The 109,929-nt window shown below is 70.0% G+C and carries 114 protein-coding genes and 1 pseudogene (2 of these 115 cut by a window edge); 52 read left to right on the plus strand and 63 right to left on the minus strand.

The window, feature by feature from the left end; genetic code table 11:
• Nucleotides 1-141: 141 nt before the first annotated feature.
• Nucleotides 142-693: a GNAT family N-acetyltransferase gene (locus ACIP6U_RS12425; RefSeq protein WP_401715574.1), complete on the plus strand. Its 552-nt coding sequence runs from the start codon at nt 142-144 to the stop codon at nt 691-693.
• Here the strand turns inward: ACIP6U_RS12425 and ACIP6U_RS12430 are convergent.
• The 9 genes from ACIP6U_RS12430 to ACIP6U_RS12470 all read right to left on the minus strand — a co-directional run bounded on the left by ACIP6U_RS12430 (nt 682) and on the right by ACIP6U_RS12470 (nt 12,423).
• A complete protein-coding gene (locus ACIP6U_RS12430) occupies nt 682-2,208 on the minus strand; it encodes a TraM recognition domain-containing protein (protein ID WP_401715576.1) in 1,527 nt (508 codons plus the stop codon). The two genes, ACIP6U_RS12425 and ACIP6U_RS12430, sit on opposite strands and share 12 nt — an antisense overlap.
• A 12-nt stretch (nt 2,209-2,220) precedes the next feature.
• Nucleotides 2,221-3,648, minus strand: a complete 1,428-nt coding sequence (locus ACIP6U_RS12435) for an ATP-binding protein (RefSeq protein WP_401715578.1) — start codon at nt 3,646-3,648, stop codon at nt 2,221-2,223.
• Between the two features lie 11 nt (nt 3,649-3,659).
• Nucleotides 3,660-5,219 (minus strand): SCO6880 family protein, encoded by a 1,560-nt coding sequence (locus ACIP6U_RS12440; RefSeq protein ID WP_401715580.1) that lies wholly within the window; start codon nt 5,217-5,219, stop codon nt 3,660-3,662.
• Complete coding sequence (locus ACIP6U_RS12445) at nt 5,216-6,541, minus strand: hypothetical protein (RefSeq protein ID WP_401715582.1); 1,326 nt, start codon at nt 6,539-6,541, stop codon at nt 5,216-5,218. The genes ACIP6U_RS12440 and ACIP6U_RS12445 overlap by 4 nt, the downstream gene beginning before the upstream one ends.
• Nucleotides 6,531-7,361, minus strand: a complete 831-nt coding sequence (locus ACIP6U_RS12450; RefSeq protein WP_401715583.1) for a hypothetical protein — start codon at nt 7,359-7,361, stop codon at nt 6,531-6,533. The genes ACIP6U_RS12445 and ACIP6U_RS12450 overlap by 11 nt, the downstream gene beginning before the upstream one ends.
• A 117-nt stretch (nt 7,362-7,478) precedes the next feature.
• Nucleotides 7,479-7,787, minus strand: coding sequence for a hypothetical protein (locus tag ACIP6U_RS12455; protein ID WP_280879441.1), 309 nt, complete (start codon nt 7,785-7,787; stop codon nt 7,479-7,481).
• Between the two features lie 361 nt (nt 7,788-8,148).
• Nucleotides 8,149-9,462 (minus strand): peptidase S8, encoded by a 1,314-nt coding sequence (locus tag ACIP6U_RS12460; protein ID WP_401715586.1) that lies wholly within the window; start codon nt 9,460-9,462, stop codon nt 8,149-8,151.
• 376 nt (nt 9,463-9,838) lie between these two features.
• Nucleotides 9,839-11,200: a peptidase S8 gene (locus ACIP6U_RS12465; protein WP_401715588.1), complete on the minus strand. Its 1,362-nt coding sequence runs from the start codon at nt 11,198-11,200 to the stop codon at nt 9,839-9,841.
• Nucleotides 11,201-11,457: 257 nt separating this feature from the next.
• A complete protein-coding gene (locus ACIP6U_RS12470) occupies nt 11,458-12,423 on the minus strand; it encodes a zinc-binding alcohol dehydrogenase family protein (RefSeq protein WP_401715590.1) in 966 nt (321 codons plus the stop codon).
• A gap of 119 nt (nt 12,424-12,542) precedes the next feature.
• Between ACIP6U_RS12470 and ACIP6U_RS12475 the strand changes: the two genes are divergently transcribed.
• From ACIP6U_RS12475 to ACIP6U_RS12490, 4 genes are all read left to right on the plus strand, one after another.
• Nucleotides 12,543-13,022 carry a MarR family winged helix-turn-helix transcriptional regulator gene (locus ACIP6U_RS12475; protein ID WP_401715592.1) on the plus strand — a complete coding sequence of 160 codons (480 nt, stop codon included), beginning with the start codon at nt 12,543-12,545 and terminating at the stop codon, nt 13,020-13,022.
• Nucleotides 13,023-13,158: 136 nt separating this feature from the next.
• On the plus strand, nt 13,159-13,920 hold the full coding sequence (locus ACIP6U_RS12480; RefSeq protein WP_401715594.1) for a trypsin-like serine peptidase: 762 nt from the start codon (nt 13,159-13,161) through the stop codon (nt 13,918-13,920).
• A 127-nt stretch (nt 13,921-14,047) separates the two neighbouring features.
• Complete coding sequence (locus tag ACIP6U_RS12485; protein WP_401715596.1) at nt 14,048-15,055, plus strand: NlpC/P60 family protein; 1,008 nt, start codon at nt 14,048-14,050, stop codon at nt 15,053-15,055.
• Nucleotides 15,056-15,276: 221 nt separating this feature from the next.
• Nucleotides 15,277-15,981, plus strand: coding sequence for a phosphatase PAP2 family protein (locus ACIP6U_RS12490; protein ID WP_401715598.1), 705 nt, complete (start codon nt 15,277-15,279; stop codon nt 15,979-15,981).
• An 81-nt stretch (nt 15,982-16,062) separates the two neighbouring features.
• On the opposite strand, the gene ACIP6U_RS12495 is transcribed toward ACIP6U_RS12490, so the two are convergent.
• Nucleotides 16,063-17,613, minus strand: a complete 1,551-nt coding sequence (locus ACIP6U_RS12495; RefSeq protein WP_401715600.1) for an FAD-binding oxidoreductase — start codon at nt 17,611-17,613, stop codon at nt 16,063-16,065.
• Between the two features lie 337 nt (nt 17,614-17,950).
• Here ACIP6U_RS12495 and pstS point away from each other — a divergent pair, with 337 nt between their 5' ends.
• The 4 genes from pstS (at nt 17,951) to pstB (ending at nt 22,138) form a co-directional block, all read left to right on the plus strand.
• Nucleotides 17,951-19,081 (plus strand): phosphate ABC transporter substrate-binding protein PstS, encoded by a 1,131-nt coding sequence (gene pstS / locus ACIP6U_RS12500; RefSeq protein WP_401715602.1) that lies wholly within the window; start codon nt 17,951-17,953, stop codon nt 19,079-19,081.
• Between the two features lie 138 nt (nt 19,082-19,219).
• Nucleotides 19,220-20,227, plus strand: a complete 1,008-nt coding sequence (gene pstC, locus ACIP6U_RS12505; protein ID WP_401715604.1) for a phosphate ABC transporter permease subunit PstC — start codon at nt 19,220-19,222, stop codon at nt 20,225-20,227.
• Nucleotides 20,224-21,288 carry a phosphate ABC transporter permease PstA gene (gene pstA, locus ACIP6U_RS12510; protein WP_401715606.1) on the plus strand — a complete coding sequence of 355 codons (1,065 nt, stop codon included), beginning with the start codon at nt 20,224-20,226 and terminating at the stop codon, nt 21,286-21,288. Before pstC ends, pstA begins: the two co-directional genes overlap by 4 nt.
• A gap of 73 nt (nt 21,289-21,361) precedes the next feature.
• Nucleotides 21,362-22,138 carry a phosphate ABC transporter ATP-binding protein PstB gene (gene pstB, locus ACIP6U_RS12515; RefSeq protein WP_401715608.1) on the plus strand — a complete coding sequence of 259 codons (777 nt, stop codon included), beginning with the start codon at nt 21,362-21,364 and terminating at the stop codon, nt 22,136-22,138.
• A 148-nt stretch (nt 22,139-22,286) separates the two neighbouring features.
• Here the strand turns inward: pstB and ACIP6U_RS12520 are convergent, their stop codons facing one another.
• Entirely contained in the window at nt 22,287-23,285 is a 999-nt protein-coding gene (locus ACIP6U_RS12520) for an anion permease (protein ID WP_401715610.1), read from the minus strand.
• A 7-nt stretch (nt 23,286-23,292) separates the two neighbouring features.
• Nucleotides 23,293-23,913, minus strand: a complete 621-nt coding sequence (locus ACIP6U_RS12525; RefSeq protein WP_048585568.1) for a DUF47 domain-containing protein — start codon at nt 23,911-23,913, stop codon at nt 23,293-23,295.
• 200 nt (nt 23,914-24,113) lie between these two features.
• Between ACIP6U_RS12525 and ACIP6U_RS12530 the strand changes: the two genes are divergently transcribed.
• Nucleotides 24,114-24,464 carry a metal-sensitive transcriptional regulator gene (locus ACIP6U_RS12530; RefSeq protein WP_401715612.1) on the plus strand — a complete coding sequence of 117 codons (351 nt, stop codon included), beginning with the start codon at nt 24,114-24,116 and terminating at the stop codon, nt 24,462-24,464.
• An 18-nt stretch (nt 24,465-24,482) separates the two neighbouring features.
• Here the strand turns inward: ACIP6U_RS12530 and ACIP6U_RS12535 are convergent, their stop codons facing one another.
• The 8 genes from ACIP6U_RS12535 to ACIP6U_RS12570 form a co-directional block, all read right to left on the minus strand.
• Nucleotides 24,483-24,662 (minus strand): hypothetical protein, encoded by a 180-nt coding sequence (locus ACIP6U_RS12535; RefSeq protein ID WP_123996602.1) that lies wholly within the window; start codon nt 24,660-24,662, stop codon nt 24,483-24,485.
• A gap of 110 nt (nt 24,663-24,772) precedes the next feature.
• Entirely contained in the window at nt 24,773-25,606 is an 834-nt protein-coding gene (locus ACIP6U_RS12540; RefSeq protein WP_401715613.1) for a hypothetical protein, read from the minus strand.
• Between the two features lie 283 nt (nt 25,607-25,889).
• Entirely contained in the window at nt 25,890-26,312 is a 423-nt protein-coding gene (locus ACIP6U_RS12545) for an NUDIX hydrolase (protein ID WP_401715614.1), read from the minus strand.
• 25 nt (nt 26,313-26,337) lie between these two features.
• On the minus strand, nt 26,338-27,393 hold the full coding sequence (locus ACIP6U_RS12550; protein WP_401715616.1) for a CHAD domain-containing protein: 1,056 nt from the start codon (nt 27,391-27,393) through the stop codon (nt 26,338-26,340).
• The gene (locus tag ACIP6U_RS12555) at nt 27,374-29,743 is read right to left on the minus strand and encodes an RNA degradosome polyphosphate kinase (RefSeq protein ID WP_401715618.1); all 2,370 of its coding nucleotides are present in this window, start codon (nt 29,741-29,743) and stop codon (nt 27,374-27,376) included. Before ACIP6U_RS12555 ends, ACIP6U_RS12550 begins: the two co-directional genes overlap by 20 nt.
• A gap of 179 nt (nt 29,744-29,922) precedes the next feature.
• On the minus strand, nt 29,923-30,972 hold the full coding sequence (locus ACIP6U_RS12560; RefSeq protein WP_401715619.1) for an ABC transporter permease: 1,050 nt from the start codon (nt 30,970-30,972) through the stop codon (nt 29,923-29,925).
• A 334-nt stretch (nt 30,973-31,306) separates the two neighbouring features.
• A complete protein-coding gene (locus ACIP6U_RS12565; protein WP_401715621.1) occupies nt 31,307-32,212 on the minus strand; it encodes an ABC transporter ATP-binding protein in 906 nt (301 codons plus the stop codon).
• Nucleotides 32,209-32,598 carry a GntR family transcriptional regulator gene (locus ACIP6U_RS12570; RefSeq protein ID WP_401716948.1) on the minus strand — a complete coding sequence of 130 codons (390 nt, stop codon included), beginning with the start codon at nt 32,596-32,598 and terminating at the stop codon, nt 32,209-32,211. The genes ACIP6U_RS12565 and ACIP6U_RS12570 overlap by 4 nt, the downstream gene beginning before the upstream one ends.
• Before the next feature lie 133 nt (nt 32,599-32,731).
• On the opposite strand from ACIP6U_RS12570, the gene ACIP6U_RS12575 reads away from it, so the two are divergent.
• The 5 genes from ACIP6U_RS12575 to ACIP6U_RS12595 all read left to right on the plus strand — a co-directional run bounded on the left by ACIP6U_RS12575 (nt 32,732) and on the right by ACIP6U_RS12595 (nt 37,247).
• A complete protein-coding gene (locus ACIP6U_RS12575; protein ID WP_401715622.1) occupies nt 32,732-33,286 on the plus strand; it encodes an RNA polymerase sigma factor in 555 nt (184 codons plus the stop codon).
• Nucleotides 33,283-34,095, plus strand: a complete 813-nt coding sequence (locus ACIP6U_RS12580) for a zf-HC2 domain-containing protein (protein ID WP_401715624.1) — start codon at nt 33,283-33,285, stop codon at nt 34,093-34,095. The genes ACIP6U_RS12575 and ACIP6U_RS12580 overlap by 4 nt, the downstream gene beginning before the upstream one ends.
• Complete coding sequence (locus ACIP6U_RS12585; RefSeq protein ID WP_401715626.1) at nt 34,092-34,955, plus strand: ABC transporter ATP-binding protein; 864 nt, start codon at nt 34,092-34,094, stop codon at nt 34,953-34,955. The genes ACIP6U_RS12580 and ACIP6U_RS12585 overlap by 4 nt, the downstream gene beginning before the upstream one ends.
• Nucleotides 34,952-36,484 carry an ABC transporter permease gene (locus ACIP6U_RS12590; RefSeq protein ID WP_401715627.1) on the plus strand — a complete coding sequence of 511 codons (1,533 nt, stop codon included), beginning with the start codon at nt 34,952-34,954 and terminating at the stop codon, nt 36,482-36,484. The genes ACIP6U_RS12585 and ACIP6U_RS12590 overlap by 4 nt, the downstream gene beginning before the upstream one ends.
• 118 nt (nt 36,485-36,602) lie before the next feature.
• Nucleotides 36,603-37,247, plus strand: a complete 645-nt coding sequence (locus ACIP6U_RS12595; protein ID WP_401715629.1) for an ABC transporter — start codon at nt 36,603-36,605, stop codon at nt 37,245-37,247.
• A gap of 3 nt (nt 37,248-37,250) precedes the next feature.
• On the opposite strand, the gene mshD is transcribed toward ACIP6U_RS12595, so the two are convergent.
• Nucleotides 37,251-38,177, minus strand: coding sequence for a mycothiol synthase (gene mshD / locus ACIP6U_RS12600; protein WP_123996615.1), 927 nt, complete (start codon nt 38,175-38,177; stop codon nt 37,251-37,253).
• 156 nt (nt 38,178-38,333) lie between these two features.
• On the opposite strand from mshD, the gene ACIP6U_RS12605 reads away from it, so the two are divergent.
• Both ACIP6U_RS12605 and ACIP6U_RS12610 read left to right on the plus strand, forming a co-directional pair.
• Nucleotides 38,334-40,139 carry a bifunctional metallophosphatase/5'-nucleotidase gene (locus ACIP6U_RS12605; RefSeq protein ID WP_401715631.1) on the plus strand — a complete coding sequence of 602 codons (1,806 nt, stop codon included), beginning with the start codon at nt 38,334-38,336 and terminating at the stop codon, nt 40,137-40,139.
• 651 nt (nt 40,140-40,790) lie between these two features.
• The gene (locus tag ACIP6U_RS12610) at nt 40,791-42,575 is read left to right on the plus strand and encodes an ABC transporter ATP-binding protein (RefSeq protein ID WP_401715633.1); all 1,785 of its coding nucleotides are present in this window, start codon (nt 40,791-40,793) and stop codon (nt 42,573-42,575) included.
• Here the strand turns inward: ACIP6U_RS12610 and ACIP6U_RS12615 are convergent.
• From ACIP6U_RS12615 to ACIP6U_RS12650, 8 genes are all read right to left on the minus strand, one after another.
• Entirely contained in the window at nt 42,565-43,269 is a 705-nt protein-coding gene (locus ACIP6U_RS12615; protein ID WP_401715635.1) for a response regulator transcription factor, read from the minus strand. The genes ACIP6U_RS12610 and ACIP6U_RS12615 overlap by 11 nt on opposite strands.
• 44 nt (nt 43,270-43,313) lie before the next feature.
• Entirely contained in the window at nt 43,314-44,075 is a 762-nt protein-coding gene (locus tag ACIP6U_RS12620; RefSeq protein ID WP_401715637.1) for a PH domain-containing protein, read from the minus strand.
• Nucleotides 44,076-44,156: 81 nt separating this feature from the next.
• The gene (locus tag ACIP6U_RS12625; protein WP_401715639.1) at nt 44,157-45,599 is read right to left on the minus strand and encodes an ATP-binding protein; all 1,443 of its coding nucleotides are present in this window, start codon (nt 45,597-45,599) and stop codon (nt 44,157-44,159) included.
• Nucleotides 45,596-46,327, minus strand: coding sequence for a response regulator transcription factor (locus tag ACIP6U_RS12630; RefSeq protein ID WP_123996621.1), 732 nt, complete (start codon nt 46,325-46,327; stop codon nt 45,596-45,598). The genes ACIP6U_RS12625 and ACIP6U_RS12630 overlap by 4 nt, the downstream gene beginning before the upstream one ends.
• Nucleotides 46,328-46,427: 100 nt before the next feature.
• Nucleotides 46,428-46,616, minus strand: a complete 189-nt coding sequence (locus ACIP6U_RS12635) for a hypothetical protein (RefSeq protein WP_401715641.1) — start codon at nt 46,614-46,616, stop codon at nt 46,428-46,430.
• Nucleotides 46,617-46,670: 54 nt separating this feature from the next.
• A complete protein-coding gene (locus ACIP6U_RS12640; protein ID WP_401715642.1) occupies nt 46,671-47,897 on the minus strand; it encodes a S1C family serine protease in 1,227 nt (408 codons plus the stop codon).
• A gap of 172 nt (nt 47,898-48,069) precedes the next feature.
• A complete protein-coding gene (locus tag ACIP6U_RS12645; protein WP_401715644.1) occupies nt 48,070-49,098 on the minus strand; it encodes a LacI family DNA-binding transcriptional regulator in 1,029 nt (342 codons plus the stop codon).
• A 115-nt stretch (nt 49,099-49,213) separates the two neighbouring features.
• On the minus strand, nt 49,214-49,993 hold the full coding sequence (locus ACIP6U_RS12650; protein ID WP_123996625.1) for a response regulator transcription factor: 780 nt from the start codon (nt 49,991-49,993) through the stop codon (nt 49,214-49,216).
• A 193-nt stretch (nt 49,994-50,186) separates the two neighbouring features.
• Between ACIP6U_RS12650 and ACIP6U_RS12655 the strand changes: the two genes are divergently transcribed.
• From ACIP6U_RS12655 to ACIP6U_RS12665, 3 genes are read left to right on the plus strand one after another with little or no spacing between them, the layout of a single operon-like run.
• Nucleotides 50,187-51,086, plus strand: a complete 900-nt coding sequence (locus ACIP6U_RS12655) for an alpha/beta hydrolase (RefSeq protein WP_401715646.1) — start codon at nt 50,187-50,189, stop codon at nt 51,084-51,086.
• 56 nt (nt 51,087-51,142) lie between these two features.
• The gene (locus tag ACIP6U_RS12660) at nt 51,143-51,397 is read left to right on the plus strand and encodes a MoaD/ThiS family protein (RefSeq protein ID WP_123996627.1); all 255 of its coding nucleotides are present in this window, start codon (nt 51,143-51,145) and stop codon (nt 51,395-51,397) included.
• Nucleotides 51,398-51,399: 2 nt separating this feature from the next.
• Nucleotides 51,400-52,554 (plus strand): hypothetical protein, encoded by a 1,155-nt coding sequence (locus ACIP6U_RS12665; protein WP_401715648.1) that lies wholly within the window; start codon nt 51,400-51,402, stop codon nt 52,552-52,554.
• Nucleotides 52,555-52,723: 169 nt separating this feature from the next.
• Here ACIP6U_RS12665 and ACIP6U_RS12670 read toward each other — a convergent pair whose 3' ends face one another.
• The 6 genes from ACIP6U_RS12670 to ACIP6U_RS12695 form a co-directional block, all read right to left on the minus strand.
• Nucleotides 52,724-52,984, minus strand: coding sequence for a DUF3099 domain-containing protein (locus tag ACIP6U_RS12670; protein ID WP_280879399.1), 261 nt, complete (start codon nt 52,982-52,984; stop codon nt 52,724-52,726).
• 77 nt (nt 52,985-53,061) lie between these two features.
• Entirely contained in the window at nt 53,062-53,349 is a 288-nt protein-coding gene (locus ACIP6U_RS12675) for a DUF1416 domain-containing protein (RefSeq protein ID WP_004986406.1), read from the minus strand.
• 39 nt (nt 53,350-53,388) lie between these two features.
• Nucleotides 53,389-54,228, minus strand: coding sequence for a sulfurtransferase (locus tag ACIP6U_RS12680; protein ID WP_401715650.1), 840 nt, complete (start codon nt 54,226-54,228; stop codon nt 53,389-53,391).
• Between the two features lie 124 nt (nt 54,229-54,352).
• On the minus strand, nt 54,353-54,433 hold the full coding sequence (locus tag ACIP6U_RS12685) for an Ms5788A family Cys-rich leader peptide (RefSeq protein ID WP_350751515.1): 81 nt from the start codon (nt 54,431-54,433) through the stop codon (nt 54,353-54,355).
• A 201-nt stretch (nt 54,434-54,634) separates the two neighbouring features.
• The gene (locus tag ACIP6U_RS12690; RefSeq protein WP_401715651.1) at nt 54,635-55,375 is read right to left on the minus strand and encodes a DUF2993 domain-containing protein; all 741 of its coding nucleotides are present in this window, start codon (nt 55,373-55,375) and stop codon (nt 54,635-54,637) included.
• A 334-nt stretch (nt 55,376-55,709) separates the two neighbouring features.
• Nucleotides 55,710-56,072: a DsrE family protein gene (locus tag ACIP6U_RS12695; RefSeq protein ID WP_401715653.1), complete on the minus strand. Its 363-nt coding sequence runs from the start codon at nt 56,070-56,072 to the stop codon at nt 55,710-55,712.
• Between the two features lie 101 nt (nt 56,073-56,173).
• Between ACIP6U_RS12695 and ACIP6U_RS12700 the strand changes: the two genes are divergently transcribed.
• The 6 genes from ACIP6U_RS12700 (at nt 56,174) to ACIP6U_RS12725 (ending at nt 61,440) form a co-directional block, all read left to right on the plus strand.
• Complete coding sequence (locus ACIP6U_RS12700) at nt 56,174-56,911, plus strand: hypothetical protein (protein WP_401715655.1); 738 nt, start codon at nt 56,174-56,176, stop codon at nt 56,909-56,911.
• Nucleotides 56,912-57,256: 345 nt separating this feature from the next.
• Nucleotides 57,257-58,330, plus strand: a complete 1,074-nt coding sequence (locus ACIP6U_RS12705) for a hypothetical protein (protein WP_401715657.1) — start codon at nt 57,257-57,259, stop codon at nt 58,328-58,330.
• Nucleotides 58,327-59,193: a hypothetical protein gene (locus ACIP6U_RS12710; RefSeq protein ID WP_401715659.1), complete on the plus strand. Its 867-nt coding sequence runs from the start codon at nt 58,327-58,329 to the stop codon at nt 59,191-59,193. The genes ACIP6U_RS12705 and ACIP6U_RS12710 overlap by 4 nt, the downstream gene beginning before the upstream one ends.
• Nucleotides 59,194-59,435: 242 nt before the next feature.
• Complete coding sequence (locus tag ACIP6U_RS12715) at nt 59,436-60,011, plus strand: FABP family protein (RefSeq protein WP_401715661.1); 576 nt, start codon at nt 59,436-59,438, stop codon at nt 60,009-60,011.
• Between the two features lie 15 nt (nt 60,012-60,026).
• Entirely contained in the window at nt 60,027-60,464 is a 438-nt protein-coding gene (locus ACIP6U_RS12720) for a Fur family transcriptional regulator (protein ID WP_280879388.1), read from the plus strand.
• A gap of 10 nt (nt 60,465-60,474) precedes the next feature.
• The gene (locus ACIP6U_RS12725; protein WP_401715662.1) at nt 60,475-61,440 is read left to right on the plus strand and encodes a YgfZ/GcvT domain-containing protein; all 966 of its coding nucleotides are present in this window, start codon (nt 60,475-60,477) and stop codon (nt 61,438-61,440) included.
• A gap of 72 nt (nt 61,441-61,512) precedes the next feature.
• Here the strand turns inward: ACIP6U_RS12725 and dtd are convergent, their stop codons facing one another.
• Complete coding sequence (gene dtd / locus ACIP6U_RS12730; RefSeq protein WP_401715663.1) at nt 61,513-61,938, minus strand: D-aminoacyl-tRNA deacylase; 426 nt, start codon at nt 61,936-61,938, stop codon at nt 61,513-61,515.
• Between the two features lie 158 nt (nt 61,939-62,096).
• Between dtd and ACIP6U_RS12735 the strand changes: the two genes are divergently transcribed.
• The 3 genes and pseudogenes from ACIP6U_RS12735 (at nt 62,097) to ACIP6U_RS12745 (ending at nt 65,249) form a co-directional block, all read left to right on the plus strand.
• A complete protein-coding gene (locus ACIP6U_RS12735) occupies nt 62,097-62,747 on the plus strand; it encodes an aerial mycelium formation protein (protein WP_401715665.1) in 651 nt (216 codons plus the stop codon).
• 103 nt (nt 62,748-62,850) lie between these two features.
• Nucleotides 62,851-63,815: pseudogene (locus tag ACIP6U_RS12740) on the plus strand (asparaginase).
• 180 nt (nt 63,816-63,995) lie between these two features.
• On the plus strand, nt 63,996-65,249 hold the full coding sequence (locus ACIP6U_RS12745; protein WP_401715667.1) for a GNAT family N-acetyltransferase: 1,254 nt from the start codon (nt 63,996-63,998) through the stop codon (nt 65,247-65,249).
• A gap of 233 nt (nt 65,250-65,482) precedes the next feature.
• On the opposite strand, the gene ACIP6U_RS12750 is transcribed toward ACIP6U_RS12745, so the two are convergent.
• Entirely contained in the window at nt 65,483-65,665 is a 183-nt protein-coding gene (locus ACIP6U_RS12750; RefSeq protein ID WP_401715669.1) for a hypothetical protein, read from the minus strand.
• A 245-nt stretch (nt 65,666-65,910) separates the two neighbouring features.
• Between ACIP6U_RS12750 and ACIP6U_RS12755 the strand changes: the two genes are divergently transcribed.
• Entirely contained in the window at nt 65,911-66,750 is an 840-nt protein-coding gene (locus ACIP6U_RS12755) for a winged helix-turn-helix domain-containing protein (RefSeq protein WP_401715670.1), read from the plus strand.
• A 45-nt stretch (nt 66,751-66,795) separates the two neighbouring features.
• Here ACIP6U_RS12755 and ACIP6U_RS12760 read toward each other — a convergent pair whose 3' ends face one another.
• The gene (locus ACIP6U_RS12760) at nt 66,796-66,984 is read right to left on the minus strand and encodes a hypothetical protein (RefSeq protein ID WP_123996644.1); all 189 of its coding nucleotides are present in this window, start codon (nt 66,982-66,984) and stop codon (nt 66,796-66,798) included.
• A 210-nt stretch (nt 66,985-67,194) separates the two neighbouring features.
• Here ACIP6U_RS12760 and ACIP6U_RS12765 point away from each other — a divergent pair, with 210 nt between their 5' ends.
• The 7 genes from ACIP6U_RS12765 (at nt 67,195) to ACIP6U_RS12795 (ending at nt 76,148) form a co-directional block, all read left to right on the plus strand.
• The gene (locus ACIP6U_RS12765; RefSeq protein WP_401715673.1) at nt 67,195-68,049 is read left to right on the plus strand and encodes a GntR family transcriptional regulator; all 855 of its coding nucleotides are present in this window, start codon (nt 67,195-67,197) and stop codon (nt 68,047-68,049) included.
• Nucleotides 68,049-68,786, plus strand: a complete 738-nt coding sequence (locus tag ACIP6U_RS12770; protein ID WP_401715676.1) for an HAD family hydrolase — start codon at nt 68,049-68,051, stop codon at nt 68,784-68,786. Before ACIP6U_RS12765 ends, ACIP6U_RS12770 begins: the two co-directional genes overlap by 1 nt.
• 268 nt (nt 68,787-69,054) lie before the next feature.
• Nucleotides 69,055-69,930, plus strand: a complete 876-nt coding sequence (locus tag ACIP6U_RS12775) for a winged helix-turn-helix domain-containing protein (protein WP_401715678.1) — start codon at nt 69,055-69,057, stop codon at nt 69,928-69,930.
• A 323-nt stretch (nt 69,931-70,253) separates the two neighbouring features.
• On the plus strand, nt 70,254-72,410 hold the full coding sequence (locus ACIP6U_RS12780; protein WP_401715680.1) for a phosphotransferase family protein: 2,157 nt from the start codon (nt 70,254-70,256) through the stop codon (nt 72,408-72,410).
• Between the two features lie 82 nt (nt 72,411-72,492).
• Nucleotides 72,493-73,380 (plus strand): hypothetical protein, encoded by an 888-nt coding sequence (locus tag ACIP6U_RS12785; RefSeq protein WP_401715682.1) that lies wholly within the window; start codon nt 72,493-72,495, stop codon nt 73,378-73,380.
• Nucleotides 73,381-73,417: 37 nt separating this feature from the next.
• Nucleotides 73,418-74,026, plus strand: a complete 609-nt coding sequence (locus ACIP6U_RS12790; RefSeq protein WP_401715685.1) for a TetR/AcrR family transcriptional regulator — start codon at nt 73,418-73,420, stop codon at nt 74,024-74,026.
• Between the two features lie 55 nt (nt 74,027-74,081).
• Nucleotides 74,082-76,148, plus strand: coding sequence for a HelD family protein (locus ACIP6U_RS12795; protein ID WP_401715688.1), 2,067 nt, complete (start codon nt 74,082-74,084; stop codon nt 76,146-76,148).
• Nucleotides 76,149-76,194: 46 nt separating this feature from the next.
• On the opposite strand, the gene ACIP6U_RS12800 is transcribed toward ACIP6U_RS12795, so the two are convergent.
• On the minus strand, nt 76,195-77,073 hold the full coding sequence (locus ACIP6U_RS12800; protein WP_401715690.1) for a nitroreductase/quinone reductase family protein: 879 nt from the start codon (nt 77,071-77,073) through the stop codon (nt 76,195-76,197).
• A gap of 183 nt (nt 77,074-77,256) precedes the next feature.
• Here ACIP6U_RS12800 and ACIP6U_RS12805 point away from each other — a divergent pair, with 183 nt between their 5' ends.
• Together ACIP6U_RS12805 and ACIP6U_RS12810 are read left to right on the plus strand one after the other, a co-directional pair.
• Entirely contained in the window at nt 77,257-77,880 is a 624-nt protein-coding gene (locus ACIP6U_RS12805; protein ID WP_401715693.1) for an RraA family protein, read from the plus strand.
• A gap of 113 nt (nt 77,881-77,993) precedes the next feature.
• Nucleotides 77,994-78,488 carry an HAD domain-containing protein gene (locus ACIP6U_RS12810; protein ID WP_401715696.1) on the plus strand — a complete coding sequence of 165 codons (495 nt, stop codon included), beginning with the start codon at nt 77,994-77,996 and terminating at the stop codon, nt 78,486-78,488.
• 156 nt (nt 78,489-78,644) lie between these two features.
• Here ACIP6U_RS12810 and ACIP6U_RS12815 read toward each other — a convergent pair whose 3' ends face one another.
• From ACIP6U_RS12815 to ACIP6U_RS12825, 3 genes are all read right to left on the minus strand, one after another.
• The gene (locus ACIP6U_RS12815; RefSeq protein WP_401715699.1) at nt 78,645-79,499 is read right to left on the minus strand and encodes a GNAT family N-acetyltransferase; all 855 of its coding nucleotides are present in this window, start codon (nt 79,497-79,499) and stop codon (nt 78,645-78,647) included.
• Nucleotides 79,500-79,542: 43 nt separating this feature from the next.
• The gene (locus ACIP6U_RS12820; protein WP_401715702.1) at nt 79,543-80,070 is read right to left on the minus strand and encodes an AAA family ATPase; all 528 of its coding nucleotides are present in this window, start codon (nt 80,068-80,070) and stop codon (nt 79,543-79,545) included.
• Between the two features lie 77 nt (nt 80,071-80,147).
• Nucleotides 80,148-80,753 (minus strand): TetR/AcrR family transcriptional regulator, encoded by a 606-nt coding sequence (locus ACIP6U_RS12825; RefSeq protein ID WP_401715705.1) that lies wholly within the window; start codon nt 80,751-80,753, stop codon nt 80,148-80,150.
• A gap of 125 nt (nt 80,754-80,878) precedes the next feature.
• On the opposite strand from ACIP6U_RS12825, the gene ACIP6U_RS12830 reads away from it, so the two are divergent.
• From ACIP6U_RS12830 to ACIP6U_RS12850, 5 genes are all read left to right on the plus strand, one after another.
• Complete coding sequence (locus ACIP6U_RS12830) at nt 80,879-81,613, plus strand: SDR family NAD(P)-dependent oxidoreductase (RefSeq protein WP_401716950.1); 735 nt, start codon at nt 80,879-80,881, stop codon at nt 81,611-81,613.
• Nucleotides 81,614-81,686: 73 nt separating this feature from the next.
• Nucleotides 81,687-82,310 carry an NADPH-dependent F420 reductase gene (locus ACIP6U_RS12835; RefSeq protein ID WP_401715708.1) on the plus strand — a complete coding sequence of 208 codons (624 nt, stop codon included), beginning with the start codon at nt 81,687-81,689 and terminating at the stop codon, nt 82,308-82,310.
• A gap of 104 nt (nt 82,311-82,414) precedes the next feature.
• Nucleotides 82,415-83,008 (plus strand): helix-turn-helix domain-containing protein, encoded by a 594-nt coding sequence (locus ACIP6U_RS12840; protein WP_401715710.1) that lies wholly within the window; start codon nt 82,415-82,417, stop codon nt 83,006-83,008.
• A 71-nt stretch (nt 83,009-83,079) separates the two neighbouring features.
• On the plus strand, nt 83,080-83,769 hold the full coding sequence (locus ACIP6U_RS12845) for a hypothetical protein (RefSeq protein WP_401715713.1): 690 nt from the start codon (nt 83,080-83,082) through the stop codon (nt 83,767-83,769).
• A 128-nt stretch (nt 83,770-83,897) separates the two neighbouring features.
• Nucleotides 83,898-84,230 (plus strand): DUF2516 family protein, encoded by a 333-nt coding sequence (locus ACIP6U_RS12850; protein ID WP_401716953.1) that lies wholly within the window; start codon nt 83,898-83,900, stop codon nt 84,228-84,230.
• A gap of 72 nt (nt 84,231-84,302) precedes the next feature.
• On the opposite strand, the gene ACIP6U_RS12855 is transcribed toward ACIP6U_RS12850, so the two are convergent.
• The 3 genes from ACIP6U_RS12855 to ACIP6U_RS12865 form a co-directional block, all read right to left on the minus strand.
• Nucleotides 84,303-85,616, minus strand: a complete 1,314-nt coding sequence (locus ACIP6U_RS12855) for a PP2C family protein-serine/threonine phosphatase (RefSeq protein WP_401715715.1) — start codon at nt 85,614-85,616, stop codon at nt 84,303-84,305.
• Nucleotides 85,617-85,886: 270 nt separating this feature from the next.
• Nucleotides 85,887-86,993, minus strand: a complete 1,107-nt coding sequence (locus tag ACIP6U_RS12860; protein ID WP_401715718.1) for an NlpC/P60 family protein — start codon at nt 86,991-86,993, stop codon at nt 85,887-85,889.
• 213 nt (nt 86,994-87,206) lie between these two features.
• Entirely contained in the window at nt 87,207-88,001 is a 795-nt protein-coding gene (locus ACIP6U_RS12865) for a class I SAM-dependent methyltransferase (protein WP_401715721.1), read from the minus strand.
• A 214-nt stretch (nt 88,002-88,215) separates the two neighbouring features.
• Here ACIP6U_RS12865 and ACIP6U_RS12870 point away from each other — a divergent pair, with 214 nt between their 5' ends.
• Both ACIP6U_RS12870 and ACIP6U_RS12875 read left to right on the plus strand, forming a co-directional pair.
• A complete protein-coding gene (locus tag ACIP6U_RS12870) occupies nt 88,216-89,643 on the plus strand; it encodes a glycosyltransferase (protein WP_401715724.1) in 1,428 nt (475 codons plus the stop codon).
• On the plus strand, nt 89,636-90,166 hold the full coding sequence (locus ACIP6U_RS12875) for a YbjN domain-containing protein (RefSeq protein ID WP_401715725.1): 531 nt from the start codon (nt 89,636-89,638) through the stop codon (nt 90,164-90,166). Before ACIP6U_RS12870 ends, ACIP6U_RS12875 begins: the two co-directional genes overlap by 8 nt.
• 50 nt (nt 90,167-90,216) lie before the next feature.
• On the opposite strand, the gene ACIP6U_RS12880 is transcribed toward ACIP6U_RS12875, so the two are convergent.
• On the minus strand, nt 90,217-90,687 hold the full coding sequence (locus tag ACIP6U_RS12880) for a hypothetical protein (RefSeq protein ID WP_401715728.1): 471 nt from the start codon (nt 90,685-90,687) through the stop codon (nt 90,217-90,219).
• Between the two features lie 217 nt (nt 90,688-90,904).
• Here ACIP6U_RS12880 and ACIP6U_RS12885 point away from each other — a divergent pair, with 217 nt between their 5' ends.
• Nucleotides 90,905-92,584 carry a glycosyl hydrolase family 28-related protein gene (locus ACIP6U_RS12885; protein WP_401715731.1) on the plus strand — a complete coding sequence of 560 codons (1,680 nt, stop codon included), beginning with the start codon at nt 90,905-90,907 and terminating at the stop codon, nt 92,582-92,584.
• Here ACIP6U_RS12885 and ACIP6U_RS12890 read toward each other — a convergent pair.
• Complete coding sequence (locus ACIP6U_RS12890) at nt 92,544-93,419, minus strand: AraC family transcriptional regulator (protein WP_401715734.1); 876 nt, start codon at nt 93,417-93,419, stop codon at nt 92,544-92,546. The genes ACIP6U_RS12885 and ACIP6U_RS12890 overlap by 41 nt on opposite strands.
• Nucleotides 93,420-93,468: 49 nt before the next feature.
• Between ACIP6U_RS12890 and ACIP6U_RS12895 the strand changes: the two genes are divergently transcribed.
• On the plus strand, nt 93,469-93,933 hold the full coding sequence (locus tag ACIP6U_RS12895) for a DUF2000 family protein (RefSeq protein WP_401715737.1): 465 nt from the start codon (nt 93,469-93,471) through the stop codon (nt 93,931-93,933).
• A 13-nt stretch (nt 93,934-93,946) separates the two neighbouring features.
• Here the strand turns inward: ACIP6U_RS12895 and ACIP6U_RS12900 are convergent, their stop codons facing one another.
• Nucleotides 93,947-95,206 (minus strand): MDR family MFS transporter, encoded by a 1,260-nt coding sequence (locus ACIP6U_RS12900; RefSeq protein ID WP_401715740.1) that lies wholly within the window; start codon nt 95,204-95,206, stop codon nt 93,947-93,949.
• Between the two features lie 177 nt (nt 95,207-95,383).
• Between ACIP6U_RS12900 and ACIP6U_RS12905 the strand changes: the two genes are divergently transcribed.
• Nucleotides 95,384-96,145 (plus strand): phosphoglyceromutase, encoded by a 762-nt coding sequence (locus ACIP6U_RS12905; protein ID WP_401715741.1) that lies wholly within the window; start codon nt 95,384-95,386, stop codon nt 96,143-96,145.
• Nucleotides 96,146-96,223: 78 nt separating this feature from the next.
• Here ACIP6U_RS12905 and ACIP6U_RS12910 read toward each other — a convergent pair whose 3' ends face one another.
• The 12 genes from ACIP6U_RS12910 to ACIP6U_RS12965 all read right to left on the minus strand — a co-directional run bounded on the left by ACIP6U_RS12910 (nt 96,224) and on the right by ACIP6U_RS12965 (nt 106,055).
• Nucleotides 96,224-97,459, minus strand: coding sequence for a tyrosine-type recombinase/integrase (locus ACIP6U_RS12910; protein ID WP_401715744.1), 1,236 nt, complete (start codon nt 97,457-97,459; stop codon nt 96,224-96,226).
• Nucleotides 97,460-97,546: 87 nt separating this feature from the next.
• Nucleotides 97,547-97,786, minus strand: a complete 240-nt coding sequence (locus ACIP6U_RS12915; RefSeq protein ID WP_401715746.1) for a helix-turn-helix transcriptional regulator — start codon at nt 97,784-97,786, stop codon at nt 97,547-97,549.
• 491 nt (nt 97,787-98,277) lie between these two features.
• Nucleotides 98,278-99,756, minus strand: coding sequence for an ATP-binding protein (locus ACIP6U_RS12920; protein WP_401715749.1), 1,479 nt, complete (start codon nt 99,754-99,756; stop codon nt 98,278-98,280).
• Nucleotide 99,757: 1 nt separating this feature from the next.
• A complete protein-coding gene (locus ACIP6U_RS12925) occupies nt 99,758-100,591 on the minus strand; it encodes a DNA primase (RefSeq protein ID WP_401715751.1) in 834 nt (277 codons plus the stop codon).
• Nucleotides 100,588-101,337, minus strand: a complete 750-nt coding sequence (locus ACIP6U_RS12930) for a DNA methylase (protein ID WP_401715754.1) — start codon at nt 101,335-101,337, stop codon at nt 100,588-100,590. Before ACIP6U_RS12930 ends, ACIP6U_RS12925 begins: the two co-directional genes overlap by 4 nt.
• Nucleotides 101,338-101,435: 98 nt before the next feature.
• Nucleotides 101,436-103,127, minus strand: a complete 1,692-nt coding sequence (locus ACIP6U_RS12935) for a type IV secretory system conjugative DNA transfer family protein (protein ID WP_401715756.1) — start codon at nt 103,125-103,127, stop codon at nt 101,436-101,438.
• Nucleotides 103,128-103,600: 473 nt separating this feature from the next.
• Nucleotides 103,601-103,909, minus strand: coding sequence for a hypothetical protein (locus ACIP6U_RS12940; RefSeq protein WP_401715758.1), 309 nt, complete (start codon nt 103,907-103,909; stop codon nt 103,601-103,603).
• A gap of 17 nt (nt 103,910-103,926) precedes the next feature.
• Nucleotides 103,927-104,268, minus strand: a complete 342-nt coding sequence (locus ACIP6U_RS12945; protein WP_401715761.1) for an RRQRL motif-containing zinc-binding protein — start codon at nt 104,266-104,268, stop codon at nt 103,927-103,929.
• Nucleotides 104,268-105,245 (minus strand): DUF2637 domain-containing protein, encoded by a 978-nt coding sequence (locus ACIP6U_RS12950; RefSeq protein WP_401716954.1) that lies wholly within the window; start codon nt 105,243-105,245, stop codon nt 104,268-104,270. The genes ACIP6U_RS12945 and ACIP6U_RS12950 overlap by 1 nt, the downstream gene beginning before the upstream one ends.
• Nucleotides 105,242-105,523 carry a DUF6303 family protein gene (locus ACIP6U_RS12955; RefSeq protein ID WP_401715763.1) on the minus strand — a complete coding sequence of 94 codons (282 nt, stop codon included), beginning with the start codon at nt 105,521-105,523 and terminating at the stop codon, nt 105,242-105,244. The genes ACIP6U_RS12950 and ACIP6U_RS12955 overlap by 4 nt, the downstream gene beginning before the upstream one ends.
• Nucleotides 105,520-105,804 (minus strand): hypothetical protein, encoded by a 285-nt coding sequence (locus ACIP6U_RS12960; RefSeq protein ID WP_401715765.1) that lies wholly within the window; start codon nt 105,802-105,804, stop codon nt 105,520-105,522. Before ACIP6U_RS12960 ends, ACIP6U_RS12955 begins: the two co-directional genes overlap by 4 nt.
• Nucleotides 105,804-106,055 carry a DUF6284 family protein gene (locus ACIP6U_RS12965; RefSeq protein ID WP_401715768.1) on the minus strand — a complete coding sequence of 84 codons (252 nt, stop codon included), beginning with the start codon at nt 106,053-106,055 and terminating at the stop codon, nt 105,804-105,806. Before ACIP6U_RS12965 ends, ACIP6U_RS12960 begins: the two co-directional genes overlap by 1 nt.
• 403 nt (nt 106,056-106,458) lie before the next feature.
• Between ACIP6U_RS12965 and ACIP6U_RS12970 the strand changes: the two genes are divergently transcribed.
• Together ACIP6U_RS12970 and ACIP6U_RS12975 are read left to right on the plus strand one after the other, a co-directional pair.
• Nucleotides 106,459-107,217: a GntR family transcriptional regulator gene (locus tag ACIP6U_RS12970; protein ID WP_401715770.1), complete on the plus strand. Its 759-nt coding sequence runs from the start codon at nt 106,459-106,461 to the stop codon at nt 107,215-107,217.
• A gap of 134 nt (nt 107,218-107,351) precedes the next feature.
• Nucleotides 107,352-107,924 carry an AAA family ATPase gene (locus tag ACIP6U_RS12975; protein WP_401716957.1) on the plus strand — a complete coding sequence of 191 codons (573 nt, stop codon included), beginning with the start codon at nt 107,352-107,354 and terminating at the stop codon, nt 107,922-107,924.
• A gap of 275 nt (nt 107,925-108,199) precedes the next feature.
• Here the strand turns inward: ACIP6U_RS12975 and ACIP6U_RS12980 are convergent, their stop codons facing one another.
• Both ACIP6U_RS12980 and ACIP6U_RS12985 read right to left on the minus strand, forming a co-directional pair.
• Entirely contained in the window at nt 108,200-109,060 is an 861-nt protein-coding gene (locus tag ACIP6U_RS12980; RefSeq protein WP_401715773.1) for a hypothetical protein, read from the minus strand.
• A 323-nt stretch (nt 109,061-109,383) separates the two neighbouring features.
• The gene (locus ACIP6U_RS12985) at nt 109,384-109,590 is read right to left on the minus strand and encodes a hypothetical protein (RefSeq protein ID WP_401715775.1); all 207 of its coding nucleotides are present in this window, start codon (nt 109,588-109,590) and stop codon (nt 109,384-109,386) included.
• A 195-nt stretch (nt 109,591-109,785) separates the two neighbouring features.
• On the opposite strand from ACIP6U_RS12985, the gene ACIP6U_RS12990 reads away from it, so the two are divergent.
• A protein-coding gene (locus tag ACIP6U_RS12990; protein ID WP_401715778.1) for a hypothetical protein crosses the window boundary here: on the plus strand, nt 109,786-109,929 show its 5' portion. The gene runs 45 nt beyond the window's last position; only the first 144 of its 189 coding nucleotides appear in the window; it begins with the start codon at nt 109,786-109,788; its stop codon lies off the right edge, out of view.
• Nucleotides 109,907-109,929 carry the end of a GNAT family N-acetyltransferase gene (locus ACIP6U_RS12995; protein WP_401715781.1) on the minus strand. It continues 532 nt past the right edge of the window, so the window shows 23 of its 555 coding nt (coding positions 533-555); the start codon falls outside the window, past its right edge; it ends in the stop codon at nt 109,907-109,909. The genes ACIP6U_RS12990 and ACIP6U_RS12995 overlap by 68 nt on opposite strands.

The following is a 109,929-nucleotide window of genomic DNA, read 5'->3' on the forward strand; positions in this document are numbered from 1 at the left end:
GGAAGCTAAGCCTTACAGCGCCGATGGTACTGCAGGGGGGACCCTGTGGGAGAGTAGGACACCGCCGAACAATTCTTGAGAAAACCCCCGTACCGGTTATTCGGTACGGGGGTTTTCTGCATTTCGGCTACCGTTGTCCGCATGAACTACAAGGTCCGTTCCATACGTGCCGACGAGTGGCCGGCGATGAAGGCGTTGCGGCTCCTCGCGCTGAAGGATCCGGTGGCGCATCTCGCCTTCCTGGAGACCTACGAGGAGTCCGTGGCGCGTCCGGACTCGTTCTGGCAGGAGCGTGCCGCCAGGAGTGCCGAAGGTCAGCTGGCGGCGCAGCAGTTCGTTGCCGAGGATCCTGACGGGGAGTGGGTCGGGACGCTGACCGTGCTGGTCGAGGAGGCCGGGGAGAAGGACTGGGCCGGCTTTCCGATCGAGCAGTTGCAGGGGCACGTGGTGGGCGTGTTCGTGCGGGCCGACCACCGTGGGATCGGTCTCACCGAGGTGCTCTTCGACGCCGGTGTCGAGTGGGCGTGGGCGCGCGGCGCCGAGCGGGTGCGGCTCATCGTGCACGCGGACAACGGGCGGGCCCAGGCCTTCTACCGCCGGGCCGGGTTCCTGCCGACCGGGCGGACCGTGCCGCTGGAGAAGAGTCCCGAGGACCTGGAGCTGGAGTTCGTACTGGAGCGGTCAGACGGGTAGTTCGTCGTGCGGCCAGCGGGCGCGGCCCTGTTCCCGGGAGCGGAGCAGGGCCAGGGTCGGCAGGCCCCGCTCCGCTCCGGTGGACAGCAGCTCCGGGAGCTGGGGAAGCGGAGCCACGGCGGCGACGTCGTCCAGGACGAGCGTCAGTGGTGGGTCGAGGCGACCGGAGGATGACCGTTCGGCCATGTGCCGGCCACGCTCGACCACGCTGGAGACGAGAGCCGTCAGGAGGGGCATCGCGCCCGGGTTCGTCCTGGGGTCCTCGATGGACTCCCCCACGACATAGAGCGTGCCCCCTTCGTCGATGAAGGAATCCAGGGCGAGCGCATCGCTTCGGTTGGGAGTGCAGGCCTCGCGGATGTTGACCGTGAAGAGCGAGGAGAGCGCGCGGCCGGTCAACTCCTGTGCCATGTCACGGCGTTCGGGATGCGCGGTGAGCGCGGCCTCGAGTTCGCCGGCGGAGCCGGAGGCCGCCTTGGGACTGGTACGGAGGATGCGGACCGCGTCCTGTACCTGGGTGCCCTGGGCCCAGCGGTGGACGTGCCGGATGGTGCGTCCGTCGACCGCGGCGGCGTGCAGATAGCTGCGCAGGAGCGTTTCGGCGGTGGCCGTCAGGGCCTGGTCCAGCTTGGCCGTCGGGCGGATCGGGGCGAGCAGGGCGACGGCCCGTGCCGCTGCCGTCGGCTTGTCCTCGCAGCCCATGGTGGGGGACCAGTGCAGGCGGGCCGGGGTGTCGCAGAGGTGGGCGGGGTCGTAGAGGTGGGCCGGGCCCAGTTTGGCGCGGGCGTCCTTGGTGTCCGACCAGACGGCGGGGTTCGAGGTGATGACGAGGACGGGGCCCTCCGCGTCCCGTACCGCCTGGGCCGCGGTGGCTCTGCGGTCCTCTCTGGGGGCCAGGAGGACTGTGGAGACGCCGGACGTCCGACTGCTGTCGAACAGGGGCTGTGGCGGCGCGAGGGGCTCCTGCACGGGTGCTTCCGCCGGGAACTTGGCCAGGGGCAGCGGGGCGGTCGGCTGCGCGGTGGCGGCCTCCACGGGGGCGGCTTCCACCGGGGCCGATTCCGCGCGGGGCGTGGGTACTTCGTATGCCTCCCGGTACGGCTCCCGTGGTTCCGGCGTCGTTGTCGCCGGTGTCGGTTCGGCCGTACGACGTCTCGCCCGGACCGCCCGCCAGCGGGCCACTGTGCCCATCACGAATACCGTCAGGACGAACAGGACCATCAACTGGCCGATGAACAGGCCCCAGAACAGTCCGTAGCCCGACAACTGGGCCGGCGGGGTGGTGGGCCAGGCCGCGGCGAGGTCGTGCGGTTGTCCCATGAGGTGCCGCATCGCGACCGGCGTGTTCGTGAAGGTGACCGCCGTCGGCCACGCGCCGTGGGCGAACAGGCCCGCGAGGCCCGTGGCCGACCAGACCAGCAGGGTCATGCCGAGGAGGAAGGCGAGTATGCCGATCAGCAGGCCGTCGGGGATGCCACCCTGGCCGTCCCGTCGGCGGTCGTCCGGTCTGACCACGTTCGCCTCCCGCTAGGCCACCGTCGACTCGGACGAGTCGTCGTAGTCGGCGAGGTGTTGTTCCACGAAGGCAGCGGCCCGCTCCTCCGCCTCCAGCTCGGCGGCGCGCAGGGCGTCGTCGGCGGCGAGCTGGTCGGAGGACGACTCCGTCATCGCGCGGTCGGTGAAGACCAGGGGGCGTTCCGTCTCCGTGATCAGGTGCTTGACCACCTGGACGTTGCCGTTGACGTCCCACACGGCGATGCCGGGGGTGAGGGTCGGGATGATCTCCACGGCCCAGCGCGGCAGGCCGATGACCCGGCCCGTGGCCCGTGCCTCGTCGGCCTTCTGGGCGTAGATGGTTCTGGTGGAGGCCATCTTGAGGATCGCCGCCGCCTCCTTGGCCGCCGCTCCGTCGACGACGTCGGACAGGTGGTGCACGACCGCCACGAAGGACAGACCCAGGCGGCGGCCGAACTTCAGCAGGCGCTGGAAGAGTTGGGCCACGAAGGGGCTGTTGATGATGTGCCAGGCCTCCTCAACCAGGAAGATGCGCTTCTTCCGGTCGGGGCGGATCCAGGTGTGCTCCAGCCACACGCCGACGATCGCCATCAGGATGGGCATGGCGATGGAGTTGCGGTCGATGTGGGACAGGTCGAAGACGATGAGGGGCGCGTCCAGGTCGATGCCGACGGTCGTCGGGCCGTCGAACATACCCCTGAGGTCACCGTCGACCAGGCGGTCGATGACGAGCGCCACGTCCAGGCCCCAGGCGCGTACGTCGTCTATGGCGACGTTCATCGCCTCCGCCGACTCCGGTTCCGGGTGGCGGAGTTGCTCGACGATGTCCATGAGGACGGGCTGGCGCTCGACGACCGTCTCGTTGACGTAGGCGTGCGCGACCTTGAGCGCGAAGCCGGAGCGCTCGTCGAGGCCGTGGCCCATCGCCACCTCGATGATCGTGCGGAGCAGCGCGAGTTGGCCCGTGGTGGTGATCGCCGGGTCGAGGGGATTGAGGCGGATCCCCATGTCCAGGGCGGCGGTCGGGTCCAGACGGATGGGGGTTATCCCCAACTCCTCCGCGATCAGGTTCCATTCACCGACGCCGTCCTCGCCCTGGGCGTCCAGGACGACGACCTGGCGGTCGCGGAAGCGCAGTTGGCGCAGCACGTACGTCTTCTCCAGCGCCGACTTGCCGTTGCCGGACTCGCCGAGCACCAGCCAGTGGGGCGCGGGGAGTTGCTGGCCGTAGAGCTGGAAGGGGTCGTAGATGTAGCCCTTGCCGGAGTAGACCTCGCGGCCGATGATCACGCCCGAGTCGCCCAGGCCCGGCGCGGCGGTCGGGAGGTAGACCGCCTGGGCCTGGCCGGTCGAGGTGCGCACCGGCAGGCGGGTCGTCTCGATCTTGCCGAAGAGGAACGACGTGAAGGAGTCGGTGAGGACGGACAGCGGATCCCGCATGCTTATGGCCCCTACCTTCGAATGCCGGTGGCGAACGGGAGGGTGTTCACAAAGGCGCGGTGGTGCTCGCGATCGCACCACTCCAGCTTCAGGTACGACTTGCCGGCGGAGGCCCTTATCGTGCGCTTGTCGCGCGCGAGGGCCTCGGGGTTGCGGGAGGAGACGGTGATGTAGCCGACCAGGTTGACGCCGGCCGCGCCGCTGGCCAGGTCCTCGCCGCGCTGGTCGATGCGGTTGTGGGCGGCCACGTCACGGGGGTCGACGGTGCGGTTCATCTTGGCCGCGCGGGAGGCCTCGGCGTCGTCGTTCGTCTTCTCGGTCAGCATGCGCTCGATGGCGACCTCGGTGGGTTCGAGGTCCATCGTGACGGCGACCGTGCGGATGACGTCCGGGGTGTGAACCAGCAGCGGGGCAAGGAAGTTGACGCCCACCGGGGTCATCGGCCACTCCTTCACCCAGGCGGTGGCGTGGCACCAGGGGGCGCGGGTGGAGGACTCGCGGGTCTTGGCCTGGAGGTAGGTCGGCTCCATGGCGTCCAGCTCGGCCGGCCAGGCGTTGCGCTTGGTCATCGCCTGGATGTGGTCGATGGGGTGGTCGGGGTCGTACATGGAGTGGATCAGGGAGGCGAGACGGCCCTGGCCGAGGGGCTGTCGTACGCGGATGTCGGCCTCCTGCAGACGCGAGCAGATGTCGGTCAGCTCGCGGGCCATGACGACGGCGAGGCCGGCGTCCCGGTCCACCTTGCGCCCGTTCTGGGGCCTCGCCGCGCGGGCCATCGCGTGGGCCTCGGCGGAGAGTTCGCGGTTGAAGTGCATGCAGGCGACCAGGTACGCGCGGTGCTGCTCGCTGCTGGTGGACACCATCGACTGGAGCTGGTCGTAGGACTGGGCCAGCCAGGGCAGTGCCTTCTCGTCGCCGCGCATCGCGACGTCCTTGGCGTGGGCGTCCGGGTCGGCGGGGAGGGTGCGGGCGAGCATCTGGATGCGGGTGACGAAGCCGTCGCCGTTGGCCACGTGCTTGAGCAGGGTGCCGAAGCGGTCGACGAGGGCTTCCTGGTCCTCGCTGTCGCGCAGGCCGACGCCGGGGCCCTCGATCTCGATCGCGGCGGTGACGGTGCGGCGGTCCGCGTGCAGCAGTACGGCGATCTCGTCGGGGCCGAAGGGGGCGGCCAGCCAGTTGATGCGGCCGATGCCCGGGGGCGGGCCGATCTCGACCTCGCGGCCGTCGTACTGCGTGCCGGCCTCCATGACGGAGGACCGGTAGGTGGTGCCCCGCTTCAGGCTGCGCTTGTAACTGCGGTTGATCTCGAACCACTTGTAGAACGTGCGGTGCTTGTACGGGACGTAGACCGCGGCGAGCGCGACCAGTGGGAAGCCCATCAGCAGCACGATGCGCATCGAGAGGACGGGGACCAGGAGCCCGCACATCATGCCGAGGAACGCGCCCGCGATGATGAGCGCGATCTCGCCGGACTCGCGGTTGCGGCCGACGATCGCGTTCGGCCGGGCGCGGCCGATGAGATATGTACGGCGGGGCGTGACCGGATGGGACAGGTGGGACTCGGTCGTCAACGCCCTTCACCTCCCGTGCGGTTGGAGCTGCTGTTGCCTGCGTGCGGGGTGTTCACCGGGCTGGCCGAACGGGGTGCGGGTGCGGCGGAGGGGACAGATCCGCCGCCACCACCGTTCGGGGTCCGGGTGCTGTGTGCGGCCACGCCGCCGCTGACCGGGTTGGCCGGGCGGGAGCCGCCGCCGGAGGACTGGGCGCCGCCTCCGCCGTCGTTCGCGCGGGCGCTGTGCGTCTTGATGCCCTGCGCGACCATGGTCGCCGGGGAGCTGATGACCGCGGCGGCCTTGCCCTCGGCGCCCTGCATGATGCGGTTGTTGCGGCCGTTGGCGATCTCGTCGCCGAAGCCGGGGACGAAGCGGTAGATCATCGCGCTGGCGAAGATGGCGAGCAGGATGATCGCGAGGCCGGAGACGACTGCGGAGAAGGAGTCGGGGCCGTTGTCGGAGGACAGGGCGCCGGCCAGGCCGAGCACGATCACGATGACCGGTTTGACGAGGATGACCGCGATCATGATGCCGGCCCAACGGCGGACGTGGCCCCAGAGGTTCTTGTCGACCAGGCCCGCGTAGACGACGGTGCCGAGCAGGGCGCCCACGTAGAGCAGGGCGGCCCTGATGACGAGCTCCAGCCAGAGCACTCCCGCGGCGAGGATGCTGACCAGGGAGACGACGATCAGCATGATCGGGCCGCCGCCGATGTCCTCGCCCTTGCTGAGGGCGCCGGAGAAGGTGCCGAAGAACGTGTCGGTCTGGTTGCCGGTGGTCTTGGCGAGGACGTCGGTGACGCCGTCGGTCGCGGAGACGATGGTGTAGAGGATGAGCGGTGTGAAGGCCGACGCGAGAACTGTCAGCCAGAGGAAGCCGATCGCCTCCGAGATGGCGGTGGTGAGCGGCACTCCGCGCACGGCTCGCTTGGCCACGGCCAGCAGCCACAGCAGGAGGGTCAGGATCGTCGACGCGGCGAACACGACGGCGTACTGCTGGAGGAACTTGGCGTTCGTGAAGTCGACGTTCGCGGTGTCCTTCACGGCGGCACTGAGCTTGTCGATGGTCCAGGAGGCGGCGTCGGCGCAGCCCTTTGCCAGGGAGGAGAGCGGGTCGAGGGTGCCGGTGGGGTCGAGGGAGGTGGAGCCGCCGGTGCCCTTGTCGTTGCTGCCGCGTTCGCAGTAGTCCTTGGCGGGGCCGTGGATCAGGTCGCAAGGATCATTGCTCGTCGTGGGCGTTGGCGTAGGTGCGGCGAAAGCACGCGTGGCGAGAAGGACCGCGGAGGTCTGGACGACGGTGAAGATGGCGGTCAGCCTGAGAAAGCGCCGGTTAGCGGGCATACGTGAACCCTCCGTACTCCTCGACGGCCTTCGCCATCTCGTCGGCACTGGAGGCCCTGTCGTCGCCGGGTACGGGCGCCGGGCCTTCCTTCTGAGAGTGCGTCACGATCTTCCAGTCGCCGCCGGTCCATTCGAGCTGCATCGAGATGGTGAACCAGCTGTTTGTGACCGGGTTCGTGGACCCTTCACCAGCGAGGCCGAGGAGGCCGCTGCACCAGACCTCGACGGTCGCGTTGTTCTCGGAGGACGTCGTGACCTTGGTGCCGATCGGGCTTGTACGTGACACGAAGGTGTAGCCGGACGGGGTGGAGCCGTTCTCGTTCAGGCCCACGTTCTTGTTGAAAGCCGGTGTGTAGGCCTGGTCGAGCCGCGACTCGAAGTCCGAGACCCGGGAGGGCGTGATGATCGTCTGCAGGATGGCGTCCCGCTTGGCCTTGTTGAACATCTCGGCCGAGCCCAGCGCCACCGAGTAGTTCGCCGCCGCGCTCTGCGCACCCGTTCCGTCGTGGGTGTAGCCCGTCGGGATGCCGGCCGCCTTCCCCTGTACGGCCTTCTCCCCGCTCGCTGCCGTCGTCGACGTCTCCGGCTTGTCGCCTGCTCCGGTCGAGGAAGGGGTGTCGTCGCCCCCCCTGTTCGCGAATGCGATCGCTGCGATCAGGAGGACCACCACGCCGACCACCGTGACCAGGCTGCGGGACGACGAGCGGCCGCCTCTGCGGGCGCCGCCGTAGACGTCGCTGGTGCCCTCCGGGAGTCGTGTGCGGGTCTGACCGGTGCCGCCGTAACCCCCGGAGGGCTCGTGGTCGTCTCCGAGACTCATGCCGCGTACGCCCTCTCCACCTCGTAGACATACGACGGTAGCCGTGCTGGAGTCCGCGCGGACGCGGAGTGATGACTCGACATCAGGGAGAAGCAACCTCAGGGGGAGGGACGCCTGCTAGACGGCCATGCCGTACACGATGGTGAAGAGTGTGCCCAGGGAGCCGATGATGAAGACGCCCGTGAGACCGGCGATGATGAGGCCCTTGCCCTGTTCCGCGCTGAAGGTGTCCCGGAGGGCGGTCGCGCCGATGCGCTGCTTGGCGGCGCCCCAGATGGCAAGGGCGAGGCAGAGCAGGATGGCGACCGCCATCACCACCTCGATCATCACCTTGGCCTCGTTGCCCAGGCTGCCGAAGGGGCCCCAGTCCGGAGCGATCCCGCCGATGATGGTGTTGATGTCTCCCTTGTCGGCCGCAAAGAGCATGTAAGTCACCGCCCCTGTTCGGTAGTTCCGGTTCCGCGGCCCCTGCCATGGCGCAGAGGTCAGGCTCATTCTCGCCGACAATGGTGCCGTCGTATGTCGACTTGACGGCATTGGTTGGCGGGTTTCGTACGAATAGCTCGTACCGTCACTCTGTGTATCACGGCAGGTCACGCCGGGCAATGAGGCCTGAGCGAAACCTGTCGTGAGGTTCCGTCGTTGACCCCTTCTATGACCAGGGCCGTTTCTGACGGTCGGTCGGGTGAGCGGTCGCGCCGATGTTCTCCGGGTGAAGGGTATCCCGGCATGGCGAACGGGCCACGGCTGGTCGCCGTGGCCCGTTCGGTGACGGAGGGTCAGTCGGTCAGCCGGTGAAGGCCGATACGCCCTCCGGTGTGCCCAGGCCGGTCGGGCCGTCGTATCCCGACTGGGCGGTGCACAGGTAGGTGGTGGTGCAGGTGCCGTTGTTGCCGGAGGTCACGTCGTTCAGGGCCGAGGTGCCGGCTTTCGCGTAGGGGAAGGAGGCCGGGTAGGAGGACGTGGACGGGGTGCCGGCCAGGGCGTAGACGCCCGCGATGATCGGGGACGAGGCGCTGGTGCCGCCGAAGGTGTACCAGCCGGCCGTGATGCCGTAGGAGTCGTAGACGGAGACTCCGGTGGCCGGGTCGGCGACCGCGGAGACGTCCGAGATCGTGCGCCTGGTGCAGCCGGTGTCGGTCTGCCAGGTCGGCTTGGTGTCGTAGGCGGAGCAGCCGGAGCCGGTGCCCTCGGAGCTGCTGGTCTTCCAGACCGTCTCGCTCCAGCCGCGGGTGGTGGAGGTGGCCTTGGCCAGGGCCGTGCCGCCCACCGAGGTCACGTACTTGGAGGCCGCCGGGTACTCGGCGCCGTAGCCGCTGTCGCCGGCCGAGACGGTGATGGCGACGCCCGCGTGGTTGAAGTACGAGGAGTCGTAGGAGGTGTCCGAGGAGGACTCGGAGCCGCCGTAGCTGTTGGAGACGTACTTCGCGCCCAGGGTGACCGCGCGGTTCACCGCGGTGCCGAGGTTGGCCATGGTGGCGGAGGTCGCCTCGACCTGCAGGATGTTGCAGTTCGGGCAGACCGCCGAGGCCATGTCGAGGTCGAGGGAGATCTCCTCGGCCCAACCGGTGTCCGACGCGGGCAGGGAGGTGGTGGAGCCGGTCTGACTGACCTTCTTGAAGCAGCCGTTGGCGGTCGTGCAGGCCGAGAGGCCGTAGTACGAGCGGTAAGTGGCCAGGTCCGCCTCGGCGTTGGGGTCGTTGTAGGCGTCCACGATGGCGATGGTCTCGCCGGCGCCGTTGGAGGCGGCCGCGGAGGTCAGGCCGTAGGCCGACTGGAGGTCGGTGGGGCCGTAGCCGGACGGGGTGGCGGCGTCGGCCGCCTTGGGCGTGATGCCCGTTATTTTGGCCTGTTCTTTTTGGTGGGCGGTGAGGCCGCCGGTGACCCGGTAGGAGTCGCAGGCGAGTTCGCCCTTGTGCTGGGGCGTGGCACAGGGGGTCGCGGTCCAGGTCGCTTTCGCGGCGGTGGCCGAGGGGGCCGCGTCGGCCTGGGCGGCGGTGCCGAATCCGGCGAGGAGCAGTGCGGCCGTGGCCGCTGCGGCGGTGCCGAGCCGGCGCCAACCGCTGCGCGCGGACGGTCTGTCGGGGGGAGTGGAACGCATCGTGCAGCCTCCTGATGTTCCTTGGTGGGGTGGAACAGGGGCGGTGCGGGTGCGAAGCCGTCGGTGTGGGGTCCGGCGGCGGGCGGCGGCCTGCGACGACGATGCGCTTGTTGAGTACGCGACAACAAGGGCGATCTGGAATCCTGACCTCCGCCTTACCGAACCGGTGCCGGCGAATGGATCGCGGGTGACGCGCACTTGACCCAACTCACAGGTGGATCAAGGGAGAACGGGTGGTCGGGGCAAGGGAGAACGGGCCGCGGCCGGCTGCCGTGACCCGTTTCCCTTCCGATGCCGCCGAGGAGTCCCCACGTACTCCCCTTCAGGCGGCTCCCCGTGACCCGACGGGGAGGTGCTGTCGTCCTGCGAGAGCCGCTCAGCCGGTGAAGGCGTCCAGGCCCTGAGGGGTGCCCCAGCCGGTCGGGCCGTCGTAGCCCGACTTCGCGGTGCAGAAGTAACTCGTCGAGCAGGTGCCGTTGTTGCCGCTGGTGACGTCGTTCAGGGCCGAGGTGCCGGCCGCGTTGTACGGGTACTGGGCCGGGTAGTCGCTGCTGCCCGGAGTGCCCGCGAGGGCGTACACCGACGCGATGATCGGGGACGAGGCGCTGGTGCCGCCGTAGGTGTTCCAGCCGGTGCCGTCGGCGCCGTAGGAGTCGTAGACGGAGACTCCGGTGGCCGGGTCGGCGACCGCCGAGACGTCGGAGATCATGCGCTTGGTGCAGCCCGTGTCGGTCTGCCAGCTGGGCTTGGCGTCGTAGGCGGAGCAGCCGGAGCCGGTGCCCTCGGTGGAGCTGGTCTTCCAGACGGACTCGGTCCAGCCGCGGCTGTTGGACGACGTCGACAGCTTGGTGCCGCCGACCGAGGTGACGTACTTGGACGCGGCCGGGTACTCGGCACCGTAGGCCTCGTCGCCCGCGGAGACGGTGATGGCGACGCCCGCGTGGTTGAAGTACGAGGAGTCGTAGGAGGTGTCGGAGGAGGACTCCGAGCCGCCGTAGGAGTTGGAGACGAACTTGGCGCCCAGCTTGACCGCCTCGTTCACCGCCGTGCCCAGGTTGGCCATGCTCGACGACTTCGCCTCGACCAGCAGGATGTTCGCCTTCGGGGCGATCGCGGAGACCATGTCGAGGTCGAGCGAGATCTCACCGGCCCAGCCGCTGTCCGCGGTGGGCAGCGAGGTGGTGGAGCCCGTCTGACTGACCTTCTTGAAGCAGCCGTTGGCCGTCGTGCAGGCCGAGAGGCCGTAGTACGAGCGGTAGGTGGCCAGGTCCGCCGCGGCGTTCGGGTCGTCGTACGCGTCGACGATGGCGACCGTCTCGCCCGCGCCGTCGGAGGCGGACGCGGAGGTCAGGCCGTAGGCCGACTGGAGGTCGCTCGGGCCGTAGCCGGTCGGCGTGGCCGAAGCGGCCTTGGGGGAGACCGACTTGGGCGTTACGCCCTTCTTCGCGGCCTGCGCCTCCTGGAAGGCGGTGGTGCCGGAGGTGACGCGCAGGGCGTTGCAGGACGCGTAGCCCTTGGCGGGGGTGGCGTCACAGGCCGAGGTGTACGTGACGTGGGCCTTGGCGACCGCCGCGGCGATCTCCTTGGCACTGACCTTGTGCGCGGCGGGAGGTGCGGCGCTCGCGTGCACCGCGGTGCCGAGGCCGGCCAGGACGAGCGCGGTGGTGGCCGCGGCGGCCGAGCCGATGCGGGTCCATCTGGCGCGTATGTGGGGGGAGTTGGGCGTTGACGTACGCAACGTAAAGCCTCCTGGGAGGGGTGGGCAGAGGCCTGCGGTGGGGGGACTGCCAGGGGTTCCCGGCAGGGGCGGCGACCCGCGTAGACCATTGCTTGTTGAGTACGCGACAAACAAGACAGGTTTCGGAATCCTGACTTCCGCATTACTGAAGGAGCCTGTGGGCTTACTGATCAATGGCTGGGCGATGGAGGGTGAATGGGGGTGACTTGACCCTGCGCACAGCCGGGACACAGGGGAGTGGGGGTCGGTGTCGTGAGTCAGGCACCGGGTGTCAGCACGATCCGTTGGCCGGGGGCGGTGGGGGCGCCCCACGCCTTCTCGACCTCGGAGAGCGGGACGGTGAGCGGGTCCACGGCGAAGGCGCCGGACGTGATCCGCTCGGCCAGGGAAGGGAGTTCGGCGAGGATGCCGGCGGTGCTGACCGAACCCTGGCCGCTGCCCATGATCCGCAGGTCGGCCGCGCGCAAGTAGGCGGAGGGCAGGGTGAGTTCGGTGCCCACCATGGAGCCGATCTGAATCCACGCGAGGGTCTTGGCGCGGTCGGGGCGGGCGGTGAGGAGGGCGGGCATCGCCTGTTCGGCGACCGGGCCCCAGACGTAGTCGATGACGACGTCCGCGTCGGCGGCGGTGCGGGCGAGGTCGGCGGCGACCTGGTCGGGGGCGGCCGCCAGGGAGACGGTCTCGTCGGCGCCCAAGTCCGGCAGCAGGGCGAGGCGTTCGGGGTCGCGGCCGGCGGCGACGACGTGCGCGGCGCCCAGATGCTTGGCGATCTGGACCGCGAGCCGGCCCGCGCTGCCGGTCGCGCCCAGCACCAGGACGCGGGCGTCGGACGGCAGCGTGACGCGGCGGCGCAGGGCGACCCAGGACGACATCGCGGGGTTCATCGCGGCGGCCACGGCGATCGGGTCGGTGCCCGGCGGCAGCGCGACGGCTCGGCGCCGGTCCACGACGGCCTGCTCGGCCATCGTGCCGGGGGCGCCGTCGGGGGCGACGAAGTAGAGGAGCCCGCCGTCGGGGGTGCGGCCGACCGCGTCGATGCCCGGGATCAGGGGGAGGGCGCCGTCGGAGGTGTAGTGGGTGCCGTCGGCGGTGGAGCGGACGCGGGGGTGCAGTCCTGCGGCCAGGACGTCGACGAGGACCTGGTGCTCGCCCTCGGGGCGGGGGGTGTCGACGGTGTCGTAGCGGGGCGGGGTGGCGAAGGAGTGGACGACGGCTGCGTGCATGAGGGGCTCCTGGTGCGAGAGGCATATGGTTGGTGGCGCGTACTACTTTAAAATTAGTTTGTGGCGCGTACTAGGTCAAGCGGTTTGTGCCACGTACCAAATGAACGAAGGAGACGACCATGACCGCCGGTCACCCGTCGGATGCGGTGCCGAGCACCCCGGACCGGTCCCTGAACACCGTGGACGCCCTGGTCCAGCTGTCGTTCCTGGTGCAGGGCGTGCTGACGCGGGTCGCGGCCGCGCACGAGCTCTCGGTCGTCCAGGTCCGGCTGCTGGGGATCCTGCGCGACCGGCGGCCGGGCATGCTCGAACTCGCCCGGCATCTCGGCCTGGACAAGTCCTCGATGACGGGACTGGTCTCCCGGGCCGAGAAGCGGGGGCTGGTGAGCCGGGTGCCGTCGCCGCACGACGGGCGCGGGGTGCTGGTGAGCCTGACGCCGGCCGGGCGGGAGCTGACCGAGGAGGGCGGTGCCGAGATCGAGCGGGCGATCGGCGAGCTGGCCGAGGCGCTGACGGAGGGGGAGCGGGCGCAGCTGCGGGCGCTGGCGGCGAAGCTGCTGGCCGGGGGAGCGGGCGGCGCCTCGGCGTCGGGCGGCTGACCTGGACCCGCTCCTGGCCTACCGGGACGCTCTTCCCGGTAGGCCGGGACAGGACCCGCAGGCGAGGTCGGGAGGGGCCGGTTACGGTGAGAAGGGCGGACCGGTTTCTCACCTTCGTAGGTCAGAGTGGGCCCCGATGAAGCGCATCCCACGCATCACCCGCCCTGTGTTCGTCGCGGTCGCACTGCTCGTGCCGGCCGTCACCTCGGCCTCGCTGGCCGCCGCCGACGACGGTCCCGGGCCGCTCGGCGTGACCGCGGTCGCCGCCGTCACGACGCAGAGCGCCCGGGTCGGGGCGCTGTTCGCCGCCGGCCGGGCCGGCCGCCTCGCCGGCGGCCACTTCTGCACCGCCTCCGTCGTGCGCAGCCCGCATCACAACGTCATCGTGACCGCGGCGCACTGCCTGGACGACACCGGGAACCTCGTGTTCGTGCCGGGATACAGGGACGGTCGGGCGCCGCACGGGGTGTGGACCGTGCGCAGACGGTTCCTGCCCGACGGCTGGGCCAAGGGGCAGGACGAGGACAGCGATGTCGCCTTCGCCGTGCTCGACGACCGGGGCGGGCGGGGCGTCGAGGACGTGGTCGGCGGGAACCGGTTCACCGCGGGGACGGCGACGGGCGCCACGGCGGTGACCGTGACCGGGTATCCGAACTCCCGCGAGGTGCCGGTCAGCTGCACCAACAAGCCGGTCGCGCACAGCCGTACCCAACAGCGCATTGCCTGCCCCGACTTCACCGGCGGCACCAGCGGCAGCCCCTGGGTGAACGGGGACGGGCGGGTCGTCGGCGTGCTCGGCGGACACGAACAGGGCGGCGCCACGGCCGACATCTCCTACAGCGTGGCGCTGGGCAAGGAATCGGCGGAGCTCTACGAGGACGCGGCGACGGATCCCTGACGGTCGCCCCGAGACCCCTGGATCGACGCCTACGTATTGTCCGGTTTCCGCTTCTCTTGATCACCCCGGAAGACGGGTGCCGCCCCTAGACTGACCTGGGCGCGGACTCCTGGGTGTCGAGGGGCGGTTGACGGTGCGTAAGGGATGGATCGTGGCGGGCGTCGCCGCCGGCACTGGCCTGTCCTTCGTGACCCTGCTCGTCGTCGGGGTCTACATCGTCGCCGGGAACCTCGTCAACGGCGTGGGCGGCAGCGGCAAGGCACTGGCCAAGGGCGCCGTGCCGGCCGCGTACCAGGGCCTCGTGCAGAAGTGGGGCAACCTCTGCCCGGCCATCAACCCGGCGCTGCTCGCCGCGCAGCTGTACCAGGAGAGCGGGTTCAACCCGAACGCCAAGAGCCCGGCGGCGGCCGAGGGGATAGCGCAGTTCATCCCCGGGACGTGGGCCACGCACGGGATCGACGGCAACGGAGACGGCGTACGCAATGTGTGGGATCCGGAGGACGCCATTCCGTCCGCCGCCTCCTACGACTGCCAACTCGCGTCGTACGTGAAGGACGTACCCGGGAATCTGACTGAAAACATGCTGGCCTCGTACAACGCCGGTTCCTACGCGGTGATCAAGTACGGGGGTGTGCCGCCGTACGCGGAGACCCGGAACTACGTCAAGACGATCACGACCCTGGAGGAGAGCTTCGCGGCTCCCGTGGGCCGGGTCGATCCGTCGGAGCAGGCGGCCGGGGCGATCTCCTACGCGCAGAAGAAGCTCGGCACGCCGTACCTGTGGGGCGGCAACGGCACCGCCGCCCAGGGCGGGCGTTTCGACTGCTCGGGGCTGACGAAGGCCGCGTACGAGAGTGTCGGGATCACGCTGCCGCGAGTCGCCAACGACCAGTACAACGCGGGCCCGCACCCCTCGCGCGACGAGCTGCTCCCCGGCGATCTGGTCTTCTTCTCGGACGACCTGACCGACTCCCGGGCGATCCGGCATGTCGGGATCTACGTCGGCGGCGGGTACATGATCGACGCGCCCCGGACGGGGGCCGTGATCCGGTTCGACCCGATCGACACCCCCGACTACTTCGGCGCCACCCGGGTCACCGAAGATGGCGCGAAAGCACTCCCCACGACGGTGTGAGCGGAGCGTCAACCCACCCCCTGAGCTGGGGAGATGTGTCTCTCTTCGATAACGTCTGAGTGATCATTCGGTGGAGGGTGGAACGTATTAACCGGGACCGTGCGTTCCTGTTGTCGTAGTGATCTACGGCGTGAACTACATCCACATCCACGGGGGTGGGTAGGCGCGGCGCACGAAGGAGTGCGTCCGCAAGCAGCAGACGACGAAGGGGCCGCAGCACGATGGCTGGACTCGCCGAATCCGGGTCGAACCCCGACGTCGACCTGCTCTACGACATCAACGGCCTCGCCAAGGACGCTCCGCACTGGTTCGACCGGGGCATGGAGTTCGTCGGTGAGTACGGCCTGCTGATCGCCATGGTCCTGCTCGTGCTGGCCTGCTGGTGGTCGGTCCGCCGACGCGGCGGTACGGAGGCCGCGTCCTCCGTTGCCGCCCTGATCTGGGCCCCGCTCGCCGCCGGCCTCGCCGTCCTGGTGAACATCCCGATACGGGGCTTCGTGGAGCGCCCCCGGCCCTTCCGCACCCACGAGGGCCTCGACGTCCTCGTCTCGGGCAAGACCGACTACTCCTTCGTCAGCGACCACGCCACGATCACGATGGCCATCGGTGTCGGCCTCTTCGTGGCCCACCGGAAGTTCGGGCTCGTCGGCATCGGCCTGGCCCTCCTCGAAGGCTTCTGCCGCGTCTACATGGGCGTGCACTACCCGACGGACGTCATCGGCGGCTTCGCCCTGGGCACGGCCGTGGCTCTCCTGCTCTCCCCGTTGGCGATGGCCCTGCTCACGCCGGTGACCCAGGCCGTGGAGCGGGCCCCCCGGGCAGGCCGACTCATCCGATCGAGGCGCCGCCCGCGCATCGAACAGGACGCGTTGATCCCGGGCACGCGCACGGAAGCGGGCGTGGAGGACAGAGACCTGGCGGCCTGAGGCGCCTTTCAAGGGGCGCGGGGAACTGCGCGACCAGCCACGACGGCAGCCGCAGACGAACAACTGGCCGCCCGGCGGTGCCTAGAGCGCCTGCGGATACGTGAAGAAGTGGTCCGGGTCGTACTGCTTCTTCACCTTGGCCAACCGCCCGGCCGCGGATCCGTAGTACGCCTTGCGCCAGTCCTTGAGCGCCGCGTCCGCGTAGTTCTGGTAGGCCGCGCCGGAGGCATACGGTTTCATCGCGTCGTGCGCCCCCGACAGCCACGCCTGTGCCGTGCTGCCGGACGTGCCCGGGGTCCAGGACACTATGTACTGCGCCAGCATCCGCGACCGCCGGTGCACGAACGCCGTCGCCGTCGGAGACACCCGGTTGACCGCCCCGCCCAGCGCGGTGAACGCGATGCTGCCCGCGCCGCCCCGCACCGACGCCATCTGCGACAGCAGCGTCTGGATGCCGGCCGCCGAGATCGACCGGTCGAAGAAGTCGGAGCGCCCGACGTACGTCTCCCTCTCGAGCGCGCCCTGCGCGTTGCGCCCCGGGGTGGAGCCCGGCAGATGGCACTGCGCCTGCGCGGAGTACGAGGAGCAGCCGGCGTAGATCTCCATGGCCTCCTCGTAACCGCGCCGCCGCAGCGAGACGCTGCTCGCGTCGGCGCCGATCTGCTGGGCGAGACGGTCCACGGCGTTCTGGAGCTCGGTGTAGCCGCCCAGGGAGAACGCCGAGACGGAGACCGTCGGGGAGCCGCCCGAGTTCTCCAGGTGGAGCGCGGACCAGATCTCGTCCGGCTGGTCCGGGCCCCACTCCTGCCAGGCCCTGATCACCGCGGCGGCCTTCTCCCACGGCCAGGTCAGATAGCCGGAGACGGCCTGCGGCGCCGGGTGGGTCTTGAAGTGCAGCTCGGTCACCACGCCGAAGTTGCCGTTGCCCGCGCCGCGCAGGGCCCAGAAGAGCTCCTTGTTGGTGCTCGCGTTCGCGACCAGCTGCTTGCCGTCCGCCGTGATCAGGGTCGCCTGCGTGAGGCTGTCGCAGGTCAGTCCGTACGCCCGTGAGACCACTCCGTGGCCGCCGCCGAGGACCAGGCCGGAGACGCCGACCGTGGGACAGGAGCCCGCCGGTATCGTCACGCCCTTCGCGGCGAGCGCGCGGTAGACGTCGATCAGCTTGGAACCGGCGCCGACGACGGCCTGGCCGCCGCTGACCCGGGCCGAGTCGAGCTTGGAGACGTCGAGGATCAGCTTGCCGTTGCCCGAGGACCAGCCGCCGTAGGAGTGGCCGCCGTTGCGGATGGCGACCTGCACGCCGTGGGCGCGGGCGTAGGCCAGGGTCGTACGGATGTCGTCGGTGTGGGCGACGTAGGCGACCGCCGCGGGCTTCAGTCCGTCGAAGCGGGTGTTGTACAACTGGCGGGCCGTGGCCCACTTGGCGTCGCCGGGGCGGACCAGTGTGCCGTCGAGGTCGCGGCCGAGGGCGGCCCAGTTCGCCGGGGCGGCCGAGGTGCCGGCGGCCCGGGCCGACGTACCGGACGAGGAGTCGCCGGACGTGCCGGAACCCGTGACGCCGCCCTTGCACGCGGTCGCGGCCACCGCCGCCACCGCGGCCGCGCCGCCTCCGATGAACGTACGCCGTTGCATGTGTGCCTCCTGTCGGCCTCCGTGGAACGAGACGAACCACCCGTCCCAGGGGTTCCACTTGGTCGACACTCCGTACGGACGGCAGGAGTCCCTACGCGCGTAGGGCTGTGTAACGATCTCGCCGGAATCTCTGTGTGCCCAACCCGTGAGCATTCCGTGACCTAACCACACCGTCCGCAGGGGTTCACCTTGCGTTCATTTACGGCCATAGGCGCCTTCACCTGATCTGCCTAATTTCGGCCTTACCGATGACGGTCGCGCCTCGAATGTGCGCCCGCATCACCCAGTCTTCGCACGCCGCCGATTCAGGACGGCAGCATTGGAAGGAACTCCCTCAGTGAAGCTTCAGCGCATGAATCGGCGGGCCGTCGCCCTCGGTGCACTCGCCGCCTCCGGCGCCCTGGTCCTCACGGCGTGCGGCTCCGACGACACCGGCAGTGACAGCGGCTCCAGCAGCAGCGCCTCGTCGACTGCGGCCGCCGGCTCGATCAAGTGTGACGACGCGAAGGGCCAGCTGCTCTCCGACGGTTCGTCGGCGCAGAAGAACGCCATCGACGCCTGGGTCGCCCAGTTCACCAAGGCCTGTGGCGTGCAGATCAACTACAAGGCCGGCGGCTCCGGCGCGGGTGTCACCTCCTTCACCCAGGGTCAGCTCGCCTTCGCCGGTTCCGACTCGGCGCTGAAGCCCGAAGAGGTCACCGCCTCCAAGAAGGTCTGCTCCGGCGGCCAGGGCATCGACCTCCCGATGGTCGGCGGCCCGATCGCGATCGGCTACAACGTGTCCGGCGTGGACAACCTGGTCCTGGACGCCCCGACGCTCGCCAAGATCTTCGACAGCAAGATCACCAAGTGGAACGACGCGGCGATCAAGAAGCTGAACCCCGACGCGAAGCTTCCCGACCTGAAGATCCAGGCGTTCCACCGCTCGGACGAGTCCGGCACCACGGACAACTTCACCAAGTACCTCAAGGCCGCGACGCCCGACAACTGGAAGTACGAGGGCGGTAAGGCCTGGCAGGCCAAGGGTGGCCAGGCGGCCGCCCAGTCCTCCGGTGTGGCCGCCCAGGTCAAGCAGACCAACGGCGCCATCGGCTACTTCGAGCTGTCCTACGTCGCCGACGGTGTGAAGGCCGTCAGCATCGACACCGGCGCCAGCGCCCCGGTCGCGGCGAGCAGCGAGAGCGCCACCAAGGCCATCGCCGACGCCAAGGTCGTCGGCACGGGCAGCGACCTGTCGCTGCAGCTGAACTACAACACCAAGGCCGACGGCGCCTACCCGATCACCCTCGTCACCTACGAGATCGTCTGCGACAAGGGCAACAAGGCCGACACCCTGCCCGGCACGAAGGCGTTCCTGACCTACATCGCCTCGGAGGAGGGTCAGGCGGTGCTCCCGAACCTGGGCTACGCCCCCATCCCCGACGACATCATCGCCAAGGTCCGCACCACCATCTCGGGCCTGAGCTGATCTGAGTGTGCGGTCCGGCCCCGGGCCTGAACCGGGGCCGGACCGCACCGTCCGGTGCACCGCCGCCACGAGCCGTACGGTCGCGTACGGCTTCGCAGAGCCGCGCCTCGCGTGCGGTTCCGCAGACCGGAGAACCCGATGGACATAACGACACAGAACATCGACGCCCCACCCCCCGCCCCACAGCCGACGGAGACCGAGCAGCAAGCTGCGGCCCGCGGCGTCACCCGACCCGGAGACCGGATCTTCCTCGGTCTTTCCCGCGGCTCGGGCATCCTGCTGCTGGTGATCATGGCCGCGATCGCGGTCTTCCTCACTTATCGCGCCTCCCTCGCGATCAGCAAGGACCACACGAACTTCTTCACCACCTTCGAGTGGAACACCGGCCTCCAGCCGCCGAGCTTCGGTATCGCGGTCCTGGCCTACGGCACGGTGGTCTCCTCGATCATCGCCATGGTCCTCGCGGTCCCGATCGCCGTGGCCATCGCGCTGTTCCTCACGCACTACGCCCCGCGCAGGCTGAGCGGTCCGATCGCCTACGTGATCGACCTGCTCGCCGCCGTGCCGTCCATCGTCTACGGCCTGTGGGGCGCGCTGGTCCTGGTTCCGCACATGACGGGACTGTTCAGCTGGCTCAACGACTACTTCAGCTGGTCCGGCCTCTTCTCGTGGGACGAGGGCGCCCCGCGCTCGATGCTCACCGTCGGCATCCTGCTCGCGATCATGATCCTGCCGGTCATCACCAACGTGAGCCGCGAGGTCTTCCGCCAGTCCCCGCAGATGATCGAGGAAGCGGCCCTGGCCCTCGGCGCCACGCGCTGGGAGGTCATCCGGATGTCCGTGCTGCCCTTCGGCCGCTCCGGCGTCATCTCCGCCTCGATGCTGGGCCTCGGCCGCGCGCTCGGCGAGACGATGGCCGTCGCGACCGTGCTCTCCCCGGACTTCCTGATCCACGGCAGCCTGCTCAACCCGGGCGGCGGCACCTTCGCCCAGAACATCGCCAGCAAGTTCGGCGAGGCGGACGAGTTCGGCCGTGACGCGCTCATCGCCTCCGGTCTGGTCCTGTTCGTCATCACCCTGCTGGTCAACGGCGCGGCACGCATGATCATCGCCCGCCGCAAGGAGTACTCGGGGGCCAACGCATGAGCAACCCAGCACCCGTCGCCGACCGTGCGCCCAGCACGTTGCGCGGCGCGATCCTGCCGAAGTGGTCGCCGTTCGCGATCGCGGGCGGCTCCGTGGTCCTCGCCGTCGTCATCGGGCTGGTCTTCGGCCTGGACAGCAGGATCCAGTGGGGCCTGATCGCCGGTCTGCTCTTCCTCGTCGGCACGTACGGCATCTCCGCACAGGTCGAGGGACGCCGGCAGGCCAAGGACCGGATCGCGACCGGGCTGGTCTGGGTCGCTTTCCTGATCGCCCTGGTACCGCTGATCTCCCTGGTGTGGACGACCGTCGCGCGCGGCACGAAGGTCCTCGACATCTTCTTCCTGACCCACTCGATGGGCATCGTCACCGACAACCAGCCCGGCGGCGGTATCTACCACGCCATCATCGGCAGCCTGGAGCAGGTCGGTCTCGCCACCGTCATCGCGGCGCCGATCGGCGTGCTCACCGCCGTCTACCTGGTGGAGTACGGCCGGGGCAACCTCTCCCGGGCGATCACCTTCTTCGTCGACGTGATGACCGGTATCCCCTCGATCGTCGCGGGCCTGTTCATCCTCAGCATCATGCTGATCTTCGACATGGAGCCCTTCGGCTTCGCCGGTTCGCTGGCCCTGGCGATCCTGATGATGCCGGTCGTGGTCCGCTCCACCGAGGAGATGCTCAAGCTCGTCCCGAACGAGCTGCGCGAGGCCTCCCTCGCGCTCGGCATCCCGAAGTGGCGCACCATCCTGAAGGTGGTCCTGCCGACCTCCATCGGCGGCATCACCACCGGCATCATGCTGGCGGTCGCCCGTATCGCGGGTGAGACGGCGCCGGTGCTGCTGCTGGTGTTCGGCAACCGGTTCATCAACAACAACCCCTTCGAGGGTGCGCAACAGTCGCTGCCGCTGTACATCTATCAGCAGTACGCGAACAGCGCGGGCGCCAATGCGGCGTACGACCGGGCCTGGGCGGCGTCGCTCACGCTGATCGCCTTCGTGATGATCCTCAACCTCGTGGCTCGCGGCGTCGCCCGCTGGAAGGCCCCGAAGTCCGGTCGCTAAGGCGACAATTTCCGGCTCCGCCGGGTGGGGCCACACAGCGACCAGACTCCCCTCGAAAGAAGCAGTGATTTCCATGGCCAAGCGAATCGACGTCAGCGGCCTCAGTGCCTACTACGGCTCCTTCCGCGCCATCGAGGACATCTCGATGGCCATCGAGCCCCGCAGTGTCACGGCCTTCATCGGCCCGTCCGGCTGCGGCAAGTCCACGTTCCTGCGCACCCTGAACCGGATGCACGAGGTCACCTCGGGCGGCCGGGTCGAGGGCAAGGTCATGCTCGACGACGAGAACCTGTACGGCGCCGGGATCGACCCGGTGGCCGTGCGGCGCGAGGTCGGCATGGTCTTCCAGCGGCCCAACCCCTTCCCGACGATGTCCGTGTTCGAGAACGTCGCGGCCGGCCTGAAGCTGTCCGGCTCGTACAAGAAGAACGAGCTCAACGACATCGTCGAGAAGTCCCTCAAGGGCGCGAACCTCTGGAACGAGGTCAAGGACCGGCTGAACAAGCCCGGTTCCGGTCTCTCCGGCGGTCAGCAGCAGCGTCTGTGCATCGCCCGCGCGATCGCGGTCGAGCCCAAGGTGCTGCTGATGGACGAGCCCTGCTCCGCCCTCGACCCGATCTCCACCCTCGCCATCGAGGACCTGATCGGTGAGCTGAAGGAACGCTTCACGATCGTCATCGTGACGCACAACATGCAGCAGGCGGCGCGTGTCTCGGACCGGACGGCCTTCTTCAACCTGGCCGCCGTCGGTCAGCCCGGCAAGCTGATCGAGATCGACGACACGGAGCGGATCTTCTCCAACCCGTCGGTCCAGGCGACCGAGGACTACATCTCCGGCCGCTTCGGCTGAGCCGAACCCGAGCCGGAAAGACCCCTCGCGGTGCTGCATGGCGGTGCCACCGTGAGGTCGATGAAGGGCCCGCCCCTGGCTCCCGGGGGCGGGCCCGTCGTCGTATGCCGAAGAGCACGAGGGTCCATGCCCTCGGCGTTCGACCGGCCTACAGGAACGCCAGGTTCACGAGTCCGAACGACCCCGCCGCGACCAGTGCCGCCGCCGGCATCGTGATGAACCAGCCCAGGACGATGTTCTTGGCGACCCCCCAGCGCACCGCCTTCACGCGCTTGGTGGCGCCGACGCCCATGATGGCGGAGGTGATGACGTGGGTCGTGGAGACCGGGGCCTTGAAGAGGTACGCGGTGGTGAACATGATCGCCGCGCCGGTCGTCTCGGCGGCGAAGCCCTGCGGGGGATCGAGCTCGATGATCTTCCGGCCCAGGGTGCGCATGATGCGCCAGCCGCCCGCGTAGGTGCCGAGGGACAGCATCAGGGCGCAGGCGATCTTCACCCAGACCGGGATCGGGTCGCCGTACGTCTCGTGGCCGGAAATGACCAGTGCCATCACCACGATGCCCATGGTCTTCTGCGCGTCCTGCAGACCGTGGCCCAGCGCCATGCCGGCCGCGGACACCGTCTGCGCGATCCGGAAACCGCGCTTGGCCTTGTGCGGGTTGGAGCGCCGGAACATCCACATGATCGCCGTCATGACGAGGTAGCCGGCCACCAGGCCGACGACCGGCGAGACGAACATCGGGATGACGACCTTGTCGAGCACGCCGTGCCAGATCACGTCGGTGCCGCCCGCGAGGGCCGCGCCCACCATGCCGCCGAACAGCGCGTGGGAGGACGAGGAGGGCAGGCCGAAGTACCAGGTGACCAGGTTCCAGACGATGGCGCCGACCAGCGCAGCGAAGAGGATGCCCATCCCCTTCGAGCCCTCGGGCGTCTCGATCAGGCCCTCGCTGACGGTCTTGGCGACACCGGAGCCGAGGAAGGCGCCGGCGAGGTTCATCACGGCGGCCATGGCCAGCGCGGCCCGCGGGGTCAGCGCCCGCGTCGACACGGACGTCGCGATCGCGTTCGCCGAGTCGTGGAAGCCGTTGGTGTACGTGAAGAAGAGCGCGACCGCGATGGTCACGATGAGAGCGAAGGTGTCCATCGACGCCTCAGGACTCCTTGACGGCGATGGTCTCCACCGTGTTCGCCACGTGCTCGAACGCGTCGGCCGCCTCTTCCAGGACGTCCACGATCTGCTTGAGCTTCAGCACCTCGATGGCGTCGTACTTGCCGTTGAAGAGATGTGCAAGAAGCTTTCTGTGGATCTGGTCGGCCTGGTTCTCCAGGCGGTTGACCTCGATCCAGTACTCGGTGAGGTTGTCCATCGTGCGCAGGTTCGGCATGGCCTCGGCGGTCAGTTCCGCCGCTCGCGCCAGCACCTCGATCTGCTGCTCGACACCCTTGGGCAGCTCCTCCACGTTGTAGAGGACGACGAGGTCGACGGCCTCCTCCATGAAGTCCATGATGTCGTCGAGGCAGGACGCGAGGTTGTAGATGTCCTCGCGGTCGAAGGGCGTGATGAAGGAGGAGTTGAGCTGGTGGAAAATCGCGTGCGTGGCGTCGTCGCCTGCGTGTTCGGCTGCCCGCATGCGCTCTGCGATCTCGGCCCGGCCGGCGGTGTCCGCCCCGAGCAGTTCCATCAGGAGTTTCGAGCCCGTGACGATGTTGTCCGCGGACGCGGCGAACATGTCGTAGAAGCTCGTCTCCCTGGGGGTCAGACGAAAGCGCACAAGGGGTCCTCGGATTGCATCGGTTTCGGTCAGGCTGATGCTAAGGGCATCATCCGGCCACGGCTAATGGGCCGCCCATCAGTGTCGCCCATCGGGCCCGGTGATCAGCACGGGGGCTTACCAAGGGCCCTATACCCAGCAAAGTTCGTTACCATATACCCAGCAGGGGTATGTGATCGCCCCGTGACGTGGAGGACGCGATGACGACGACAGAGGCCGGCACCACGGCCCCCTCCGAGGACATCGAGAGCGGCGGCCACGAGCACGTCACGCACGGCTACCACAAGCAGAAGGACGAGCACCTCAAGCGGCTGCGCCGGATCGAGGGCCAGATCCGCGGCCTGCAGCGCATGGTCGAGGAGGACACCTACTGCATCGACATACTCACCCAGGTGTCCGCCTCCACCAAGGCCCTGCAGTCCTTCGCGCTGCAGCTCCTGGAGGAACACCTGCGGCACTGCGTCGCCGACGCGGCCGTCAAGGGCGGCGACGAGATCGACGCCAAGGTCGAGGAGGCCACGAAGGCCATCGGCCGCCTGCTGCGCACCTGAGTGCGCCAAGAGGCCCGCTCACCGGCCGACCGGCTCCTCGCGTTCCTCGGCCACTCTCAGCACCTCGTCGATGCAATCCATGCTGAGCCGGTCCTCGCGCGCGGCCGAGGCCGCGATGATCAGGTCTCCGCACAGCTCGATCTCGGCGAGGGCCACGTGGTCCTGAACTGCCGTACCGCCGACCGGAGCCACGTGCATCACCTCTTCTCTGCCGTCACCGACTTCCTAGAGTAGGGAGCGGCCTACACACCGCGCATGGCACGGAAGGGCTAGTTCTTGACGCCCGTCACTGAACCACGCGCCCGCCCTCACCCCTCTGCGATCTTCCCGGCGTAGATGTCACTCGCCTTCGGCAGGGATACGTCGACGGGGGCCCCGAAGTCGTACAGCAACGTCGTCGAGGCCACCGCGACGGTACCTTTCTGCCGGCCGTTGACGAAGCTGAACCGGTGTCTGACCTTGCGGATGCGGCCCTCGTCGTCGAGATAGACGTCGAACGGCACCTCGGCGGTGGCGAACCCTTTCGCCGCCGCGGCCAGCGAGGCCCGGCCCCCCTGGGAGGCGCCCCGCGCCGCGAACGTGAGATCGGCCACGCCACGGTAGTGCCGCACCTTGGCGCCGGCCACCTCGGTACGGCCGAGGTAGGTCGCCGTGCGGGTGCCGCGCAGCAGCTCGGCGGCGGCGAAGGGGTCGGTGGCGCCGCCGGTCACGAGGTTCCCGTCGGCGAGGGCGGCCGTCTCCACCCGGACCCACTTGTCGGCGGGGACCCCCGCGCCCCGGTTCTTCATGAACAGGGCGCCGGGTGCGAGGAGTTCGGTGATCGGGCGGTGCTCGGTGTGGCCGGCCGGGTCCTGCGGCAGCCGCACCCGCAGCCGGCCCAGCTGCCTGCGGTAGTCGTAGACGCCCTCGCCGCGGATGGTGACCCGGGTGCCGCCGGTGGCCATCTCCATCGACGTCCGCGCCTTCGAACTGCCCGCCGCCACCAGGGTTCCGGCGGCCCGGTGCAGGGTCCCGACCGGATCCGACGTGCGGGCGTCGGTGCTGCCGTCGGCACCGGAACAGCCGCTCGCGCCGAGGGAGCCGAGACAGACGAAGACCCCCGCGAGGACCGCTCCGCCCGCCCTGCCCTGCCGTTCCGCCATGGCCCGCTCACCCCCAGCCGGCCCGCCCGGCACGGGCCCCCTGTCGTTCCGCTTAACGAGGGGTGGGGGGTGCCGTCACGCGGATACCCGGCCCGCTGCCGGAGGCTGCTCATTTACCCGGCACCCGGGGTGGGTAGCGTGTGATCGTGCCGCACGAGGAACACCGGACGACGACCGTCGAAGAGGGCAGGTTCTGCTTCGCCCGCTGCAGCTGCGGCTGGCGCGGGCCGGCCCGCAGAGCGCGCAGCAAGGCGAGAACGGATGCCGAGGGACACCTGAACGTTCAGGCGTGACGCAGGGTGGTGAGCAGCTCGTCGACCAGGCCGCGGTCGCGGAACTGGGTCAGCCGGCTGCGGGCCGCGCCGGGCGAGAGCCACAGGATGCGGTCCACCTCGTCGTTCGGGGCGAACCCGCCGGAGACGGCCTCGGCCGCCCAGTACCGCACCTGCTTGGGGCGCCCGCCCACGAAGTAGCGCACGGTGGACAGCTCCGTGCCCGGCTCGGCCGTGTACCCCGTCTCCTCGGTCACCTCGCGCAGGGCCCCGGTGAGCGATTCCTCGCCGCGTTTCAGCTTGCCCTTGGGGTGGGACCAGTCGTCGTACTTCGGCCGGTGGACCAGGCAGACCTCGAGCGCGGAGTCGACGGGGGAGTGCCGCCACAGCACCGCGCCGGCCGCCTGGATCAGGGTGTTGTCGGTCTGGGTCACCGGGCACGCACCTCCTGTTTCCGCGTCAACTGGCCCGCACTTCCTGCTTCTGCCATGCCTGCTGGAAGGCGAAACGGGCGCCCTCCACCTCGTGCCGCTGGTCGGCGTGGAGCACGCCGAGCGCGTAGGCCGTCGCCGGGGCGATGCGTGGGGTGCGGGCCGCCGAGGCAGCGGCGGCGGCCGCCTCCGAGGCGTCCCGGTGCCGGTTGAGGGCCTGGCCCGCGTCGAGGAGGCGGACGTCGACCAGGGCGTTGTCGCCGAGGAGGACCTCGCGGGAGTAGCGGTGCAGGCGCAGCAGCAGCCGGACCTGGTGCCAGGGGGCGTCCTGCGGATGCGGGGCCGGGTCCGGGGAGAGGCCGTGGATCAGGGCCTCCGCGTTGTAGGGGTGTCCGGCGGTGACGAGCGGCAGTCCGGTCACGGCGTCGGTGAGCCGCTCCTGGGCCGCGCCGGCCAGCGGACCGAGGTCGGCCCGCGCGGCGGTCGTGGTGAGCGGGACCTCGCTGGCCAGGACGGCGACCTTGTCGGCGACGGCGTGGAAGCGGGAGGAGCCGAGCGCCTGGAGGGCCGTGCTGTGGGCGCGGGTCCGGGCGAGGGTGAGCTGGCGTTCGAGGAGCGCGCCCGCCTTGGCCGCGCCCACGGTGAGGTTGCCGCGCTCCGCGGTCGCCGGGTCGGACCGGGTGGCCGGGGCCGGGCCGCCCGCGGACTGCGCGGGGAACACCGCCGCCCCCGACAGCCGGTGCAGCGCGAGCAGCAGCCGGTCCAGACGGGCCGCGTAGGCGTGCTCCATCGACAACGTGCCGGACAGCCACGCGAGTTCGGGGCGAAGGTTCTCCGACCAGTCGGTCTCCAGCAGGGGACGGAAGGTGTGCAGGCTGCCGCTGATGCGGCGGACCGAGCGGCGCAGGGCACGCGCCGCGTCGACGGCCTCCTCCGTGCCGCCTGGGCCGCTGCCGGTCTCCCGGTGCAGCCGCAGGGCGCGGAGGAACTCCGTGGCCTGGGCCCGCAGGTAGCCCGCGAGGGCGTCCCCGGTGGGGGCGGGCCCGGCCGTGGGGTCCGTCGGGTCAAGGTGTTGCTGTGCCACGCCGGCGCCTCCGGGCGTCTATGAGCATCTCCTGGATGTTGCGCAGGGGCCCACCGTCCGCGTCGGTGGCATGCCGGATCCATTCGCCGTCCGGGCCGAGATGCCAGGAAGCGGTGGTCTCGGACATGCCGGTCTCCAACAGCCGGTTCAGGGCTGCGCGGTGGGCCGGGTCGGTGACCCTGACCAGGGCCTCGATACGGCGGTCGAGGTTGCGGTGCATCATGTCGGCGCTGCCGAGCCACACCTCGGGTTCGCCGCCGTTGCCGAAGGCGAAGACCCGGGAGTGTTCCAGGAAGCGGCCGAGGATCGAGCGGACCCGGATGTTCTCCGAGAGGCCCGTGACGCCCGGGCGGACGGCACAGATGCCGCGTACCCACACGTCGGTCGGTACGCCTGCCTGGGACGCCCGGTACAGCGCGTCGATGAGTGCCTCGTCGACGATCGAGTTGACCTTGATACGGATGAACGCGGGACGTCCGGCACGGTGGTGCTGGACCTCCTTGTTGATCCGCGCGATCAGGCCGTCCCGCAGGGATTTGGGGGCGACCAGGAGGCGGCGGTAGGTCTCGCGGCGCGAGTAGCCGGAGAGCCGGTTGAAGAGGTCGGAGAGGTCCGCGCCGACCTGCGGGTCGGCCGTGAGCAGGCCGAGGTCCTCGTAGAGACGGGCCGTCTTGGGGTGGTAGTTGCCCGTGCCGACGTGGCTGTAGCGCCGTAGGGTGTCGCCTTCCTGGCGGACCACCAGGGACAGCTTGCAGTGGGTCTTGAGGCCGAGCAGGCCGTAGACCACGTGGCAGCCGGCCTCCTCCAGCTTGCGCGCCCACTTGATGTTGGCGTGCTCGTCGAAGCGGGCCTTGATCTCGACCAGCACCAGGACCTGCTTGCCGGACTCGGCGGCGTCGATGAGCGCGTCGACTATCGGGGAGTCGCCGGAGGTGCGGTACAGGGTCTGCTTGATGGCGAGTACGTCGTCGTCCTCGGCGGCCTGCTGGAGGAAGGCCTGTACCGAGGTCGAGAACGAGTCGTAGGGGTGGTGCAGCAGCACGTCCCGGCTGCGCAGGGCGGCGAAGATGTCCGGCGAGGACGCCGACTCGACCTCGGCGAGGTCGCGGTGCCGGCCGGCGACGAACTTCTGGTACTTCAGCTCGGGCCGGTCCAGGCCGTGGATGCGGAAGAGGCCGGTGAGATCGAGCGGACCCGGCAGCGGGTACACCTCGGCCTCGGTGATCTTCAGCTCGCGCACCAGCAGGTCGAGCACCTCGCGGTCGATGGACTCCTCGACCTCCAGGCGCACCGGCGGCCCCAGGCGGCGCCGCATGAGCTCCTTCTCCAGCGCCTGGAGCAGGTTCTCGGCGTCGTCCTCCTCGACCTCCAGGTCCTCGTTCCTGGTCACCCGGAAGGCGTGGTGCTCCAGCACCTCCATGCCCGGGAACAGCTCCTCCAGATGGGCGCCGATGACGTCCTCGATGGGAACGAAGCGGCCCGGGGAGCTCTCCAGGAAACGGGACAGCAGCGGCGGCACCTTCACCCGGGCGAAGTGCTTGTGGCCGCTGACCGGGTTGCGGACGACGACCGCGAGATTGAGCGAGAGACCCGAGATGTACGGGAAGGGGTGCGCGGGGTCGACGGCCAGCGGGGTGAGGACCGGGAAGATCTGGTGCCGGAACAGCGTGAAGAGGCGGGCCTGTTCCTTCTCGGTCAGCTCGCTCCAGCGGACCAGGTGGATGCCCTCCTCCGCGAGCGCGGGGGCGATGTCCTCCTGGTAGGCCGCCGCGTGCCGGGCCATCAGTTCGCGGGAGCGGCCCCAGATCATCTCCAGGACCTGGGTGGGCTGGAGCCCGGAGGCGGAGCGGGTGGCCACGCCGGTGGCGATACGGCGCTTGAGTCCGGCCACCCGGACCATGAAGAACTCGTCCAGGTTGCTGGCGAAGATCGCGAGGAAGTTCGCCCGCTCCAGGAGGGGCGTGTCCGGGTCCTCGGCGAGTTCGAGGACGCGTTCGTTGAACGCCAGCCAGCTGCGCTCCCGGTCCAGGAAGCGGCCCTGCGGCAACTGGGGCCCGTCGTACGGCGACTCCTCGTACGCGTCGAGGTCGGCGTCGATGTCGGGCTCCAGGTCGGAGACCGCGGCGGACACCGTGTGCGGGCGATGCGCGGCTATGGAGCCCACGGAGGGCTGCGCGTGCTGGACCTGTGCCTGGGGGTTCGACTGACTCATGGACCCATTCTTCCGCGCCACCGGGCTTACGGGCGCGTCGGAAGCGGCGGGCGGGAGTACGGCCAAGGGCAGCAGGGCGTCCCCGTTCCCCGCGGTCGCCTCTTCGGGCGGCGAAGGCTCTGGCACGGCGGGCGTCATTGGCCGAGCGTCGCAAGCCCGTCTGAACCGTTGGTTACGGCGACATGGCGTGCGGGATATCGCGAGGCGGCTCCCGAGCGTCTACGTCGGCCGCGGCGGCGTAATGGCCCGCTGACAGCCGCCTTCGGAGGATACGTACGTCCCCTCCCCCCGTGGAAGGGACGTACGCGAAGGGGGGTTCAGGCCGTGCGACGGCGGAGCGTCCAGAAGGCGGCCGTCGTGGTGAGGGCGGCGATCGTGAGGAGGATGCCGGTCTCGATCAGGTTCATGGGCCAGAAGTGGGACGCGGGGTGCTCCCCGCTGCTGGAGGGCTTCTTGGGCCACAGGTCCGTGCGGTGCTTCTCCAGGTACTGGTTGAGCGTGATCATCACGGCGACCGAGACGGCCAGGGCGGGCAGCGAGCGGCGCAGCAGGAGTGCGGTGAGGGTGCCGACCGCGAGGGCGCACAGGCTCCAGGCGACCAGGGCCGGGCCGCGGGCGGCGAAGGCGTCGTTGAAGGTCCAGTCACCGGTCACCAGATCGCGGTGGGCGGCCCAGGCCCAGCGGAAGACGAACACGAACAGCGTGCCGCCGAGCGTGAGCACCAGCGCCGGCACCGCGAGTTTGGCGGTGAGCCAGCGGGTGGGGGTGACGCCCTGGGTCCAGGCGAGGCGGGCGGTGCCGCTCTCCAGTTCGCGGCCGATCAGAGAGGCGCCGGCCCAGGCGGCGACGCCCCAGAAGCTGTAGTAGGCGAGGGTGCTGATCCAGCTCAGGTACCCGGCGTAGTCGCTGGACGGGCCGTAGAGGGGGTCGCAGTAGACGGTGAGGACCGGGCAGCTCTTCAGTTCGGCGCGTACGACGTCCGCCCTGACCTCGGTCAGCCACACCAGGCCGCCGACGGCGCCGAGGACGAAGACGCTCCACACGATCAGGGCCGCGCCGGACCAGGCGGCGACGACGAAGGGCAGGACGAGGACGGCCCAGGTCGTGTAGTTGTAGACGTCCTTGTAGCGGAGGATCGCGTCCTGGTCGTACGAGCAGGCGGTGCCGGGCTTGCAGGCGTCGTACTGGCGCCAGGCATCCGCGGACGCGTCGGTGAGGGGGCCTGCCAGCCACAGCAGTGCGGCGGCCAGTACGACGATGACGGCGGCCCAGGTCCACAGGGCGGGCCGATGCAGCCGGACCAGCCACCTGAGCAGGCGGGGCGATGCGGGGTGCCCGGCGTTGACGGACACGGACAGGGCGGTCATATCGCGGCCTTCTTCTTGGTGGACGACACTCCGGCCTCGGCTCCGCCATCGGCCGATGCGCTCCCACCCGCACCACCCGTGCGGATTTCGTTGTCGGGTGCGGGTGGCCCCAGTGGGGCGGATTCGCCGTCGGCGGCTGCGGGTGGGAGGGCGGGGGTGCGTGTGCGTGTGAGCGTGGTTCCGGGTGTGAGGTTGGGTGCGGGTGGTTCCTGTGGGGCGTGATCGCCGTCGGCGGCTGCCGGTCCGAAGGGGGACGTGAGCGTGGTGGGGGCGTCGTCTGGCCTGGTCGGGGCGCAGTTCACGGGCGCCTCCAGGACGTGGCCGGTGGATGTCCTCATGCCGCCGCCTTCTCCTGCTGGACCCCCGTGGTGTCCGTGGCACCGGGATTGCGCAGGTAGGCCAGGACCAGTTCCTCCAGGGAGGGTGGGGTCGGGTGGAGGTCCGACGGGATCGGGCCCGACTTGCGGAGCAGGGCCGTGAGTTGGCGGCCCGTCGTGCGGGACTCGATCACCGTGTGCGGGGCGAGGGGGGTGGCCGCCGGGCCCGATACGCGGGCGTGGGCCGCCAGGACGTCGTCTATCTCGCCGGACAGGCGCACGCGTCCCGCGCCGATCAGGAGCAGGTGGTCGCAGGAGCCCTCCAGTTCGGCGACGACATGGGAGGACATGACGATCGTCGTGCCGTGCTGGGCGGCCTGGGACATGAGGACGCCCATCAGTTCGTGGCGGGCGAGGGGGTCCAGGTCCGCCATCGGTTCGTCCAGCAGGAGGAGGTCCGGGCGCTTCGCGAGCGCCAGGGCGAGAGCCACCCGCGTGCGCTGGCCGCCGGACAGGGCACGGATGCGGGACTTCGGGTCGAGGCCGCCGTCGGCCACGATCCGCTCGCCCGTCGCCGCGTCCCAGTGCCCGGGATTGAGGTCGGCGCCCATGCGCAGTGTCTCGGCGACCGTGAGCTGCGGATAGAGAGGCTTGTCCTGGCCCACGAAGCCCACCCGGGACCGCGCCGACGCGGGGTCCGTGCCGAGGACCCGGATCGTGCCCTCGGTCGGCACCAGCAGCCCGGCGGCGAGCGCGAGCAGCGTGGACTTGCCGGCGCCGTTGTGGCCGACGACGGCGCAGACCCGGCCGGCGGGCAGCCGGAAGGCGCAGCCGCGCAGCGCCCACGCGGGGGACAGCCGGGCCCGGCCGAATCGCCTGCCCAGATCGGTCGCCTCCATGGCGAGGCCTGCGGTGTCGGTCATGCGGGGTCTCCCTGGAAGTGCTTCTCGAGTACGGCGGTGAAGAGCGCGGCCATGTCGTCCCGGTCGAGACCGGCCTCGCGGGCCTTCTCGGCCCAGGCGTCCAGCTCGTCGCGGAGCGGGGACTCGGCGGCCGGGGCGGTGCCCAGTGAGCGCCGGACGAAGGTGCCCAGGCCCCGCCTGGCCTCGACCAGGCCCTCGCGCTCCAGCTCCCGGTAGGCCTTGAGGACCGTGTTGGGGTTGATCGCGGTGGCCTCGACCACCTCGCGTGCGGTGGGCAGTTTGTCCCCCGGTTCCAGCAGGCCGAGACGGAGGGCCTGCTTGGTCTGCTGAACGATCTGGACGTAGGTGGAGACGCCGGAGCGCCGGTCGATGCGGTACTCGACCACCCGTTCCACCACCCTTTCACTAATTGAGTAGTGAAAGGGTGGTGGAACGGGCGGCGGAAAGTCAAGCGAGTGGGTCCGGAAACTCATGCGTGGTTTCGTGAACCGGACGGGACGCCCGGTGCGAAGAGGAGACGTGAGCGAAACGAGAAGCGACGCGGAGCTGCTGCGGGCCATCGCCGCGGACGCCGACCGGCGCGCCTTCGAGGAGCTGTACCGCCGGTACGCCCCCTGGCTGACCGCCCGGCTGCGCGGCCGCTGCGCCGACGCCGGGATCGTCGACGACGTCGTACAGGAGACGTTCCTCGCGGTGTGGCGGGGCAAGGCCCGCTATCGGGAGGAGGCCGCCGGGGCCGGTGACGCGGCCGGGTGGCTGTGGCGGATCGGATCGCGGCGGCTGGTCGACGCGCTGCGCGGCGACGGGGCCCGCGGCCGGCTGCGGCAGGCGCTGTCCCGGCTGCGCCACCGCGACGAGGCGTCCGCCGAGGAACGCGTGCTCGCGGGGGTGGAGCACGGGGACCTGGCGGGCGCGCTCGTCCGGCTCTCGCCGGAACTGCGGGCCGTCCTCCAGGCCACGGTCATCGACGGGCTGACCACCCGGGAGGCGGCTGTCCTGCTCGGGATCCCGGCCGGCACGGTCAAGACGCGGGCGATGCGCGCCCGCAAGCAACTGCGGGAGGCGCTGGCATGACATGGCATGTGGATGCCGAGGACCTACGGGCCTACGCCCAGGGCGAGTTGGCGCCGCCGCTGCTCTGGTCCGCCGACACGCACCTGACCGGCTGCGCCGAGTGCCGGGGCGTGCTCGCCTCGGTGAGCGAGGGCGTGGACGCCGGCTGGGACCGGATCGACGCCGAACTCGACGCGCCCCGCCCGGGGTTGTGGGAACGGCTGCTGGTGCGTGCCGGGATCCCCGACCACACCGCACGGCTGCTCGCGGCCACCCCGGTGCTGCGCCGCTCCTGGCTCGCGGCCGTGGTGTTCGTACTGGTGGCGACGGTAGGGGTGGTGTATACGGCCGACTCGCCCACCGCGTTCCTCGCCCTCGCGCCGCTGCTCCCGCTCGTCGGGGTCGCGCTGGCCTACGGACCCGTACTGGACCCGACGTACGAGATGGCGGTCGTCTCGCCCGTGCACGGGTTCCGGCTGCTGATGATCCGTACGGTCGCCGTGCTCGTCACCGGGCTCGGGCTCAACCTCCTGGCCACGCTCGCCCTCCCGGCCTACGGGCTGCGCGCGCTGGCCTGGCTGCTGCCCGCCCTCGCGCTCACCGCCACCGGGCTGGCGCTCACCCCGCGGCTCGGGCAGGTCCTCGCGCCCTCGCTGGTCGGCGGGGTGTGGATCGGCCTGCTCGTCCTGGCCCGGGCCGACGGCGGACCGCTCGTGCAGTTCACCGCCGCCGGACAGGGCGCCGCCGCCGCGGTGGCCGCCCTCGCCGCGGGCCTGCTCTTCCTCGCCCGCGACCGCTTCGACGTCTTCTTCTCCAGGAGTGCCGCATGACACCGACCGTCTCCGCCTCGGGGCTCAGCCTCCACTACGGCGGTACCCGCGCCCTCGACGACGTGTCGCTGCGGCTGACCCAGGGCGTCACCGGGCTGCTCGGGCCCAACGGGGCCGGAAAGACCACCCTGTTGCGGGTGCTGGCCACCGCCGTGCCCGCGGACCGCGGCGCCTTCACCGTGCTCGGGCACGACCCGGGCAGCGCGGCAGGCCGCCAGGAGGTGCGGCGCGTGCTCGGCTATCTGCCGCAGACGCCCGGCTTCCACCCTGACTTCACCGCCTTCGAGTTCGTCGACTACGTGGCGATCCTCAAGGAGTTGACCGACCGGACCGCCCGCCACCGCGAGGTGCGCCGCGTGCTGGACGAGGTCGACCTCGCCGACGTGCGCGGCAAGCGCATCAAGAAGCTGTCCGGCGGTATGCGGCAGCGGGTCGCGCTCGCCGCCTCCCTCGTCGGCGACCCCGGCTTTCTCGTCCTGGACGAGCCGACCGTCGGCCTGGACCCCGAACAGCGCATGCGCTTCCGGGAGTTGATCGCCCGGGCCGGCGAGGGCCGGACCGTGCTGCTGTCCACCCACCAGACCGAGGACGTGGCGATGCTCTGCCACCGCGTCCTGGTCATGGCCGCCGGCACCGTCCGCTTCGACGGCACCCCCGCCGAACTGACCGCGCGGGCCGCCGGACACGTGTGGAGCAGCGCGGAACGCGACCCCGGAGCGAAGGCGGGCTGGCGCACCGGCGTCGGCTCCTTCCGCAACGTCGGCGACCCGCCGCCCGGCGCGGACCTGCTCGAACCCAGCCTGGAGGACGGCTACTTGCTCACCCTGGACGGCACGAGCGCGGAGGTGGCGGCGGCATGAGCGCGGTACTGACCCACGAGACCCCCACGGCCGTGCGGACCCCCGGTCCCCGCCGCACCTGGTCGGCCGTGATCGCCCTGGCCCTGTTCGAGGCGCGCCGACTGCTGCTGCGTATCCCGGTGTTGCTCGCGTTCGCGGCCTACATCGGCTGGACCGTGTGGCGCGCCCCCGACTTCGAGGACGGCTTCCCCGCCCTCCAGGACGTCGACCGGGCCACCCAGGCGGCCCCGCTGCTCGTCGCCCTCGCGGTCCTGCTCTCCGTCAACCACGCGGTGCTGCGCTCCAGGCGGTACGACACGGAACGCCACTTCCAGGTCCTGGTCCTGGCGCCCGGGTGGCGTACGGCGGCCCACGCGCTGTCCGTCGTCGCGGCGGCGCTGGTCACCGCGCTGGTCGTGCTCGGCCAGTTCGGCTGGGCGGCACTCCGGTCGGGCGCGGTCGGCGGCGGCTCGCCGGGCGAACTGCTCGTCGGCCCGCTGACGGTGCTGCTGTTCGGTGCGATCGGTGTGCTGCTGGCCCGGCTGATCCCGTCGGCCATGGCCGCGCCGATGGCCGTCGTGCTGCTGCTCTTCCTGTTCGTGGCCGGGGCGTTCCCCGCCGGGGGCGGCGAGCGCGGGACGCGCTGGCTGGCGCCGATCGTCACCGAGTCGAGCAGCAACATCCTCCCCTCCGACCTGATCGGCCGCCCGGCCGCCTGGCACGCCCTCTACCTCGCCGGGCTCGCGCTGACCGTGCTGCTGCTCGCGGTCCTGGTCGGCGCGCCGCGCGACTGGAAGGTCGGTGCGGCCACCGCCGGGGCGCTCGCCCTCGCGGTGACCGGCGGTGTCGCACAGACCGCGGACCTCCCCGGCCCGGTGCAGACGGCCCGCGAACAGGCCACCAACGCCCCGGAGAAGACGCAGAAGTGCGTCGAGCGGGACGGTTCGAGGTACTGCGCCTTCCCGGAGTGGACGGCCCGGACCGCCACCTGGGCCAAGGCCGCGGATCAGGTCAGATCCCTGGCCGGCGGCACCGCCCACGACCAGCCGATCGTCGTACGGCAGCGGATCGAGGCCCGCTACGGCCTCCAGGGCGACGGCGCGATCGCCCCCGCCACCGCACCCCACCAGGTCACCGTCGGCACCGCCTGGGGCGGCAACCGCGTCCCCGAGTTCTCGGTCGCCGTCGCCGGTGTGCTGGTCGCGGGCGACGAGAAGGCGATGGACTCGCTGTGCGACAGCCGCATGGTGACCGTCATGTGGCTCGCCCTGGCCGGACAGGACGACCCGATGCAGTCCCTGCGTGACGTCCGCCTCGACGACAGCGTCAGCGGCTCGGCCATCGTCGTCTCGCAGACCGACCCGCTGCACATGGGCGCGGCCCAGACGACGGTCGTCCGCGAACTCCTGGGCAAGCCCCGCGACACGGTCGCCGCCCAGGTCAGGGCGCACTGGACCGAGTTGACCTCCCCGAAGCTGACGTCCGCGCGTGCCGCCGAGCTGCTGGGTGTGCCGGTGCCCAAGGAGAAGGACGAGAAGTGCGAGTCCTGATCGGCGAGTCGGAGCTCCCGGCGAGGTTGCTGCCTCGCGTCTCGGATGCCGGGGCGAGCGGACGCGCGGCCATCGGTTCGCTGCATGGCGGTGCCGTGTGCACGAGAGGGGACGAGAAGTGCGCGGTCTGATCCGGGAGTTGACGCTCCCCGTGTGGCGGTCCCTGCCCTGGCGGGCCCTGCTGGCGAGCGGCGCGATGGCCCTGCTGCTCGCCGCGATACCCCGTATGTCCGACGAGCCGTCGGCCTGGCTGGCCGTCAACCTCCTGCGCACCGCCGCCCTCGTCCTGGCCCTCGGGCTCGCCTTCGTCCTGGACGACCCGGCCCGGCACACCACCGCCGCGGTGCCGGTACGGCGCCCGGTACGGGCCGGGCTGCGGCTCGCGCTGGTCGCCCCGGTCCTCGCCTCGTGGTGGACGGCGGCGCTGCTGCTCGTCCCGTCGTCCGTCCGACCCCCGGTCGGCGACATCACCCTGGAGGCGGGGGCGGCCTTCGCCCTCGCGCTCGCCGGCGCGACGGCCGCGATCCGGTTCACGGACCAGGCGGAACCGGGCCAGGCGGTCGCGGCCGGCCTCCTGGTCCTCGCGATCCTCACCCCGCTGCTGCTGCCGGAGAGTTGGGCCCTGTTCGTGGCGGTGGGGGACAAGCGGTGGGCGGCGGCGCACGAGCGGTGGGCGGTGCTGTTGACGGGGGCGGCGGTGGTGTGGGGGCTGTGCATGCCGGAGCGGATCAAGCACCGGTCCGCGTCCCCCGTACTTCAGTGACGCTCACGTCTCCGTGCGGTACATCAAGTCCGTCTCGTACGTGACGAACCCCAGCCGCTCGTACACGGACACCGCCGCCTTGTTGTCCGCGTCCACATAGAGCATCGCCGTCGGCACCCCCTGACCCGCGAGATGGCGAAGCCCGATCGTGGTCAGGGCCTTGCCCAGGCCCCCGCCCTGCGCCCCCGGCCGCACCCCGACCACGTACACCTCACCGAGCCCCTCCTCCGCGTGGACCTTCGTCCAGTGGAAGCCGATGAGTTCACCGTCGCGGAAGGCGAGGAAGAACCCGGCGGGATCGAACCACGCCTCGGCCGTCCGGTCGTCGAGATCCCGCTGGGTGAGGGACCCCTGCTCGGGATGGTGGGCGAAGGCCGCGGAGTTCACCGCGAGCCAGGCCGAGTCGTCCACCCCGGGACGGAAGGTGCGGACGGCGACCCCGTCGGGCAGCACCGGCTCGGGCAGGTCCAGGTCGGTCAACGGCCGCCGCATCTGCCGCAGTTCGCGGAAGAGGGTGAGCCCGAGGACCTGCGCGAGATGCCGCGCCGCGGAGTGGCCGCCGTGCGCCCACACCCGCAGCCGCTTGCCGGACGCGCCGAGCAGCGCCGAGCCCAGCGCCCGCCCGTGCCCGTGGCCGCGGTGCGCGGGGTGCACGACCAGCTCGGCGGCCGGCGCCTCCACCGGGTCGGTGTCCTCCAACTGCGCGTAGCCGACGAGTTCGTCGCCGACGCTCAGCAGCAGATGGGTCACGCCCGTGCGCTCGCCGCCGCGCAGTTGCAGCCGCCCCTGTTCGGACACCGCCTGCTGTCCGTCCTGCCGGGCGGCCTCGGCGAGCAGCGCGAGCACCGCCTCGGTCTGCTGCGGGGTGAGCGCGGTGAGGTTCTCGATGGTGCGGGCCCGGTCGGGCCCGGCGGTGTCGTCGCTGGTCATGCGTACGAGGGTAAGCCGAGGACCCGGCAAAGTGGCCGCAAAGAGAAGGGCAAAGGGAAACCAGGATGTAACCCGGAAACCCCTGTCGCGCTACGCGCGTTGACCCTAGGCTGCGCCCGGACGGGCCACTACCTCAGCAGACCCACAGGGGGGCGCATGCCAGCCACTTCCCAGCCGAACCCGCATCGCAGACGGGCGTACCGACTCCTGACCGCGGCCGCCGCTCTGGCCACCGTCGGGGCCCTCGGTGCGGCGATCCCGGCGGACGCGCACGACACCGGGCGCGGTCAGCACGACCGGTGGCCCAACCGCTACCAGGACGTCCAGCTGCTGTCCTTCAACGACCTGCACGGCAACCTGGAGCCCCCGGCGGGCTCGTCGGGCCGGGTGACCGAACTCCAGGCGGACGGCACGACGAAGACCATCGACGCGGGCGGTGTGGAGTACCTCGCCACCCACCTGCGCGAGGCCCGCAAGGGCAACGCGTACTCGGTGACCGCGGCCGGCGGCGACATGGTCGGCGCCTCCCCGCTGATCTCGGGCCTCTTCCACGACGAGCCCACCATCGAGGCGCTCAACAAGCTGGACCTGGACGTCACCTCGGTCGGCAACCACGAGTTCGACGAGGGCGCGAAGGAACTGGCCCGCCTGCAGAACGGCGGCTGCCACCCCACCGCGGGCTGCTACACGGACAAGAAGTTCAAGGGCGCCGACTTCCCCTACCTGGCGGCCAACGTCCTGGACGAGAAGACCAACAAGCCGATCCTGAAGCCGTATTACGTCTGGAAGAAGAAGGACGTCAAGATCGGCTTCATCGGCGTGACGCTGGAGGACACCCCGGGTGTCGTCTCCGCCGAGGGCGTCAAGGGCCTCAAGTTCAAGGACGAGGTCGAGACGATCAACAAGTACGCCAAGGAGCTGCAGAAGCAGGGCGTGAAGTCGATCGTGGCGCTCATCCACGAGGGTGGCCTGCCGGCCTCCGGCGCGTACAACTACGACTGTGACGCCTCGGGCGCGGGCAGCGGTATCTCCGGTCCGATCGTCGACATCGCGAAGAACATCTCGCCGTCGGTCGACGCCCTGGTCACCGGCCACACGCACGCCGCGTACGTCTGCACGATCCCCGACCCGGCGGGCAACCCCCGCATGGTCACCTCGGCCGCGTCCTTCGGCCGCCTCTACACGGACACCACGCTCACCTACGACCGTCGCACCGGTGACATCGCCCGTACGTCGGTGAAGTCGGCGAACCACGTGGTCACCCGGACCGTCCCCAAGGCGGCCGACATGACCAGTCTGATCAGCAAGTGGGGCACGCTCGCCGCGCCCATCGGCAACCGCGCGATCGGCTACATCTCCGCCGACGTCCCGAGCACCGGCACCGAGTCCCCGATGGGCGACCTGATCGCGGACGCTCAACTGGCGCACGGCAAGGCGCTCGACGCGGACACCGACCTCGCGCTGATGAACCCGGGCGGGGTCCGGGCGGGCCTCACCTACGCGACCACGGGCGCCGAGGGCAACGGCGTGGTCACCTACGCCGAGGGCTTCACCGTGCAGCCGTTCTCCAACACCGTGAACCTTCAGAACTTCACCGGCGCCCAGCTGATCCAGGTGCTCAAGGAGCAGGTCAGCGGGACGAACGCGAGCGCGCCGAAGATCCTTCAGCCGTCCGCCAACCTCGCCTACACGCTGGACCTGACGAAGACCGGCGCGGACCGGGTCGTCACGGACTCCATCAAGCTGAACGGCGTGGCGATCGACCCGGCCGCCACCTACCGCGTCGCCACCAACAGCTTCCTGGCGGGCGGCGGCGACGGCTTCACCACGCTGGGCCAGGGCACGAACGACCTGGTCGGCGCGGACGATCTGACGGCGCTTGAGCAGTACCTGACGGCCAATTCGTCGGCGAGCAGCCCGCTCGTCCCGCCGACGCCGAACCGGATCACGATAGTGCAGTAGTCTCTCGCTCCACCTGCGACATCTCCGAAGGCGACCGCGTTTACCGACGCGGTCGCCTTTCGCATGTGCGGCGTAAAACCTGTGTGAGTGGGGGTTCGGTTCCGGGTTTTCTCTAAGAGTTTATATTCAGAGGCAACTCCTATCTATCCTTATTGAGGTCTAAGGCGGAAAGGCTTTTTTGGCTTCGGAAATGCCGTAGTGTTTTCCATGTCGAGAACGAACGACACCACGGAATCCGAACCGAAGGAGAACGTCATGAGCTTCCACAAGATCACCCCCGTGAAGAAGGCCCACAAGCCCGCTCCGGCCCCGAAGAAGCCCGCTCCGAAGAAGCCCGCTCCGGCCCCGAAGCGTCGCCCCGTCGGCCACAAGTAAATTCGACATAAGAAATCCAGGGAGGGAATTACATCATGAGTTTCCACAAGATTGTTCCGGTCAAGAAGCACCGCAAGCCCGCCCCGGCCCCCAAGAAGCCGGCGCCGAAGAAGCCCGCCCCGAAGCGCCCCGTCGCGCACAAGGGCTGAGGTCCGCCACGAGGCGGGGTCACCGGTCGGAGAGTCGCCCGACCGGGGCCCCGCCTCGGCCATGTCCGGCGCCGGGTCCTCTGCCGGTCCGGCGCCGAGACCGCCGTAGGAAAGGGAGTTGCAGACCATGAGGGAAGTGCGTGCGGCCTTCCGGCGGTTCTGGCCGCTGACCCGCGGCGATCGCAGGTGGCTGCTGGTGATCATCGGGTGCGTGGTGCTGTCCGCGCTCGCCGAGACCGCCTCGATCCTGCTGTTCGCCGAACTCACCGACAACGCCCTCAAGGCCGGCTCGCTCTCCGCGTTCTGGGGCCCGGCCGGTGCCTGGCTGGGCGTGGCCGCGCTCGGCGCGCTGGTCGGCTACCTCGGCAACTCGCTCGCCACCTGGACCGCGGAGAGATTCGTCCTGCGGCTGCGGGCGGGCGTCTTCCGGCATGTCCAGGACCTGCCCCCGGACTTCTTCCAGAGGCACCGCCAGGGCGACCTCGTCGAGCGGCTCACCGGTGATGTCGAGGCCATCGAGCAGATGGTCGTCTCCGGTGTCGTCGGCACGGTCTCCGCCCTCTTCTCGGGGGTCTTCTATTCCTGCGCGGCCCTCTATCTGCGCTGGGACCTGGCCCTCGCCACCTTCGTCCTGGCGCCCCTTTTCCTGCTCGCCGCCCGCCGCTTCTCCGGCCGGATCCGCAGCGCCTCCCGGGACGAGCGGGTCGCCGACGGCGCGATCACCTCCGTCGTCGAGGAATCCCTCGGCAACGTCGTCCTCACCCAGGCCTACAACCGCCGCCGCGACGAGGAGAAGCGGCTCGACGTCGAGGCCCGCGCCTGGATGAAGGCATCGGTCCGCGGGGCCCGGCTGAGCGAGTTGTACGAGCAGTTCGTCGAGGTCGTCGAGACGCTGTGCGTGCTGCTGGTGATCGGTCTTGGCGTGTGGGAGATCTCGGCGGACCGGATGACGCTCGGCCAGCTCCTGGCCTTCGCCGCCTTCATCGGCTACCTCTACCCGCCGGTCCGCAGCCTCGGCCAGCTCGGCCTCACCCTCACCGCCGCGACGGCCGGCGCCCAGCGCCTCAACGAGATCCTGGACACCCGCCCGGCCGTCGCCGACCCTGCCCGACCGGTCGCCGAGTGGCCCGTGAACGGCTGGGTCGCCTTCCACGACGTCTCCTTCCGCTACCCGGAGTCCCTCCGCGCCTCCCTGCGCGACGTGACCTTCCGCGCGAGCCCCGGCGAGCTGGTGATCGTCACCGGGGCGAGCGGCGCCGGCAAGTCGACCCTGTCCAAACTGCTGACCCGCTTCTACGACCCCTCGCAGGGCGTGATCACCCTGGACGGTGTCCCGCTGCGCGACCTGCGCCTTGAGTTCCTGCGCGAGAAGGTGGCGCTGCTGCCCCAGGAGACGCTCATCCTGAACGGCACGATCCGCGAGAACATCGCCTGCGGATGCCCCGGCGCGAGCGACGCGGAGATCGAGCAGGCGGCCCGCGAGGCGGCGGCGCACAACTTCGTCACCGCGCTGCCCGAGGGGTACGACACCCACCTCGCCCCCGGCACGGCCGCCCTCTCCGGCGGCCAGCTCAAGCGCATCGCCATCGCCCGCGCCATGCTGCGCTCCGCCCCGGTCCTCGTCCTGGACGAACCGACGGCGGGCCTGGACGCGGTGGCCGCCCGCCAAGTGGTGCAGCCCCTGCGCACGTTGATGGCGGGCCGTACGACGATCATGATCACGCACGATCTGAGCCTCGCGCCGGACGCGGATCGCATCCTGGTCGTCGACCGGGGCCGCCTGGTGGAGTCCGGCACCCACAAGGAACTCCTGGCCGGCGGCGGCGCCTACGCGAGCCTGGCCGAGCCGCTGCCGGACGCGGTGGCGGACCTGCCGCCGGCGCTGGACGAGACGATGATCCTCAGGTGGTGAGGCGCAGGGAGTAGCCGAGCCCCCGCACGGTCTGGATGAGCCGCGGTTCGCCGCGGCTCTCCAGTTTGCGGCGCAGGTACATCACGTACACGTCCAGCGTGTTGGACGTCGGCTCGAAGTCGAAGCCCCAGACGTCCTTGAGGATCTGCGCCCGGCTGAGCACCTTCGCCGGGTGCCGCATCAGGTACTCGAGGAGCAGGTACTCGGTCTTGGTGAGCCCGAGCGGCCGTTCGCCCCGGGTGACGGTCCGCGTCCGCAGGTCCATGGCGACGTCCTGGAAGTCCAGCCGCTGGTCCCGCCTCGGCTCGACGACCGCCCCGCGCGGGGCGCGGCGCAGCAACGCCCTTACCCGGGCCAGGAGTTCCTCGGTGGCGAAGGGCTTCATCAGGTAGTCGTCGGCGCCGTTGTCGAGGGCGACGATCCGGTCGCCGACCGCGTGCCGCCCGGTGAGCATCAGGATCGGGACCATGCACCCGGAGGCCCGGATCCGCCGCGTCGCGGCCAGCCCGTCCAGCTCCGGCATGGTCACGTCCATCAGCACCAGGTCGGGATCGCCCTCGGGCACCCCGATCAGATCGAGCACGGCCCGGCCGTCCCCCGCGAGGACGGTCTCGTACCCCTCGAACCTGAGCAGCCGCCCGACCCCGTCACGCACGGCCTCGTCGTCATCGGCCAGCAGAATCTTCCGTGCCATTCGAACACGGTGGGGCGGACGGCTGTGCGGGAGCTGGCAGGCGGTTATGGGTGAGCTGGGGGAACCGGTGGGGTCTCCCGCAGATACCAGGGGACCTGGGACTCCCAGCGCCAGTGCAGCAGGGCGGCGAGCAGGGCGAACGCGGCGAGCGGGACGTACAGGAGCAGGAGGAAGGGGCGGGTGTCGGAGCCGCTCACCAGCTCCCACAGCATCAACAGGAACATGGCGAGCAGGACGACCATCGCCCCGTTGAACGCCCGCACCCACGCCGTGCGGTGCCCCGCGCGCCGCCGGACGCGGTCCTCGGCCTCGGGCCGCGGCTCCCAGCCGGTGCCGCGGTGCCGGGCGGCGGCGGTCCGCAGATCGTCGACCTCGGCTTCGAGGTCCGGCCACTGCCAGTCGTCGAGACAGCGGAGCTGGAGGCGGCGGCCGTCGTTGTCGTAGAGGTAGGTCAGCAGGCGCGGGCCGTCCTTGCGCCGCGTCGGAGCGGGCTCGATCCGGATGTCGTAGACGTCGTGCCAGCCCCGCCGCCGCACGCGCACCGCGCCGCGCACGCTGATGCCGTCGGCCCGCACGAAGGTCCGCCCGCGCCAGTACCCGAGCCCGGCCGTACCGAGCAGCGCCAGCAGGGATCCCAGGAAGAGGACTCTGGCCCACCCGGGCATCGTGGACTCCCGCAGGGTCGAACTCACCAGATAGCCCAGCGCGATCACCAGAAAGCCGCGCCGCCCCCACGACATGGATCTGTGCCGTCCGTACTCGCGCTCGACACCCCCGACGCCGTCGACGTCCGCCACTCCGCCCACCCGCCCCACCTCGACATCCGGCCGGATGATCGTACGGCGGGACGCCGCCCGGCAGACTCCGCTCGGCAGCCCGTCGCCGAGCTACTGCGGATCGGCCGGCGGCGGTGTCGGCGCCCCCGGCACCCGTACCGTCGCCACCGTGCCGCCGCCGGGTGCGCGGGCCAGGGTGACCTCGCCGCCGGCCTGCTCGATCGTGCGGGCGACGATGGACAGGCCCAGGCCCGAGCCGGGGAGGGCGCGGGCGCTGGGGGAGCGCCAGAAGCGGTCGAAGACGTGCGGGAGTTCCTCGGCGGGGATGCCGGGGCCGTGGTCGCGGACGGTCAGGACGCCGCGGCCGAGCTGCACCTCGATCGTGCCGCCCTCGGGGCTGAACTTCACCGCGTTGTCCAGGATGTTGACCACCGCCCGCTCCAACGCGGACGGCTCCGCCCGGACGTACCAGGGCTGGAGGTCGGCGTTGATCGTCAACTCCGGCCCCCGCAGCCGTGCCCTGCGCAGCGCGGCCTCGACGGTGTCCTGCATCGACACGTACTGCACGCGCTCGCCCCGCTGGCCCTCCGAACGCGACAGTTCCTGCAAGTCGCCGATCAGGGAGGCCAGTTCGGTCATCTGCGCCTTCACCGAGGCGAGCAGCGCCTTGCGGTCCGCCTCCGGCAAGGGGCGGCCGGTCTCCTCGCTGCGGGTGAGGAGTTCGATGTTCGTACGGAGGGAGGTGAGCGGGGTGCGCAGTTCGTGCCCGGCGTCCGCGATCAGTTGCTGCTGGAGCTCGCGGGAGCTGGCCAGGGAGGAGGTCATCGAGTTGAAGGACCGGGAGAGCCGGGCGACTTCGTCCTCCCGGTCCTCGTCGACGGGGATCCGGATGCTCAAGTCCTCGGTACGGGCGACGTGTTCGACGGCTTCGGTGAGCTTGTCGACGGGCCGGAGTCCTGCACGTGCGACGGCGAGACCGGCTGCGCCGGCGCCGAGTACTCCGATGCCGGAGACGAGGAGCAGGATGAGGGCGAGTTCGTTGAGAGTGGACTGCGTGCCCTTGAGGGGAGTTGCGAGGACGACGGCTACACCTTGGTTGTCGGAAGTGTCGACGCCCAGGTACAGAGTCAGCACACGTAGAGAGTTGTCGTCCTCATCGGTGCCGTTGCGGAAGGTGCCCTCGGTGCTCTTCTTCTGCTTGATCACGTCCCTGTCGCTGTTGGTGACGATGACCGTGCCCGGCGAGTTCGGGTCGACGCAGGGGTCGCCCTTCTCCTTGATCGCCTGGACGTAGTCGTTGTGACCCGCGAACGACTGGGTGTTCTGCTGTGGGGTCTGAGTGCACCTCTGCAGAAGCGCCGCGACCGTGCCAGGCCTCCGCGCCATGTCCTTGAGGTCGTTGTCCACCTGCTCGTACAACTTCCCCTGCACGATGAACCAGCACGTCACCGAAACCGCCGCCACCGCGAACGCCACCGCGGCCGCGACCAGGATGGCGAGCCGGGAGCGGATCGGCAGTGTCTGGAAGCGGCGCAGGAGTTTGAGCTTCCTCACTCCGCCCCACCCTGCCGCAACACGTAACCCACTCCACGAACCGTGTGCACGAGCCGCGGCTCGCCCCCGGCCTCGGTCTTGCGGCGCAGGTACATCACGTACACGTCCAGCGAGTTGGACGACGGCTCGAAGTCGAAGCCCCAGACCGCCTTCAGGATCTGCTCCCGCGTGAGCACCTGACGCGGGTGCGCCATGAACATCTCCAGGAGCGTGAACTCCGTCCGGGTCAGTTCCACCGGCCGCCCCGCCCGCGTCACTTCACGCGTCGCCAGGTCCATGCGGAGGTCCGCGAAGGTGAGCGCCTCGTCCTCCTGGGCGGCGCCCGCGGCGGCGGCGTAGGAGCTGCGCCGCAGCAACGCGCGGATGCGGGCGAAGAGTTCGTCGAGTTCGAAGGGCTTGACGAGGTAGTCGTCGGCGCCCGCGTCCAGCCCGGTGACGCGGTCGCCGACCGTGTCACGGGCGGTCAGCATGAGGATCGGAGTCGTCGTGCCGGCGCCCCGCATGCGGCGTGCCGCGGTCATGCCGTCCATGCGCGGCATCTGGATATCGAGGACGACCAGGTCGGGCTGGTAGGCCGTGGCCTTCTCCAGTGCGTCCGCGCCGTCCACGGCCACCTCGGTGTCGTACCCCTCGAAGGCGAGGCTGCGCTGGAGTGCTTCGCGCACGGCCGGCTCGTCGTCGACGATCAGGATGCGCTGGGGGTCACGGTCGCCATCGGCGGGGCTCATGGGCTTCGGATTCCTCGGGTGCGGTGGGACGACATGGGCTGATTGTCATCAGCCTCGCATGTTTCCCTGCGGGCGCGTAAAGGGCGGAGCGGGACGGATCTCAGCCGCGGGCGGCGGTGCGGCGCCGCGCGCGGGCCGGGGCCGTGGCCCGACGGCCGGCGCCGTGCGCGACCGCCACCTCGGGGGCCCGGGCGGCCGGCGCGTGCAGTTCGTACGCCACGGCGAGGGCGAGACCGAGGTCGGCCGCGCCGCCGGCGGCGCCGAGGTGGGAAGCCTGCTGGATCTTCATGACGTACTCCCTGCTGGTTGCCGTGGATCCGGTGGTACGGAGGGGCACACGAGGTCAGCTGTCGCTGCCGCCCGCCCGCAGTGTGGCCAGGTCGGCCTTGACGGTGTTGATCGGGATGGCGAAGCCGAGGCCGACGCTGCCCGCGTCGCTGGAGGTGGCCGACGAAGCGGCCGAGTACATCGCGGAGTTGATGCCGATGATGTTGCCGTTGGCGTCGATCAGCGCGCCGCCGGAGTTGCCGGGGTTGAGCGAGGCGTCGGTCTGCAGCGCCTTGTAGGTCGTGGTGGAGGAGCCGGTGTCACCGTTGAACTGCTGGCCGCCGAACTGGAAGGGCCACTGGTCGTCGCCCTGTCCCTGCCCCTGGCTCTGGCTCTCGTCGGTCGAGACGGTCACGTCACGGTTGAGCGCGGAGACGATGCCGCTGGTGACCGTGCCGGTCAGGCCCTCGGGGGAGCCGATCGCGACGACCTGGTCGCCGACCTGCACACCGGCCGAGTTGCCGAGGGTGGCCGCCGTGAGGCCGGAGGCGTTCTCCAGCTTGATCAGGGCGAGGTCCTTCTTGCTGTCGGTGCCGACGACCTTCGCGGTGTAGCTCTTGCCGTTGCTGGTCTGCACCTTGATCGTGGAGGCGCCGGAGATGACGTGGTTGTTGGTGACGATCTCGCCGTTGCTGGTGATGATCACGCCGGCACCGGTGGACTGACCGGCGTTCGAGGTGGCGGTGATCTCGACCACGCTCGGGCTGACCTTCGCCGCGATGGTGGCGACGTCGCCCCTCTTGCTGGACGGCACGACGCTGGTGGTGGTGGAGCTGGTGGCGACCGTGTCGCTGCCGGTCAGCTCCTGGATGCCGTACGCGGTGCCGCCGCCCACGGCCGCGGCCACGATGGCGACGGCGGCCAGCAGGGCCAGGGGCCCCCGGGTCCGCTTCTTCGCGTGCGGCGCGGCCCCGCCCGGCTCGGCCGGTACGGCGGTCATGACGGCCGTACCGCCGCCGTTGCCGTCACCGCCGTGCCCGGCACCCGCGCCCTCGGCGGTGAAGTCGGCCGGGGCGGCGGCGTGCGAGGACTGGGCCGGCCAGACCGTGGTGCCGGGCTCGATGGTGACCGGCTCCACCGGGGGCTGCTGGGCCGGCTGCTGCTGAACGGGCGGCTGCGCGGGGGGCGGCGGCCACTCCGGGTTCACGGGGGAGGAGGCGTGCTGCTGGGGGTACGCGTCCTGCTGCTGCTCGCCCTGGTACGGGTTCTCGTACTCGCCGCTTCGGCGGAGGCTCTCGGTCATGACAATGAGCATGTCGCCCGACCATGAGAGCTCCCTGAGTGCCCGCTGAGAAGCCCGGCAGAACCTCGTATGCCCGATATAAAGCCCGCTCAGGCACCAGGAAGGGCTCTCTCAGAAAGCCTTCATAAAGCCACGGAAACCCCTTGTACGGCCGTGAGAAAGCCTCAGCCCGTCAGGCCGCGGCGCATCCGCACGACCGTCGCGTCACCAGCCGCGAGGGGAACACCTTCAGCCGCTCGCGCCGGGAGCCGGCCACCCGCAGGCCGTCGTCGAGGACGAGGTCCACGGCCGCGCGGGCCATCGCCGAGCGGTCCGAGGCGATCGTGGTCAGCGGCGGGTCCGTCAGGGCCGCTTCCTTGATGTCGTCGAAGCCGGCCACCGCCAGCTCGCCCGGCACGTCGATGCGCAGTTCGCGGGCCGCGCGCAGCACGCCGATCGCCTGGTCGTCGGTGGAGCAGAAGACGGCGGGCGGGCGCCGGGGTCCGCCGAGGATCTCCAGCGCTATCCGGTAGGCGTCGTAACGGTTGTACGGTGCCTCGAACAGCCGGTCCTCGGTCGGCTTGCCGGCCTCCTCCATCGCGCGCCGCCAGCCCTCGACGTGGTCGGAGACCGGGTCGCCGACGGCGGGGGTGTCGGCGGTGCCGCCCATACAGGCGACGTACTCGTAGCCGTGCTCCAGGAGATGGGACACGGCGAGATGGGCGCCGCCCAGGTCGTCGGTGACGACGGCGACGTCGTCGATGGCCTCGGGCCGCTCGTGCAGCAGGACGACCCGGGCGTCCCAGGCCTCGATCTCGGCGGCCGCGTTGTCGTTGAGCGCGTGGCTGACGAGGATGAGTCCGGAGACCCGCATCCCGAGGAACGCGCGCAGATAGTGGACCTCGCGCTCGCCGATGTAGTCGGAGTTGCCGACCAGCACCATCTTGCCGCGCTCGGAGGCGGCCTGTTCGACCGCGTGCGCCATCTCACCGAAGAAGGGCTGGCGGGCGTCCGGGACGATCAGGCCTATGAGGTCCGTGCGCCGCGACGCCATCGCCTGGGCGACTCGGTCGGGTCGGTACCCCAGCTCCTTGATCGCGGCGAGTACACGCTCGCGCGTGGCCGGTGCGACCGGCCGGGGTCCGTTGTTGATGACATAGCTGACCACGGCAGTCGACGTACCTGCCAGCCGCGCCACATCGTCCCTGGTTACCTTGGCCACGCGCGGAGTCTACGCGGAGAGACCCGCTCTGGGCAGGGCGTGAGGAAGCTTGCCTCGCTGCTCCCGGCGCCGGGAGCGTCCCCGGTGCGGGGACCATGCCCTGCCCACGCCTCCGCTACGCCTCCACCTGGACCTCGGTGTCCTCCAGGGCGGGCGTCTCGTCCGGCTCCTCCGCCTTTGCCCGGGCCGCCTTGGCCTTGGCCTCCTCGGCGGCGCGGTCGACCTTCTCCGGCGTAACGAATCGATAACCCACGTTCCGGACGGTCCCGATCAGCGATTCGTGCTCGGGTCCGAGCTTGGCGCGCAGCCGTCGTACGTGGACGTCGACCGTTCGCGTACCGCCGAAGTAGTCGTAGCCCCACACCTCCTGCAGCAGCTGCGCGCGCGTGAAGACGCGGCCCGGGTGCTGCGCGAGGTACTTCAGCAGCTCGAACTCCTTGAAGGTCAGGTCGAGGACCCGGCCCTTGAGCTTCGCGCTGTACGTCGCCTCGTCCACGGAGAGATCGCCGTTGCGGATCTCCATGGGGGAGTCGTCGTTGACGATCTGCTGCCGGCCCATGGCGAGCCGCAGCCGCGCCTCGACCTCGGCCGGACCGGCCGTGTCGAGCAGCACGTCGTCGATGCCCCAGTCGGCGGTGACGGCGGCGAGGCCGCCCTCGGTGACGACCAGGATGAGCGGACAGCCGGGGCCGGTCGACCGGAGCAGCTGACACAGGCTGCGCACCTGGGGCAGATCACGCCGGCCGTCGATGAGGATGACGTCGGCACCGGGGGTGTCGACGAGAGCGGGGCCCTCGGCCGGGGCGACCCGCACGTTGTGCAGCAGCAGTCCGAGGGCGGGGAGCACCTCCGTCGACGGCTGGAGGGCATTGGTCAGGAGCAGCAGCGAACTCATACGTCTGGTTCCTCCTCGGTCCCTGCGAGGACGTGTGTCGTGCGGCACAGCTCTTGCGATCCCGAGGGCCCTGCATCACCCGCGGCCACCTTTGGTTTCCCGAGGTTTCCCGCTTCGTATACAACGCTTCCGAAAGCACAAAAGGACCCGGGGGCTTCGCTGCCCGAGTCCTCTGCCGAGCAGAATAGCCCACATGAGCACTGGTCCGGCAGGTCATGTGGCACGATCCACCGTTCGTCCGAACTCTGAGACGATCAGACGTACACCTTTGCGGACGTTTCTGCACACCGACGACGGGGTGACGATCGATTCCGTATACGACCCGGGTCCGCTCGTATACGACGCTTCCGCGCCACCGTCCGTTGATCTCGCGTTCGTCGTGGCCCACGGTTTCACGGGCGATGTGGACAAGCCGCATGTACGGCGGGTGGTGGAGGCGTTCGCGCAGTACGCGCCCGTGGTCACGTTCTCCTTCAGAGGTCATGGGGCGTCCGGCGGGAGCTCCACCGTGGGCGACCGCGAGGTCCTCGATCTCGCGGCGGCGGTCGCCTGGGCGCGTGAACTCGGCCACGCGCGCGTGGTCACCGTCGGCTTCTCGATGGGCGGTTCGGTGGTGCTGCGGCACGCGGCGCTGTACGGCGGCGGGGACGGTGGGGGTGACGCGGATGCTCCGGACGGTTCGGGGCGCGCGGGGCGCACGGAAGCGCGTACGGACGCGGTGGTTTCGGTGAGTGCGCCGGCCCGTTGGTACTACCGGGGCACCGCCCCCATGCGTCGCCTGCACTGGTTGGTGACGCGTCCGGAGGGCCGCCTCGTGGGCCGCTACGGCCTGCACACCCGTATCCACCACCGTGAGTGGGACCCGGTCCCGCTCTCCCCGGTCGAGGCGGTCCCGAAGATCGCCCCCACCCCCCTCCTCATCGTCCACGGCGACCGTGACGGCTACTTCCCGGTCGACCACCCCAAGATGCTGGCCGAGGCCGCCGCGGGGCAGGCCGAGCTGTGGCTGGAGCCCATGGGGCACGCGGAACACGCGGCCAGCGACGAGCTGCTGGCCCGCATCGGGGACTGGGCTGTCGCCAAGGCGGGCTAGCCTGACGGGGTACACAGCCGAGTACACAGCCGATCGACAGAGGAACCGGTATCCGGATGCCAAAGGTGACGGTGCGCTATTGGGCCGCCGCGAAGGCCGCGGCCGGGGTAGCCGAGGAGCCGTACGACGCGGGCACGCTCGCCGAGGCGCTCGACGCCGTGCGCGAGCGACACCCCGGCGAACTCGCGCGCGTCCTGCGCCGATGCTCGTTCCTCATCGACGGTGACCCCGTGGGGACCCGCGGACATGAGACGGTACGGCTGGCCGACGGCGGCACGGTCGAGGTGCTCCCGCCGTTCGCAGGAGGGTGACGATGACCGACCAGCCGTACGACCCGAGATACCAGGGCTACGACCCCTACCAGCAGCAACCCCAGCAACAGCAGCAGCCGCAGCAGCAGTGGCCGGGCCAGCAGGGCTACGAGGACCCGCAGGCGGCCCAGCAGTACACGCAGCAGTGGCAGGGCCAGACCTGGGACACGCAGGTCCACCAGCCGGTGCCTCCGGCGGCCCCGGCGGACACGGCGTACCTGCCGCCCCAGACACCCCCGGCCCATGGGTCGTACGACAACGGGTCATACGGCAACGGGTCGTACGGCGATCAGCCCCAGCCCTGGCAGCAGCAACCGCCGGCTCCCGCGCCCGAGCCCCTCGCGACGGACGCCCCCGCTTCCGCCGCCTACGGACCGGCCACCGTCGCGGGCAACGCCCGCGTCACGGACGCCCAACGCGCCCGCCTGGAGGGCCGTTCCCCGATCATCGACCCCGGCATGCAGCCGGCGGCGCTGACGGCACTGCTGGGCGTACTCCTCTCCGCCACGGCGGCGGCGGGATCGTACGCGCTCCTTCTTCCCCTGATCGCCCTCCAGGGCGTGACGGCGGCGGGCTGGTTCCGGCTGAACGGCATGTGGCCGGCCCGCCAGGGCATCGCGCTGGCGTTCCTCGGCGCGCTCGTGGCGGACGTGGCCCTGCTGACGGCGGGCCGGGAGAACGGCCCGGCGGCGATCCTGGGCACCCTGGGCGTCTGGGTCCTGCTCTCCCTGGTCCTCCAACTCCGCTCCCACGCCGACCCGGACGAGCGGATGTACGGCCTGATGGCAGGCGTCGCCTCGGCGGCCCTGGCGATCATCGCGACCGGCTACCTGGCGGCGGACCCGGAAGCGGTCACGGTAGGAGCGGCGGCGGCAGCGGTGGCCGTCCTGGCCCGCGCGCTCCCCCTGCCGACCTCCGCCTCCGTGATCGTCTCCCTGCTGGCCGCGGCCGGCGCGGGCATCGCGGTGGGCGGCCTGACGGACTACGGCACGAAGGGCGCGCTCCTGGGCGCGGGAGCGGCGGCCTGCGCCCTGATCGGCCACCGGGTGGCGGCGTACGACTACCCGTCCCGCTTCGTCCACTTCACAGCGGGGGTCGCCCTGCCGCTGGCGACGGCGGCACCGGTGGTGTGGGTACTGGGACGGGCGCTGGCGTAGCCGCGGTCCCCCGCGGGCCCGGCAGCAATGGGCGGCCGGGCGGCGCCTTCCTGACGCGGGTCCGCATTTTCCAGCCCGTCCGGCGTTTGAGGGCGAGGCCGTTCAGGCCGAAGCGGGGGTCTGGGGGCGCGGCCCCCAGGGCACGCGCGCGACGGGCAGGTCCAGCAGCTCAGGGACGCCTTTTCTTGCCGTCCAGCTCGTCCCACCAGTCGTCCGACTTCGGGTCGCCCGACGGGTCGTCCCACCAGCGGTCGTCCGGGCCCCGTCGGTTCGCCACCATCGCGGCGACCGGCGGGATCAGCATGGCGACCACGCACATGCCCACGGCGACCGGCACGGACCACAGGCGCACGACACCCCACGCCAGGACGAAGAGCCCGATGCACGTGCCCATCATGGCGAAGTAGACATGACGCCGTCGTGCCAACATACGTCCAGCGTAGGCCCGGAACGGGCGGAGGGCCGCACCCCCGACGGGGTACGGCCCTCCGGCCTGTCAGCTGCTGCTCAGACCGCGATCGCGACCTCTGCCAGTCCACCCTGCTGCGCGACGACCGTGCGGTCGGCCGTGCCACCCGGCACCAGCGCGCGAACGGTCCACGTGCCCTCGGCCGCGTAGAAGCGGAACTGCCCCGTCGCCGAGGTCGGAACCTCCGCGGTGAACTCGCCGGTCGAGTCCAGGAGCCGGACATAGCCCGTCACCGGCTCGCCGTCACGCGTCACCTGGCCCTGGATCGTGGTCTCACCGGGCTTGATCGTCGAGGCGTCCGGGCCGCCGGCCTTCGCTCCGCACATGTCGTCTCTCCTGAGGGGTGATGAAGTCGGTCGGTGGTCCTACTTGTTGGCGCCGAGCTCGATCGGCACGCCGACGAGGCTGCCGTACTCGGTCCACGAGCCGTCGTAGTTCTTGACGTTCTCGACACCGAGCAGCTCGTGCAGCACGAACCAGGTCAGGGCCGAGCGCTCGCCGATACGGCAGTACGCGATGGTGTCCTTGGCGAGGTCGACCTGCTCCTCGGCGTAGAGCTCCTTGAGCTCGTCGTCCGACTTGAAGGTGCCGTCGTCGTTGGCGTTCTTCGACCACGGGATGTTGCGCGCGGACGGGACGTGCCCCGGACGCTGCGACTGCTCCTGCGGCAGGTGGGCCGGCGCGAGCAGCTTGCCGCTGAACTCGTCGGGCGACCGGACGTCGACCAGGTTCTGCGAGCCGATGGCCGCCACGACGTCGTCGCGGAAGGCACGGATCGCGGTGTTCTGCGGCTTGGCCTTGTAGTCGGTGGTCGCGCGCTCGGGCACGTCCTCGACCAGCTCGCGGGCGTCCAGCTCCCACTTCTTGCGGCCGCCGTCGAGCAGCTTGACGCTGTCGTGGCCGTAGAGCTTGAAGTACCAGTAGGCGTAGGACGCGAACCAGTTGTTGTTGCCGCCGTAGAGGATCACCAGCGTGTCGTTGGCGATGCCCTTCGCCGACAGGAGCTTCTCGAAGCCCTCCTGGTCGATGAAGTCGCGGCGGACCGGGTCCTGAAGGTCCTTGGTCCAGTCGATGCGGATCGCGTTGCGGATGTGGTTCTTCTCGTAGGCGGACGTGTCCTCGTCCACCTCCACGATCGCGATGTCGACGTTGTCCAGGTTGTCCTGGACCCAGTCGGCGTCGACCAGGACGTCGCTGCGGCTCATGCTCTTTCTCCTCCGGGGCAGGTGCGGCGGGGCGTGCGAGGTGCGGGGTGCGCGCGCTCGTGCGAGGGCGTGCGCACGGATGCCCTGAACAGGGCGGGGAGATGCGGAAGCCGAACGCTCCCGCTCAGAAGGGGCGACAGAGCATGGCGGCGACGCGGCACAGGTCGACTGCCCGCCGCTTCGTGAGATCCGCCTGTCGCTTCATGACGACGATCGTAGGGACGGAAAGCCGGACATGTCACCGGCGTGTCAAATCCTGAGACGCGATCGTCCGCACTATGGGATGCGATGACAGGGCCAACGCGTCCCGCACGGCCGCCGGGCCCCTGCATGGGGTGTCGCATCTACGGTACGGACGGCACTGTCTCGTCTGTCGGACACCGTTCGTTCGTCAACGCCCCTCGTCCTACCCGGCCAGGTTGACGTTCGAACCCTTCACCGCGATCTCCACACCGCTCTTCGCGGCCTGCACACTGTCCAGCTTGATGCCGCCCGGCAGCTGGTCGATGGTCTGCTGGAAGTCGGTGATCGAGCGCATCCGGGAGTCCGCGAGATCGACGACCAGCTTGGGCAGGTTGTCGGCGTGCACCTTGACCGTGTCACCGGCGACGGTGACCGTGCTGAGCACCGGGTAGGTCTGCGACTGGCCGAGCGCCGTGACCTTCACGTCGACCTTGATCTTGCCGTTGCCGCCGTCGGAGAGGCCGATGACCTGGGCCTGGACGCCGGTGAAGACCTGCGTCGGCTCGGACTTGGCCGCCTTGAGCAGTTCGTCGTAGGCGATGGTGGCGGTGCCGGTCGCGTTCGCGGCGGTGGCGGAGCTGTAGTCGCCGGAGAAGTCGACGCCCTTCATCTGGGCCTTGAGGTCGTCGATACGGATGGTCTGGGGACCGTCGCCCGCGCTGTTGCCGGTGTCGGCGTCGTAGTCCTTGATGCCGATCTCGACGTCGTCCAGCTCTCCGGACGCGACCTGGGTGAGGAACGGGAAGCCCTTGATGGACACGTCCGGGGTGGCGGACAGGTTCTCGGTGGTCTTCAGCTTGTCCGCGACCTCGCCCTGGGCGAAGTGCACGGCGACCCGGTCCGCGATCACGAAGAGGCCGCCCAGGATCACGACGACGATCAGAAGTATTCGCAGGGCGCGCATTCGGGTCCCCTACCTAGGCGGTCATCAAGACGACGGTCATGACGACCGGGTGGCCGCCCAGCGTGAGATTAACCCCGTGGCCTAGGAACGCAGTCGGATTGTTGATCAGCTGTGACAGGAGAACCCCCGACGCCTCACGGCCGGTGCGCCTCACGCCGGTGCTGCCGCAGCCGGGGACGGGTACGGGCGGGCGGCCGACGTCCTCGGCGTCCGGCGGCGGACTGGTCTGACTCCGGTCGTACGCCCGCGAGCTGCCGGCGACCGGCGGCAGCAGGGACCCCGACCGAGGCGCCCTCGTCCTCTCCGTGGACGCCTGGTGCGACTTCGTCGCGGCTCAGTAGACGAGCGCCTGCGTCCCGTCGGTCATCGCCTCCTGGACGAACACCTGCGCCCCCGCGATCCGTACGCCCTCGATGACGTCCTTCTCCGTGATGTCCCGCCGGGCCGCGCACTGGGTGCACAGGGTCACCTTGCCGCCGATGAGCAGCGAGTCGAGCAGATCCGGCAGCGGCGCGGCATGCGGGAGGTCGAACTCGGCCGCGCGCCCCGGAAGCGCGAACCACGCCGACTCGCCGGTCAGCCAGAGGGAGACGTCGACCCCGCTGGCCACGGCGACGGCAGCCACCGTAAAAGCCTGGGAGCACCGTTCGGGAGCGTCCGCGCCGGCCGTCACCTTGATCACGAGCTTCTTCGCCATGGCCGAATCGTAATCAACACCTCCGCAACTACCGCCGATACCCATGAGTCTTCTGTGCGCGTGCATATGGCATGTGCGCTACACGTTTCGTGGGGGACGTCTTGGAAGTACCCGAACCGGCGGAGCCGACCGCGCGCCGGCGTCGTGGCCGTACCACCCTGCTGATCGCCGGAGCCGCCGTGCTCGGCGTCGTCGCGGGGACCTGTGTCGGCTACCTGGTCCAGGCCGACCGTGAGCCGACGAAGCTCCCCTCCCTGTCCCAGCCGGTGCTGACGCAGGCCAAGGGCCCGGCGCCCGAGCCGCTGTCGGCCGCGCAGGACCGTCAGGTGAAGGTCGACGGCGACCTGCGCAAGCTGCTGCTGAAGAAGCCGGGCGGCGCGAAGGAGGCCGACTGGCTGACCGGCGACGACGGCTGGATGGACCTGGGCACCTACGCCGACTCGTACGAGGAGCCGGGCGACATGTTCGGCGAGCTGGTCGGCGACGAGTTCCGCCGGGCCGCCGTCACCGGCTGGGAGTCGGGCAACCAGACCGTCGAGATCCGGCTGCTCCAGTTCCGCCAGGAGGAGTCCGGAGCGGCGGCCGACGTGGTGGACAACAACGAGTACTGGGCCGACGCCGAGTCCGGCACCGACAGCTGGTCCGTGCCCGGCACCGGCGAGGGAATGGCGTACGTCCACACCAAGCCGAAGACCGAGGCGGGATACCTGCCGCAGTACAGCGCCGAGGCCACGGCCTCCCGCGGTGACATCGCCGTGGAGATCTGGGTCTACGACACCAAGCCGATCCCCAAGGCGAAGATCATGGACCTGGCCAAGCGGCAGATGGAGCGGCTGTGACGGAGAACGAGAACGAGCCGGTCGACTCCGTCGGTGAGGCGGGTCCTGCCCCCGAGGCCGGTCCGGTCGGCGCGGCGGGTCCTGCCGCTGAGGCCGGTTCCGTTGGTGAGACGGGGTTCTGGCCCCGAGGCCGGTTCCGTCGGAGAGGCGGGGCCTGCCCCTGAGGCCGGTCCGGTCGGTGAGGCGGGGCCTGCCACTGAGGCCGGTTCCGTCGGAGAGGCGAGCGCTGCCCCCGAGGCCGGTCCGGTCGACGAGGAGAGTCGTGCCGCTGAAGCCGGTCCTGTTGGCGACGTCGATCCGGTCCGTGAGCCGGGTTCTGTCCGCGAGGCGGGTTCTGTCGGCGAGGTGAGTCGTTCCGGCGAGACCGGTCCCGTCGAGGCCGCCGGTCCGATCGACGGGGTCGGTCCGGTCGGAGAGGCGAGCCCTGCTGCCGGGGTCGGTCCGGTCGGCGAGGCAGCTCCTGCCTCCGAGGCGGGTCCTGCTGCCGGGGGCGGTTCCGTCAGCGAGACAGCTCCTGCCCCTGGGGTCGGTCCTGTCGCCGAGGCCGCTTCCCTCGGGGAGGTCCGTCCCGGGGTCGAATCCGGGCTCGTCGGTGCGGTCGGTCCCGTCGAGCCCCTCGGGGAGACCACCGCTCCCGTGCCGTCCGGCAAGAAGCCCGGGCGTCGTCGCCGTACCGTCTCCGTCACCGCCGTCGTGCTGCTCGTCGCCGCTGTCGCCGCCGGGGTCGCGTACACCGTCATCACCGTGCGCAACGCCGACCGGGACGCCCAGGCGCCGGAGTGGAAGTTCCCGTCGAGGCGGCTGGACGGGCAGGGCTCGGGCAGCCGGCCCAAGGTCGCGTCCGAGAGCGGGCTCGGCGGGATGCTCGTCCCGTACGGGACCGACGGCTGGAGCCGCGGGCCCGACCTCGGAGAGTTCGGCTCGGACGCGGAACTCAGCGGCGCGCAGGCCTCGGCCCTGCGCAAGGAGTCGCTGAGCGACCTGCCCCGCTCCCAGCGCACGCAGCTGCAGAAGCAGTACGACAAGCACCCCATCAAGGGCATGGCGATGCGCAGCTACCTCAACTCCGACGCGAGCAACCTCAGCACCAACAAGGGGATCTTCACCGTCAGCGTCCTGCTGACGCGGATGGACAGCCGGGCCCAGGCCAAGACGCTCTCCTCGGTCGAGAACGAGCTCTTCGAGGCCTTCGACCTCTTCCGCGAGGGCCCCGCCGTCAAGGGCCACAAGGACGCCAAGTGCTTCCTGCCGCCCAAGGACGCCGACTCCGACCTCACCGGCATGTACTGCTCCGCGCACGTCGGCGACGTCATGGTCAGCGTCAGCGCGGACGGGCCCAAGCCACTCGACACCAAGGGGGTCGCGTTGCTGATGAGCGAACAGCTCGACCGCATCGCGGAGCCGGGAGAAGCCGTATGACCGAGCAGACGGAAGCGACGACAGCGGTACCGCCCATGCCGACCGCCCCGCCCCTGGTACCGGAACCGACCCCCGTACCGGAGACGGCCGCCCCCAAGAAGGACCGGCGAGTCCTGCGGAGCGTGCTGCGCTGGACCGCCGCCGTCGTCGTGTTCGCGGCGGTCGGGGCGGGGACGGCGTACGGGATCACCGGCATGGAGCGGACGGACGTACCCGGACTGGCCACCGCGTCGGACGGGCGGTGGGACTACCCGACGCTCACCCTGCCGCCGCTGCCCTCCGGCAGTCCGGGACCCTTCGCCGAGACGAACAAGGCCGGCGCGCACTACGCCGACCTGCGCGCCCTCGTCCTGCCCGCGCCGAAGGGTGCGACCGAGGACAAGAAGCTGCGCGGCGCGGACGGGTGGCTGGTGACGAAGGACTTCCTGGCGGTGTACGCCGAGAAGGACGACCGGACCGAGCTGGCGCAGAAGTTCGTCGACGCGGGGCTGCGGCATGTCGCGGCCCGTGGCTGGACCACCCCGGACGGCACGCACACGCGCGTGTACCTGCTGCAGTTCGGCACGGCCGCGGTCGTCGACGAGATGTTCAGCGCCGACATCGCGCCGTACAGCAGCCCGGGCTACACCCTGCGCGGCGCCGGTGCCTCCGTCTTCGACGAGGACTTCCCGGAGGCGGCCCGGCTGGAGAAGATCCCGCACTCCGCGTACGTCGAGACCAAGCCGTACGGCGCCGAGCAGGTGCGGCAGGCGTACCTGTCCGCCGGTGACGTGCTGGCCCTGGTCGTGCAGTCCCGCAAGGGCGGCGCGGCGGCCGTGCCCTTCCAGCAGACGGTCACGTTGCAGAGCCAGCTGCTGGACTGACCCCGCAGGGTGTACCTCGCGGAGAGAGCCGGGCCCCGGCCGACTAAGCTGGGGCCCGGCTCAGTACCGCCCACTTCCGATCGTCCGAGGAGCCCCCCGTGCTTGAGGCATTCTTCGAAGCCCTGCTCGCTCTCGTCTGCGTCGGCGTCCTCGCCTTCGCCGGGCTGACCGTGAAGAAGCTGTACCAGGGCCAGCGCTGACCCCCGAACCACCTTTGAAGCCTTAGAGGAACTGCCGATCCCATGATCGAGATCCCGTCCGACCTCCACAAAGACCTGGTCCCCCTCGTCTTCCTGCTCGGCGACTGGGCCGGTGCGGGCGTGCACGACTTCCCCGGCTCCGAGAAGTGCAACTTCGGCCAGGAAGTCAGCTTCAGCCACGACGGACGGGACTTCCTGGAGTACCACTCCCACACCTGGGTGCTGGACAACGACGGGAACAAGGTCCGCCCCCTGGAGTCCGAGTCCGGCTTCTGGCGCATCGACGCGGACCGCAAGGTCGAGGTCACGATGACCCGCGACGACGGCGTCATCGAGATCTGGTACGGCGAGCTGGCCAAGCAGAAGCCCCAGATCGACCTGGTCACGGACGCCGTCGCCCGCACGGCCGCCTCCGCCCCCTACACCGGCGGCAAGCGCCTCTACGGCTACGTCAAGAGCGACCTCATGTGGGTCGGCGAGAAGCAGACCCCCGACGTCGAACTCCGCCCCTACATGTCCGCGCACCTCAAGAAGGTCGTCACCCCGGAAGACGTCGAACGCTGGGCGAAGGCCCTCCCGGACGACATGCCGGACGACGGGATCGCTTTCTTCAAGTAGTCCTACACTTCCAGTGTGGTGAGCACCGACTGGAAGAGTGACCTCAGGCAGCGCGGCTACCGGCTGACGCCGCAGCGGCAACTCGTGCTCGAAGCCGTGGACACCCTGGAACACGCGACCCCCGACGACATTCTCGGCGAAGTACGGAAGACGGCTTCGGGGGTCAACATCTCCACCGTGTACCGGACCCTGGAGCTCCTGGAGGAGCTCCAGCTGGTCAGTCACGCGCATCTCGGGCACGGGGCGCCGACGTACCACCTCGCGGACCGGCACCATCACATCCACCTGGTCTGCCGGGACTGCGACAACGTCATCGAGACGGACGTGGCGGTGGCCGGCGAGTTCACGGCCAAGCTCCGCGAGACCTTCGGCTTCGAGACCGACATGAAGCACTTCGCCATCTTCGGTCGCTGCCGGGACTGCTCGCTCAAGAGTTCAACTACCGAGTCGTAGGCTTGTGCGCATGAAGAGCCCTCTGCTGTCCCTGCCCGGCGCGGTTCCCGCCGAGGGCGTGGACGAAAGCGTCGCCGCCCACTACGGCGACCTGTTCCGCGAGCAGCGTGCCCTCGCCGACGGCACCGGATTCGTCGACCTCTCCCATCGGGGCGTCGTCGCCGTCACCGGTGCGGACCGGCTGAGCTGGCTGCATCTGCTGCTCACCCAGCACGTCAGCGACCTGCCGGCCGGCCTCGCCACCGAGGCGCTGATCCTCTCCGCGCACGGTCATATCGAGCACGCGCTGTATCTGGTCGACGACGGCACGACGGTCTGGATCCACGTGGAGCCCGGCACCCAGGAGGCGCTGATCGCCTACCTGGAGTCGATGAAGTTCTTCTACCGGGTCGAAGTCGCCGACCGCAGCGACGAGTTCGCGGTGGTGTACCTCCCCGCCGGCTCCATCGCCGAGGTGCCCGAAGGCGTCGTCGTACGCGAGACGCCGTACGGCCGTGATCTCTTCCTGCCGCGCGCCGAGCTGGAGTCCTTCGCCGCGAAGGCCGGACCGGCGGCCGGGATCCTCGCCTACGAGGCCCTGCGCGTCGAGCACCACCAGCCCCGCCTCGGCTTCGAGACCGACCACCGCACGATCCCGCACGAGCTGGGCTGGATCGGCACGGCCGTTCACTTGCAGAAGGGCTGCTATCGAGGGCAGGAGACCGTCGCCCGGGTCCAGAATCTCGGCAAGCCCCCGCGTCGGCTCGTCTTCCTCCACCTCGACGGCAGCGAGGTCCACCTCCCCGCCGCGGGCACGGAACTCCGCGTCGCCGACGACGGCCCCGACGGCCGCAAGATCGGCTTCATCACGACGGCCGTACGCCACCACGAACTGGGGCCGATCGCCCTCGCGTTGGTGAAGCGGAACGTGGCGGTGGACGCGAGGCTGCTCGCCGACAGCACGGCCGCGGCCCAGGAAGTCGTCGTAGAGCCGTAGGTCGTCTTGAGGGGTGGGCGCGGCTCACATCTGGCTGTGGGGCGCCGCTCACATCTGGCTGTGGGGCGCGGCTCACATCTCCAGCAGGACCGTGAACGGGCCGTCGTTCGTCAGGGACACTCGCATCTGCGCGCCGAAGCGGCCCGTCGCCACCGTCGCGCCCAGGGCGCGGAGTTGGGCCACGACCTCCTCGACCAGGGGCTCGGCGATGTCGCCGGGGGCGGCCGCGTTCCAGGTGGGGCGGCGGCCCTTGCGGGCGTCGCCGTACAGGGTGAACTGGCTGATGACCAGGAGCGGGGCGTCGATGTCGCTGCACGACCGCTCGTCGTGCAGCATGCGAACCGACCAGAGTTTGCGGGCGAGTTGGGCCGCCTTCTCCTTGGTGTCCTCGTGCGTGACGCCGACCAGGACGCACAGGCCCTCGCCCTCGATCGCCCCGACCGTCTCGCCGTCCACGACGACGCTCGCGCCGTCCACCCGCTGCACCACTGCTCGCATGCCGACCATGATGCCGTGTCCGGAACACGAGTCCGAAGTCGGCTTCTTATTGATCCTTAACCCCCCATCTGGGGCCGATCGGGGGCACTCGGTCACATAGCGGCCACTTGGGGTGGCACGATGCTTCACACATCCGGTCGAGGGGACGGTAGAGGCACATGAGCACACCGAGTACCGGGCAGCCACCCGGGGCGGTCTCGTCGATCCGTGACGAGGACCGCACGCCGCTACGGCCGCCCACGCAGCGCACCGACAGCCTGGGGCCGAGCAACGGGGGCCCGGGACAGCGCGGCGACAGCTCCGGTCTGCCCGCCGATCCGCCCGAGCCCGACCTGCCCGTGCTGAGCCTGCCCGAGCTGCGCACCCTGCGCCGCGACGCGCAGCGCGACGAGGCCGACCTCAGCTATGTACGCCGGCTGCTCCAGGGCCGTATCGACATCCTCCGCGCCGAACTCGCCCGACGCTCCCCGGCCGGCGCCGCCTCCGTGGTCGTGGTCGAGCGGCTCGGCGAGATCCTGACCGACGCCCCGGCCCGGCACCGCTCCTCGGCCCGCCATGTGACGCTGGGTACGCCGCACAGCGAGGAGTACCGGCGGCTGGCCGCGGACATGCTCGCGGAGGTCGAGCTGTCGGACCTGGACGCCCGTACCGACCTGGAACTGAACACGGCGATGGGCCGGCTCGTGCGCTACGAGCAGCAGGTCTCCCGCCGCCGGCAGCGGCTGCAGCGCACGGCGGACGACTGCAGCGGGGAGATCGCCCGCAGGTACCGTGAAGGGGAAGCGCAAGTCGACGACCTGCTGATGTGAGGCGGGGCCCCGGCGATCCCGGGTGCGCCGGGCCTTGAGGCGGGTCCGTTCCACCCGGGTGCGGCAGGGCTCATCCGGGACCCTCTCCGGAAGGCCACCGCCGATGTCCGTCTCCGCCATATCCGCGCTGTCCCCTGTCCTCGCCGAGGTCGTCCGCTCCGGGTTCGTCGAGAGCAGACACCGGGGCAGCCTGGTCCTCCTGGACGCGGACGGGGCGGTGGAACTGGCCCTCGGCGAGGTGACGGAACCGGTCTTCCCGCGCTCCTCCAACAAGCCGATGCAGGCGGCCGGAGTACTGCACGCGGGCCTCGACCTCACCGGCGAACGGCTCGCACTCGCCGCCGCGAGCCACTCGGGCGAACCCTTCCACCGGGACCTGGTCCAGAAGATGCTGGACGAGCACGGGCTCGACGCGGGCCTGCTCCAGTGCCCGCCCGACCTCCCCCTCGACGAGGCGGAGCGCGAGACGTACCTGGCCGCCGGCGCCGTACGCGACCGCGTCACCATGAACTGCTCCGGCAAGCACACCGCGATGCTCGCCGCGTCCGCGCTGAACGGCTGGCCGCTGGACACCTACCTCGACCCGGCCCACCCGCTCCAGCAGCTCATCCACAGGGTGGTGGAGGAAGCGTCGGGCGAGCGGGTCGCGGCGGTGGGTACGGACGGCTGCGGGGCGCCCCTTATGGCGATCTCCCTGACCGGCCTGGCGCGTGCCTTCCACACCTTCGTCCTGTCGCCCCCCCCGACTCCCCGGAACGCCGAGTCGCCGACGCCATGCGCGCCCACCCCGAATACGTCGCCGGCACCCACCGCCACGACACCTGGCTCATGCACGAGGTCCCGGGCGTCCTGTCCAAGATGGGCGCGGAGGGCGTCCAGGCGGTCGCCCTCCCGGACGGCCGCGCCCTCGCCTTCAAGATCGAGGACGGGGCGGTCCGGGCCCTGCGGCCGGTGCTGGCGCGGGCGCTGACCCTGCTGGGGGTCGAGTCGCCGGTGGTGGAGCGGATCGGGCGGGTGGGGTTGTCGGGCGGCGGGCGGGTGGTGGGGGAGATCCGGGCGGGGTTCTGAGCGTCCGGGCGGGGGCTGCGGAGGGGGAGGCCGCCGGGGCTGTGGCTGAGGAGGGGGAGGCCGGGGCTCGGGCCGGGGAGGGGGAGGGGGAAGCCGTGGCTCGGGAGGCGTCTCGTGCGTCGCGGAGGCGTCTCGAAAATCCGCGCGACGAGCCCGCCGCCGTGGATCTACGGTGATTCCATGAGCCGATCCACGCATGTCGACGTCCGTCCGATCACCGAGGCCGAGTTTCCCGACTGGCTGCGTGCGGTGAACACCGGGTTCCTGCGGGAGCCGGTGGTGGGGGAGGACGAACTGGCGGCTCGGCGTACGCAGTTCGTGGCGGGGCGGTATCTGGGGGCGTTCGACGGGGACCGGTGCGTGGCGACGTTCCGGTCGTTCGCGCAGGAGGTCACCGCGGTCGGGGGTGCGCCGGTGGCCGCCGACGCCGTCACCGGGGTCACCGTCACGGCCACCCACCGCCGGCGCGGGCTGCTCACGCGCATGATGAACCAGGACCTCGCGGCCGCGAAGGAACGCGGTGATGTGGTCGCCACGCTGATCGCCGCCGAGTACCCGATCTACGGGCGGTACGGCTTCGGGCCCGCCACCACGGCGGCCGAGTGGGCCGTCGACGTGCTTCGCACCGGGCTCGACCGGCGTTGGGCCGGGCCGGCGGACGGCGGACGGATCGACCTCGTGGATCCCGAGGAGGTGCGCAAGATCGGCCCGGAGCTGTATGAGCGGGTGCGTCGCGGGATGCCGGGAGCCATCAGCCGCGACGACTGGTGGTGGCAGCTCAGGACCGGCGCCGTGCGCGTCGAGAAGTCGTGGACGGTGCCGTTCTTCGTCGCGTACCGCGCACCGGACGGCACGGTCGAGGGCCTCGCCTCGTACGAGGTGGACGACACCTGGGTTGACACCAAGCAGCCGTCGGACACGGCGACCGTGCGCTGGCTGAACGCGGCGACACCGGCCGCCGAGCGCGCCCTGTGGCACTACCTCTGCTCCATCGACTGGGTGACCCGGGTGAAGTCCGGCCCCCGCGCCCCCGACGACCTGCTCCCCCTCCTCCTGCCCGACCCGCGCACCGCCCGCCTCACCACGCAGGCGGACTGGTTGTGGGTGCGGATCCTGGATGTCGTACGGGCTCTGGAGGCGCGTACGTACGAGGGAACGGGGTCCCTGGTCCTCGAGGTGGCCGACCGGGCCGGACTGGCGGGCGGGCGCTACCGGTTGGAGGCGTCACCGGCGGGCGCGTCCTGTGTGCCGACCACGGAGAGCGCCGAACTCTCCCTCGACGTGGCCGAGTTGGCGGCGCTGTGGCTCGGTGACGAGTCGGTGGCGCGGCTGCTGGCGCTGGGGCGGGTCCGGGAAGAACGAGCGGGCGCCGGCCGGTCGGCCGACGCCCTGCTGCGTACGTCCAGGCGGCCTTGGTGCCCGGACATGTTCTGAGGCCTCCTCTTCTTCCGACGGCGATGACTGTTGCGGTACTCATCCGTAGCTGTGCTGTTCAGTTGTGACTGTGCGGTCGTGCCTGTTCAGTTGTGGCAGTGCCGGTGGAGCTGTTCAGTTGTCGGTGTTCAGTTGTGGCTGTGCGGTTGGTGCAGACTGACCAAGCTCCCGGCTCCCCTCCGGAAGGGAGCTCGGTCAGCCGGACTGGATCGACTCAGCCGGACTGGGTCGGCTCAGCCGGACTGGGCGAGCAGCATCACGAGGATGACCGCTCCGATGCCGCTGATCATGGTGTTGCGGGCTTTGATCCCGACGGTCAGCGCGACGATGGCGATGATGCCCATCGGGCCGTACCGCCACTGGACGAGCTGCTCGAAACCGATGGCGAGGGCGGCGACGAAGAGTGCGAGCGGCATGAACGGTCCCTCCTTCGGGACGGGGAGGCGGACCCCGGTTGGCCAACCCTCCTGAAGTTTGACCATGTTGCTCAAGTTGGCAACCAACTTCACTTCACTTATCTCCACTTGGAAGCGTCTCATAACCACCTTCAGGAGAACTGCCCAAAGATGGCGGGAAGTTGTAGTGTTTGGTCGTGGACCCGAAACACGGCTCCGTCAATGGGCGGACGAGGTCACAGCGGCCACAGTTGTCCCATCACGACGTGGCCGACGAGCTGCGCGCCCGCATAGCCAGCGGCGCACTGCGTGCGGGCCAACGCATGCCCACCCAGGCCAGGTTGGCCGACGAGTTCGGCGTCGAGCGCGGTGCCGTACGCCAGGCGCTGCGGATTCTGCAGTCCGAGCACCTGTTGACCAACGTGTCCAAGGGCAGCCCCGCGACCGTCGCCCTCGACCTGGGCCTCGGCAACGCCCTGACCGGCCCCGCAGCGCCCCCGCAGCCCACCACCGTCGCCCTCGCTCCCCGCATAGCGGCCGCCTTCGCGACCCCGCACGTCGAGATAGACGCCCTGTGTCTGACCTCGGTTTCGCTGACCCTGGCGATGGGGGAACCGCTGCGCCAGATCCACGCCGGACAGCTAAATCCGGCCAAGGTGGATGTCCGCGTGCTGCTTCCCTCGCGGGACATCGACCTGGCTTTCCCGACCCCGGTGGACGACTCCACCGACGACCGGCTGCAACGCCGTTGGCTGGCCCAGCGCAACGCCCAGGGGCAGGTGCTCCAGCACAACCTGCTGGCGTTGCGCGCCACGCACGGCATCGACGTGCACGTCACCTTCCGCGCCCTGCCCTTCACCCCGCCGGTGAAGCTGTACCTGGTCAACGGCAACGAGGCGCTCTTCGCGTACTACACGCTCACGCGGCGCGAGGAGGAGATCGGCGAGGAGCACCTGGAGATGTACGACGCCGAGGGCACGCAGTCCATGCTGTTCTCCTTCGCGCAGGGGGCCGGCCTGCGGGACACCACCTTCGTCGAGCAGTCCCACCTGTGGTTCAACGCACTGTGGGAGACGATCAGTTCGGAGCTGACGCTCACGAGCTGATGTCTCCCACGGGTTCCTTGGTGAGGGGTCGGACGGTGGCACCGCTCATAGAGCGGGCCCTGTCACCAGCAGGGCGAGCACGACGGCGCCGATGGAGCTGACGGCCGGGCTCTTGGCCTTGATGCCTATGGTGAGCAGGAGCAGCCCGATGATCCCGGTGACGCCGTACTTCCACTGGAGGGTCTGCTCGATGCCGACGACGAAGACGGCGGAGAGGAGAGCGAGGACTGGCACGGTGGTTCCCCCTTCAGGCTTCGCGGGCGGGACGGTGCGTGGGGGGTGTTGCCGGTAGAGGAAGCAAAACTTCCGCCAACTCAACCAAGTTGGCAACCAACTCCACCTAAGTTATCCCCACTTGGTACCTACTCATAAACAAGTCACCAACAACTCCCCGTAGATGGATTCGAGTTGTAGCGTTTGGTCGTGACACAGGAGAACGTGGCAGTGAACGGCAGCAGAAAGCTCTCCCCCCAGGAGATCGCCGACATCCTCAGGGACCGCATCCGCACCGGCGACCTCAAAGCCGGAGACCGCCTGCCCACCCAGGCCGAACTCGCCGACGAGTTCGGCGTGGAACGCGGCACCGTCCGCCAGGCCCTCCGCGCCCTCCAGGAGGATGGCCTCCTCAGCAACGTCAGCAAGGGCAGCCCGCCGCGCATCGCGGAGCCACCGGCGGTGAGCGGGGAGCCGCAGCCGACGATGGTGGGGCTGGCGCCGCGCCTCACCCAGGCCTTCGCCGCCCAGCACGTCCGCATAGACGTCGTGTGCCACACCGCGGAGACCCTGATGATCGCCATCGGCGAATCGGTCCGCCAGATCCACGAGGGCACGGCCCGCCCGGAGTCGATCGACGTCCGCATCCTGCTGCCGTCCCGGGACATCGACCTTGCGTTTCCGCGGTTGGTCGAGGAGGAGCAGGGCGAGGAAGGCGCCGTCCACCAAAGGTGGTTGGCGATGCGCAACGCACAGATCCACGTACTCCGCCACAATCTGCAGGCCCTGCGTTCCACGCACGGCATCGACGTCCATGTCGCCTTCCGGGCCCTGCCCTTCACCCCGCCGGTCAAGCTGTACGTGCTCAACGGGGAAGAAGTCCTGCTCGGGTACTACGTCCTGACGGAGCGGGCGGAGGAGTACGAGAGCCAGACCCTGGAGATGTACGACGCCCTGGGCTCCCAGTCCCTCCTCTTCTCCTTCGAGACCCGGGCCGGCCAGCGGGACGCGGCGTTTGTGGAGGAATCCCAGAAGTGGTTCGACGCCCTCTGGGAAACCATCACCACGGACCTGACACTCTCCTAGTGACTCCTGATACGACGCAGACTGAACTGGTGACGGTAGAGACAGGGAACCTGCGAGAACTGATCACCAACGCCCGCTTCGTCCTGTTCGACTTCGACGGCCCGATCTGCCAACTCTTCGCGGGACACAAGGCGGAGCAGGTCGCGAAGGAACTCGTCGACTGGCTGGCACGAGAGGGCCTGCACAGCCTGCTGACCGAGGAGGAACGAAGCCATCCGGACCCGATGGTCGTGCTCTACGCGGTCAACAGACGCCACCCGCACAGCGATCTGGTGGCCGAACTGGAGGAGAGACTCACCCAGCAGGAGCTCAAGGCGGTGGTCTCCGCCATGCCGACGGCGTACGCGGACCCGCTGATACGCACCTGGGCCGCCGTCGGCAGCCGACTCGCGGTCGCCACCAACAACTCCCCCCGCACGGTGTCCAATTACCTCACCGACCGAGGCCTGGCCGGCTGCTTCGCCCCGCACCTCTACGGCCGCACCGGCGAACTCGACCTCCTCAAGCCGGACCCGCACTGCCTCAACCGCGCCCTCAAAGCCATGGGCGCCGCCCCCTCCGCGGCCCTGATGATCGGCGACGCCCCCACCGACCTGTACGCGGCCGACCGGGCCGGAGTGCCGTTCCTGGGCTACGCGCGTAACGAGTACAAGTTCCAGATGCTCAAGGACGCCGGCGCGCAGAACATCGTGGATTCGCTGTTGCCGGTGCTGCGGTTGCTGCGGGATCAGGCTTGAACCATCAGCAGGGTGAAGAGTGCGGCGGCCCAGAAGGCCAGCCCGTGGTGCCGTGCGCGGATGGCCACGCCGATCACCAACTTGGAGCACAAGCATGCCCCCCACCTCCCTTCCACTTCCGGATAACCGATCAACTACCCGTCCAATTGGGCTGGTTGACTTGAAGTGGATGTGCCCGCCCCTGCTGATCCCTTAACCAACCAGTCAAGTCGGCCGGGAGTTGACTGAAATTGGTGTGCTGGTGGAGGGGTGCGGGTACGGTCGAAGTGTGGACGGACAGAGCCCCGAGGGCGGCGGTGGCCGGGAGTTCCAGAGGGTCTCGGACGAACTGCGGGTCCGGATGACGGACGGGACCTACGTGCAGGGTTCCTTCCTGCCGTCCCAGCGCGATCTGGCCGAGGAGTTCGGGGTTTCGCGGGACACAGTCCAGCGGGCGTTGCGTGAACTCGTGGACGAGCGATGGATCGAGTCCCGGCAGGGCAGCGGCTCACGCGTCATCAAAATCCAGCGCATACAGTCCTCGACGCCCAGAGCTACTCGGACGCGGCGTGGCATGACGCTGGGACCCCTCATCAGCGAGGCCTTCGAAGCGCCCGAAGTCACCCTGGACGTACAGACTTTGACGGCGGAGTCGCTGGACATGCACATCCGACTCCAGGCCGAGCGCATCCATGGCGGTGTGATCAGGCCGGAGCGCATCACCCTCCGCATGCTCCTGCCCGACGAGTCGATGGACCTGCCTTATCCCCGGGTCAAGGGCGACAAGGACGACCTCCGCCCGCGGGAGCGGCTGCAGGCCATCACTCAGCGGGCCACCGACTCACTGCGGAGGCTGCTGGAGGACTTGCAGACCGAGCGACTGGTGGACTCCGTCGACGTCCAGGTGCGCCACGCACCGCTGATCCCCACCTTCAAGCTCTACCTGCTCAACAGAGTCGAAGTCCTGCACGGCATGTACGAAGTGATCGAGCGTCCGATGCAGCTCGGTCCGGCCGGAGAGGTGGTCACGGCCCTCGACGTCCTCGGCCTCGGTGCCACGCTGACTCATCACGTGAAGGATGGTGACCCTGAGTCACCCGGATCCGTATTCGTGGACACCATGCAGACGTGGTTCGACTCGGTGTGGGATCTGCTCGCCGAGTAGGTCACGAAATGGGCCGCGACAGGTCACAAAGTATGTTGTGACAGGAGGGGTCACCGATATCGAGAGGGGCTCCGTGCGCTACGATCCCCGAACCTCGACTGAGCAACCGCTCAAGTTCGTGCGTAATAGGGACTGGGCGAACACGCCAACCTAAAGCGTTCGGGCACAGGTGTATGGCTGACCACCCGTTGTGGCCATTCCACTGTGACTCCGGGCGCTTTCTGGTTCACGCTGCGTTTAGTGGGCTCTGTCCCTCATCACTTGTCGAGTCACATACCCCGGAGCGGCCAGTGGTTACACCGCTTGTCTCCCCCAATCTGGCCATGGGGCGCGTCGCCAGTGGCCGGTCGGACGTCGTCTACAAGGTGTTCCTGGGGCAGGCCGCGCAGTCGGGCCGGGCGAGCAACGGCTTCCACAACCAGAACCACGTGCTGCCGCTGACGGAGCCCGTGGCACGTCTGGTGGCCCGTGCTGCCGGCACGTCCGTCATCGTGCGGGTCCGGCGCGCCGATGCGCTGCCGGTGGTGATCAGGACGTGGCAGAACGAGGCGCAGATCCTTCGTGCCATCAAGGGCGTCCTGCCCAACGTGCCGGAGTGCCTCTTCGAAGGAGACGGCTTCGCCATCCACAGCTACGTGGAGGGCGTACCCCTGTCGAGCATCTGCGGAAACGGTAAGCCGCTCGACACCCTGCTCATCAAGGCACTGGCGACCCTCCTGGCGGAGACGGCACAGGTACGCAGCGGAGCGCTGCCGGCGCTGCCGGCCGGCTGGCCCAGCAATCACAACGACAGCCGTGGCTTCCTTCAGACACTCGCGCGGCTGGCGGACCAGCAGATCCGGCGCCCCAACTGGCACGACTTCGGCGGCCTGTTCGCGGCACTCGGCATCCCCGAGGACGCCCTGCTCCGGCTGGCCGACCGAGTACCCGCCATGGTGCGGCGTCCTTACAGCCTGCTCCACGCGGACCTTCACCGCGACAACGTCATCATGTCGTACGGCGGCGATCACCCTCTGATCTGCGTCGACTGGGAGTTGGCCACCTATGGCGATCCTCTGCATGACCTGGCCACGCACCTGGTCCGGATGCAGTATCCGGCGCATCAGTGGGACGAGGTCGTCGACTCGTGGGTCGACGCCATGCGGGAGGTCCGCCCCGCTGCCGTCAACGGTGTGGCCAAAGACCTTCGTCATTACGTCGCCTTCGAGCGGGCTCAGTCCGTCTACCCAGATGTGATGCGCGCCGCGCGCTCGCTGGAGGGCCCCGCCGATCAGAAGCGACTCGATGCGGCAACGGACTCGGTACGACGGGCGTTGGAGGCGTCGGCGGAGCCGTTGAGGCTGAGCAACATCCCGAGCGAGCGGCAGATCAAACAGATCCTCCTCCGCTGGGCGGCCGCTCGCTTCGGCGACCGCAGCTTCAGTGCCGGGGGGTTCGACTGGCACCGGGACGATCGAGTGCCGGAGCGCGAGGACTTCCCTCAACAAGCCGTGCAAGATGCCCTTTTGGCGGAGGGCACGGCGCCCGCCAGCAGAGTGTTCAAGGGAACTGCGCACCTGAACACGGTGGTCGGAGTGCCGGACTACGCCTCCAGCGTCGTGGTGCGACGCATGGTGGCCGACATCCGAAGGCGCGAGCGTGGCTTCTTCCTGAGCGAGCACGCCGTACTGCGAACCATCGAGGAATCGGGCGAGAGCGTGGCAGCGCCGAAGATCCTTGCCCTGGGCTGGAGCCATGACGGACAGCCCTTCGCCATCCACACCTATGTGGGACCCAGCGACACCGAGCGTCCCCCCAACCATCCGGTCGACGGATTGCTGCCACGCGAGGCGGACAAGCTCGTCGATCAGCTCCATGCCCTGACGAAGGTGAACTACCTCCCGGTCGACCCACTGGCCGGACAGGGACGCTTCTACGAGTGGCTGAGCGAACAGTTGGTCACCATGGTCGGCGAACTACCCAAGCAGTCACAGCAGTTGGCCCGCTTCCTGGGATTGCCCGACGCTAAGGTTCTGGCCCAGATCCTGGCCCGGCACGCGGTGAGAGACCGCAAGCCGGCACTGCTGCACGGCGACCTCAACCCGTGGAACCTCGTCCGCCGCGACGACGACCTGGCGCTGACCATCATCGACTGGGAGATGGCGCTCGTCGGCGACCCTCTCTACGACCTGGTCCGCCATATGCATCTGACGCCTACCAGACCCGAGATCCGCGACCGCATGTTCAGCCGTTGGGAACGGCTTCTGCCATCCGAGCACACCGAGGCCTGGCGGCAGGACTGGCGTGTCTACCGTTGGATCGAGATCGTACGGTCCGCATACGTCGACCTGGACAGACTGGTGACGGGCACGAGCCTGGACGCCCCGAACGTACGGCGAGCCGTGGACTCGTACGCGATGACCCTCGCTGCAGCCACCGCGTCCTTGGGCCTGCGCCCGCGCCCGGCCGCGAACCCCTATCTTGCTGCCGCCCTGGCATAGGTAGACCATGACTCCACCACAGGCCGGTGTAACCGTGGGCACATGACGTGCCCACGGGCATGCCGACGGGGGAGGGGCGTGCATGGCCGAGCGGGGGAACAGCCAGGCCGAGAATGGCTTAGGGCGGCAACTGCGGCGGTATCAGGAGCGGTTCGAATCCGTCTTCACGCGAGTCCTGTTGCTCGGGATCTTCGTCACGGGGCTGACCGCGCAGTTCGTCAAGCCGATCGGAGACGCCCTGGAGGGCAAGGCCTATCTCGGCGGGGCGTTGCTCAGCCTCGTCGGCTATGTGCTGTACGACCAGGTGAAGGAACTGGTCTCGTCGATCCGCGTGCCGGCCCGTGCTCTCGTGAACTCCAGCCAGTTGGGCAGCTTCGTCAGCGAGGCGTTTCAGGCGCGCAGGGTGGAGATCAGCTTTCTCGGCTACACGGGCGAGACTCTGTACCACACCCTGTACCACCAGCTCGAAGGCCTCTTCGACAATCCGGGACCGACCCGACGGGTCTTGATCCGGATGCTGGTACCGGACTTCGGGCAGCCGATGATCGTGCCCGCCAGGGTGGGCGACGACGGTGGCCCCAGAGATGACCCCGACTTCCGCAAACGGGTCGAGCAGCGGTGCCGTGAGTACGACGGCATTCTCTCCGAGCTCGCTGAGCGGCTGACCGCGACCGGCCGGGTGTCCGTGCAGTGCGAGTACCGCTGCTACCCCGGCATCCCGCGCGACAAGATCTGCATCTTCAACCGGGAGCAGGTCCTCCAGGGCCTCTACGACCTCTCGGCACGGACCCGGCTGATCCACATGGGACCCGAGTTCTACGATCCGAAGGGCTATCGGACCGACCTCAACGTCTGGTCCCGCGAGGGGACGGCCGCCGCGGGCGAGGCCGTCACCATCTGGAACAAGCACTTCGACGACCTCTGGGCACTCGCGAAGGTGCCCGAGTGGCGCCGGGAGACGATCGCCTGACACTCGCAGGATCGGACGGCTGGTTAGGCTCCCACTCATGACCACCCCCGGCCTCCGCGAACGCAAGAAACAGCGGATGTACCAAGATGTCTCCGAAACAGCCATCCGCCTGTTCATGGAGAAGGGCTTCGACGCTGTTTCCGTCGCCGAGATCGCCGCCGCGGCCGGGATCTCGAAGCCGACCCTGTTCCGGTACTTCCCGGCGAAGGAGGACCTCGTCCTGCATCGGATCGCCGATCATCAGGACGAGGCCGCGCGGGTGGTCGTCGAGGCGGAGGACGCGCCGGTCAGCGCGCTGCGCCGGCACTTTCTCGACGGGCTCGCTCGGTGTGACCCCGTCACCGGGCTCAGCGACCATCCGCAGGTGCTCGCCTTCCACTCCCTCCTCTACGGGACTCCCGCCCTGGTCGCCCGCGTGTACGGCTACCAGGAGCAGGCGGAGGCCACGCTCGCCGAGGCGCTCGGCGGTGGGCTGGACGCGCGGCTCGCCGCCGGGCAGATCGTCGCCGTGCGGCGGATCCTCGCGCTCGAGAACTGGCGGCGGATCGCCGGCGGGGAGCGGGTCGAGGACGTGCGGGCGGATGCCGTTGCTGCGGCGGAGCGGGCGTTCGGGCTGCTCGCGGCTGGGTTGCCGCACTTCAGTTAGAGCGAGACTCAGTAATATATTTAACTCGGTTACGTTTTTTGGGTACGGTCGTCCCATGACGTCAGCCCAGCCGCACTCCCCCTCCCACTCCGCCCTAACGGAATCCCTCCACCGCGAGCGCGCCCACCACGACCGCTGCCGTACCGCCTTCGACGCCATGGTCGCCGGCGCCCAGGAGCACGTCGTCACCGGCGAGGACGTCTCCGCCTCCGGTGCGGACGCCGAGGTGCTCGGTTATCAACTGCGCAGCAAGGCAAAGGAGTTGGGGGAGCTGCCTCAAGGGCCCCTGTTCTTCGGGCGGTTGGACTTCGCGCAGAACGGCTACGACGGTGGTGAACACTCCGGCCAGCGCTACCACATCGGCCGCCTCCGCATCTCCGAACACCCCGCCGCCCCACCCCTCGTCGTCGACTGGCGCGCCCCCGTCTCCCGCGCCTTCTACCAGGCCGGCGCCCGTGACCCGCAGGGCGTCGAGGTGCGCCGGCGTTTCGGATGGGCGCCCGGGAGCCGCGGGGACTCCGTCGATCTCACCGGACTGGAGGACGAGCGGCTCGGTCAGGGCGAGTCCGGTACCGGGAACATGCTCGCGCGCGAGATCGAACGGCCCCGCGTCGGGCCCATGCGGGACATCGCCGCCACCATCCAGCCCGAACAGGACGATCTCGTACGCGGTGACATCGGGCTTTCGGTGTGCGTGCAGGGCGCCCCCGGCACCGGCAAGACCGCCGTCGGGCTGCACCGGGCCGCCTATCTCCTCTACACCCACCCCCAGCGCATCCGCCGCGCCGGCCTCCTCATCCTCGGCCCCAACCGCACCTTCCTCTCCTACATCTCCGAGGTGCTCCCGGCCCTCGGCGAGACCGGGGTACGGCAGTCGACGCTGGGGGAGGAGATCGCGCGGCATCCCGTGCGGGGGACCGACAGCGAGCGGACGGCCGTGGTCAAGCACGACGCCCGGATGGCGGAGGTGCTGCGCCGCGCGCTGTACGCCCATGTCTCGGTCGACGGCGTGGTCAACTCCCTTGCCATTCCCGACGGTTCGTATCAGTGGCGGGTCGGGGTCGGTGAACTCGCCCGGATCGTCGAAGGGGTGCGGACCGAGGAACCGCCCTACGGGATCGGGCGCGAGCGGGTGCGGTCGCGGGTCGTGCGGAGCGTGCAGTTGCAGGCCGAGCGGCGGAGCGGGCCGCGCTCGGGTGCGTGGGTGCAGAAGATCTCGCGGGCGCGGGCGGTCGGCGCGTACGTCGATGCCGTGTGGCCACGCGTGCGGCCCGAGGAGGTCGTGGCCGAACTCCTCGCCGACCCGGACGTGTTGAACGCGGCCGCCGAGGGACTGCTGGACTCCGACGAGCAGCGGGCCGTGCTCTGGGAGCGGCCGCCGCGGTCGTGGAAGTCGGCGCGCTGGTCGGCCGCCGACCTCGTCCTGCTCGACGAGGTCGCAGGGCTCGTCGAACACCCCGAGGGATACGGCCATGTCGTCGTCGACGAGGCACAGGACCTCTCCCCGATGGAGTGCCGGGCCATCGCGCGCCGCGCGCCCTTCGGTTCGCTCACCGTCCTCGGCGACCTGGCGCAGGGCACCACACCCTGGGCGGCACGCTCCTGGGACATCTCCCTGCGCCACCTGGGCAAGCCGGACGCGGCCGTCGTACCGCTGACCGTCGGCTTCCGCGTGCCGGAGGCCGTCGTCACCCTGGCCAACCGGCTCCTGTCCCGGCTCGACGTCGACGTGGCACCGGGCAAGTCCCTTCGCCGGGACGGTGAGTTGAGGGTGCGGGAGGTGGTGGACGGGGATGTGGCGGGCGCGGTCGTGGCCGCCGTACGCGATGCGCTCGGGCGGGAAGGGTCGGTCGGGGTCGTCGCCGCGGACGGGGACGTGGAACGGGTGCGGGGCGCGCTCGGTGCGGCCGGGGTCGTGGTGGGCGGGACGGACGAGCTGCGGGCGCGCGTGACCGTCGTACCGGCTTCTCTCGTCAAGGGGTTGGAGTACGACCATGTCGTCGCCGTCGAGCCCGCGGCGATCGCGGAGGCGGAGGCGCGCGGGCTGCATCGGCTGTACGTCGTGCTCACCCGGGCGGTGTCGCGGCTGGAGGTGGTGCACGGGCGGCCGCTGCCGTTCTGAACGCAGAACACAGAACACAGGACTGCTACGGCCGCCCGCGGGTGGATCAGGCGGAGCCGTCGAGGACCGGGATCAACTCCCCTTCCTCATAATCCAGATGAGCTTCCAAGGCGAGCGTCAGGCGCTCCACCTCCGCGCGCACGGTGGCCGGGTCGCCGGCGTCGGCGGCCAGAATGCGGCGCAACTCCTCCACGAGCAGCGCGATGTGCTCGTGCTCCTCCCGCAGCCTCGCTATGGCCTCTGCCGTCTCCGGATGGCGGTCGGCCACGAACGGGAACAAGGCCTGGTCCTCGCCGGTGTGGTGGTTGTGCAGGCCCTGGCAGAACGTGAGGCAGTTGACGCGGAGTTGGGCGCCGAGTGTGCCGCCCCCGTCGTCGGCCTTGCTCATCTCCTCGCGGATCAGGGCTAGTTCGCGGCGGAAGGCGTCGTGCACCACCTTGATCGCCTCGCCCATCGAAGAGGCGTTGATGTTTCCCGGGCCGCCCTGCGTGCTGTTGTACAGGGCGACCACCGGGATCAGTCGATCCGTCTTCTTCTGGTACGCGGCCCAGCCGGAGTCGGCCTCCACCGCCCGTGCCCAGGCGCGGTCCCGTTCCTCGCCGGTCAGTACGACGGCCCGTGCCTCGTACGTGAACAGCCCGCTCTCGACCGTGACTTGGGGGTCGGCGAGGAGGTTGCGGTACCAGTCCGGGTGCCGGGGTGAGCCGCCCGCCGAGGCGATGACCAGGACGCGTTCGCCGCCGTCGGGGAGGTAGCCGACGGGGGTGGTGTGGCGGGTGCCGGTGCGGGCGCCGGTGGTGGTCAGCAGGAGCAGGCGGGCGCCCTCGAAGTAGCCGCCGACGCGGCCGCGGTTGGCGCGGAACTCGTCGATGACCTGCTGGTTGAAGTCCTGGAAGGCGGTGGTGTTGTTGTTCTCGTCGGGCAAGTCTTCTCTCTTCTCTTTCTCTCTCGCTGGATTCCGGTGGTGTGTTCCGGTGATGCTGATCGCGAAGAGAAAGAGACGGCGGGCCTCTGGCCCACCACGGCCTCACTCAGAGGCCGGGTACCCGACTCGCTCACGGCACAAGGCCGACCCGGCAGTCATGGGAGGGACGGTAGCGTCCGACGTATGACTGACGCCACCGGTTTCCAGCGCGTTCCCACCACCACCCTCGGCGAGATCCTCGACCGCGACCGGATCATGGACTTCGGCATCCGGCCGTTGTGGGGGCCGGTCGGGCGGGTGGCCGGACCCGCGTACACCGTGCGCTGCGCACCCGGGGACAACCTGATGCTCCACACCGCCATCTACCGCGCCGAGCCCGGTTCGGTGATCGTCGTGGAGTCCGGTGACCTGGACTGGGCGCTGGCCGGTGGCAACGTCTGCGCGATCGCCCAGCGCCGGGGCGTCGCGGCCTTCGTCCTGGACGGGCTGATCCGCGATCTCGCCGAGGTGAGGGAGGCGCGGTTCCCGGTGTTCGCGCGGGGTGTCATCCCGATCCCGGGCGCCAAGTCGGCCGTGGCACCGCTGGGCGAGCCGGTGACCTGCGGTGGGGTGCGGGTCGAGGCCGGCGATGTGGTCGTGGCCGACGAGGAGGGCGTGGTGGCGGTGCCGTTCGCACGGCGGGCCGAGGTGCTGGACGCGGCCCTGGCCAAGCTGGCGAAGGAGGCCGACCAGACGCTGGACGACTGGGAGGCGGCACACCGGGCTCGGGTCGAGAAGATCTTGGCGGAGCGGGGGTTCGCGGGCTGACCGGCGGGGGACCGGCCCGTCCGCCGTATCCACCTCGCCCGCCGCACCCACGCTGCCGGCCACAGTCGCCGTACCGCTTTCGCCGATCCCCGTCCTGGTCGATCCTGGTGGTGATGCTTCTCTTCCTCGACGTCGACGGAACGTTGCTCCCGTTCGGTGCGGCCGGGGCCTATCCGGCGTACGCGCCGCGCTTCGAGGTGCCCGGGGTGGCCGACGGGCATCCGTTGCTCAGCCGCGTGGATCCGGCGCTCGGGGCCCGACTGGCCGCGCTGGACTGCGAGTTGGTGTGGGCCACGACCTGGATGGAGGACGCGAACGTCTGTCTCGCGCCGTGGCTCGGGCTGCCCCGGCTGCCGTCGGTGGACTGGCCGGACGAGGACGAGTTCCCGGCGCCGCTGCACTGGAAGACCCGGCCGCTGGTGGACTGGGCGGCCGGGCGGCCCTTCGTCTGGGTCGACGACGAGATCACCGACGTGGACCGCGCCTGGGTCGCGGGCCACCATCCCGAACGGGCCCTGCTGCACCGCGTCGACCACCGCCGCGGGCTGACCGACGCGGACTTCGACACGCTGGAGGAGTGGATCGGAGCGAGCCGTGCCAGGCGGTGAGGAGCGGACCCGCGAGGAAGTCGACGCCGACGTCCTGCGCGACCGGCGGCTGCGCCGGGCACCACGTCCGCCGTCCGCCGTCCGCCGTCCGCCGTCCGCCGTCCGCCTCGAGAACATCGCCCACTTCCGCCCCCGGAGCAGAAACCGTAGGCCGCTTTAGAAGTCGTACGCCGCCCAGTCCGTGAGCGTGCGGTAGCCGAGGCGCTGGTAGAGCGCGTTGCTCGTGGGGTTGGCGAGGTCCGCGAACAGGACGACGTCCTTCGCGCCCGCGGCCAGGGCGGAACGGCTCACCGCCGCCGACGCCGCGGCAGCGTAGCCGTGGCCGCGCAGGTGGGACGGTGTGTAGACGACGTCCACCTGGATCTGGCCGCCGATCAACGGGTTCATGCCCGCGACGGAGACGGGGGTGCCGTCCGGGGTCTCCCAGAGCGTGTAGCGCTTGTCGGCGTAGCGGGTGTCGGCCCAGGTGTCGGCGTTGATGGTGACGTCCTCGCCGACGGCCTTGGCGAACTCGCCGCACCAGAACATGACTTCATGGAGATCCTGCTCGCCCAGGACGCGGCTCCGGCCGGCCGGGTGCGGCTCCGGCGGGGTGAGCGTGCCGAGGCCGTACAGGCGCAGCCGTATGTCGCGGATGGTCGGCGTCGCCCCGGTGTGCCGTTGCCAGGCCTCGGCGAAGGCGGTGGCCGTGTCGTGGCCCGCGCTGACGGAGCGAAGGGGGTGTCCGAGGGCGGCCAGCCGGGCGGCGAGGGAGTCGGCCTGCTCGGGGGTGAGCGGGGAGGGGCCCAGGGAACCGGGCGGGAGGCGGTAGAAGGTGGCCCGGACCTCGCCCGCCTGCTCCAGTACGCCGAAGAGCGGGGCGCCGGCGAACGCCTCCGCCCCACGCTTCCGTACCCTCTCGGCCCAGGTCAGCTGCATGACGTGCAGGCCGGGCCGGGCGCGCAGGAAGTCTCCGGCGCGGGCCAGGAAGTCGTCCACGTCTTCGGTGAGGTACCAGTCGTCGGGTCGCATGCTCCATGGTTCCCCACGCCGGGAGACCTCAACTCTCAGCGCCCTAGGAACTCTTGACGGCTTCCGCGATCCTCGCCGCGGCCTGAGCCGGCGTCAGACGCGTGGTGTCGACGACCTCGGCCTCGTCGTGCAACCACGTGCGGGCCGCCTCCGCGTAGGGCTCCAGGTAGCGCAGGCGGAACGAGGAGTTGGGGCCGATGACGGTGTCGCCCGCGATGCGCGCACGGAGGGTGTCCTGGTCGGCGTGGAGGACGAAGTGCCGTACCGGAATGGCGTGTTGGGCCAGGCCCGCGCTGATCTCCCGCCAGTACTCCTCGACCAGCACGGTCATCGGCATCACCAATGTGCCGCCGGTGTAGTCGAGCACCCGGCGGGCGGTCTCGACCACGAGCGGCCGCCATGGCGGCCAGTGCTGGAAGTTGTCCGTCTCGGGCAGCCCCGGCGAGATGTCCATCAGCGTCTCGCCGACCTTCTCGGCATCGAACACCCGTGAATCCGGGAGCAGTTGCCGCACGAGCGCACTGGTCGTCGTCTTGCCCGCGCCATGGGTGCCGTTGAGCCATACGATCATGCGGCCGACGCTAGCGTGCCTTTCCGATCACGTCTGCTCCGTGCCGCGGTCGAGGACGTGGCCCTGGCCGGAGTGCTCTACAGAGCTTGCGCCGCCGGTGTCGGTGCCGGTGTCGCTGCCGTGGAGATGGCGTTGTCGATGAGGACGGCTGCGATGGCGGCCGCGGTGGTGAACGCGTCGGTGTTGAGGACCCGGCCGCGGGCCGAGGCGCCGTCCAGGAGCAGCGCCAGTTGCTCGCCGAGTTGTTCGGGGTCGGTGGCGCCGGCCTCGCGGGCGGCCTGGGTGAGCCGGGCGGCGAAGGCCTTTTTGTAGTCGCGGGCGTATACGCGTGCCGGGTGGTCCGGGTCGGGGATCTCGACGGCCGCCGCGATGAACGGGCAGAGGGGCGCGTGCACTTCGAACGCGGCGAGGAGTCGTTCGCGAGGTGTCAGGTCGGTGCGGTCGAACACCTCGGGCAGGATGTCGGGATCGAACCGGCGCAGGCCTTCGGCGACCAGCTCGTCCTTGCCGGCGAAGTGCTGGTACAGCGTGCGCTTGGACACCTCGGCGACCGCGCAGAGCTGGTCCATGCCGGTGCCGTTGATGCCCTGATCGCGGAACAGTTGTTGTGACGCGCTGACGATGCGCTCGCGTGCGCCCCGGCCGCGGCGCAGGCCTCGCGGTCCCTTCTCCAACTCCGTCATAGGCCCAGCGTAGCCGACGTGGGTACGGATCGGTGTGCATAGCTTGCGCCCCAGGCTGCTGATCTATACGTTAAGTGAACAGCTCGGTGTACTTAACATCGGCACGGCAGGTGAATGGAGCGGTCGTGGGAAAGCTCGATGGCAAGGTCGCGGTGATCACAGGCGCGACGAGTGGGATGGCGCTGGCCGGTGCGAAGTTGTTCGTCGACGAAGGGGCCCATGTCTTCATCTCGGGCCGGCGCAAGGAGGCGCTGGACGAAGCCGTCAGGCTGATCGGCCGGAATGTGACCGGCGTGCAGGGCGATGCGGCCGACCTCGACGATCTTGACCGTCTGTTCGAGACGGTCAAGCGGGAAAAGGGCACGGTCGACGTGTTGTGGGCGAGCGCCGGCACGGGTGAGCAGGGCGGGCTCGGCGAGATCACCGAGGAACAGTTCGACGCCGCCTTCTCGCTGAACGCGCGCGGCACGCTGTTCACGGTCCAGAAGGCGCTGCCGCTGTTCAACGACGGCGGCTCGATCTTCATGACCGGGTCGAACGCGTCGCTCCGGGGCTACCCCGACTGGAGTGTGTACGCGGCGAGCAAGGCCGTGCTGCCCGCCTACGCGCGGGTGTGGGTGTCCGAGTTGAGGGACCGGCGGATCCGGGTGAACGTACTGACCCCCGGCCAGGTCGCCACGCCGATTCTGGAAGAGGTGATGGACGACCGGACGAAGGCGCAGTTCGAATCCGTGATCCCGCGGCGGGAGATGGGCCGGCCTGAGGAGATCGCGTCGGTCGCGTTGTTCCTCGCCTCGGACGACTCGAGCTACGTCAACGGCATGGAGCTGGTCGCCGACGGCGGCACCACGGTGATCTGAGCGCGTCGCCGACGGTCGTCGCGGCCGTCAACCTCTCCCCGACCACTCCGTACGCACCAAGGGAAGACATGTCATGACCACCATCAGCATCATCGGCGCGGGCAACATGGCCACCGCCATCGGCACCCGGGCGGCGAAGCACGGTCACGCCGTCGAGTTCATGAGCCGCGACACCGCCAAGGCTCAGGCGCTCGCCGAGCAGGTCGGCAACGGAGCCACCGTCGGCACGTTCGGCGCGAGGCCGGCCGGTGACATCGTCGTCGTGGCCGTCCTGTACACCGGCGCGGTCGAAGCGGTCGCGCACTACGGCGACGCGCTGGCCGGCAAGATCCTCGTCGACATCACCAACCCGTTCGACGCCGATGTGAGCGGACTCGTGACCACCGCGGGCAACTCGGTGTCCCAGCAGATCGCCGCCGTCGCCCCCGAGGGCGCACACGTCGTGAAGGCATTCAATTCGATCTTCCGCGGCGTCCTTGCCGAGGACAGGCCCGTGGACGCGTTCTTCGCGGGCGACAGCGCGGAGGCGAAGGCACGGGTCGCGGCGTTTCTGGAGAGCTTGGACCTGCGTGCCCTCGACGCGGGAGGGCTCGAGATGACCCACGCCCTCGAATGGGCCGGCATCCTCCTGGTCGGCCTGGCACGCAACGGCGCCGGCTTCGACATCGCCCTCGGTGCCGAGGTCCTCGGACGGTAGGGACAGGACGGGCGGGATCCGTCCGTACGGCCGTCCAAGTGGTGTGGCGCACTTTTGCAAGCGGCTGCTTGCAATAGTTAGCGCGGGTGATGCACAGTGGGGCCATGGCATCGCTCAACGTCGGCAATCTCGGTGAGTACCTGCGGGACCAGCGGCGCACCGCGCAGCTGTCTCTCAGGCAGCTCGCCGACGCCGCCGGGGTGTCCAATCCGTATCTGAGTCAGATCGAGCGCGGGCTGCGCAAGCCGAGCGCGGAGGTGTTGCAGCAGGTCGCCAAGGCGCTGCGGATCTCCGCCGAGACGCTGTACGTCCGGGCCGGCATCCTCGACGCCGAGCGGGACCGGGACGAGGTGGAGACGCGTGCCGTCATCACCGCCGATCCCACGCTGAACGAGCGGCAGAAGCAGGTCCTGCTCCAGATCTACGAGTCCTTCCGCAAGGAGAACGGGTTCGGGATCGGGGCGGAGGGCGACGCCGACGTCGAGATCGGCCTCAGTGCCGAGGCCGAGATCGTGGATGCCGTCCCGGCCGTGGACGCCGTCCGGACCGCTGACCTCGTCGATGACGACGCGGCAGCCGCTCGGCCGGCCGAGGACGCCCCTGAGCGACGTACCCGCAAGACCCGTAAGGCCCGTACGACCCGCACCCGTGCGCAGGACGACGGCAGCGATGCCGACCCGCAGCAGCCGGCCAGTTGATCCAGTTGCCGGCCGGCACGTTCGCGGGACCCAAAACCCTCAGCTGAAAGCGACCCGGGAGGACCATCACCATGGCCATCACCGACGATCTCCGTAAGACCCTCAGCGACCCGACGCCGCTGTACTTCGCCGCCGGCACCGCCGACCTGGCTCTTCAGCAGGCCAAGAAGGTGCCCGGACTGGTGGAGCAGCTGCGCACCGAGGCGCCGGCCCGGTTCGAGGCGGTCCGTGGCACCGCGGACCCGAAGGCCGTGCAGGAGAAGGCCTCCGCCCGTGCCAAGGAAGCCTCCGCCAAGGCCAAGGAGGCGCAGGAGACCCTGCAGTCCAAGGTCAACGAGTTCATCACCTCCCTCGACGGCGACTTCAAGAAGCTCGGCGCCACCCTCGACGCCGACCTGAAGAAGTTCGGCGAGAGCGCCCAGGACCTCGCGCTGCGCGGTGTGGGCGTCGCCGCCGAGTACGCCGTAAAGGCCCGTGAGGCCTACGAGAAGGTCGCCGAGCACGGCGAGCAGGCCGTGAAGACCTGGCGCGGCGAGGCCGCCGACGAGATCGAGGAACTGGCGATCGCCGTCGAGCCCGACCCGACGCCGGTCCCGGTCAAGGAGGAGAAGGCCTCGCAGGCGGAGGCCCCCAAGCCCACCGCCGTGAAGCCGGTCGCCGCGCAGGCCGCCCCCGCGCCGGCTCCCGCCAAGAAGACCGCCGCCAAGAAGGCTCCGGCCCGCAAGACGACGGCCAAGAAGACGACTCCGCCCGCCAAGTAACCACGGGCGACCAGGACGGGCCGGGCACTCCATGAGAGCCCGGCCCGTTCTTCGGGTAGAGGCCCCGTGGGAACGGGTACGGTGAGCGGCGTGGAGACAAGCCGAGTCTGGTGGTGGACGTAGTGCTGATGCAGGGGTTCGCAGGGTTCATGTGGCTGCTGAGTGTGGCCCTGATCCTGTTCAGCGGCTTCGCGTTGATCGATGCCGCCACGCGCCGCGAGGACGCCTACCGCGCGGCCGACAAGAAGACCAAGGTGTTCTGGCTGATCGTCCTCGGGCTCGCCTTCGTGGTGAACCTGATCTTCAACATCCTGTCGTTCCTGCCGATCATCGGGCTCGTCGCGACGATCGTGTACATGGTCGACGTACGCCCGGCGCTGCGCGGCCTGTCCGGCGGCGGCCGCAGCCGGCGCGGTTCGAGCAGCGACGGTCCGTACGGGCCGTACAACGGCGGACGGTAAGCACCAGGCAGCGGTACGGGGCGGGATGCCATAGGGCACTAGCCCCGTACCCGTACCCGTACCCGCACCCGTCTACGGCACCCGGTCCAGCAGCAGCACAGCCACGTCGTCCGTCAGCTCGCCGCCGTTCAGCTCCCGCACCTCGTTGACCGACGACCGCAGCAGTGCCTCGCCGCGCAGCCCCTCCGCGAGTTGCCGGCGCACCATCGCCACCATGCCGTCCTGGCCGAGCCGTTCGCGGCCCGTGCCGATGCGGCCCTCTATCAGGCCGTCGGTGTAGAGCATCAGGCTCCACTCGCGGCCGAGTTCGACCTGCATCCGGGGCCAGCGGGCGCCGGGCAGGAGGCCGAGGGCGGGGCCGTTGTTGTCGTAGGGGAGCAGTTCCGCGGGGCGGCCGGGGCGGGCGATCAGCGGGGACGGGTGGCCGGCCAGGCAGAGGCCCGCCCGCTTGCCGTCCGGTGCGATGTCGACCGTGCAGAGCGTCGCGAAGATCTCGTCGTCGGAGCGCTCGTGCTCCAGGACCTGTTGCAGGGTGCCAAGGAGTTGGTCGCCGCACAGGCCCGCCAGGGTCAGCGCGCGCCAGGCGATGCGCAGTTCCACGCCGAGCGCGGCCTCGTCCGGGCCGTGGCCGCAGACGTCACCGATCATCGCGTGCACGGTTCCGTCTGGGGTCCGTACGACGTCGTAGAAGTCGCCGCCGAGCAGCGCGCGCGAGCGGCCGGGGCGGTAGCGCGCGGCGAAGCGCAGGGACGAACCCTCCAGGAGGGGCGTCGGCAGGAGCCCGCGTTCCAGCCGGCGGTTCTCCTGGGCGCGCAGGCGGCCCTCGGCGAGCCGGCGCTCGGCCGTGTCGGAACGTTTCCGCTCCACGGCGTACCGGATCGCGCGGCTCAGCAGGCGGGCGTCCAGCTCGTCCCGGAAGAGGTAGTCCTGCGCGCCCACGCGCACGGCTTCGGCGCCGCGCTCGGCGTCACCGGACGCGGTGAGCGCGAGCACGGCGTGCCGGGGGGCGAGCTCCAGGACATGACGCAGTACGGCGAGCTCGTCGTCGTCCGCGCCCTGGCCGGGTTCGGACAGGGCCAGGTCCAGCAGGATGCAGTGGACGTCGTCGGTCAGCAGCCGCTCGGCCTCGGTGAGGTTGCGGGCGCTGCGGACGCGGAACGGCCGGCCGGTCGCGTCCTGCAGTTCGGGCACGACCGTGGCGCCGCCGGGGTCGTCCTCGATCAGCAGCAGCGTCAGATGGGTGGCGGCGTTGTTGTCGACCGTGGCTTCCTTGCGGGCTTCCTTGCGCGGGGTCTCTTCCTTGGAAGGGCCGCCTCCGTGCACGGCCTGCGCCTGACCACTCTCCGCGGCCGGGATCGCTCTCTGCCGCGGTATGGGTACGGGCATCGTCTTGGGTTCCTTCCCTCCCCCCGAGGGCGCGGTGGGGCGAGGGTCCTCGATCCACCGACCGGGACCATAGCGGTATTCGGCGGGCGAACGGAATGGTGTGAGCCACGTCGCCCGCACACCCGCCGCTGTCATATGCCGCGTTCTGTACCGCAGTTGGACACGGCGGCCCACCAGGGGGGATGACGAACATCACGTCTGTGGGGGGTTTGGGGGCGGCCGGGGGTGCCGTGGGTCACGTGACCCCGGTCTCCTGGCGGTACTCCGGACTCACGCGTCCGGCCGGACCACCCCGAGTATCGGCATCGAACCCGCCCCCGCGATCGTCACCGTCCGCCCCGGCCGGGGCGCGTGCACGATCGCGCCGTCACCTATGTACATCCCGACATGGCTGGCGTCGTCGAAGTAGATGATCAGGTCGCCGGGCCGCATGTCCTTCACGTCGATGTGCTTGAGCTGCTTCCACTGCTCCTGCGACGTGCGCGGGATGGGGTCCCCGGCGCTCAGCCACGCCTGGGACGTCAGCCCCGAGCAGTCGTACGTCTTCGGGCCCTCGGCGCCCCACTCGTACGGCTTGCCCATCTGGGCCGCGGCGAACGCGACCGCCTTCTTGCCCTGCGCGGACGCCTTGCCGTTGATCTCGTCGAGGATGCCGGAGCTGAGCCAGGAGGTCTGTGCCTGGTAGGCGGCCTCTTCCTCCAGCTCGGCGAGGCGCTTCTTCTCCTCCTTCGCCAGCTTGGACTCGAGCTTCTCGGCCTCCGCGATCCGTGCCTTGATCTTCTTGCGGGCCGAGTCCTTCGCCTTGCGGTTGGCCTCCAGCCGCTTCCACTGGGTGGAGGCGTCGGCGGCGTACTGCTCCAAGTCCTGCTGGGTCTGGGTCATTTCGGCGATCAGGCCCTTGGTGGCGCGCTGGCCCTGGAGCACCCGGCCGGCTCCGTCGAGGAACTGCTGCGGATTGTCGCTGAGCAGCAGATGGGCCTCGTCGGGCAGCCCGCCGCCTCGGTACTGGGCGGCGGCCGCGGCGCCCGCGCGCTTCTTCAGCTCGTCCAGCTTCTGCTGGCCCTGCACGATCTTGTTCGCCAGGTCGACGATCGCGGCCGACTGCTGCTGGGCCTTCTCCTCCGCCGCGTTGTAGGAGTCGGTGGCGACGGCGGCGTCGTGGTAGAGGGTGTCGAGCTTCTGGCGTACGGCCTCAAGGTCCGTGTTCGGCGCGGGAGTCAGGGCCGTGGGGGAACTCGCGGAGGTCGATGCGGAGCCCGACGCGGAGGCCGACGGGGTGGGAGTGGGACTCGCGAACGCCGTGCCGGCGGTGGCCAGTACGGTGACCGCACAGACCACGGTCACGGCGGCGTACGCGCTGCGCTTGCCCGGTCCCATACCTCTGCCCCCAGATCTGATTTACCGTCAGTAACTTACGGCTGCCCGGGGATCGTGCCACGGTGGCGCGCAAATCGACAGAGGTGTACGGAAGTCGGATTTCCCCCCTCGCGCTCCCGTATTCGATCTCCCGTTCTTTGTGACGAACGACTCACCGAGATCGTTCCCTCCGAAGCATCGGTCCGGGCGGGGTCTCCTGGGTGGTCCCTCGGGTCAGTGCCTCGGCGCCAACGCCCCCCACGCCACCGTCACTTCCCCCTGCCGCCACCGCCCCGGCCCGTCCGTCACCGGCCAGTCGGCGCTCAGGTCCCGCACCGAGCGGATCCAGCGCTGGCGGGCGCCGTAGGACGCGTAGGGCGCGGCGGCGGCCCAGGCGCGGTCGAAGTCCCGCAGGAAGGCGTGCACCCGTTCGCCGGGCACATTGCGGTGGATGAGCGCTTTGGGCAGGCGCTCGGCGAGGTCCGACGGGCGCTCCAGCGAGCCGAGCCGGGTGGCGAAGGTGACCGTCCGCGGCCCCTCCGGACCGAGCGCGACCCAGACGTGCCGGCGCCCGATCTCGTCACAGGTCCCCTCGACGAGCAGTCCGCCGTCCGCGAGCCGCCCGCACAGCCGTGCCCAGACCGCGGCGACCTCCGACTCGTCGTACTGGCGCAGCACGTTGGCGGCGCGGATCAGCAGCGGCCGCATGGGGAGGGGGATCTCGAAGCCGCCGTGCCGGAAGACGAGGCCGTCACGCTCGTACGGCTTCGCCGCCGCGACCCGGGCCGGCTCGATCTCCACGCCCACGACACGCGCGCGTGGCGCCACGGTCCGCAAGCGGGCGAGCAGTTCGACGGCCGTCCACGGCGCCGCCCCGTACCCGAGGTCGACGGCCACGGGGTCGGCGGCGCGGCGCAGTTCGGCGCCGTGCGTGGCCGCGATCCAGCGGTCCATGCGGCGCAGACGGTTCGGATTCGTGGTCCCGCGCGTGACGGTGCCCACGGGGCGGTGGGCTGCGCGGGCTGTCATGGGTACGAGGGTAGGCGGCGGTATGCGGCCCGGCGCTCCCTGGCTTGCGCACGGTGCTCGACGCACGCACGCATCGAACGGTTGAGCGACCGTCGGTAATGTCTCAGCAAAAACCACCGCCCCTGGAATGGGAATGCCTCGCTCCGCTGTTGCCTCCCTTGGAGGGCGCTCCACGTCCTCCGTCCGGCATGCCCGCAGCGAGGAGGAACGCCACGTGAGCCAGTACGTGAGCAGGCTCGGGCGGCGCTCGTCGGCGACGCCCTCGCGACTGAGGCTGCACCGCCGCCCGCGCCGCGTCGCCATGCTCTCCGTGCACACCTCACCGCTGCACCAGCCGGGCACCGGCGACGCGGGCGGCATGAACGTCTACATCGTGGAGCTCGCGCAGTGCCTCGCCGCGATCAACATCGAGGTCGAGATCTTCACGCGCGCGACCACGGCCGTCCTCCCGCCGACCGTCGAACTGGCTCCGGGCGTCCTGGTCCGGCACGTCGACGCGGGCCCCTACGAGGGCCTCGCCAAGGAGGAACTCCCCGCCCAGCTCTGCGCGTTCACGCACGGCGTGATGCAGGCGTGGGCCGGCCACCGCCCCGGCTACTACGACCTCGTGCACTCGCACTACTGGCTCTCCGGCCACGTCGGCTGGCTCGCCGCCCAGCGCTGGGGCGTCCCCCTGGTGCACGCCATGCACACCATGGCCAAGGTCAAGAACGCCAACCTGGCCGCCGGCGACACCCCCGAGCCCGCCGCCCGCGTCATCGGCGAGACGCAGATCGTGGCCGCCGCGGACCGGCTGATCGCCAACACCTCGGGCGAGGCCGACGAACTCGTCCAGCACTACTGCGCCGACCCCGGCAAGGTCGCGGTCGTCCACCCGGGCGTCAACCTGGACCGCTTCAGCCCGTTCCCGAAGGACCTGGACCCGCTGGACGCCCTGTTCCCGGGGGCGGTCGACCTCGGCCCCTCGCGGAGCCGCTCTGCCACTGCCACGGCCGCCACCGCCCGAGCCGCCGCCCGCGCCCGCCTGGGCCTCCCGCAGGACGCCCTGATCCCGCTCTTCGCGGGCCGCATCCAGCCCCTGAAGGCCCCGGACGTCCTGCTGCGCGCGGTCGCCGTCCTCCTGGACGAGCGCCCCGAACTCCGCTCCCACCTGCTGGTCCCCGTCGTCGGCGGCCCCAGCGGCAGCGGCCTCGCCAAGCCGGAGGGCCTGCAGAAACTGGCGTCCCGGCTCGGCATCGCGGATGTCGTACGGTTCTGCCCGCCCGTCGGCCAGGACCAGCTCGCGGACTGGTTCCGGGCCGCGTCGGTGCTGGTCATGCCGTCGTACAGCGAGTCCTTCGGCCTGGTCGCCATAGAGGCGCAGGCGGCCGGCACGCCGGTGCTCGCGGCCGCGGTCGGCGGCCTCCCGGTCGCCGTACGCGACGGGCACACCGGCTTCCTGGTGCAGGGCCACGATCCCGCCGCCTACGCGCGCGTGCTGGCCGACTTCGCCGACGACCCGCAGCTGGCGGACCGGATGGGCGCGGCGGCGGCCAGGCACGCCAAGTCCTTCGGCTGGGACACCGCGGCCGCCGCCACGGCGGACGTCTACACGGCCGCGATGCAGGCGCACCGCCGTCACGTACGCTCCCACCATGGGTGATGCGCACAAGTCAGCGCCGGGACAGGCCGCGGCGGAGAAAGCGGCAGCCGTCATCGAGGCCGTCCTGAAGGACGACGAACTGGAGTGGGAGAGTCCCGAGCCCGGCTCCTACGTCGTCAAGCTCCCGGGCACCCGCAAGCTGTCGACGACCCTCTCGCTCCTCGTCGGCCGCCACTCGCTCTCCCTGAACGCCTTCGTCATCCGCCACCCCGACGAGAACGAGTCCGGCGTCCACCGCTGGCTCCTGGAGCGCAACCTCAAGCTGTACGGCGTGAGTTACGCCGTCGACCAGCTCGGCGACGTCTACGTCACCGGCCGCCTCCCCCTCGCCACCGTCACCCCGGACGAACTCGACCGGCTGCTCGGCCAGGTCCTGGAAGCGGCCGACGGTGCCTTCAACACCCTGCTGGAACTGGGCTTCGCCTCCGCCATCCGCAAGGAGTACGCGTGGCGGGTGTCCCGGGGCGAGTCGACACGGAACCTGGACGCGTTCGAGCACCTCACGCGCCGCTCGGCCGACTGACCCCGGGCGAACCGGTCTGGGGCGGACTGGCCCCGGACGGACCGCGCCGCCTACTCGGAGCCGCTCTTGTCGAGCTCGTCGGCGAACGCCCGCAGGGCGTCGGCCAGTTCCTTCTTGGTGGGCAACTGGTCGACCTTGCGGTCGAGTTCGGTGATCCGCCGGTTCAACTCGTCCAGGTCTGCGGGTGTCGAGGGCTCGGCGGTGGGGGTGGGATCGCCGCCGGGAACGGGCGGGTCGTCCACATCCGTGGGCTCCGGGCTCGGATCGGACTCGTCGCCGCCGGTCGTGCCGCCGTCGATGCTGCCGGAGTCCGGGTCCGACGGACTTGAGACGGAGACGGTCGGCTGGGGTCCGGGATCGTCGTCCGAGGTCGCCGCGAGAGCGACGCCGACGCTGAGGGCGACCAGGGCGGTCGCGCCGGCGACGGCGGTCGAGAAGCGTCTGAGCGGCAGGGAACGGCGACTGGTGGCGGATAAGGCGCGAGGGGTCTCGGGCTCCGGTGTGTCCTGTGTGTCATCCATGGAAGTGACGCTAATCGTCGGCGATCACCGGACGGAGGCCTTCCGCGGGCTTCCTGAAAGCGCGTTCTCCGCGCGTTCATGAGAATGAACGACATTCTGCCGGACTGATCCCATCCGACCTCTTCCCCGCCAAGGGGTACCGATGTCATGCTCGCCGCCATCGCACTTCTGAACAGAGTTCACATCCATGAATAACTGCATGGGAGGACGGTGGGGCATGAGCACCTCGGACAAGGGCACCGCGCGGCTCACCAGACGGACCCTGCTCGGCGGAGCCACGGCAGTCGCGCTGGCGGCGACGACGGGAATCGGGACAGCGCGGGCCGCCACTGCGGCCAAGGGCGAAGTCCCGCGCATCTGGCGGGAGTTCACCCGCACCCCGTTCACCCACCCCCAGATCCCGTACATCGGCCGGGCCGGTGCCCACGCCGGTGCGCGCCGGCTACCGCGCCGCCGGGTCTTCGCCGACGTGACGGAGTACGGCGCCGTGGCGGACGGCGTCACCGACTCCGCCCCCGCGATCAACCGTGCCATCGCCGCTGCCGGTCGGGCCGGCGGTGGCACGGTCACCATCCCGCCCGGCACCTTCCGCATCGACGACCTGATCCGCATCGGCCACTCGAACGTGGTCCTGCGGGGCGCCGGCAGCGGCCGTACGAAGCTGTACGCCACGAAGAACCTCACGGAACTGATCGGCGTCTACGGCTCCCGCTACGGCGGCGACAAGTCGTCCTGGTCCTGGGCCGGCGGCCTCATCTGGCTTGCCCCGGAAGCCCGTTGGAACTCCCTGGTCACCGCGATCAAGGCCAAGGCCTGGCCCTTCGAGGGCTGGACGGGCAACAAGCGCGACGAGTGGGCGCCCCTGACCGCGGTGGAACCGGCCCGCCAGGGCGCGTCGACGGTGAAGGTCGCCGACCCCTCCCGTCTGCGCCCCGGCGCCCTGGTCGTCCTCCGCCTGGCCGACGACGCCGGCCACACGCTCCTGGAGCACATGTCGGGCGGCGGCCCGGGCCCCGAGGCGTACTTCTGGGACGACAAGACGAAACTGACCTCGTACGTCCCCTACGAGTGGCCGGTCCGCATCACCCGCGTGCACGGTCGCCGCGTCACCCTGGAACGCCCGCTCCCGCTGGACGTACGCCCCGAGTGGACTCCGCAACTGATCACCCACGTCAAGGAGTTGACCGGTTCCGGCGTGGAGGGCCTGACCCTGGAGGCGGTGGAGACCGTTCAGTCCCCGCACCTCCTCGACAAGGGCTACAACGGCGTCGTACTGCAATGCGCCTACGACTGCTGGGTCGACGACGTGACGGTCCGTCATGTGGACAACGGCTTCGGCCTGGTGGCCGCGTCGGCCTGCACCCTGCGCGGCACGACGGTGGCGGGCCGCGGCTCCCACCACCCTTACTTCTGCCGCGAGGGCGCGCACGACAACCTGATCGAGGACTTCACGATCGAGCAGCGCACGGTACCCGCCCGGCCGGACGTCCAACTCCACGGCATCAACGTCGAGGGCCTGTCCTCCTACAACGTCTGGTCCCGCGGCGACATGCGCATGGGCACCTTCGACAGCCACCGCGGCCTGCCCTTCGCCAACGTCCGCACCGACATCACCGTCGAGAACAACGGCCGCCACGGCGGCGACGCCATCGCGGGCCCCCTCTTCGGCGCCCGCTTCGCCCACTGGAACATCCGCGTCACCAACGGCCGGGCGGGCCTGATGAAGATCGACGGCCTGGCTCCGTACAGCGCGACCGTCGGCCTCAACGAGGTCACCGAGTTCGACCAGATCGACGTCCCCGACTTCACCGGCGACCTGCACGCGCGTCTGGAGCTCTACGGCACGACGGACGTGGTCAGGCCGCGGAACCTGTACGAGGCCCAACGGGAGCTGTAGCCCGTCCAGTTGCGGCCCGCTCAGCCGGAGCCCGCCCAGTCGTGGCCCGTCCCTTCGCGTACTGGCCGGGCGTCACGCCCACCAACTTCCTGAAGTGGCGCGTGAGATGGGGCTGGTCGAAGAAGCCCGTCGCCGGGGCGACCTCGCTCGCGGGCCGGCCGTCCAGGAGCAGGCGGCGGGCGCGGTCCACCCGGCGGGACATCAGGTACTGGTGCGGGGCGATGCCGTAGGCGGTGCTGAACGCCCGTACCAGATGGGCCGGATGGGCGTGCAGGAGGGCGCCGGCCCGGTCGAGGGTGAGGCCGTCGACGACGTGCGCGTCGAGAAGTTCGCGCAGGCGGCGGGCGAGCACGGGGTCCGGGCGCGGAACGGACTCCGTGCTCGGCCGCAGCCGTTCGCGCAGCCGCTCGCCGATGAACGTCAGCCTGCTCTCCGCCTCCAGTTCCTCCCCGGCCCGGGTGAGCGCGGTGTGCAACTGACCGACGCGCAGGCGCAGCAGCGGGTCGCGCAGATCGGGTCCGTCGACAGCGGCGCCGATCAGGTCGTGGGGCAGCTGCGACCCGTCGAGATACACCACCCGCTTGCGGAAGCCGTCGGGTGTGGCGGCGGCCCCGTTGTGCGGAACGTGCGGCGGCAGCAGCGTGACCGTGTCGTCCGGCGTCCCGTGCTCATGCCGGTCGAGGTCGTAGCGCACGGCCCCGTCGTCCACGATGAGCAGCGTCCACGCCTCGTGCACGTGCATCGGATACGCGTACTCGGTGAAGTGGGCGTGGAACACCTCCACCACGCCCGGGACCCGCGGGCGCCAGGCGGTGACTTCCTGCTCGGCGGCCATGCAAAGAACGTACAAGACGACGTCGTACGAGGCTCGGCAGTCTCGTCGTATGAACGCGACCGACACGCATGCGCTCGACACCACCGCCCCCGCGGAAGCCCCCGTCCGCTTCGACACCAAGATCGCCGTGATCCTGCGCGAGGACCTGGAGCCCTGGCAACGCCTGAACGTCACCGCGTTCCTGGTCAGCGGCCTGGGCACGCGGGTTCCCGAGGTGATCGGGGAGCCGTACGAGGACGCCGACGGGGTGCCCTACCTGCCGATGTTCCGGCAGCCGGTGCTGGTCTTCGAGGGGACGAAGGAGACGCTGACGTCGGCCCATGCGAAGGCGCTCTCGCGCGTCCTGCCCCGTGCCGTCTTCACCTCCGACCTGTTCGCCACCGGCCACGACGGCGCCAACCGGGCGGCGGTGCGGGCGGTGCCGACGGGGGAGCTGGACCTCGTAGGACTGGCGGTGTACGGCCCGAAGAACGCGGTGGACAAGGTGATCAAGGGTGCGCGGATGCATCCCTGATCCACGCGGTGATCTATGCGGTGCTGACCTCGGCCTCCGGCACCGCGGGTGTGGTGACCGGCGTCGGCTTCTCGGCCGGCAGGTTGTGCATCAGGACGTGGTAGCCGACCGCGGCCACCGTCCCGATCACCGCGCACACCCCCCACAACCACTCGGCCCCGAACCGGTCGATGATGAACCCGGACATCAGGGGCGCCACCAGCGCGGCCACCGCCCAGGACAGGGTGTACATGCCCTGGTAGCGGCCACGCCCGTGGACGGGGGAGAGGCGGACGACCAGGCCGGTCTGGGTCGGCGCGTTGACGATCTCGGCGAGTGTCCACACGCAGACGGTGACCGCGAAGAGGCCGACGGACCCGGCGAAGGCGGTGAGCCCGAAGCCGTACCCGGCGAGGACGGACGACACGACGAGCAGCCGTCGCGGATCGCGGTGCTCGATGAAGCGGGTGACCGGGATCTGCAGCGCGACGATCAGTACGCCGTTGACGGCGATGGCCATGCCGTAGTCGGCGGGCGTGAAGCCTGCCTCGCCCATCGCGACCGGCAGCCCGACCGAGCCCTGCTGGAAGATCACGGAGACGAGGAAGGACAGCCCGACCACGCCCATGAAGCGCCCGTCGCGCAGGACGGTACCGAGCCGGACGTCGTCCTTGGCACCGGCTTCGGCGGAGGTGCGCTGGGGCCGGGACTCGGGCAGCTTCAGGAACACGACCACGGCGCAGAGCGCGGTCATGCCGGCCTCGATCAGAAACCCGGCGAGATAGCTGAACTCGGCGATGAACCCGGCGCCCATGGAGGAGACGGCGAACCCGAGGTTGATGGCCCAGTAGTTGAGCGAGAAGGCGCGTACGCGGTCCTCCGGCCGGACGATGTCGGCCATCATCGCCTGCACGGCGGGCCGGGAGGCGTTGGAGGTCATGCCGACGAGGAAGGCGACCGCGGCGATGGCGACGGGGTCGTGCACGAAGCCGAGCAGCGCGACGGACGCGGCGGTGGACGCCTGGGCGATCAGCAGCGTGGGCCGCCGCCCGAGCCGGTCCGTCATCACCCCGGCCCCGAGCGACGAGGCGACCCCGCCGAGCCCGTGAAGGGAGGCGACGAGACCGGCGTACGTGGCCGAATACCCCCGGTCGAGCGTCAGATAGAGCGCCATGAAGGTGGCGACGAAGGCCCCGAGCCGGTTGACCAGGGTGCTGGTCCACAGCCACCAGAACTCGCGGGGCAGCCCGGAGACGGACTCACGGGTGGCACGTCTGAGGCCGGCGAGTGGCATAGGGGTCCCCCACGAACGAAAGCGGTAAGCGGTAAGCGGCTCAAGTGCCGAGCACAACTTACGAAGGTGAGGTGCGGGATGACCACTCGATTAACGATTCCCGTCAACTGTCCCCCGGCCGTTCCACCTGCCGGGCGGACGCCCTGCGCCCCGAACCCGTCGATTACGCTCTGAGGCATGGCCGACGCACCGTACAAGCTGATCCTCCTCCGCCACGGCGAGAGCGAGTGGAACGCGAAGAACCTGTTCACCGGCTGGGTGGACGTCAACCTGAACGAGAAGGGCGAGAAGGAGGCGGTCCGCGGTGGCGAACTCCTGAAGGACGCCGACCTCCTGCCCGACGTGGTCCACACGTCCCTCCAGAAGCGCGCGATCCGCACGGCCCAGCTGTCGCTGGAGGCCGCGGACCGCCACTGGATCCCGGTCCACCGCTCCTGGCGCCTGAACGAGCGCCACTACGGCGCCCTCCAGGGCAAGGACAAGGCGCAGACCCTCGCGGAGTTCGGCGAGGAGCAGTTCATGCTGTGGCGCCGGTCGTACGACACGCCCCCGCCGCCCCTTGCGGACGGCACCGAGTTCTCCCAGTCCGAGGACCCCCGCTACGCGTCGATCCCCCCGGAGCTGCGCCCCCGCACGGAGTGCCTGAAGGACGTCGTCGTCCGCATGCTCCCGTACTGGTACGACGGAATCGTCCCCGACCTCCTCGCCGGCCGCACGGTCCTGGTCGCCGCCCACGGCAACTCGCTCCGCGCCCTGGTCAAGCACCTGGACGGCATCTCGGACGAGGCCATCGCGGGCCTGAACATCCCGACGGGCATCCCGCTGGCCTACGAACTGGACGCCGACTTCAAGCCGATCACCCCCGGCGGCAAGTACCTCGACCCGGACGCGGCCGCGGCGGCAATCGAGGCGGTCAAGAACCAGGGCAAGAAGAAGTAGGGTTTGTGATCATGCCCCTGACCTGCGCACATGGCGCGAGTCAGGGGCGTTTTCATGGCCTGGGCCCACTGTGGGCCCTCAGTGCCCCGGATCTTGCGGCCGGAGCGCACGACCGATGGCGTGCCGGGCCCGGTCCCGGCTGCTCGGCATGAGGTGCGCGTACACCTTCAGCGTCAGCCCCGGGTCGGAGTGTCCGAGGTACTCGCTGACGGCCTTGATGCTCTCTCCTGCGTCCAACAGGACCGACGCGTAGAAGTGCCTCAGGGCGTGCATGCCATGCTCCCGCGCGGCGGCGTGCTCACGGCTCTTCGCCCTGGGGATGACGCCCGACTTGGCGAGCGAGGGCTTCCAGTGGTCCTCGTTCAGCGACGTACGCCAGACATGGCCACCGTTGGGCCCGCTGAAGATGAGCTGCTTGGTCACCGGCTGGCCGGACGCTCGCATCCACGGCAACGTGACGTCGACGGGCGGGAAGCGCTTGATGTGCGCCTTGAGGGCGTCCACCACAGGATCAGGCAGAGGCACGTCCCGGAGCTTGCCGCCCTTCGGAGGCGCGAACACGGGCTTACTCAGGCTCAGCTTGAGCTGCTGCACCACGTGAAGGGTGTTGCTGTCGAAGTCCAGCTCATCGACGCAGAGTCCGAGGATCTCGCCCTGCCGCAGGCCGCATCCGGCGCCAACGTCAACCATGGTCCGGAAGCGCTCCACCATGGCCGCTCGTACGGCGAAGACGCGTTCCGGCTGCCAGGGCACGACCCGGCGCGTACCCATCTCGGGAAGCGTCACCGTGCGGGAGTTGCAGGGGTTCCGGCGAAGGTAGCCGTCCTCCACGGCAGCCGATAGGACGGCACGGACGTTGGAGAAGATCACGCGGGCATACGCGCCGGACATGCCGGACGCTTCGAGCTGAGTCACGAACTCACGGATGTGGCTCGGCTGGAAGGTGCCGAGCGAGCGTGACCCGATGCGCGGGAAGGCGTGCAGCTTGAGTTGGGACTGCATCGACGCTCGGGTGTTTGGGTCTCCGCTCTGGCTCGCCAACCAGCCCTCCGCGAACTCCTGGAAGGACGTGCGGGAGGCGTTGGGGTCGATGTAGTCGCCGCGAGCCACGTCCGCCGCCATCTTGCTCAGCCACTGCTCAGCGAGGCGCTTCTGCCCGTCGGCGAACGACTTGCTCTTGCGCTTGCCGTCGGGCGCGAAGTAGCGGGCCCGGTAGCGCAGTCCCTGGCCGTAGCGAGCGGTCTTGACGCGGGCGGTCTTGCCGTCGTTGTCGGTCTCGGTCTTGTACCAGCGGTCTTGGATGCTGCCTGCCATGTGTGGCGTGGTCCCTTCGGGCATGGGGCGGGGAGGGCCACGGTGTGGCCCTCCCCGGGGAGTTGGGTGGCGTGAGGTGCGGCAGGCTTAGGCCGCGTCTTCCAGAGCGGTGCGTTCGGCCTCCCACGCCTGTACGGCAGCGGGGTTGAAACGGAGGTAACGGCCGACACGGAAGCCGGCAGGGCCGATGCGCTTGCGCCGCCACTGGTAGACGGTCTCCACGCTCGGGAGGCTGAACATGGTGACCAGGTCTTCCGGGGTGAGGTAACGGTCAGGGAGTCCGCCACGCAGCACGGCGCGCGGGTCGCTTGGCTCTTTGGAGGCCATGTGTGGTGACTCCTCATGCTTGAGGGCGTTGGGTGAGGTGTCCTGTGGTGATGTCGGGCCGTGCGTTGCGCAGGCGAGAGCGCGCGTCTGTCCGAGGTGCGGATTTCTGCGTCACCCGCGCCATCAGCGTCACTAGGGGATCTGACCTGGGGTTTTGGGTGACGCGGTGGATCGGGGCTGCGTCACCGGTGCGTCATTGGCTGCGTCACCGGGTGACGCAGGTGACGCGGGATGACGCAGGATTCGCCGTCTACGTCACCGCTGTCGCCGCAGGTCAGCGGCTGTCTGTCGGGCCCGTGGTGACGCGGTGACGCAGACCTTCCCTACTTAGGAAAGAGAAGGGGTGGTGTCTGTGGTCTTACGCCGCTCAGGGCGTGAAGAACGGGCCGCTTCGCGGCGCGCCTTGTGCAGGGCGGCTGTCGCCGCCGAACAGCAAGAGGAGCACCCCGCGAGGCGTGCTCCTCTTGCTTGTCCGCCTGCCCCGGGGGCGGTCAGAACGCGGGCTGTTGCTCGGGGGGCGGGGGCGGGGCCTGGCGGCTGAGTTCGATGTAGCGGGCGGCGCTGGTGCGGCCCCAGTCGACCAGGACGCCCCGCGCGGCCAGGGTGGGCTGGATGCGCCTCAGCCGGTCGGAGAGCACCTTGCCGGTGGTGGGCCAGCCCTTGGGCAGGGGGCGGCACTCCTCGCCGCTGTAAAGGGAGGTCAGCGCGTGCAGCCACTCCGCCGACGTCATCCGCACCTCTTCGCCCGGGGTGAGTTCGGCGGCGTGCTTGAGGACCGTCTGCGCCAACAGGTCGCCCTCGATCACGTCGTCGTTCAGGTCGTCCAGGCTGGCCCGGTATGCCTCCAGCGTCCCGAAGCCGGTGGCGGTGTCGAGCTGGGCGCACAGGTGGGCGAAGTCGGCCATGCGTAGATCGGTCGGGGTCTCGGCTTGTACCGCGCGGACCTTGACGGTTAGGTCGAGCAGGGAGCCGAGGACGACGGGCAGGATCTCGGCGTACTCCGTCCACAGCTCCGCTTCGGTGCGCCGCACCCGGGGGCGTTCCAGGCGCAGGGTGAGGAGTCGTTCGGCGAGGTCGGGGCGGATGACGCCGACGTCGATGCCGGTCAGCAGCATGGGCCGGCGGTAGCGGGAGCGGACGACGTCGCCGTCGGTGAACAGCGCGCGCTTGATGCTCTCGGCTCCGGTGATGATGCAGCACATGAGGTCGGACAGGTCCGGGGGCAGGTGGGAGAGGTTGTCCAGGGCGGTGATCCATCCTGCCGCGACCGCCGTGATCATGTTCTCTTCGTCCTTGGGCGCCCTGCGCAGGTCGCCGCTCATGCCCTCGATGATCCGCACGAGCATCCGCCCGCCGGTGGACTTGCCGGCGCCCTGCGGGCCGGTGAGGAACGGCGCGGGGACGGGCACGGACGGCTCCAGGCAGCCGATGAGCCACGCGATGGCGAGGGCCTCGGTCTTGGCGTCGGCGAAGTTGCACAGCCGCATCAGCAGATCGATGCCCTTGCCGTTGGTGTCTTTGACGGGCAGGGGGAGTTCCCCGGTGAGCTGGGTGCGCCGCCAGCACACCTCTTCGGGGTCGGGGATGCGGATGTCCCAGCCGGTGGGGTGGATGCGGACGGACTGCCCGTCGTCGCGGCCGAGGTCGAGCCAGGTGGCTCCGTCGAAGCCGGGAGCGACGCGGATGTGGGTGGGCTGTACCCGTTCGGTCAGGGCGAGTGCCTCGATCAAGTCCAACGCCTCCTTGAGGGCGGTTCCGTTGAAGACGCCGACCCCGTCGCGGAAGAGGCCGACCATGAGTTCCTGCCGGTGGCTGCCGGTGGTGCCCTGGGAGCGGATCGGGCGGGCCACGGGGTGGCCGGTGCGCTGCGCGTACACGGTCCCGTCCACGGTGCGGAAGTACCGGAAGTGGGACTGTGCGTAGTCGGTGATGACCTTGCGTGCGGGGATCTTGTCGTCGTCCTCGGACATGTCACAGTCCCAACGTGGTGCGGGCGTTGGTCCACGCGTCGGTGCAGTGCCGGGGCGATTCCCCCTTCGCCTGCGCGGCGCTGAACAGCCGTGCCGTGTGCGCTTCGGTCAGGCAGCCGCACCGGCCGTGCGTGGACAGCACCGCGAGGAACGTCCGGTACACGGTGGCGTGCACCGCCTCCCGGGCGCCGGTGATGCGCTGCTCCGCCATGGCGATGCCGCGATCCAGATAGGTCGGCGTGCGGTGCGGGCACTTCCCGCCCCGAGCCGGTGCGGGCACGGTGACGGTGGCCGGCCGGACGGGGGCGGGCGCCTTCACGATCAGCGCGCGCACGACGTCCGGCAGCGTCGTGATGGTGCCGGTGCCGGGTCCGAGCCAACGGGCGTAGGCCATGAGGGACTTGACGTCCACACCGGGCCGGACCGCGTTCGAGGAGGGCATGGCGCCCTGGTAGAGCCAGTGTTCACCCCGGGTCGTCGGCACGATCCGCGTGGCGGGCAGCGTCTTGTGGGCCCACGTGATCGCAGCCGGATTGTCGAGATCCACGACTGTGATGCCGGCGCCCCCGGGGTGGTAGGCCACACCCGCCGCCTCCCGCCACGCTCGCGCCCACGTGGGCGAGTTGATGACCTCGGGGGCGGTAGTGGCGGCGGCCCATCCGTGGCACGGGTACGGGCAGGCGCACGGTCCGGGGGTCTTCATGTTCGGCCGGCCACCGCACGCGTTCTTCGCGCAAGCCGGGCAGTTGCTGAACGGCATCTTCCCCGCCCGCAGGGGCAATGGCGGCACCCCGCGCGCGGCGAGGGAGAGCGCGGTGTGCAGGTGCTCGCTCACGCCGCCACCCCCAGTGCGGGGGTGAGGGTGGCGAGGTAGGCGTGACCGATCCATTCCGTGTACGCAGGCGGAAGCGCCTCCCGCAGTCGCAGGTGATGGGTGGACCAGTCGATGCCCTTGGCCGCGCGGATCTCGTCCACGGTGGCCTTGCCGCCACCCGCGCCGTACGCGGCCACGTACGGGCCCTCGCGGTACTCGCCGTGGCGCCAACCGCGCACGTAGCCACGGTGCTTGGGGTGGGCCGGCTGCACGGCGGTCCAGCCTCCGAGTTCGAAGTAGCGGTGCATGAGCACCCCGAGCCCGAACTGTTCCCCGCACAGACGGATGTCCTTGCGGACCTCGGAACCGGCCACGTTCTCCATCACGTACGGCCGGCCCGTCGCCTCCAGCGCGGCCCGGGTGGGGGCGATCAGGCGGGGGTAGGTGCGGCCGATCGCGGCATTGCGCACGGCGTTGGTGCCCTTGGTCGGAGCACCCTCACCCTGGCAGGGCGGGGAAGCGTGAATGAAGTCGAATTCGTGCCCGTGCGCGCGGATGAACTCGATCGCGTCGCCCTGGTGGAAGGCATCGCCCCGGTAGTCGGGTTGGGCTTGGATGTCGACGCCTGTCACGTGGACGTGCGGGCCGAACGCGCGTCGGTAGCCCTCGGTCGCACCGCCGATGCACGAGAACGCGTCGAGCACTCGGAAGGGTTCGAGCCGGGAGAGCAGGGTGAGGGCTCGCCGGATGTCGGTGGGTTGGGTCATGCTGGAGTTCTCCAGTTCGTGAGCGTGCTGGATTGGCGGCGGCCCCGTTTCATTGGCGTGAGGGGGGCCGCCGTTGTTGTTCGGTCCTGCGGGAGTGCTCAGGCCGCTTGCTGGCCGGGCAGGAGCATGCCGTCGGCGGTGCGGTGCAGGCTGCCGTTCGCGGTGAGGGTCTTGATCTCGCGGGAGACGGTGCCCTTGTTGAGGCCGGTCGCGTCGGCCACGTCCCGCGCGGTGCGGGCACCGGACTGCACGGCGGTCAGCACCTTGTCCCGGTTGGTCGACGACCCCGACAGCGCGGCGGGCTCCTTGACCAGATGCAGCGGCGTGCGCGGCGACGAGCCGCCCGACGTCTGCGCGGGGGTCCAGATCGATTTGGGCAGTGCGCGCACGCCGGCGTCGTCGAGGGTCCAGGTGCGGAGCATGCGCGGCCCGTAGCCCTTGAGGTAGCCGTGCCCCCGGTACTCGCGGCCGTCCGGGATCTGGTGGGGGGCGTAGTGCGCGCAGTCGTCCAGCGCCACCTGAGCCTGTGTCGTGCCGGCCACCCGGAGCGAGAACCGCGTCAGGAGGTTCGGCGCGATCAGCTTGTGCACGCCGGGCGCCCCGCCATCGGTCAGCGGGTACTGCGTCGCCCACCACAGAACCACGCCGCGCGAGCGACCCAGAGACGACAGCTCGATCAGGCGTTGCAGCCGGTCTTTGTCCTTCGTGATCAGGGCAAGGATCACCTGCCCCTCATCCACCACGACGGTGAGCTGCGGGCCGTCCCAGACGCTGATCCCGCGCGCCTTCATGTCGACCTTGCGGCGGGTCATCTCCGCGTGCGCCGCATCCACCGCGTCCGTGATTTCGCTTTGTTCCACGGCGACGCGGCAGACCGGCTCCCAGATGTTGGCCTCTTCGCCCTTGCCGTCGATCAGGAGCAGGTCACCGCGCAGGTGCGCGGTCGCCATGAGCGGACGGAACGACCAGGACTTGCCGGTGCCGGACGCGCCGGACACCAACAGCCGTTCGTCGAACGGGATCAGGACCTCGTCCCCGGTTTCGGTGTCCAGACCGAGGCTCATCATCAGCGCGTCGGCCGGGATGCGGTCCGGGGTCCACAACGAGGAAACCCCCGCGGCTGCCGAACGCGTCGCCAACGTCAGGACTGCCCAGCCGCCGCGCGAGGCGGACGTGATCCGCACCCGCAGCGCGGTGCGGGCACCGAGTAGCGCACGGACCGAATCGGCCTTGTCCGCGAGCGTCTTGACCGTCCACGTGCCGTCCAGGCGGATCTCACAGCGGATCCCGCCCGGCTCCATGGCCGGGGGCGTGGTGACCGTGCCCGACAGACCACGGTCGGGAGCGTGCTCGACCCAGTACGAGGGATCGAGCCGCTCCATGAGCTGACGCTCTTCCACCGACACCGACTCATCCACCACGACGCGCAGCCTGCGCCGACCGAGCGCGAGACCAGCCACGTTCGCACCGATCAGCACAGCCGATGTTGCGGCCGGCCACAGGGTGAGGTGCGCGGTGGACATGAGCGCGGACGCGATCGCACTCGGCACGGCGTGCACCGAATGCGCCTGCACCGCACGGGCCTTGAGCGTGCTGGGGTAGTTCACCCGCGCGGCCTTGAGCTTGGCGCGCGTGTCCCGCTCATGACTCAAGGCCGCCTTGGCCGCGACCCGCGCCGCACGGCGGCCTGACGCGAACGGATTGTTCGACGCGGCGCGCGCGGCGAGTTGCTGCGACTTGGCGGTCGCGTGCGTGGAGCGCGCGGCGTTGTGTTCCTTCTGCGCGGCCATGAGCGCCTTCAAGTGCTCCGGAGTCCGCAGCTTGTTGCGGCGGTCCGCTTCAAGGTCCCAGCGGGCCGCGAACGGAGCACACACCGGGGCCATGGAGTCGAGCGCCGTAGTGGTGGTGTTGGTGGTGGTCGACCATGCTTGCTTCCAGTCCACGAAAGGGTCCTCCAAAACCGTGGATGAGGGCCGGTGCGCCGTTGCGTGGCGTCACCGGCCCGCCGGGTTGCAGGGGCCGAGGCTGTCGGTTGCGTCGACAGCACCGGTTGACCCCCTGCAACCGCTTCTGACCTGCGAAGTTGCAGAGTTGAGCGAGAGGGAGGGTGAGGGCCCTACGCGCACGCGCGCGTAGAGCGCCGGAAAACAGGGCCGTGCAACCCCCTTGCGGGCCCGTCAACGGCCGTACGCGGCCCGGGGGTTGTCACCCCACACGGACGGGGGTCCAGCCGCTCAGCGGGCCGCATGCGGGCTTGGCCTGTTCAGTCCTTGGAACGGGCGAGGCGGAGGGTGATCCCGCCGATGCTGACGGGGCCGGTCGCGGCGGCGATGGCCATCGCGGTGTGCACGGCGAAGTCGAGCAGGGCCAGGAGCGCGGCGATGGTGGTGAAGACGCCGATGGCGCCCGCTCCGGCGACCGCGATGGGGTACAGGTAGTCGCGCAGCGGCCGGCCGGTGTGGTCGGTGGTGTGGACGACGATGACGATCGGCTGACCGGTGGCTTCCGCGCGGCGGTAGGCGTCGGCGGGAATGTGCGGGGCGATGATCCCCGGCGGGTCACGATGTGCCATCAGGGCTTCCCCTCAAGTCAGTTGGCATCCGCGCACGGCACACAGGCACCGAGCGAGGTAGGGATGACGTATCCGGCATCACGCCGGCACGACGGGCAGATCCGGCGGGCACGGTTCGCCTTGGCGAGCGCGGCCCACCGCCCCGGCGTCATCGGGCGGACCGGCTTGGCGCGGTCGACGCGGTAGAGGTAGGCGATCAGCGGCCCGCGCCGGCGGCGGGGGCGCTGGAGTTCGGCGACCACGTCCTGACCACCGGGACGCAGCTCCATCGCACGGAGCTGTCGGCGGGTGGCCAGTCCGTCAGGGGCGAGCCGCCACCGGTACACCGGCAGCGACCCGCTCACGGGCGCGGTGGTCATCAGTGGCCCGTGCCGGCGAGATCGACCGGAACGCCGTTGACGGGGCCGCGCAGTTCGGCGTAGCGGGTCGAGACCCAGCCCACCGACCAGCCGCACAACTCCGCAGCCGTGCGCACGGAGAGGCCTTCCGCGTGAGCGGCGGCCACGATCGCACGCGCGTCGTCCTCGGACAGCTTCTGCGCGGCCGGGCCGGCGGACAGCAACGCCGCGCGTTCACGACGCTCCTGCTCGGCATGCTCCTGACGCTCACGCTCCGCCTGCTCGGCAGCCGCGCGTTCACGGCGTTCACGGTCCCGCTCACGCTGTTCACGCTCGCGCTGAACGCGTTCACGCTCAGCCTGCTCGGCACGCTCCCGGGCCTGCTCGCGCTCTCGTTCCTCGCGCCGTACCGAGGCCTCCCGCTCAGCCTGTTCACGGCTCATGCGGGCTTCGTGCTCACGCTGTTCACGCGCCAGCGTCGCCGCGTGCTCGCGCTCCTCACGCACCCGCCGCGAGGCTTCCTCGCGTCGCTCGATCGCGGCGCGTTCACGCGCTTCCCGCTCCGCTTGCTGCTTGGCTTCCAGCGCCACCACAGCGGCGGTGATAGCGCGTCGGTAGGCCAGTCCGGTCTCAGCCGTGACGATCAGCAGCAGTGGAGCGACCGCATGCACAGCCACGCCCACCAGGTCGCTCTTCAACGCGGAGTCGGCCACGTTGAGCGCGAGGGTCATGCAGCCGGTCATCCACCGCAGCGCGACGGGCCACCGTCCGCCGTTGCCCCCGAGCCGGGCGAGCACCGCGTCCAGCCGGACCACGATGACCACGGCCGCATCCACCACGAGCGGGAGGATGGGGGCGGTCCAGTGCCACCGGTCGGGGGTGTGCGCGGCGGCGAGGGGGGTGACGGTGAGGATCGAGTAGAGCATCGCGCCCGCCACGATCAGCCACGTGCCGACCGACAACGCCCGTTCCGCTGAACGGATCTGAACGCCGTTCATACACTCACCGCCGACCATGAACGGACCCGGATCGCGGCGATCAGCACGACCTGCGAGGCGGGGTCATCGGGGGTCTCGCTGTCCTCGGTCCACTCCCAAACGGCGCCCGGTACCGGCTCGAAGCCGAGCACGCTGAGCGCGTCCGTACGGTCCGTGAACGTCGGCACCGAGCGGCCGAACCGGTGCTCGGGCCACTGCTCGGTGGTGTTGAACAGCACCACGTACAGGCGCCAACGGCCGGCACGCATGGACATCTGCGCGGTGAAATGCCGGCTCACCGGAACCACCCCCGCTTCGTGGGCGTGGCGCCGGTCTCGGCACTGTTGGCCGTGGCCCGCAGCTTCCGGCCCTTCTCCCGCAGCCGGTCGGCCTCCTGCTGTGCCTTGCTCGCCTTGGCCGGGTCGGAGTAGTCACGGCCACGGCGCCCGTACACGTCGGCCGTCATCTGCTGCCGCTCCGCCTCCTGCTCTGCGGAGTAGGCCATCCGACGCAGCGCCGGCGCCTGCCGGGCCGCGTACTGCTGCTCGGCCGTCGGCATGTCCTTGAAGCGGCGTCCCATCACGCCACCTCGCCAGAGCCGTTGGCCAGCGCACGCCGCGCGGCCAGCACCCGACGGGCGGCCCGGCGGATCCGGCGGGAGTCCAGCTCGGTCGGAATGCGGTCCAGGGTGATGATCTGCGCGTCCAACAGGTCGACGCCGGCCAGGATGACCGGCATTTCCTGCTCGATCGCGTCCAACTCGGCGTTGGTCGGCTCCATGAAGTCAGCGAACGCGGTAACAGCGTCCTGAACAGTAACGATGTGGTCCATTGGGTCGTGTTCCTCTCAGTCAGGAACGGCCCGAACAGCGGCCCCGGAGTTGCACCTCCGGGGCCGCGCGCCGTTGAAGTCGGGTGATCCGGCTCCCCTCAGCGCCGCTCGTACGAGACGAGCAGCGGAGGCAACCGGCCCGCAGCACTTGAGCTGCGGAAAGGTCGAAATGCGCTGTACCGCGCACGGGACAGAACCCATACGCGCCCGCCCGCTTGCTTGCGAAGGTGGGACGGGAATCCCTCATCGGCACTCTGTTGAGTTGTCAACCAATGCGTACTCACTTCGTACTCGCCCTTGCGGGCTTTCCTCCGGGCACACCCCTAGGGTTCCCTAGGGTTCCCTGCGGTGTCAAGCGGTAAGGTAGGGAACCTCAGGGAAGTGACGACAAGGAGCGAGCGACATGGCAGGCCAGGCCGACAACCGGGCGCCGTACGCGAAGATTGCAGCCCACTACACGGAACTGATCGCGTCTGGTCAGCTAGAGCCAGGGTCACTCTTGCCGAGCATCAAGAACCTCGCGGAAGAGTGGAAAGTCAGCACAGCGACGGCTGAGAAGGCTCTGCGGAAGCTGCGCAACGATGGCCTTGTGAGAGGGATCCACGGCATCGGAACCGAGGTTCTGGACCGACCCGCTTCAATGTCGTCGGGGTCCCAGCGCCAGGATCGAGGGCGCCGTACTGGGTCCAGTTGGGGGCAGGGTGAGCGGTCTGACTCACATCAGGCAGCCGTCGTGCCCGCTCCCGCAGAAGTAGCCCAAGCGCTGGACATCCCGCCCGGCTCGGAGGTGGTTCGCCGTAGCCGCGTCTACCGAGACCGGCACGGCATCGTGGCGCACAGCACGTCTTGGATCCCTGCTCGGTACGGGAAGTTGATCCCCCAACTCGCAGCGAGTGAGCGCTTGACGGGGGGAACGTCGCTTCAGCTCATCAGTGAGGTGACCGGCCATCCGATCAGTCATCGAATCGACACTGCTTCGGCCAGTCTTGTTACGCCGGAGTATGCGCGGCTCTTGGAGCTTGACCCCGACAACCTGCCGACTGAGCCAGTGGTCGTAATGACAGCGAAGTTCGTCGACAGCGAAGGCAACATCGTTGAGTTTGGCGTGGACCTCGGAGGCCCTGGCCGCACCTGGGGCACGGAATCGGAGGTCTCCCCGTGATGGTCCTAGATGACACGCTCACGAGCGTGCTCGAAGACCGCTTAGGGACACTGCTCAGAGCTCGCAGAACTGGCACAATCACAGCCGAAGCCCAAGCAGAGATGGAAGCCATCTCTCAGACCTTGACGAGACCGATGTCACCACGCGCGCCGTTCTGTGTCCTGATGGCCGGCCTCCCCGGCTCGGGCAAGACCACGCTTGCCCGTGCGCTTACGGCACGAGGGTTCGTACGGCTCTGCCCGGATGAAGAGATGTACCGGCGGCATGGCGTCTATGGGGTGGACTTCCCTCGCGGCACCTTCCCGACCCTTGAGCGGCCGGTCCTCGAAGACGTCGCGGTTGAGGTGAGCGACCAACTCAAGGCGGGGAACGATGTCGTCGTCGACCATGGGTTTTGGACCCCGGAAGACCGAGAGAAATGGCGGGCAGTCGCCGCCGATGCCGGCGCCACCCCTGTGCTTGTCTACCTCGCTGCCAGCCACGATGAGCTTTGGGCAAGGGTCAGCAAGCGCAATGAGTTCCATGAGAACGATCCGAATTCGATCTACTTCTCTGAGAGCGACCTACGGCGGTACCGCACGCGATTCGTCCCGCCGCAGGCAGATGAACCACATCTCCTGTGCCATGGCGACCCAGCGACTGTGATCGCGGCCCTAAATGCCTCGCCTTTTCGGCTTCCGGATGGTCAGGGTCAGTCTCAGTTCTAGTCTCGATTGCTGCTCAATCCGGGGTCGTGCGCACGCGTCCGTGAACGTCCGGCACAGCGTTTGACCTGCGACACGAACCCATCGGTGGACTTGCATTGACGTCACCGTGCACCGTCCGGGCCCCGGATGGGTGCTTCGCTACTGCACGCCGATCGGCTGACTCTTAAGATCAGTACCGTTAGGCTCCGCTATTGAGAAGGGCCCCGTCGAGAGGCGGGGCCCTTCTTGTGCCACCGGGGCGACGCGCGTGCTCCTCTTGCGCCCTGCGGCGGCGCTCAGGGATTGCGCACCACTGCTCCCGAAATGAACCACTGAACAAGAGTGGCAGCGAGATGGACACCAGCCCGAGCCGCTTCCAGGCTCTCTTGCACTGTGGAGGTCTTCTTGCCGTGACGGGAGGTTTGCCCATCCCAAAGCGCGCGCATCATCGACTCGATTGGGGCGATTGGGTCTTTGTCGGCTGGAGTATCCAGGGCAGTGGTGAACTTCGCCCGAGCGTTGCCGATCTCACCCAGCATCGTGCCGAGCGTGGCCCTGGCATGGTTGGGCTGGACAACTGAGTGCGCGGCGGATTCCGCCGCCTTGATGGCCTCGCTGTATGCGCGCACTGGATCAGGCTGACGGCCGTACGCTGCTTTCCAAGCAGCAGCCAGGTGATCAGACGCCGATCCGGCTGAGGGCTCGGCTGCTGCGTCTGCGATGGTTTGGTTCACCGCTTCACGAACGGCCGGCGCGATCCGAATCTCTAGTCCGTTCTTCTCGGAGTTGATGCAGTAGGCCGATCCACCCTCGTCAAGGATGAACTCCAGGTCTTCCAGCCCCCCGCTACGCATCCGATCCACGCTGGTCATGATGAGTGTTACCTCGTCAACGACGTCCAAGAGGTTGTCGCCCGTGAGCTGACTGAGGTAGTACGCAGCGTTGTGGCGAGATGGAACAGTGATCCGAAGTCTCAGGGCTACGGCTTCCGCTACCGCGCTCTGTTCGACGGCGGTGTTGGTCAGAAGGACAGAGTCAACCCACTCCCGGAGCGGTCTTGCAAGATGATCCGGGACACCGTCATACGGAGCGTCGTCATCGGCGGCCTGAGCAAGACCGGCGCGAACGGTGAAGCGCTGACGCGGAGTCGTAGTCATGTCGTGTGAGCGTACCGGCCACAGCGACGGTGAAAAAAGCGATATGAGGTGTGCTGGATCCTGGGCCCTCTCTGGGCCCTCCGAGGGTGACCAACGACGACAGGTAGCGACCACTAACGACAGCTCGAACACAGGTCAGTTGGGTTAGCAAGCCCCCTGACCAGGGCCAAAAAACGGGCCCCCCAGACCCAGGGCAAGAAGAAGTAGCCCGAGCTCATCAAACAAGTAAGAGGCCCCGGATGGAAATCCGGGGCCTCTGGCGTTGAGGTTGGGGCGGCGGTTGATGTCGGTGTCGGCCGGACGGCGCGCCGTCGTGCGGGTGCTCAAATCGCCGCCGTGGCCAGCCGATAGAACGCCTCGGTCGTGCGTGGGTGGGCGATCTCGTCCAGGACGTGGCGCCACTCGGGGTCGGCGAGTGTGGGGTGGGCCTGGTCCCAGGCGGTGAGGAGTGGGGCGAGGGTGTTCTCGCCGGTGGTCTCGGTCGGGTCGTCCATCGTGGTGCCGGTCGTGGAGGACAGCAGCGACTTCATGGCATTTCCTTCCGGCTGGGGACTGCGAACCTCTGGGATCCGATGGGTTCAACGATGCCGTCGGCCGCCCTCCGGAACCATGGCGTGACCTACCGGATCGAGGGTGTAGGTGGCTGCACCCCAGAGGGCCTGCTCGCCCCCCTTCCCCTTCACTCTGGTCGCTCGGGATGATCGAATCCAGCGGGGAGGGGGACTGTGAGCAGGAGACGTTACGTCGCCCGTGGCGTGCCCGGCGGCTACCGGATCTGGGACAACCGAGGGCGCCGATGGTGGGGCGACCTCTACGAGTTGTGCCCCGACGACCTGCTGACCGAGCTCAACGGGCAGGCGGACCAGGCG

The sequence above is a fragment of the Streptomyces sp. NPDC088794 genome, from assembly GCF_044750545.1.
Lineage (GTDB): Bacteria > Actinomycetota > Actinomycetes > Streptomycetales > Streptomycetaceae > Streptomyces.

What these genes read in the sequence shown, in the direction of transcription:
- ACIP6U_RS12425 (WP_401715574.1), top strand. Translation starts at nt 142, where the DNA reads ATGAACTACAAGGTCCGTTCCATACGTGCCGACGAGTGGCCGGCGATG.
- ACIP6U_RS12435 (WP_401715578.1), bottom strand. Translation starts at nt 3,648, where the DNA reads ATGCGGGATCCGCTGTCCGTCCTCACCGACTCCTTCACGTCGTTCCTC.
- ACIP6U_RS12445 (WP_401715582.1), bottom strand. Translation starts at nt 6,541, where the DNA reads ATGCCCGCTAACCGGCGCTTTCTCAGGCTGACCGCCATCTTCACCGTC.
- ACIP6U_RS12450 (WP_401715583.1), bottom strand. Translation starts at nt 7,361, where the DNA reads ATGAGTCTCGGAGACGACCACGAGCCCTCCGGGGGTTACGGCGGCACC.
- ACIP6U_RS12455 (WP_280879441.1), bottom strand. Translation starts at nt 7,787, where the DNA reads ATGCTCTTTGCGGCCGACAAGGGAGACATCAACACCATCATCGGCGGG.
- ACIP6U_RS12460 (WP_401715586.1), bottom strand. Translation starts at nt 9,462, where the DNA reads ATGCGTTCCACTCCCCCCGACAGACCGTCCGCGCGCAGCGGTTGGCGC.
- ACIP6U_RS12470 (WP_401715590.1), bottom strand. Translation starts at nt 12,423, where the DNA reads ATGCACGCAGCCGTCGTCCACTCCTTCGCCACCCCGCCCCGCTACGAC.
- ACIP6U_RS12475 (WP_401715592.1), top strand. Translation starts at nt 12,543, where the DNA reads ATGACCGCCGGTCACCCGTCGGATGCGGTGCCGAGCACCCCGGACCGG.
- ACIP6U_RS12480 (WP_401715594.1), top strand. Translation starts at nt 13,159, where the DNA reads ATGAAGCGCATCCCACGCATCACCCGCCCTGTGTTCGTCGCGGTCGCA.
- ACIP6U_RS12490 (WP_401715598.1), top strand. Translation starts at nt 15,277, where the DNA reads ATGGCTGGACTCGCCGAATCCGGGTCGAACCCCGACGTCGACCTGCTC.
- ACIP6U_RS12495 (WP_401715600.1), bottom strand. Translation starts at nt 17,613, where the DNA reads ATGCAACGGCGTACGTTCATCGGAGGCGGCGCGGCCGCGGTGGCGGCG.
- pstC (WP_401715604.1), top strand. Translation starts at nt 19,220, where the DNA reads ATGGACATAACGACACAGAACATCGACGCCCCACCCCCCGCCCCACAG.
- pstA (WP_401715606.1), top strand. Translation starts at nt 20,224, where the DNA reads ATGAGCAACCCAGCACCCGTCGCCGACCGTGCGCCCAGCACGTTGCGC.
- pstB (WP_401715608.1), top strand. Translation starts at nt 21,362, where the DNA reads ATGGCCAAGCGAATCGACGTCAGCGGCCTCAGTGCCTACTACGGCTCC.
- ACIP6U_RS12520 (WP_401715610.1), bottom strand. Translation starts at nt 23,285, where the DNA reads ATGGACACCTTCGCTCTCATCGTGACCATCGCGGTCGCGCTCTTCTTC.
- ACIP6U_RS12530 (WP_401715612.1), top strand. Translation starts at nt 24,114, where the DNA reads ATGACGACGACAGAGGCCGGCACCACGGCCCCCTCCGAGGACATCGAG.
- ACIP6U_RS12535 (WP_123996602.1), bottom strand. Translation starts at nt 24,662, where the DNA reads ATGCACGTGGCTCCGGTCGGCGGTACGGCAGTTCAGGACCACGTGGCC.
- ACIP6U_RS12540 (WP_401715613.1), bottom strand. Translation starts at nt 25,606, where the DNA reads ATGGCGGAACGGCAGGGCAGGGCGGGCGGAGCGGTCCTCGCGGGGGTC.
- ACIP6U_RS12555 (WP_401715618.1), bottom strand. Translation starts at nt 29,743, where the DNA reads ATGACGCCCGCCGTGCCAGAGCCTTCGCCGCCCGAAGAGGCGACCGCG.
- ACIP6U_RS12560 (WP_401715619.1), bottom strand. Translation starts at nt 30,972, where the DNA reads ATGACCGCCCTGTCCGTGTCCGTCAACGCCGGGCACCCCGCATCGCCC.
- ACIP6U_RS12565 (WP_401715621.1), bottom strand. Translation starts at nt 32,212, where the DNA reads ATGACCGACACCGCAGGCCTCGCCATGGAGGCGACCGATCTGGGCAGG.
- ACIP6U_RS12580 (WP_401715624.1), top strand. Translation starts at nt 33,283, where the DNA reads ATGACATGGCATGTGGATGCCGAGGACCTACGGGCCTACGCCCAGGGC.
- ACIP6U_RS12585 (WP_401715626.1), top strand. Translation starts at nt 34,092, where the DNA reads ATGACACCGACCGTCTCCGCCTCGGGGCTCAGCCTCCACTACGGCGGT.
- ACIP6U_RS12590 (WP_401715627.1), top strand. Translation starts at nt 34,952, where the DNA reads ATGAGCGCGGTACTGACCCACGAGACCCCCACGGCCGTGCGGACCCCC.
- mshD (WP_123996615.1), bottom strand. Translation starts at nt 38,177, where the DNA reads ATGACCAGCGACGACACCGCCGGGCCCGACCGGGCCCGCACCATCGAG.
- ACIP6U_RS12605 (WP_401715631.1), top strand. Translation starts at nt 38,334, where the DNA reads ATGCCAGCCACTTCCCAGCCGAACCCGCATCGCAGACGGGCGTACCGA.
- ACIP6U_RS12610 (WP_401715633.1), top strand. Translation starts at nt 40,791, where the DNA reads ATGAGGGAAGTGCGTGCGGCCTTCCGGCGGTTCTGGCCGCTGACCCGC.
- ACIP6U_RS12615 (WP_401715635.1), bottom strand. Translation starts at nt 43,269, where the DNA reads ATGGCACGGAAGATTCTGCTGGCCGATGACGACGAGGCCGTGCGTGAC.
- ACIP6U_RS12630 (WP_123996621.1), bottom strand. Translation starts at nt 46,327, where the DNA reads ATGAGCCCCGCCGATGGCGACCGTGACCCCCAGCGCATCCTGATCGTC.
- ACIP6U_RS12635 (WP_401715641.1), bottom strand. Translation starts at nt 46,616, where the DNA reads ATGAAGATCCAGCAGGCTTCCCACCTCGGCGCCGCCGGCGGCGCGGCC.
- ACIP6U_RS12640 (WP_401715642.1), bottom strand. Translation starts at nt 47,897, where the DNA reads ATGACCGAGAGCCTCCGCCGAAGCGGCGAGTACGAGAACCCGTACCAG.
- ACIP6U_RS12650 (WP_123996625.1), bottom strand. Translation starts at nt 49,993, where the DNA reads ATGAGTTCGCTGCTGCTCCTGACCAATGCCCTCCAGCCGTCGACGGAG.
- ACIP6U_RS12655 (WP_401715646.1), top strand. Translation starts at nt 50,187, where the DNA reads ATGAGCACTGGTCCGGCAGGTCATGTGGCACGATCCACCGTTCGTCCG.
- ACIP6U_RS12660 (WP_123996627.1), top strand. Translation starts at nt 51,143, where the DNA reads ATGCCAAAGGTGACGGTGCGCTATTGGGCCGCCGCGAAGGCCGCGGCC.
- ACIP6U_RS12665 (WP_401715648.1), top strand. Translation starts at nt 51,400, where the DNA reads ATGACCGACCAGCCGTACGACCCGAGATACCAGGGCTACGACCCCTAC.
- ACIP6U_RS12670 (WP_280879399.1), bottom strand. Translation starts at nt 52,984, where the DNA reads ATGTTGGCACGACGGCGTCATGTCTACTTCGCCATGATGGGCACGTGC.
- ACIP6U_RS12675 (WP_004986406.1), bottom strand. Translation starts at nt 53,349, where the DNA reads ATGTGCGGAGCGAAGGCCGGCGGCCCGGACGCCTCGACGATCAAGCCC.
- ACIP6U_RS12680 (WP_401715650.1), bottom strand. Translation starts at nt 54,228, where the DNA reads ATGAGCCGCAGCGACGTCCTGGTCGACGCCGACTGGGTCCAGGACAAC.
- ACIP6U_RS12685 (WP_350751515.1), bottom strand. Translation starts at nt 54,433, where the DNA reads ATGAAGCGACAGGCGGATCTCACGAAGCGGCGGGCAGTCGACCTGTGC.
- ACIP6U_RS12690 (WP_401715651.1), bottom strand. Translation starts at nt 55,375, where the DNA reads ATGCGCGCCCTGCGAATACTTCTGATCGTCGTCGTGATCCTGGGCGGC.
- ACIP6U_RS12695 (WP_401715653.1), bottom strand. Translation starts at nt 56,072, where the DNA reads ATGGCGAAGAAGCTCGTGATCAAGGTGACGGCCGGCGCGGACGCTCCC.
- ACIP6U_RS12710 (WP_401715659.1), top strand. Translation starts at nt 58,327, where the DNA reads ATGACCGAGCAGACGGAAGCGACGACAGCGGTACCGCCCATGCCGACC.
- ACIP6U_RS12715 (WP_401715661.1), top strand. Translation starts at nt 59,436, where the DNA reads ATGATCGAGATCCCGTCCGACCTCCACAAAGACCTGGTCCCCCTCGTC.
- ACIP6U_RS12725 (WP_401715662.1), top strand. Translation starts at nt 60,475, where the DNA reads ATGAAGAGCCCTCTGCTGTCCCTGCCCGGCGCGGTTCCCGCCGAGGGC.
- dtd (WP_401715663.1), bottom strand. Translation starts at nt 61,938, where the DNA reads ATGCGAGCAGTGGTGCAGCGGGTGGACGGCGCGAGCGTCGTCGTGGAC.
- ACIP6U_RS12735 (WP_401715665.1), top strand. Translation starts at nt 62,097, where the DNA reads ATGAGCACACCGAGTACCGGGCAGCCACCCGGGGCGGTCTCGTCGATC.
- ACIP6U_RS12745 (WP_401715667.1), top strand. Translation starts at nt 63,996, where the DNA reads ATGAGCCGATCCACGCATGTCGACGTCCGTCCGATCACCGAGGCCGAG.
- ACIP6U_RS12750 (WP_401715669.1), bottom strand. Translation starts at nt 65,665, where the DNA reads ATGCCGCTCGCACTCTTCGTCGCCGCCCTCGCCATCGGTTTCGAGCAG.
- ACIP6U_RS12780 (WP_401715680.1), top strand. Translation starts at nt 70,254, where the DNA reads ATGGGGCGCGTCGCCAGTGGCCGGTCGGACGTCGTCTACAAGGTGTTC.
- ACIP6U_RS12785 (WP_401715682.1), top strand. Translation starts at nt 72,493, where the DNA reads ATGGCCGAGCGGGGGAACAGCCAGGCCGAGAATGGCTTAGGGCGGCAA.
- ACIP6U_RS12790 (WP_401715685.1), top strand. Translation starts at nt 73,418, where the DNA reads ATGACCACCCCCGGCCTCCGCGAACGCAAGAAACAGCGGATGTACCAA.
- ACIP6U_RS12795 (WP_401715688.1), top strand. Translation starts at nt 74,082, where the DNA reads ATGACGTCAGCCCAGCCGCACTCCCCCTCCCACTCCGCCCTAACGGAA.
- ACIP6U_RS12805 (WP_401715693.1), top strand. Translation starts at nt 77,257, where the DNA reads ATGACTGACGCCACCGGTTTCCAGCGCGTTCCCACCACCACCCTCGGC.
- ACIP6U_RS12810 (WP_401715696.1), top strand. Translation starts at nt 77,994, where the DNA reads ATGCTTCTCTTCCTCGACGTCGACGGAACGTTGCTCCCGTTCGGTGCG.
- ACIP6U_RS12815 (WP_401715699.1), bottom strand. Translation starts at nt 79,499, where the DNA reads ATGCGACCCGACGACTGGTACCTCACCGAAGACGTGGACGACTTCCTG.
- ACIP6U_RS12820 (WP_401715702.1), bottom strand. Translation starts at nt 80,070, where the DNA reads ATGATCGTATGGCTCAACGGCACCCATGGCGCGGGCAAGACGACGACC.
- ACIP6U_RS12825 (WP_401715705.1), bottom strand. Translation starts at nt 80,753, where the DNA reads ATGACGGAGTTGGAGAAGGGACCGCGAGGCCTGCGCCGCGGCCGGGGC.
- ACIP6U_RS12835 (WP_401715708.1), top strand. Translation starts at nt 81,687, where the DNA reads ATGACCACCATCAGCATCATCGGCGCGGGCAACATGGCCACCGCCATC.
- ACIP6U_RS12840 (WP_401715710.1), top strand. Translation starts at nt 82,415, where the DNA reads ATGGCATCGCTCAACGTCGGCAATCTCGGTGAGTACCTGCGGGACCAG.
- ACIP6U_RS12845 (WP_401715713.1), top strand. Translation starts at nt 83,080, where the DNA reads ATGGCCATCACCGACGATCTCCGTAAGACCCTCAGCGACCCGACGCCG.
- ACIP6U_RS12850 (WP_401716953.1), top strand. Translation starts at nt 83,898, where the DNA reads ATGCAGGGGTTCGCAGGGTTCATGTGGCTGCTGAGTGTGGCCCTGATC.
- ACIP6U_RS12855 (WP_401715715.1), bottom strand. Translation starts at nt 85,616, where the DNA reads ATGCCCGTACCCATACCGCGGCAGAGAGCGATCCCGGCCGCGGAGAGT.
- ACIP6U_RS12860 (WP_401715718.1), bottom strand. Translation starts at nt 86,993, where the DNA reads ATGGGACCGGGCAAGCGCAGCGCGTACGCCGCCGTGACCGTGGTCTGT.
- ACIP6U_RS12865 (WP_401715721.1), bottom strand. Translation starts at nt 88,001, where the DNA reads ATGACAGCCCGCGCAGCCCACCGCCCCGTGGGCACCGTCACGCGCGGG.
- ACIP6U_RS12875 (WP_401715725.1), top strand. Translation starts at nt 89,636, where the DNA reads ATGGGTGATGCGCACAAGTCAGCGCCGGGACAGGCCGCGGCGGAGAAA.
- ACIP6U_RS12880 (WP_401715728.1), bottom strand. Translation starts at nt 90,687, where the DNA reads ATGGATGACACACAGGACACACCGGAGCCCGAGACCCCTCGCGCCTTA.
- ACIP6U_RS12885 (WP_401715731.1), top strand. Translation starts at nt 90,905, where the DNA reads ATGAGCACCTCGGACAAGGGCACCGCGCGGCTCACCAGACGGACCCTG.
- ACIP6U_RS12890 (WP_401715734.1), bottom strand. Translation starts at nt 93,419, where the DNA reads ATGGCCGCCGAGCAGGAAGTCACCGCCTGGCGCCCGCGGGTCCCGGGC.
- ACIP6U_RS12895 (WP_401715737.1), top strand. Translation starts at nt 93,469, where the DNA reads ATGAACGCGACCGACACGCATGCGCTCGACACCACCGCCCCCGCGGAA.
- ACIP6U_RS12900 (WP_401715740.1), bottom strand. Translation starts at nt 95,206, where the DNA reads ATGCCACTCGCCGGCCTCAGACGTGCCACCCGTGAGTCCGTCTCCGGG.
- ACIP6U_RS12905 (WP_401715741.1), top strand. Translation starts at nt 95,384, where the DNA reads ATGGCCGACGCACCGTACAAGCTGATCCTCCTCCGCCACGGCGAGAGC.
- ACIP6U_RS12910 (WP_401715744.1), bottom strand. Translation starts at nt 97,459, where the DNA reads ATGGCAGGCAGCATCCAAGACCGCTGGTACAAGACCGAGACCGACAAC.
- ACIP6U_RS12915 (WP_401715746.1), bottom strand. Translation starts at nt 97,786, where the DNA reads ATGGCCTCCAAAGAGCCAAGCGACCCGCGCGCCGTGCTGCGTGGCGGA.
- ACIP6U_RS12920 (WP_401715749.1), bottom strand. Translation starts at nt 99,756, where the DNA reads ATGTCCGAGGACGACGACAAGATCCCCGCACGCAAGGTCATCACCGAC.
- ACIP6U_RS12930 (WP_401715754.1), bottom strand. Translation starts at nt 101,337, where the DNA reads ATGACCCAACCCACCGACATCCGGCGAGCCCTCACCCTGCTCTCCCGG.
- ACIP6U_RS12935 (WP_401715756.1), bottom strand. Translation starts at nt 103,127, where the DNA reads ATGGCCGCGCAGAAGGAACACAACGCCGCGCGCTCCACGCACGCGACC.
- ACIP6U_RS12940 (WP_401715758.1), bottom strand. Translation starts at nt 103,909, where the DNA reads ATGGCACATCGTGACCCGCCGGGGATCATCGCCCCGCACATTCCCGCC.
- ACIP6U_RS12945 (WP_401715761.1), bottom strand. Translation starts at nt 104,268, where the DNA reads ATGACCACCGCGCCCGTGAGCGGGTCGCTGCCGGTGTACCGGTGGCGG.
- ACIP6U_RS12950 (WP_401716954.1), bottom strand. Translation starts at nt 105,245, where the DNA reads ATGAACGGCGTTCAGATCCGTTCAGCGGAACGGGCGTTGTCGGTCGGC.
- ACIP6U_RS12960 (WP_401715765.1), bottom strand. Translation starts at nt 105,804, where the DNA reads ATGGGACGCCGCTTCAAGGACATGCCGACGGCCGAGCAGCAGTACGCG.
- ACIP6U_RS12965 (WP_401715768.1), bottom strand. Translation starts at nt 106,055, where the DNA reads ATGGACCACATCGTTACTGTTCAGGACGCTGTTACCGCGTTCGCTGAC.
- ACIP6U_RS12970 (WP_401715770.1), top strand. Translation starts at nt 106,459, where the DNA reads ATGGCAGGCCAGGCCGACAACCGGGCGCCGTACGCGAAGATTGCAGCC.
- ACIP6U_RS12975 (WP_401716957.1), top strand. Translation starts at nt 107,352, where the DNA reads ATGTCACCACGCGCGCCGTTCTGTGTCCTGATGGCCGGCCTCCCCGGC.
- ACIP6U_RS12980 (WP_401715773.1), bottom strand. Translation starts at nt 109,060, where the DNA reads ATGACTACGACTCCGCGTCAGCGCTTCACCGTTCGCGCCGGTCTTGCT.
- ACIP6U_RS12985 (WP_401715775.1), bottom strand. Translation starts at nt 109,590, where the DNA reads ATGAAGTCGCTGCTGTCCTCCACGACCGGCACCACGATGGACGACCCG.